Annotated in this window: 96 protein-coding genes, 3 tRNA genes, 3 pseudogenes and 2 riboswitches (1 of these 104 running past the window's edge); of the genes and pseudogenes, 54 read left to right on the top strand and 48 right to left on the bottom strand. The window is 59.7% G+C overall.

Annotated elements, in window-relative coordinates; all coding sequences use genetic code 11:
- The first annotated feature begins 157 nt into the window (after positions 1 to 157).
- The 4 genes from ACKUG4_RS17465 (at position 158) to ACKUG4_RS17480 (ending at position 4,316) form a co-directional block, all read left to right on the top strand.
- Entirely contained in the window at positions 158 to 940 is a 783-nt protein-coding gene (locus ACKUG4_RS17465; RefSeq protein ID WP_445434585.1) for a sugar phosphate isomerase/epimerase family protein, read from the top strand.
- A complete protein-coding gene (locus tag ACKUG4_RS17470; protein WP_445434484.1) occupies positions 933 to 1,952 on the top strand; it encodes a sugar kinase in 1,020 nt (339 codons plus the stop codon). The genes ACKUG4_RS17465 and ACKUG4_RS17470 overlap by 8 nt, the downstream gene beginning before the upstream one ends.
- A gap of 66 nt (positions 1,953 to 2,018) precedes the next feature.
- Complete coding sequence (locus tag ACKUG4_RS17475; RefSeq protein ID WP_192561175.1) at positions 2,019 to 3,317, top strand: MFS transporter; 1,299 nt, start codon at positions 2,019 to 2,021, stop codon at positions 3,315 to 3,317.
- Positions 3,318 to 3,338: 21 nt separating this feature from the next.
- Positions 3,339 to 4,316, top strand: a complete 978-nt coding sequence (locus tag ACKUG4_RS17480) for a 2-hydroxyacid dehydrogenase (protein ID WP_445434485.1) — start codon at positions 3,339 to 3,341, stop codon at positions 4,314 to 4,316.
- A 124-nt stretch (positions 4,317 to 4,440) separates the two neighbouring features.
- Here the strand turns inward: ACKUG4_RS17480 and ACKUG4_RS17485 are convergent, their stop codons facing one another.
- The 4 genes from ACKUG4_RS17485 to ACKUG4_RS17500 form a co-directional block, all read right to left on the bottom strand.
- Positions 4,441 to 5,628 (bottom strand): pyridoxal phosphate-dependent aminotransferase, encoded by a 1,188-nt coding sequence (locus tag ACKUG4_RS17485; protein ID WP_445434486.1) that lies wholly within the window; start codon positions 5,626 to 5,628, stop codon positions 4,441 to 4,443.
- 41 nt (positions 5,629 to 5,669) lie between these two features.
- Positions 5,670 to 7,295, bottom strand: coding sequence for a methyl-accepting chemotaxis protein (locus tag ACKUG4_RS17490; protein ID WP_445434487.1), 1,626 nt, complete (start codon positions 7,293 to 7,295; stop codon positions 5,670 to 5,672).
- 222 nt (positions 7,296 to 7,517) lie between these two features.
- Positions 7,518 to 8,657 carry a glycerate kinase gene (locus ACKUG4_RS17495; RefSeq protein ID WP_064596903.1) on the bottom strand — a complete coding sequence of 380 codons (1,140 nt, stop codon included), beginning with the start codon at positions 8,655 to 8,657 and terminating at the stop codon, positions 7,518 to 7,520.
- 91 nt (positions 8,658 to 8,748) lie between these two features.
- Positions 8,749 to 9,873: a sugar diacid recognition domain-containing protein gene (locus ACKUG4_RS17500; protein ID WP_064596905.1), complete on the bottom strand. Its 1,125-nt coding sequence runs from the start codon at positions 9,871 to 9,873 to the stop codon at positions 8,749 to 8,751.
- A gap of 171 nt (positions 9,874 to 10,044) precedes the next feature.
- Here ACKUG4_RS17500 and ACKUG4_RS17505 point away from each other — a divergent pair, with 171 nt between their 5' ends.
- Positions 10,045 to 11,355 carry an MFS transporter gene (locus ACKUG4_RS17505; protein ID WP_064596907.1) on the top strand — a complete coding sequence of 437 codons (1,311 nt, stop codon included), beginning with the start codon at positions 10,045 to 10,047 and terminating at the stop codon, positions 11,353 to 11,355.
- Between the two features lie 56 nt (positions 11,356 to 11,411).
- Here the strand turns inward: ACKUG4_RS17505 and ACKUG4_RS17510 are convergent, their stop codons facing one another.
- Positions 11,412 to 11,783: a DUF6124 family protein gene (locus ACKUG4_RS17510; RefSeq protein WP_064596909.1), complete on the bottom strand. Its 372-nt coding sequence runs from the start codon at positions 11,781 to 11,783 to the stop codon at positions 11,412 to 11,414.
- A 357-nt stretch (positions 11,784 to 12,140) separates the two neighbouring features.
- The gene (locus ACKUG4_RS17515) at positions 12,141 to 12,506 is read right to left on the bottom strand and encodes a VOC family protein (protein WP_064596911.1); all 366 of its coding nucleotides are present in this window, start codon (positions 12,504 to 12,506) and stop codon (positions 12,141 to 12,143) included.
- A 97-nt stretch (positions 12,507 to 12,603) separates the two neighbouring features.
- Between ACKUG4_RS17515 and ACKUG4_RS17520 the strand changes: the two genes are divergently transcribed.
- Positions 12,604 to 13,503, top strand: coding sequence for a LysR family transcriptional regulator (locus ACKUG4_RS17520; RefSeq protein ID WP_445434488.1), 900 nt, complete (start codon positions 12,604 to 12,606; stop codon positions 13,501 to 13,503).
- Positions 13,504 to 13,559: 56 nt separating this feature from the next.
- On the opposite strand, the gene ACKUG4_RS17525 is transcribed toward ACKUG4_RS17520, so the two are convergent.
- Entirely contained in the window at positions 13,560 to 15,518 is a 1,959-nt protein-coding gene (locus tag ACKUG4_RS17525; protein ID WP_445434489.1) for an Ig-like domain-containing protein, read from the bottom strand.
- Between the two features lie 253 nt (positions 15,519 to 15,771).
- Between ACKUG4_RS17525 and ACKUG4_RS17530 the strand changes: the two genes are divergently transcribed.
- From ACKUG4_RS17530 to rarD, 3 genes are all read left to right on the top strand, one after another.
- On the top strand, positions 15,772 to 16,785 hold the full coding sequence (locus tag ACKUG4_RS17530; protein ID WP_445434490.1) for an aldo/keto reductase: 1,014 nt from the start codon (positions 15,772 to 15,774) through the stop codon (positions 16,783 to 16,785).
- Between the two features lie 14 nt (positions 16,786 to 16,799).
- Entirely contained in the window at positions 16,800 to 19,010 is a 2,211-nt protein-coding gene (locus ACKUG4_RS17535) for an acyltransferase family protein (RefSeq protein WP_445434491.1), read from the top strand.
- A gap of 168 nt (positions 19,011 to 19,178) precedes the next feature.
- Entirely contained in the window at positions 19,179 to 20,060 is an 882-nt protein-coding gene (rarD, locus tag ACKUG4_RS17540; protein ID WP_445434492.1) for an EamA family transporter RarD, read from the top strand.
- Between the two features lie 63 nt (positions 20,061 to 20,123).
- On the opposite strand, the gene hppD is transcribed toward rarD, so the two are convergent.
- Positions 20,124 to 21,200 carry a 4-hydroxyphenylpyruvate dioxygenase gene (gene hppD / locus ACKUG4_RS17545; RefSeq protein WP_007958955.1) on the bottom strand — a complete coding sequence of 359 codons (1,077 nt, stop codon included), beginning with the start codon at positions 21,198 to 21,200 and terminating at the stop codon, positions 20,124 to 20,126.
- 311 nt (positions 21,201 to 21,511) lie between these two features.
- Here hppD and ACKUG4_RS17550 point away from each other — a divergent pair.
- From ACKUG4_RS17550 to ACKUG4_RS17560, 3 genes and pseudogenes are all read left to right on the top strand, one after another.
- Positions 21,512 to 21,784, top strand: a pseudogene (locus ACKUG4_RS17550) (type 2 periplasmic-binding domain-containing protein); the annotation flags it as partial.
- A gap of 107 nt (positions 21,785 to 21,891) precedes the next feature.
- Entirely contained in the window at positions 21,892 to 23,427 is a 1,536-nt protein-coding gene (locus ACKUG4_RS17555; RefSeq protein ID WP_445434493.1) for an EAL domain-containing protein, read from the top strand.
- Between the two features lie 234 nt (positions 23,428 to 23,661).
- Positions 23,662 to 24,027: a histone-like nucleoid-structuring protein, MvaT/MvaU family gene (locus ACKUG4_RS17560; RefSeq protein WP_064596925.1), complete on the top strand. Its 366-nt coding sequence runs from the start codon at positions 23,662 to 23,664 to the stop codon at positions 24,025 to 24,027.
- 207 nt (positions 24,028 to 24,234) lie between these two features.
- On the opposite strand, the gene ACKUG4_RS17565 is transcribed toward ACKUG4_RS17560, so the two are convergent.
- A complete protein-coding gene (locus ACKUG4_RS17565) occupies positions 24,235 to 24,753 on the bottom strand; it encodes a DUF4946 domain-containing protein (protein ID WP_236187780.1) in 519 nt (172 codons plus the stop codon).
- Between the two features lie 142 nt (positions 24,754 to 24,895).
- On the opposite strand from ACKUG4_RS17565, the gene gloA reads away from it, so the two are divergent.
- The gene (gene gloA / locus ACKUG4_RS17570) at positions 24,896 to 25,417 is read left to right on the top strand and encodes a lactoylglutathione lyase (protein WP_445434494.1); all 522 of its coding nucleotides are present in this window, start codon (positions 24,896 to 24,898) and stop codon (positions 25,415 to 25,417) included.
- A gap of 82 nt (positions 25,418 to 25,499) precedes the next feature.
- Here gloA and ahpF read toward each other — a convergent pair whose 3' ends face one another.
- The 3 genes from ahpF to ACKUG4_RS17585 all read right to left on the bottom strand — a co-directional run bounded on the left by ahpF (position 25,500) and on the right by ACKUG4_RS17585 (position 28,829).
- Positions 25,500 to 27,062 carry an alkyl hydroperoxide reductase subunit F gene (ahpF, locus tag ACKUG4_RS17575; RefSeq protein WP_007958943.1) on the bottom strand — a complete coding sequence of 521 codons (1,563 nt, stop codon included), beginning with the start codon at positions 27,060 to 27,062 and terminating at the stop codon, positions 25,500 to 25,502.
- A 128-nt stretch (positions 27,063 to 27,190) separates the two neighbouring features.
- Complete coding sequence (ahpC, locus tag ACKUG4_RS17580) at positions 27,191 to 27,754, bottom strand: alkyl hydroperoxide reductase subunit C (protein ID WP_007958941.1); 564 nt, start codon at positions 27,752 to 27,754, stop codon at positions 27,191 to 27,193.
- Between the two features lie 136 nt (positions 27,755 to 27,890).
- Complete coding sequence (locus tag ACKUG4_RS17585; RefSeq protein WP_445434495.1) at positions 27,891 to 28,829, bottom strand: site-specific integrase; 939 nt, start codon at positions 28,827 to 28,829, stop codon at positions 27,891 to 27,893.
- 177 nt (positions 28,830 to 29,006) lie between these two features.
- On the opposite strand from ACKUG4_RS17585, the gene ACKUG4_RS17590 reads away from it, so the two are divergent.
- Entirely contained in the window at positions 29,007 to 30,011 is a 1,005-nt protein-coding gene (locus tag ACKUG4_RS17590; RefSeq protein WP_445434496.1) for a DNA-binding protein, read from the top strand.
- Here the strand turns inward: ACKUG4_RS17590 and gorA are convergent.
- Together gorA and galU are read right to left on the bottom strand one after the other, a co-directional pair.
- A complete protein-coding gene (gorA, locus tag ACKUG4_RS17595) occupies positions 30,008 to 31,366 on the bottom strand; it encodes a glutathione-disulfide reductase (RefSeq protein ID WP_445434497.1) in 1,359 nt (452 codons plus the stop codon). The genes ACKUG4_RS17590 and gorA overlap by 4 nt on opposite strands.
- A gap of 129 nt (positions 31,367 to 31,495) precedes the next feature.
- On the bottom strand, positions 31,496 to 32,335 hold the full coding sequence (gene galU, locus ACKUG4_RS17600; RefSeq protein ID WP_039768735.1) for a UTP--glucose-1-phosphate uridylyltransferase GalU: 840 nt from the start codon (positions 32,333 to 32,335) through the stop codon (positions 31,496 to 31,498).
- A 247-nt stretch (positions 32,336 to 32,582) separates the two neighbouring features.
- Between galU and ACKUG4_RS17605 the strand changes: the two genes are divergently transcribed.
- The gene (locus ACKUG4_RS17605) at positions 32,583 to 32,771 is read left to right on the top strand and encodes a hypothetical protein (RefSeq protein WP_064596939.1); all 189 of its coding nucleotides are present in this window, start codon (positions 32,583 to 32,585) and stop codon (positions 32,769 to 32,771) included.
- Positions 32,772 to 32,910: 139 nt separating this feature from the next.
- On the top strand, positions 32,911 to 33,207 hold the full coding sequence (locus ACKUG4_RS17610; protein WP_064596941.1) for a hypothetical protein: 297 nt from the start codon (positions 32,911 to 32,913) through the stop codon (positions 33,205 to 33,207).
- A 2-nt stretch (positions 33,208 to 33,209) separates the two neighbouring features.
- On the opposite strand, the gene ACKUG4_RS17615 is transcribed toward ACKUG4_RS17610, so the two are convergent.
- Both ACKUG4_RS17615 and ACKUG4_RS17620 read right to left on the bottom strand, forming a co-directional pair.
- Positions 33,210 to 33,440, bottom strand: coding sequence for a hypothetical protein (locus ACKUG4_RS17615; RefSeq protein ID WP_011334337.1), 231 nt, complete (start codon positions 33,438 to 33,440; stop codon positions 33,210 to 33,212).
- Positions 33,441 to 33,512: 72 nt separating this feature from the next.
- Positions 33,513 to 33,869 (bottom strand): hypothetical protein, encoded by a 357-nt coding sequence (locus ACKUG4_RS17620; RefSeq protein WP_039768742.1) that lies wholly within the window; start codon positions 33,867 to 33,869, stop codon positions 33,513 to 33,515.
- A 210-nt stretch (positions 33,870 to 34,079) separates the two neighbouring features.
- Here ACKUG4_RS17620 and ACKUG4_RS17625 point away from each other — a divergent pair, with 210 nt between their 5' ends.
- From ACKUG4_RS17625 to ada, 5 genes are all read left to right on the top strand, one after another.
- Entirely contained in the window at positions 34,080 to 34,382 is a 303-nt protein-coding gene (locus ACKUG4_RS17625; RefSeq protein ID WP_007958929.1) for a DUF1883 domain-containing protein, read from the top strand.
- Positions 34,383 to 34,416: 34 nt separating this feature from the next.
- On the top strand, positions 34,417 to 34,587 hold the full coding sequence (locus tag ACKUG4_RS17630; protein WP_172829486.1) for a hypothetical protein: 171 nt from the start codon (positions 34,417 to 34,419) through the stop codon (positions 34,585 to 34,587).
- 91 nt (positions 34,588 to 34,678) lie between these two features.
- Positions 34,679 to 35,392: a 2OG-Fe(II) oxygenase gene (locus ACKUG4_RS17635; protein ID WP_445434498.1), complete on the top strand. Its 714-nt coding sequence runs from the start codon at positions 34,679 to 34,681 to the stop codon at positions 35,390 to 35,392.
- 5 nt (positions 35,393 to 35,397) lie between these two features.
- Positions 35,398 to 36,060, top strand: a complete 663-nt coding sequence (gene alkB, locus ACKUG4_RS17640) for a DNA oxidative demethylase AlkB (protein ID WP_064596947.1) — start codon at positions 35,398 to 35,400, stop codon at positions 36,058 to 36,060.
- Between the two features lie 88 nt (positions 36,061 to 36,148).
- Positions 36,149 to 37,222, top strand: a complete 1,074-nt coding sequence (gene ada / locus ACKUG4_RS17645) for a bifunctional DNA-binding transcriptional regulator/O6-methylguanine-DNA methyltransferase Ada (RefSeq protein ID WP_445434499.1) — start codon at positions 36,149 to 36,151, stop codon at positions 37,220 to 37,222.
- On the opposite strand, the gene acuI is transcribed toward ada, so the two are convergent.
- Positions 37,223 to 38,206, bottom strand: coding sequence for an acrylyl-CoA reductase (NADPH) (gene acuI, locus ACKUG4_RS17650; RefSeq protein ID WP_085610421.1), 984 nt, complete (start codon positions 38,204 to 38,206; stop codon positions 37,223 to 37,225). It abuts the gene before it with no gap.
- A gap of 214 nt (positions 38,207 to 38,420) precedes the next feature.
- Between acuI and ACKUG4_RS17655 the strand changes: the two genes are divergently transcribed.
- The 9 genes from ACKUG4_RS17655 (at position 38,421) to ACKUG4_RS17695 (ending at position 46,075) form a co-directional block, all read left to right on the top strand.
- Entirely contained in the window at positions 38,421 to 39,482 is a 1,062-nt protein-coding gene (locus tag ACKUG4_RS17655) for an NAD(P)H-dependent flavin oxidoreductase (RefSeq protein ID WP_445434500.1), read from the top strand.
- A gap of 173 nt (positions 39,483 to 39,655) precedes the next feature.
- Positions 39,656 to 40,411 (top strand): molybdate ABC transporter substrate-binding protein, encoded by a 756-nt coding sequence (gene modA / locus ACKUG4_RS17660; RefSeq protein WP_064596955.1) that lies wholly within the window; start codon positions 39,656 to 39,658, stop codon positions 40,409 to 40,411.
- Positions 40,412 to 41,092, top strand: coding sequence for a molybdate ABC transporter permease subunit (gene modB / locus ACKUG4_RS17665; RefSeq protein WP_064596957.1), 681 nt, complete (start codon positions 40,412 to 40,414; stop codon positions 41,090 to 41,092).
- Positions 41,093 to 41,095: 3 nt separating this feature from the next.
- Positions 41,096 to 42,175 (top strand): molybdenum ABC transporter ATP-binding protein, encoded by a 1,080-nt coding sequence (gene modC, locus ACKUG4_RS17670; protein WP_064596959.1) that lies wholly within the window; start codon positions 41,096 to 41,098, stop codon positions 42,173 to 42,175.
- A 73-nt stretch (positions 42,176 to 42,248) separates the two neighbouring features.
- Complete coding sequence (locus ACKUG4_RS17675; RefSeq protein ID WP_445434501.1) at positions 42,249 to 43,286, top strand: DNA topoisomerase IB; 1,038 nt, start codon at positions 42,249 to 42,251, stop codon at positions 43,284 to 43,286.
- Between the two features lie 143 nt (positions 43,287 to 43,429).
- Complete coding sequence (locus ACKUG4_RS17680) at positions 43,430 to 45,055, top strand: ABC-F family ATP-binding cassette domain-containing protein (protein ID WP_445434502.1); 1,626 nt, start codon at positions 43,430 to 43,432, stop codon at positions 45,053 to 45,055.
- Positions 45,056 to 45,126: 71 nt separating this feature from the next.
- Complete coding sequence (locus tag ACKUG4_RS17685; protein WP_445434503.1) at positions 45,127 to 45,357, top strand: hypothetical protein; 231 nt, start codon at positions 45,127 to 45,129, stop codon at positions 45,355 to 45,357.
- Positions 45,358 to 45,477: 120 nt separating this feature from the next.
- On the top strand, positions 45,478 to 45,708 hold the full coding sequence (locus ACKUG4_RS17690; RefSeq protein WP_064596967.1) for a hypothetical protein: 231 nt from the start codon (positions 45,478 to 45,480) through the stop codon (positions 45,706 to 45,708).
- A gap of 82 nt (positions 45,709 to 45,790) precedes the next feature.
- Positions 45,791 to 46,075, top strand: coding sequence for a hypothetical protein (locus ACKUG4_RS17695; protein WP_039768769.1), 285 nt, complete (start codon positions 45,791 to 45,793; stop codon positions 46,073 to 46,075).
- A gap of 50 nt (positions 46,076 to 46,125) precedes the next feature.
- Here the strand turns inward: ACKUG4_RS17695 and ACKUG4_RS17700 are convergent.
- The 7 genes from ACKUG4_RS17700 to ACKUG4_RS17730 form a co-directional block, all read right to left on the bottom strand.
- Positions 46,126 to 46,212, bottom strand: a tRNA-Leu gene (locus ACKUG4_RS17700).
- Between the two features lie 194 nt (positions 46,213 to 46,406).
- A tRNA-Cys gene (locus ACKUG4_RS17705) sits at positions 46,407 to 46,480 on the bottom strand.
- A gap of 46 nt (positions 46,481 to 46,526) precedes the next feature.
- Positions 46,527 to 46,602, bottom strand: a tRNA-Gly gene (locus ACKUG4_RS17710).
- A gap of 60 nt (positions 46,603 to 46,662) precedes the next feature.
- The gene (pgsA, locus tag ACKUG4_RS17715) at positions 46,663 to 47,223 is read right to left on the bottom strand and encodes a CDP-diacylglycerol--glycerol-3-phosphate 3-phosphatidyltransferase (RefSeq protein WP_064596971.1); all 561 of its coding nucleotides are present in this window, start codon (positions 47,221 to 47,223) and stop codon (positions 46,663 to 46,665) included.
- 32 nt (positions 47,224 to 47,255) lie between these two features.
- Positions 47,256 to 49,079, bottom strand: coding sequence for an excinuclease ABC subunit UvrC (gene uvrC / locus ACKUG4_RS17720; RefSeq protein WP_445434504.1), 1,824 nt, complete (start codon positions 49,077 to 49,079; stop codon positions 47,256 to 47,258).
- A gap of 2 nt (positions 49,080 to 49,081) precedes the next feature.
- Entirely contained in the window at positions 49,082 to 49,723 is a 642-nt protein-coding gene (gene gacA / locus ACKUG4_RS17725; RefSeq protein ID WP_032829778.1) for a response regulator transcription factor GacA, read from the bottom strand.
- A gap of 127 nt (positions 49,724 to 49,850) precedes the next feature.
- Positions 49,851 to 50,294 carry a GNAT family N-acetyltransferase gene (locus ACKUG4_RS17730; protein ID WP_445434586.1) on the bottom strand — a complete coding sequence of 148 codons (444 nt, stop codon included), beginning with the start codon at positions 50,292 to 50,294 and terminating at the stop codon, positions 49,851 to 49,853.
- A gap of 616 nt (positions 50,295 to 50,910) precedes the next feature.
- Between ACKUG4_RS17730 and ACKUG4_RS17735 the strand changes: the two genes are divergently transcribed.
- A complete protein-coding gene (locus ACKUG4_RS17735; protein WP_445434505.1) occupies positions 50,911 to 51,987 on the top strand; it encodes a 3-deoxy-7-phosphoheptulonate synthase in 1,077 nt (358 codons plus the stop codon).
- A 61-nt stretch (positions 51,988 to 52,048) separates the two neighbouring features.
- On the opposite strand, the gene ACKUG4_RS17740 is transcribed toward ACKUG4_RS17735, so the two are convergent.
- Positions 52,049 to 53,161, bottom strand: coding sequence for a hypothetical protein (locus tag ACKUG4_RS17740; protein WP_236187767.1), 1,113 nt, complete (start codon positions 53,159 to 53,161; stop codon positions 52,049 to 52,051).
- Positions 53,162 to 53,501: 340 nt separating this feature from the next.
- Between ACKUG4_RS17740 and ACKUG4_RS17745 the strand changes: the two genes are divergently transcribed.
- The 10 genes from ACKUG4_RS17745 (at position 53,502) to ACKUG4_RS17790 (ending at position 66,347) form a co-directional block, all read left to right on the top strand.
- Positions 53,502 to 54,371 carry an esterase/lipase family protein gene (locus ACKUG4_RS17745; protein ID WP_064596978.1) on the top strand — a complete coding sequence of 290 codons (870 nt, stop codon included), beginning with the start codon at positions 53,502 to 53,504 and terminating at the stop codon, positions 54,369 to 54,371.
- Between the two features lie 96 nt (positions 54,372 to 54,467).
- Entirely contained in the window at positions 54,468 to 54,749 is a 282-nt protein-coding gene (locus tag ACKUG4_RS17750) for a peptidylprolyl isomerase (RefSeq protein WP_007952068.1), read from the top strand.
- Between the two features lie 134 nt (positions 54,750 to 54,883).
- A complete protein-coding gene (locus tag ACKUG4_RS17755; protein ID WP_221397448.1) occupies positions 54,884 to 56,752 on the top strand; it encodes an extracellular solute-binding protein in 1,869 nt (622 codons plus the stop codon).
- A complete protein-coding gene (locus ACKUG4_RS17760) occupies positions 56,752 to 57,813 on the top strand; it encodes a microcin C ABC transporter permease YejB (RefSeq protein WP_007952064.1) in 1,062 nt (353 codons plus the stop codon). Before ACKUG4_RS17755 ends, ACKUG4_RS17760 begins: the two co-directional genes overlap by 1 nt.
- On the top strand, positions 57,813 to 58,835 hold the full coding sequence (locus ACKUG4_RS17765) for an ABC transporter permease (protein WP_445434506.1): 1,023 nt from the start codon (positions 57,813 to 57,815) through the stop codon (positions 58,833 to 58,835). The genes ACKUG4_RS17760 and ACKUG4_RS17765 overlap by 1 nt, the downstream gene beginning before the upstream one ends.
- A gap of 13 nt (positions 58,836 to 58,848) precedes the next feature.
- Complete coding sequence (locus ACKUG4_RS17770; protein ID WP_085610439.1) at positions 58,849 to 60,423, top strand: ABC transporter ATP-binding protein; 1,575 nt, start codon at positions 58,849 to 58,851, stop codon at positions 60,421 to 60,423.
- Between the two features lie 40 nt (positions 60,424 to 60,463).
- Positions 60,464 to 61,879: a sigma-54 interaction domain-containing protein gene (locus ACKUG4_RS17775; protein WP_085610440.1), complete on the top strand. Its 1,416-nt coding sequence runs from the start codon at positions 60,464 to 60,466 to the stop codon at positions 61,877 to 61,879.
- A gap of 273 nt (positions 61,880 to 62,152) precedes the next feature.
- Positions 62,153 to 63,544, top strand: coding sequence for a GntP family permease (locus ACKUG4_RS17780; RefSeq protein ID WP_445434507.1), 1,392 nt, complete (start codon positions 62,153 to 62,155; stop codon positions 63,542 to 63,544).
- Between the two features lie 7 nt (positions 63,545 to 63,551).
- Positions 63,552 to 64,325 (top strand): 3-hydroxybutyrate dehydrogenase, encoded by a 774-nt coding sequence (gene hbdH / locus ACKUG4_RS17785; protein ID WP_445434508.1) that lies wholly within the window; start codon positions 63,552 to 63,554, stop codon positions 64,323 to 64,325.
- A 63-nt stretch (positions 64,326 to 64,388) separates the two neighbouring features.
- The gene (locus ACKUG4_RS17790; protein ID WP_445434509.1) at positions 64,389 to 66,347 is read left to right on the top strand and encodes an acetoacetate--CoA ligase; all 1,959 of its coding nucleotides are present in this window, start codon (positions 64,389 to 64,391) and stop codon (positions 66,345 to 66,347) included.
- Between the two features lie 33 nt (positions 66,348 to 66,380).
- Here ACKUG4_RS17790 and ACKUG4_RS17795 read toward each other — a convergent pair whose 3' ends face one another.
- Both ACKUG4_RS17795 and ACKUG4_RS17800 read right to left on the bottom strand, forming a co-directional pair.
- Positions 66,381 to 70,244: a hypothetical protein gene (locus tag ACKUG4_RS17795; protein WP_445434510.1), complete on the bottom strand. Its 3,864-nt coding sequence runs from the start codon at positions 70,242 to 70,244 to the stop codon at positions 66,381 to 66,383.
- A gap of 219 nt (positions 70,245 to 70,463) precedes the next feature.
- Complete coding sequence (locus ACKUG4_RS17800) at positions 70,464 to 71,576, bottom strand: PilT/PilU family type 4a pilus ATPase (protein ID WP_445434511.1); 1,113 nt, start codon at positions 71,574 to 71,576, stop codon at positions 70,464 to 70,466.
- Between the two features lie 128 nt (positions 71,577 to 71,704).
- Between ACKUG4_RS17800 and ACKUG4_RS17805 the strand changes: the two genes are divergently transcribed.
- On the top strand, positions 71,705 to 74,242 hold the full coding sequence (locus ACKUG4_RS17805; protein WP_236187758.1) for a PAS domain-containing hybrid sensor histidine kinase/response regulator: 2,538 nt from the start codon (positions 71,705 to 71,707) through the stop codon (positions 74,240 to 74,242).
- Between the two features lie 50 nt (positions 74,243 to 74,292).
- On the top strand, positions 74,293 to 74,568 hold the full coding sequence (locus ACKUG4_RS17810) for a peptidylprolyl isomerase (RefSeq protein ID WP_007952044.1): 276 nt from the start codon (positions 74,293 to 74,295) through the stop codon (positions 74,566 to 74,568).
- A gap of 119 nt (positions 74,569 to 74,687) precedes the next feature.
- Here ACKUG4_RS17810 and ACKUG4_RS17815 read toward each other — a convergent pair whose 3' ends face one another.
- The 9 genes from ACKUG4_RS17815 to ACKUG4_RS17855 form a co-directional block, all read right to left on the bottom strand.
- Positions 74,688 to 75,620, bottom strand: a complete 933-nt coding sequence (locus ACKUG4_RS17815; RefSeq protein WP_445434512.1) for a sugar kinase — start codon at positions 75,618 to 75,620, stop codon at positions 74,688 to 74,690.
- Positions 75,620 to 76,840 (bottom strand): amino acid deaminase, encoded by a 1,221-nt coding sequence (locus ACKUG4_RS17820; protein WP_064596998.1) that lies wholly within the window; start codon positions 76,838 to 76,840, stop codon positions 75,620 to 75,622. Before ACKUG4_RS17820 ends, ACKUG4_RS17815 begins: the two co-directional genes overlap by 1 nt.
- A gap of 39 nt (positions 76,841 to 76,879) precedes the next feature.
- Complete coding sequence (locus ACKUG4_RS17825) at positions 76,880 to 77,644, bottom strand: IclR family transcriptional regulator (protein ID WP_085695953.1); 765 nt, start codon at positions 77,642 to 77,644, stop codon at positions 76,880 to 76,882.
- Between the two features lie 243 nt (positions 77,645 to 77,887).
- Positions 77,888 to 78,277, bottom strand: coding sequence for a RidA family protein (locus ACKUG4_RS17830; RefSeq protein WP_039768794.1), 390 nt, complete (start codon positions 78,275 to 78,277; stop codon positions 77,888 to 77,890).
- A 31-nt stretch (positions 78,278 to 78,308) separates the two neighbouring features.
- Positions 78,309 to 79,106, bottom strand: coding sequence for an amino acid ABC transporter ATP-binding protein (locus ACKUG4_RS17835; protein WP_064381342.1), 798 nt, complete (start codon positions 79,104 to 79,106; stop codon positions 78,309 to 78,311).
- Positions 79,103 to 79,765 carry an amino acid ABC transporter permease gene (locus ACKUG4_RS17840; RefSeq protein ID WP_007960241.1) on the bottom strand — a complete coding sequence of 221 codons (663 nt, stop codon included), beginning with the start codon at positions 79,763 to 79,765 and terminating at the stop codon, positions 79,103 to 79,105. The genes ACKUG4_RS17835 and ACKUG4_RS17840 overlap by 4 nt, the downstream gene beginning before the upstream one ends.
- 9 nt (positions 79,766 to 79,774) lie before the next feature.
- Positions 79,775 to 80,437, bottom strand: a complete 663-nt coding sequence (locus ACKUG4_RS17845) for an amino acid ABC transporter permease (protein ID WP_007960243.1) — start codon at positions 80,435 to 80,437, stop codon at positions 79,775 to 79,777.
- A gap of 51 nt (positions 80,438 to 80,488) precedes the next feature.
- Complete coding sequence (locus tag ACKUG4_RS17850) at positions 80,489 to 81,337, bottom strand: transporter substrate-binding protein (RefSeq protein ID WP_085603277.1); 849 nt, start codon at positions 81,335 to 81,337, stop codon at positions 80,489 to 80,491.
- 273 nt (positions 81,338 to 81,610) lie between these two features.
- A complete protein-coding gene (locus ACKUG4_RS17855; protein ID WP_445434513.1) occupies positions 81,611 to 81,757 on the bottom strand; it encodes a hypothetical protein in 147 nt (48 codons plus the stop codon).
- A 203-nt stretch (positions 81,758 to 81,960) separates the two neighbouring features.
- On the opposite strand from ACKUG4_RS17855, the pseudogene ACKUG4_RS17860 reads away from it, so the two are divergent.
- Positions 81,961 to 82,393: pseudogene (locus ACKUG4_RS17860) on the top strand (thioredoxin family protein).
- Between the two features lie 174 nt (positions 82,394 to 82,567).
- A pseudogene (locus ACKUG4_RS17865) lies at positions 82,568 to 82,732 on the top strand (non-hydrolyzing UDP-N-acetylglucosamine 2-epimerase); the annotation flags it as partial.
- A gap of 12 nt (positions 82,733 to 82,744) precedes the next feature.
- On the opposite strand, the gene ACKUG4_RS17870 reads toward ACKUG4_RS17865, so the two are convergent.
- From ACKUG4_RS17870 to cobW, 6 genes are all read right to left on the bottom strand, one after another.
- A complete protein-coding gene (locus tag ACKUG4_RS17870) occupies positions 82,745 to 84,301 on the bottom strand; it encodes a TerC family protein (protein ID WP_445434514.1) in 1,557 nt (518 codons plus the stop codon).
- Positions 84,302 to 84,636: 335 nt separating this feature from the next.
- A complete protein-coding gene (locus tag ACKUG4_RS17875; RefSeq protein WP_445434515.1) occupies positions 84,637 to 86,283 on the bottom strand; it encodes a phospholipase D-like domain-containing protein in 1,647 nt (548 codons plus the stop codon).
- Between the two features lie 40 nt (positions 86,284 to 86,323).
- Positions 86,324 to 86,986, bottom strand: a complete 663-nt coding sequence (locus ACKUG4_RS17880) for a vWA domain-containing protein (protein ID WP_166742307.1) — start codon at positions 86,984 to 86,986, stop codon at positions 86,324 to 86,326.
- 2 nt (positions 86,987 to 86,988) lie between these two features.
- Positions 86,989 to 87,990, bottom strand: coding sequence for a magnesium chelatase ATPase subunit I (locus ACKUG4_RS17885; protein WP_445434516.1), 1,002 nt, complete (start codon positions 87,988 to 87,990; stop codon positions 86,989 to 86,991).
- Between the two features lie 8 nt (positions 87,991 to 87,998).
- Positions 87,999 to 91,766 (bottom strand): cobaltochelatase subunit CobN, encoded by a 3,768-nt coding sequence (gene cobN, locus ACKUG4_RS17890; protein ID WP_445434517.1) that lies wholly within the window; start codon positions 91,764 to 91,766, stop codon positions 87,999 to 88,001.
- 3 nt (positions 91,767 to 91,769) lie between these two features.
- Positions 91,770 to 92,843 carry a cobalamin biosynthesis protein CobW gene (cobW, locus tag ACKUG4_RS17895; protein WP_445434518.1) on the bottom strand — a complete coding sequence of 358 codons (1,074 nt, stop codon included), beginning with the start codon at positions 92,841 to 92,843 and terminating at the stop codon, positions 91,770 to 91,772.
- A 99-nt stretch (positions 92,844 to 92,942) separates the two neighbouring features.
- A riboswitch (cobalamin riboswitch) is annotated at positions 92,943 to 93,152 on the bottom strand.
- A 957-nt stretch (positions 93,153 to 94,109) separates the two neighbouring features.
- A riboswitch (cobalamin riboswitch) is annotated at positions 94,110 to 94,330 on the top strand.
- Between the two features lie 120 nt (positions 94,331 to 94,450).
- Here cobW and ACKUG4_RS17900 point away from each other — a divergent pair.
- The 4 genes from ACKUG4_RS17900 (at position 94,451) to cobM (ending at position 96,609) form a co-directional block, all read left to right on the top strand.
- On the top strand, positions 94,451 to 94,648 hold the full coding sequence (locus tag ACKUG4_RS17900; RefSeq protein ID WP_007959524.1) for a CbtB domain-containing protein: 198 nt from the start codon (positions 94,451 to 94,453) through the stop codon (positions 94,646 to 94,648).
- An 11-nt stretch (positions 94,649 to 94,659) separates the two neighbouring features.
- Entirely contained in the window at positions 94,660 to 95,361 is a 702-nt protein-coding gene (locus tag ACKUG4_RS17905) for a CbtA family protein (RefSeq protein WP_039768821.1), read from the top strand.
- On the top strand, positions 95,358 to 95,771 hold the full coding sequence (locus tag ACKUG4_RS17910) for a cobalamin biosynthesis protein (protein WP_039768823.1): 414 nt from the start codon (positions 95,358 to 95,360) through the stop codon (positions 95,769 to 95,771). The genes ACKUG4_RS17905 and ACKUG4_RS17910 overlap by 4 nt, the downstream gene beginning before the upstream one ends.
- 91 nt (positions 95,772 to 95,862) lie before the next feature.
- Positions 95,863 to 96,609 carry a precorrin-4 C(11)-methyltransferase gene (cobM, locus tag ACKUG4_RS17915; protein WP_445434519.1) on the top strand — a complete coding sequence of 249 codons (747 nt, stop codon included), beginning with the start codon at positions 95,863 to 95,865 and terminating at the stop codon, positions 96,607 to 96,609.
- A 144-nt stretch (positions 96,610 to 96,753) separates the two neighbouring features.
- Here cobM and nfuA read toward each other — a convergent pair whose 3' ends face one another.
- From nfuA to ACKUG4_RS17930, 3 genes are all read right to left on the bottom strand, one after another.
- Positions 96,754 to 97,338, bottom strand: coding sequence for a Fe-S biogenesis protein NfuA (gene nfuA / locus ACKUG4_RS17920; RefSeq protein WP_007959519.1), 585 nt, complete (start codon positions 97,336 to 97,338; stop codon positions 96,754 to 96,756).
- A gap of 91 nt (positions 97,339 to 97,429) precedes the next feature.
- Positions 97,430 to 98,431, bottom strand: coding sequence for an acyltransferase family protein (locus ACKUG4_RS17925; RefSeq protein WP_445434520.1), 1,002 nt, complete (start codon positions 98,429 to 98,431; stop codon positions 97,430 to 97,432).
- Positions 98,432 to 98,490: 59 nt separating this feature from the next.
- A complete protein-coding gene (locus ACKUG4_RS17930) occupies positions 98,491 to 100,785 on the bottom strand; it encodes a fatty acid cis/trans isomerase (RefSeq protein ID WP_445434521.1) in 2,295 nt (764 codons plus the stop codon).
- Between the two features lie 158 nt (positions 100,786 to 100,943).
- Here ACKUG4_RS17930 and metH point away from each other — a divergent pair, with 158 nt between their 5' ends.
- Positions 100,944 to 104,654, top strand: a complete 3,711-nt coding sequence (gene metH / locus ACKUG4_RS17935) for a methionine synthase (RefSeq protein ID WP_039768830.1) — start codon at positions 100,944 to 100,946, stop codon at positions 104,652 to 104,654.
- A gap of 112 nt (positions 104,655 to 104,766) precedes the next feature.
- Positions 104,767 to 104,985, top strand: coding sequence for a DUF2970 domain-containing protein (locus ACKUG4_RS17940; RefSeq protein ID WP_007959515.1), 219 nt, complete (start codon positions 104,767 to 104,769; stop codon positions 104,983 to 104,985).
- 5 nt (positions 104,986 to 104,990) lie between these two features.
- Here the strand turns inward: ACKUG4_RS17940 and ACKUG4_RS17945 are convergent, their stop codons facing one another.
- Complete coding sequence (locus tag ACKUG4_RS17945) at positions 104,991 to 106,064, bottom strand: ABC transporter substrate-binding protein (protein WP_445434522.1); 1,074 nt, start codon at positions 106,062 to 106,064, stop codon at positions 104,991 to 104,993.
- A gap of 525 nt (positions 106,065 to 106,589) precedes the next feature.
- Between ACKUG4_RS17945 and ACKUG4_RS17950 the strand changes: the two genes are divergently transcribed.
- Both ACKUG4_RS17950 and ACKUG4_RS17955 read left to right on the top strand, forming a co-directional pair.
- Positions 106,590 to 108,248 carry a nitrite/sulfite reductase gene (locus ACKUG4_RS17950; protein ID WP_064597038.1) on the top strand — a complete coding sequence of 553 codons (1,659 nt, stop codon included), beginning with the start codon at positions 106,590 to 106,592 and terminating at the stop codon, positions 108,246 to 108,248.
- A complete protein-coding gene (locus tag ACKUG4_RS17955; RefSeq protein ID WP_007959510.1) occupies positions 108,232 to 108,726 on the top strand; it encodes a DUF934 domain-containing protein in 495 nt (164 codons plus the stop codon). Before ACKUG4_RS17950 ends, ACKUG4_RS17955 begins: the two co-directional genes overlap by 17 nt.
- Before the next feature lie 42 nt (positions 108,727 to 108,768).
- On the opposite strand, the gene ACKUG4_RS17960 is transcribed toward ACKUG4_RS17955, so the two are convergent.
- Together ACKUG4_RS17960 and sohB are read right to left on the bottom strand one after the other, a co-directional pair.
- A complete protein-coding gene (locus tag ACKUG4_RS17960; protein WP_445434523.1) occupies positions 108,769 to 113,652 on the bottom strand; it encodes a dermonecrotic toxin domain-containing protein in 4,884 nt (1,627 codons plus the stop codon).
- Positions 113,653 to 113,845: 193 nt separating this feature from the next.
- Positions 113,846 to 114,868 (bottom strand): protease SohB, encoded by a 1,023-nt coding sequence (gene sohB / locus ACKUG4_RS17965; protein WP_039768836.1) that lies wholly within the window; start codon positions 114,866 to 114,868, stop codon positions 113,846 to 113,848.
- 207 nt (positions 114,869 to 115,075) lie between these two features.
- On the opposite strand from sohB, the gene ACKUG4_RS17970 reads away from it, so the two are divergent.
- Positions 115,076 to 115,343, top strand: partial view of a histidine phosphatase family protein gene (locus tag ACKUG4_RS17970; protein WP_085695919.1) — the beginning only. 443 nt of this gene lie beyond the right edge of the window; only the first 268 of its 711 coding nucleotides appear in the window; its start codon is at positions 115,076 to 115,078; its stop codon lies beyond the right edge, outside the window.

Below are 115,343 nucleotides of genomic sequence, written 5' to 3' on the forward strand. Positions count from 1 at the left end.
CGCCGTTTCCAGCAGTTTCCCCAACCAAGGCTCGACCCATGTGTCATGCACGGATCATGACTCTTTTGCCCAAGTGATTAAACCCGCCGTTTCCAGCAGTTTCCCCAACCAAGGCTCGACCCATGTGTCATGCACGGATCATGACTCTTTTGCCCAAGTGACTAAACCCGCCGTTTCCATCAGCCTGTCCAGCTACGGCGCTGACCTCGTTCGCCGCAATGGTCAGGCTTCGTTCATCGAGGTGCTGGCCGCTGCCGGGGCCAATCGCATTGAGTGGCGCGAAGAACTGCTGACCAACGAAGTCCCCGATCTACTCGCCGCCGCCACACACGCTCAAGGCCTGCAGAGCATCTATTCCTCACCCACCGAACTGTGGCTGGCTGGTCAGTCGCGACCCAATCCCGAGCTCATCACGGCGCTACAAAATGCCGAAGCGTTCGGTTCGAAGTGGCTGAAGGTTTCCCTGGGCTTCTTCACCGACAACAACGATTTGCAGACCCTCGCGCAAATTCTTGCGCAGAGCCCTGTGCAACTGCTGGTAGAGAACGACCAGACCCTGCACGGCGGTCGCATCGAGCCGTTCCAGCGTTTCTTCGCCGCCGTCGAGCAGCACAACCTGCCGATCAAGATGACCTTCGACATCGGCAACTGGCAGTGGCAAGACCAGTCCGCCACCAGCGCTGCACGACTGCTTGGCCGCCACGTCGGTTACGTGCATTGCAAAGCCGTGGCTCGCCGTGCCGACGGCAAACTGGTGGCAGTACCGCCCGCCGCCACCGACCTGCATCTGTGGGAACAACTGCTGCGGCACATGGCCCAAGGGGTCATGCGCGCTGCCGAATACCCGTTGCAGGGCGATGACCTGGTGCAACTCACCACCGAACACGTCGCCGCCCTCGCCCGCCTCGGCCAATCCCGTCTGGAGCCTGCTCATGTCTGAGATCGATATTCTGTCGTTCGGCGAAACCATGGCCATGTTTGTCGCCGAACAGAGCGGCGATCTGGCAGCGGTCGAGCAGTTTCACAAACGGATTGCCGGGGCGGACAGCAACGTCGCCATCGGCTTGTCGCGGCTGGGCTTCAGGGTCGCGTGGCTGAGCCGGGTCGGTGCTGATTCGCTGGGACGATTTGTCGTCGAAACCCTGGCCCGCGAGGGGCTGGATTGCAGTCATGTCGAAGTCGACAACGCGCACCCGACCGGTTTCCAGCTCAAATCCCGCAACGATGACGGCAGCGATCCGACGGTCGAGTACTTTCGTCGTGGCTCGGCAGCCAGCCATCTGTCACCGCAGTCGATCACCCCGACGCTGCTGGGCGCCCGGCACCTGCACGCCACCGGTATTCCTCCGGCGCTGTCGGCTTCGGCGCGGGAAATGTCCCGTGAACTGATGACCCGCATGCGCAACGCCGGGCGCAGCGTGTCGTTCGACCCGAACCTGCGCCCGAGCCTGTGGGCCAGCGAAAGGGAGATGATCAGCGAGATCAACCGTCTCGCCGCCCTCGCCCACTGGGTGCTGCCGGGGTTGAGCGAAGGTCGCTTGCTGACCGGGTTTGAGGACCCGGCGGATATCGCGGCGTTTTATCTCGATCAAGGTGCCGAAGCCGTAGCGATCAAGCTCGGGCCGCAGGGTGCGTATTACCGCACCCATCTGGATCAGGGGTTTGTCGCCGGCGTGCCGGTCCAGACCGTGGTCGATACGGTGGGCGCCGGGGATGGGTTTGCGGTCGGGATGATCAGCGCCCTGCTGGAGCACCAGAGTTTTCCCGAGGCGGTCAGACGCGCCAACTGGATTGGCAGCCGAGCGGTGCAGAGCCGTGGTGATATGGAAGGTTTGCCGACCCGATCCGAGCTGTCTGCTGAATTCGAGGCCACCAATCGCGAGCAGGCTCGCTCCCACACAGGATCGGGTTCCAACTCAGACCCCTTGTGGGAGCGAGCCTGCTCGCGATAGGGCCAGTACAAACAACCAATCAATTGAACCTGCTGCGACAAAAACAACAAGCTCAGGAGCAAGACCATGAAAACCGCAACCCTCGCCACCCGCCGCTGGTGGTACATCATGCCGATCGTGTTCATCACCTACAGCCTGGCGTACCTGGACCGGGCCAATTACGGGTTCGCCGCCGCCTCCGGGATGGCCGCCGACCTGATGATCACCCCGGGCCTGTCCTCGCTGCTCGGCGCGCTGTTCTTCCTCGGTTACTTTTTCTTCCAGGTGCCCGGCGCGATCTACGCGCAAAAGCACAGCGTGAAGAAGCTGATTTTCGTCAGCCTGATCCTCTGGGGTGGGCTCGCCACGCTGACCGGCGTGGTCTCCAACGCCTATTGGCTGATCGTCATCCGCTTCATGCTCGGCGTGGTCGAAGCGGCGGTGATGCCGGCGATGCTGGTCTATCTCTGCCACTGGTTCACCCGCGCCGAACGCTCGCGGGCCAACACCTTCCTGATCCTCGGCAACCCGGTGACGATGCTGTGGATGTCGGTGGTGTCGGGCTATCTGGTGCAGCATTTCAGCTGGCGCTGGATGTTCATCATCGAAGGTCTGCCGGCAGTCCTTTGGGCCTTTATCTGGTGGAAGCTGGCCGATGATCGTCCGGCCCAGGCCAAGTGGCTCAACGACCAGGAGAAGCACGATCTGGAAAGCGCCCTGGCGGCCGAACAGGTCGGGATCAAAGCGGTGAAGAACTACGCCGAAGCCTTCCGTTCGCCGAAGGTGATCATTCTGGCGCTGCAATTTTTCTGCTGGAGCATTGGCGTCTACGGCTTCGTGTTGTGGCTGCCGTCGATCCTCAAGGCCGGCGCGCAGATGGACATGATCGAGGCCGGCTGGCTCTCGGCCCTGCCTTATCTGGCGGCAGTGATCGGCATGCTGCTGGTGTCGTGGGGCTCGGACAAACTGCAAAAGCGCAAACGCTTTGTCTGGCCGCCGCTGCTGATTGCCTCGGTGGCGTTCTACGGGTCCTACGCCTTGGGCGCGGAGCATTTCTGGTGGTCGTACACGCTGCTGGTGATCGCTGGCGCCTGCATGTACGCGCCTTACGGGCCGTTCTTCGCCATCGTCCCCGAGATCCTGCCGGCCAATGTCGCCGGCGGTGCGATGGCGCTGATCAACAGCATGGGCGCCCTCGGTTCGTTCGGCGGCTCGTATCTGGTCGGCTACCTGAACAGCTCCACCGGTTCGCCCGGCGCTTCGTACCTGCTGATGAGCGGCGCACTGATGCTCTCGGTGGTGCTGACGATTTTTCTCAAGCCCGGCGCGAGCGACCGGGTGACGGCCAAGCGTGTCGCACCGCGTCCGCTGCCGGCCCATTCCTGAATTGATAGAGAGATGACTGCGATGAAAAAGCAGGTTGTGCTGTACAAGAAACTGTCGCCGACGTTGATGGCGCGCCTTGAGGAACAGGTCAATGTGACGCTTATCGACAGCCTCGACGCCGATGGCCTGATGAAACTGCGCGACGCCTTGCCCGGTGCTCACGGTTTGCTCGGCGCAAGCCTGAAACTGGACGCGGCACTGCTCGATCTGGCGCCAAAGCTCGAGGCGATTTCCAGTGTGTCGGTGGGCGTAGACAACTACGACATCGACTACCTGACCCGGCGCAAAATCCTGCTGACCAACACCCCGGACGTGCTCACCGAAACCACTGCCGACACCGGTTTCGCCCTGATCCTGGCCAGCGCCCGGCGCGTGGTGGAACTGGCGAACATGGTGCGCGGCGGTCACTGGCATCGCAGCATCGGCCCGGCGCATTTCGGCACCGATGTGCACGGCAAGACGCTGGGCATCATCGGTATGGGGCGGATCGGTGAGGCGCTGGCGCAGCGGGGGCATTTCGGCTTCGGGATGCCGGTGATCTATCACAGCCAGTCGCGCAAACCGGCGGTTGAAGAACGTTTCGATGCGCAGTACCGCAGCCTGGAGGACCTGTTGCAGCAGGCGGATTTCATCTGCCTGACCTTGCCGCTGACAGCGCAGACTGAAGGTTTGATTGGCGCCGAGCAGTTTGCGTTGATGCGCCCGGAGAGCATCTTCATCAATATTTCCCGGGGCAAGGTGGTGGACGAAGCGGCGATGATCGACACCTTGCGGCATAAACGGATTCGCGCGGCGGGGCTGGATGTGTTCGAGCGTGAGCCGCTGAATCATGACTCGCCGTTGTTGCAGCTGAACAACGTGGTGGCGACGCCGCACATGGGCTCGGCGACCCATGAGACGCGCGAGGCGATGGCCCGGTGTGCGGTGGAGAATCTGTTGGCGGCGTTGGCTGGGAAGAAGCCGATGAATCTGGTGAACTCATCAGCTTGGCAGAGCTGAAGCTTTCAGCGCTTGTACCGGCCCTTTCGCGAGCAGGCTCGCTCCCACAGTGTTCTGCGGTGTACACAATACCTGTGGGAGCGAGCCTGCTCGCGAAGGGGCCAGTAAAGACAACACAGAACCTTCAGGCACTGCGCACTTGCAGAAGCTGCGCAGCACAAAAGGCAATCCGCGAACACGCATCCGCCAGTTTCACTCTATCCACCACCAGCCCGATGCGAATATGCCCCGCCGCACTGGGCCCGAACGCTTCCCCCGCCAGCACCGAAACCCCATACCCCTCCAGCAGCCGCTCGGCAAAGTCCTGCGCGCCGAGCCCGGTCTGGCGCACGTCGACCATTACAAACATCCCGCCATCCGGCTTGATCGGGTACAACCCCGGACACCCACGCAACCGCTCGCACACCAGATCCCGACGCAAGCGGTATTCCTCTCGCATCTGCGTCACTTCCGGCAGATCTTTCTCCAGCGCTATCTGCGCCGCTTTCTGCACAAAGTCCGGCAGACCAAACAGCATGCTCAGCGACAGATTCACCAGATGCTCGGCCAACGGCTTCGGCCCGATCATCCAGCCGATCCGCCACCCGGTCATCGCATGGGATTTGGATAGGCTGTTAATGGTCGCCGTGCGCTCGGCCATGCCCGGCAGGCTCGCCGGGCTGATGTGCTCGCCTTCGTATAACAATTCGCTGTAGACCTCGTCGCTGATCAACCACAAGTCATGACGAATGCACAGCGCTGCCAGCTCCTGCCAGATCAACAGCGACAGACTGGCGCCGGAAGGATTGTTGGGGCTGTTGAGCAGCATGGCGCGGGTTCGGGGCGTGATTAGTGCCGCGACATCCGCCGGATCGACGCGAAAACCATTCTCCGGACGAACCGGCACAGGCACCACGGTTGCGCCGCAGGCACCGAACACGCCTTCGTAGGTCACGTACATCGGTTCGGCAACGATCACTTCATCGCCCGGATCCAGCAGACATTGCGCCACCGAATACACCGCGCATTGCGCGCCGGGCAGTACGATCACATGCTCGGCATTCACATTCTGGCCGCTGTTGCGTCGATGGCGCTCGGCGATCTGCTTGCGCAGCTCCAGCCGGCCGCGCACGTCGGAATAATGGGTATCGCCCGCCAGCAGGCTGTCGATGGCGCCGTGGATGATCGGCAGCGGCGTATCGAAATCCGGATCACCCACGGACAGCAGCAAGACATCAATGCCCTCGGCGCGCAGCTCCAGCGCTCGGTCGTGAATCCGCCAGGCCGCTGCTCCCTCCCCGGCGATTCGTTGGGTCAAGGCTGAATAGCGCATGTACGTCTCCTGATTGCGCGGTCTCCAGCCTTCACCCTAGGTCAAATCACAAAGCGCGCCACCATCGCATTCAAATCCACCGCCAGACGCGACAGTTCGTGGGTCGCGGCACTGGTTTGATTCGCGCCAGCCGCTGACTGGGTGGCCAGATCGCGGATGTTGACCAGATTGCGGTCGACCTCGCGGGACACCTGCGCCTGCTCTTCCGAGGCGCTGGCGATCACCAGGTTGCGCTCGTTGATCTGGTGAATCGATTGGGTGATCTGCTCCAGTGCAACACCGGCGGCGCGGGCCATTTCCAGGGTGGTCTGGGTGCGCTGGTTGCTTTGCTGCATCGACTCGACCGCTTCACCGGTTCCGTTCTGGATGCCGGCGACCATTTTTTCGATTTCCTGGGTCGATTGCGCAGTGCGATGGGCCAGTGCACGAACTTCGTCCGCTACCACCGCGAATCCGCGCCCGGCTTCACCGGCACGGGCCGCTTCGATGGCGGCGTTGAGCGCCAGCAGGTTGGTCTGTTCGGCGATGGCGCGGATCACGTCCAGCACCTTGCCGATGTCGCGGCCCTGAGCGGCCAGGCCTTCGATCATTTGCGCGGTGTTCTGCACGTCGTGGGTCATGGTCTGGATCGCGTCGACGGTTTTCACCACCTGATCGCGACCTTCACGGGCGGCGTGGGTCGACTGGTTCGAAGCTTCGGAGGTCGACACTGCGTTGCGTGCCACCTCTTCCACCGCAGCGGTCATTTCGTTGACGGCGGTGGCGGCCTGTTCGATTTCGTCGTTCTGCTGTTGCAAGCCACGGGACGCTTCTTCGGTCACGGCGCTCAGTTCTTCGGCGGCGGCGCCCAGTTGCGTGGCGGAGCCGGCGATCTGTTCGATAGTCTTGCGCAGGTTGGCCTGCATGGCAGACAGGGCTTCAAGCAGCCGCGCCGGCTCGTCCTTGCCGTCGATTTCGATGGCTTTGGTCAGGTTGCCGCCAGCGATAGTTTGCGCGGCAGCGACGGCGCGGTTCAGCGGGGTGACGATGCTGCGGGTCAGCAGCCAGGCCAGCAATACGGTCAACAACGCGGCAATTACAGACACGGCGATGATGCCGGTAATGGCACTGTTGTAATACTCACCCGCCTGAGTGGAAGCGGTCTTCGCGTCGGCGGCGTTGATCGCGATCAGCTTGTTGAGTTGTTCGCCCATCTTGTCGGTGCCGTCCTTGATCTTCGTGTTGATCAAGGCGCGCATCTCGTCGAGTTTGTCCTGGCGCGACAGCTCCATCATCTGATTCTGCGCTTGCACATAGTTGTCGAGAGTCGTCGAAAACTCCTGATATAACGCGCGTTCCTCCGGGCCGGCCGGCAGTACCGCGTAACTGGCCTGGGCAGCGCGCACCTTGTCCACCAGCACACCGATGCGGGTCTGGGCTTCCTGCAAACCGGCCGGTTCGCGGTTGACCAGAATGCGGAACGAGAGAATCCGCAGGCGCAACACGTTCTCCGTAACCACCGCGAGTTGGGTGACGCTTGGTAACTGCGTCGAGTCCATCTCCAGGGAAGCCTGACGGATGATCGACATGCGATTGACGGCGAACACGCCGAGCACGATCACCAACAAGGCAATGAAGGCAAAACCGAGGAAGGCACGGGGCGCGATATTCAGATTACGCAGGGACATAGGAGGACTCTCGGATAGTTGAAACTACGAGCGTCCATGCCGTTATCACGGGCCCGTGGGCGGGCTTCGTTCCGGCGTCACTGTTCTGGAAATTTTCGTGTGCGCCTGATTTCTGTATCGGCCAGGCTTGAGGAAGTTTGCGGGGAAAGATGAAATATTTTTCACGGCGCTGCGGGTGTTTCAGCGCTGAAACACCCGTCGTTTCAGATGATGACTGACAGGTCAGGCCGGAGTTGCAATACGCCATACGCGAGCAATATCTGTTGCACGTTCACGCAACAGGCGCGGGGCTTCGGCGCAGGCCTGTTCAAGGGTCATCGGGCCGCTGGTGACCGCGAATGCAGCGTCGATGCCGTGATCGTAGAGCGCTTGATAGCCCTCGCCGAGGGTCCCGGCGATGACGATCACGGGGACGCCGTGTTGCTTGGCGATCCGCGCCACGCCAAACGGGGTTTTGCCGCGCAGGGTCTGGGCATCGAAGCGCCCTTCGCCGGTAATCAGCAGATCCGCGCCCTTCACAGCGTCGGCCAGGCCAACCAGTTCCGCGACCACTTCAACACCGGCCTGAAACCGTGCGCCGAGAAACGCCTTGGCGGCAAAGCCCAATCCACCTGCGGCACCGCTGCCCGGTTCATCCCGTACATCCTTGCCCAGCGCTTGCGCGCAGAGTTCGGCGAAGTGACCGAGGGCCTGATCCAGTTGTTGCACTTGCGCCGGGGATGCACCCTTCTGCGGGCCGAAAATCGCCGACGCGCCGTGGGGGCCGCACAGCGGATTGTTGACATCGGCGGCGATGTCGAAACGCACTTGCGTCAGACGCGGGTCGAGCTCGCTCAGGTCCAGACGCGCAAGTTGCGCCAACGCCAAACCTCCCGGCACCAGCGATTGCCCTTGAGCATCCAGCAGTTTCACGCCCAACGCTTGCATGGCGCCGGCGCCACCGTCGTTGGTGGCACTGCCGCCGATGGCCAGAATGACTCGCTGCGCGCCGGCATCCAGCGCGGCGCGGATCAGCTCACCGGTGCCGAAGGTGCTGCTGATGCACGCGTCACGCTGCCCCGGCGGCACCAGTTGCAAGCCGCTGGCCTCGGCCATTTCGATGATTGCGGTGTGGTTGTGTGGCAACCAGCCCCACGCAGCTTCAACTGCCGCACCCAACGGGCCACGTACGCGAGTGCGGCGCAGTTCGCCTTCGCACGCGGCGAGAATCGACTCCACCGTGCCTTCGCCACCGTCGGCCATCGGGCACTTGACCAGCGTCGCCTGTGGCCAGACCTGCGCCAGGCCCAGCGCAATGGCCTCTGCAACGCCTTGGGCACTCAGGCTGTCCTTGAACGAATCGGGGGCGATGACGATTTTCATGCGAATTCTCCAGTTCCAATGCCCCTCATGCTGCCAGTCGCCTTGCGCGTTGACGCCTGTCCGCTGCACAAGTCGTGCAGGCGTTTATTGTTCATTTCGACAAATCGTCGGTCTGCGGCAGCAATTGCACACCCAGATACAACGCCAGCATCCCGTCGAGCTTCAACGGATCGACCCCGCTCAACTCGGCAATCCGCTCCATCCGGTAACGCAGGCTGTTGCGGTGGATACCCAAGGCATCGGCGCAAGCCTGGCTCTGCCCGTCGTGATCGCACCAACTGCGCAGGGTCGCGAGCAACTGGCCGTTGCTGTCCTTGGCGATCACTTTGCGCAACGGTTTGAGCAGTTCATCCAGCGCATCGTCGTTGCGATGGCGCCAGAGCATCACCGGCAAGCGGTAGCGATTGAGAGTCAGGAGCCGTGAACGCGGCAGCACTTCGCGACCATAGGCGAGCAGATCGCCGACCCGCCGATAGCAACGGCGCAACCCGGCCAGCCCGTCGGCCTGCCCGCCAACCGCGATACGCAGAATGTTCCAGCCCAGACCATCGAGTTTTTCCAGCAGGCGATCATGCTCGACGTTCTGACTCGCCGGCCGGCACCACAACAGTGACGACTTGGCCGAGCTCACGCACCAACTGTCGGGATAGCGCGACACCAGCCAGGCACTCAGCGCCTCGACGGTTTGCCCCGGCCCGTGCTCCAGCCCCAACTCGAACAGATACGGCACCCGCGTCAGTTGCGGTTTGAGCCCTAGCTGCTGGGCTTCATCCACCAAACGCGGCGAATCCCCTGCTTCACTCAACAGCAGTGCCAGCAAATCATCGCAACGCTGCCGCCGCCATTGCTGTTCGGATTGCTGGTTGCGCTGGCCGACCAGCATTTCAGCCGTCATGCGCACCAGCTCGGCGTAAGTGCGCAATTGCTCCGGCTCGCCGGTGATACCGAGCACACCGATCAAACGCTGATCGAGCAATAGCGGCAGGTTGATCCCCGGTTGCACGCCTTTCAAATGCACGGCGGTCTGCGCGTCTATCTCCACCACCCGCCCGTTGGCCAGCACCAGTTGCGCGCCTTCGTGGCGGGTGTTGATGCGCTCCGGCTCGCCACTGCCGAGGATCAGCCCCTGGCTGTCCATGACGTTGACGTTGTACGGCAAAATGGCCATGGCCCGGTCGACGATGTCCTGGGCGAGGTCGTGATCGAGTTCGAACATAGGGGCTGGAATCCTTGAAAACAGGCGCGGACGGTTGTTCACCCGCACAGGGTCTGGCGGCAAACCCTGTGCTCAGGCACAAAGACAATCCGGCCAAAGGTGGCCGAGACTCTCAGGGCGATCAACGTTACCCTTTGCATCGCAAAAAATCATAATAAAGAGAGAGCCGCCATGTCGCAGAGCGCCGCTGCCGCCCAGACCATCGTTGACGATAAAAATGCCGTCTACAAACGCATCACCCTGCGTTTGATCCCCTTCATCTTCATCTGCTACCTGTTCAACTACCTCGACCGGGTCAACGTTGGATTCGCCAAACTGCAGATGCTCGACGCGCTGAAATTCAGCGAAACCGTCTACGGCCTCGGTGCCGGTATCTTCTTCATCGGCTACGTGCTGTGCGGCGTGCCGAGCAACCTGGCGCTGACCAAATTCGGGCCACGGCGCTGGATCGCGCTGATGATGATCACCTGGGGCACGCTGTCGACCTGCCTGCTGTTCGTCACCACGCCGACCGAGTTCTACACCCTGCGCCTGTTCACCGGCGCGGCCGAAGCCGGGTTCTTCCCGGGCGTTGTGCTCTACCTTTCGCAGTGGTTCCCGACCTTCCGCCGTGGCAGGATCATGGCGCTGTTCATGTCGGCGATCCCGGTGTCCGGCCTGCTCGGCAGCCCGTTTTCCGGCTGGATCCTCAATCACTTCGCCGCCGGCCAGGGCGGTTTGGCCGGTTGGCAGTGGATGTTCCTGCTGCAAGGCATTCCAACTGTAATCCTCGGCGCGCTGGCGTATTTCCTGCTCAGCGACAACTTCGCCAACGCCAAGTGGCTGACCCCGCATGAGCGCTCGGTGCTGGAAGCGGATCAGGCAGAAGACCTGGCGAACAAGCCGAAAACCACCTCCGATTCGCTGATCGCCGTGTTCAAGAACCCGGCGATCTGGGCTTTCGGTCTGATCTACTTCTGCATCCAGAGCGGCGTGTACGCAATCAACTTCTGGTTGCCGTCGATCATCAAGAACCTCGGCTTCAGCGACAACCTGGTGATCGGCTGGTTGAGTGCGATTCCGTATCTGCTGGCGGCGGTATTCATGCTGGTGGTCGGGCGTTCGGCGGACTTGCGTAAAGAACGCCGCTGGCACTTGGTGGTGCCGATGTTGATGGGCGCTGTCGGCCTGCTGATCGCGGTGAACTTCGCGGCGAATCCGGCGATTGCGATTCTCGGTCTGACCATTGCGACTATGGGTGCGTTGACTGGGTTGCCGATGTTCTGGCCGGTGCCGACGGCCATGCTGAGCGCGGGTGCTGCGGCGGGTGGGTTGGCGTTGATCAACTCCATGGGGCAGATGGCGGGGTTCTTGAGCCCTTACCTTGTGGGTTGGGTCAAAGACAGCACCGGGTCGACGGATGCGGCGTTGTACCTGCTGGCGGGTGTGATTGTTGGCGGGAGTTTGCTGGCATTGCGGATGACGCGGACGTTGCGGGCTTAAGCCTTAGTCGAAATACAGAAACGGCCCTTTTCGGGCCGTTTTTCTTTTGGATCTAGCTACAGCGGTGCTTCAGTCTTGAGTTCCAGATTATCCAGCGCCCGGTTCACCGCCAGTTCACTCAGCATGATCAGTTGCGCAATGCCCAGCAGCACATGCCTCTGCGAGCCGTCCACCAGTCCGGCGAAGTCGGTCGCCATGACTTTGGCAGAGGTCAGCGTCTCGCAGGCATCGGCCAGCAGTTCTTCGCCGTCGATGCCGGGGGCGATGAGGTAGCGGGCGTTGGGTTTGAGCAGCGGTTTTCTGGGAAGCAGCGGATTGAGGTAGTGATCGAGGGCGCGTTCGGCGGCTTCGTGGAATTTCTTCGAATCGAGGGTTTCGTAGGGGGACGTTGAATCGGCTTCGGGTGGGTTGGGTGTTGGTTTGATCACGTTTGAATCTCCAAATCAGAAAAGTGGAGCCATCAAACTTCGCTACCAAACGAAGAGGTGGTGGCCATACACGGGTTGGTAGACCGGTGACTTGGAGAACCGGCGCGCCCGAAAGCGCCCCGCGCATGGCCACCATAAAAACACGGACGGATAAGCGTCCGAATACGGTGAGTTGCGCAACAAGTCAGAACCGGGCTACCAAACCCCATCGCTGTTTTTCAGCGACGGGACAACGATAAAACCCGGCCCCTAAGCGCACAAGCCGGCGGATTCTGGCTTAGTCGTAGGCAACGGCGCAAGGTTGTGTAGCCTGCGGTGCGTGTCTGGACGTGTCCTTTAAACGCCACGATTAAACGCTCACAAGATCCCCGTTTTCGCATCCAGTTCCAGCACCAACCCGCCCGGCATCTGCACAAAAATCTGCCAGCCCCCACCCTCCGGCACCTGCGCCACCTGATACGGCAACCCACTGCCTTGCACCCGCTTCAAAATCACCGCTGCATCTTCATCGGTACGAAACGCAATATGACTCAAAGCAGTCTCGCCCGGCGCAGGCTGCTCAATCACATGCACCAACGCCTGCTCATCCTGATACAACCACCGCCCGGGAAACGGAAACGGCGGCCGACGCCCCGGCGTCAATCCCAATAACCTGCCGAAAGCGTCCTGCAGCGTCTGCCCATCAGCGGTGTTGAAGGCGAGATGATCGAATGTCCACGTCATGTCTGTCTCCTGCGGTTATTCAGGATTCCAGTATCTGTGCTTGCCAATCCCGGAAAAATCCCGCAAAACGCCAAGGATCTTCAACGGATTTTTACTAATGAGCTCAATCCTCGATCTGGAAATCTTCGTCCGCACCGCCGACTCCGGCAGCATTTCCGCCGCCGCCCGGGCGCTTGAGCTGACGCCGGCCGCCGCCAGCATCGCGTTGAAACGCCTGGAAACCCGCCTCCGCATCCGCCTCTTCGCCCGCTCGACCCGCAGCATGCGCCTGACCGAAGAAGGCCGGCGCTATCTGGAAAGCGTGCGTCTTGCATTGGCGACACTGGCCGAGGGCGAGCAGGCCCTGAAGCAGCAGACCGAAGGCCTGAGCGGCGTGCTGCAACTGGCAGCGCCGTCGGATTTCGGGCGCAATGTGTTGCTGCCGTGGCTGGATGATTTCAAGCGCGAGCACCCGCACATTCAACTGCAATTGCTGCTCAACGACCGGCATGCGGATCTGTTTCGCGAAACGGTGGATGTGGCGCTGCGCTTTGGCGTGCCGAGTGATTCGACGCTGGTGGCGTTGCCGATCCTGCCTGAGCATCGTCGTGTCGCCTGCGCCAGTCCTGCCTATCTGAAGCGCCACGGTACACCGCAAAATCCTGCCGAATTGAGCGAGCACAGCGCCCTGCTCTACCTGCGCAACGGCCGTCCTTACAACACCTGGCGTTTCCATCGCGACGACGAAACCATCGAGGTCGAAGTACGCGGCGACTACCTCAGCGACGACGGCGAAGTCGCCCGCCGCTGGGCACTCGCCGGGCACGGCATCGCTTACAAGGCCTGGCTCGACGTGGCCGAAGACGTGCGCGCCGGGCGGCTGGTGACCCTGTTCGATGATTGGCACGGCGAGAGCGTGCCATTCAATCTGCTGTGCCCGCACCGGGTGCAGGTCTCGGAGCGGGTGAAGGTGTTGCAGGCATTTTTGCGCGAGCGTTGCCTGTCATTCAATCTATGAACTCGCAGTTATTCCCATGGCGAGCGTCACACCGGCCATGGAAAACGACGCTTCAATCAGGTAGCGGTCAAGCACCAGGAAGTCCACTGGGCAGTTGAATGTGTAGTGCTATTAAATCTATTACTAGGTGCGATGTACCCTCCCCAATGCCCGAAAGTCCCACACGTCCATACATTGATCTCACGAGGCGGGACTACATAAACTCGCAGGAGGTCCTGCATGATTGCACCGTCGTAGGTGTGACGCCCTCCCAGCGTATGCATCCATTTTTCAGCGTTCAGAAAGGTATATAACTGATCACTGATCTGCAGTTTCCAGACGTTGGTGACAACTGCCAGATAAGTCAGGGTAGTCCCCTCCTGATCAGTGACATAGATGGTTGCCACGCCATTCTTCAATCCGCTGACTTTCCCTTGCTCCGTCACCGAAACGGTCGTCGGATCAGACGATGCATAGTCATACGGCTTAACCCCTCCGGTTGGAACCCGAACGCCGATATTGCCAATTGAGTCCTGGCCGGTCTTTATCCACTGTGGAACTCTGATCGACAGTCCCGCAAGCCTTAGTTGCGTCCTATCCATGCTGAACGCCAACCGCTCAATCGCCCAAGGTTCCGAAACCAACTGATTCCCTGCCTTTTCCCGGGCAGTAAAAACATGCCGCCCAACAGCAATCGATATCGCCGTGCTTTTCCATTTGTAATCAGCGCCCGTACGGACCTCCCCGACAACCACCGCACCATCAAGAATTTCCAATACCGCGCCCGCAAGTGCCGACCCTTCAAGGATTATCTTGTTGTGGGAAACGGAACCGCCGTTTTCCAACACAACGCCGGCCAGGTCTTTGGCTGCGGTAATGACCGGCGCCAGAATGACCCGCGCCATCGCCACTCGAGAGCGCGCAATGACCGCCCCGCCCCTGACTTGCTCGTAACTGACCCTGACCACGCTGTCGACAATGACCTTGGTGTTGGGAATCAGCAATTTCTGCACGAACGGGATGCGCGCCACGGGAGCTTCAACACTGTGCTCCACCGGCGTACCGCCGGAGTTCGGTGTTGCCACGTACTTCACGCGAATGACGTCATTCGCCGTCCATGGCGGGCTCAGTACGTGTACCTGGATGGTCAGGTCGTTGGTGCCGAGCTTGTTCAGGTCGATGGTGTCCGGAGCATCATTGGGATCATCCGGGTCTTCAGTGATATCAGGTGCAGTCAAACGCGCGCCCTGCATATCAACAGTCACCAACAGGGATGCCGACCAAGGGGAATCCGGGTCAGCTCCATTGCCGACTTGGTCATTAACCGTGAAGTTGAAAACAGCCTGCGGATGGTCTTTGACCTGTTCCAGATCAGCTTTTGTCAATGTAAGGCAAATTCGTGTCGGTACGGCTGTCGGCGTCAAGGGTGCCTCATCTGCGGTAACCTCGCGGAATACGTCATGGCCGTTGCAGTTCAGGCGAATTGTGTTGAACGCCCCACAATAGGGGTATTCGAAACTAACGTGTACACCCTGCTCGGCGCGATCCGCATCGATTCCGTAGTCCAGCACATCCTGCGGCAAGATCAGTTTGAGCTCAGAATGGCCTGGCCCACCGGGAATGCGATTCTCCTTGCCGGGTCGAATGCCGTAATAAAGGACTCGCAGCGGAGGTTCGGAGGTGCCTTGGTTCTGGCTGCGTCTGGTCACGGTGTAAGTCAGCTCATTGATGATATCTGCACCGGATAACAGCTTGTTTTTCGGGATGTACAGAATGACTGCATCATCCGTGGACTGAGTTTGAGTGTTGGCGATATTCAGTTCGCCATTCAAATTCAGAGAGACAGTGTCTCCCGGAGCTTGATCGACATAAGGATCGACCCTGACTTTCGCCCCCATAGGGGTCAGGTCGTAGTAATTGATGGCAATGCCACAATCTGCCCCCACGACCGACTTGTTGCTGTCGACCAGATCGGGTGGATACAACGCAAGCACAGCGTTATCGCTATCTGGTTGTTCCAGTGTTTCAGTGTTCATGGCAACGCTCCTGAGTCATCGGAAATTTCACCCGGATACTCTCCGGTCTCAGATGAAATAAGATCTGATCCTGAAGTCCGTTCGCTACTGTCAGATCTGACAGTGGCGACAAGTGGTTGTCTGTTGTCGTTTTATATCTGTGGATCGAGCGTTTACTTCGATCGGACTTCCGTAGCCTGCGATAAATCGGATTGCCCCCAGCAAGGTTTCTGGTATTTGATGGAAGCTTTCCCACCGACAAAAGGATTTCGGCATGAGCTATCGCACACTGGGTCACTCGGGGTTGCAGGTGTCCACCCTCACTCTCGGCACGATGATGTTCGGCGAGCAGACCAGCGCAGAGGATTCGCTGCGCATCATCGACAAGGCCTGGGATCAGGGCATCAATTTCATCGACACGGCTGACGTCTACACCAATGGCCGCTCGGAAGAGATCGTCGGCGAGGCCATTGCCCGTCATCGTCATGAATGGGTGCTGGCGACCAAGGTCGGTTTCGGCCCGGTGGACGGCGTGCCGAACCGCAGCGGTCTGAGCCGCAAGCACATTTTCAATGGTCTGGAGGCCAGCCTGACCCGGCTCGGCACCGACTACCTCGACATCTATTACCTGCATCGCGAGGACCACAACACCCCGCTGGAAGTGACGATCTCGGCCATAGGCGATCTGATTCGCCAGGGCAAGATCCGTTATTGGGGCCTGTCGAACTATCGCGGCTGGCGGATTGCCGAGGTGATTCGAGTGGCGGACAAATTGGGAGTCGATCGCCCGGTGATCAGCCAGCCGCTGTACAACATCGTCAACCGCCAGGCCGAAACCGAGCAGATTACCGCCGCCCAGAGCTACGGCCTCGGCGTGGTGCCTTACAGCCCGCTGGCCCGTGGCGTGCTCAGCGGCAAGTACGCGCCGGACGTGACTCCGGATGCCAACAGCCGTGCCGGACGCCAGGACAAACGGATTCTGGAAACCGAATGGCGGGTGGAATCGTTGCGCATTGCCCAGCAGATTCAGCAATACACCCAGGAGCGTGGGGTCGGGATCGTCGAGTTTGCGATTGCCTGGGTGCTGAACAACGGTGCGGTGACGTCGGCGATCGTCGGGCCGCGCACTGAAGAGCAGTGGGATGCGTACACCAAAGCGCAGTCGGTGAAGATTACAGCGCAGGATGAGGCGTTTATCGACTCGCTGGTGACGCCGGGGCATGCGTCTACGCCGGGGTTTAATGATGTGAGCCATTTTGTTTCAGGCCGCAAACCCCATCAGGCGTAGGATTTTCCTAAACCTTGAACAGCCGATACAATCGGCTGTTTTTTATCGAATCAAGCGCGATCAAACGGAAGCTGATTGATCGTTCGGAATTTGCCAGGGATCAGCACATGTTCAATCGCTCCGCCGAGCTCTTCAGAAAGCCACTGCGCGGGCTGCTGTTCAAATTAACGGGCGATAAAGATCTGCGCCCCCTCACTTGCGCTATAGAGCCCGCAACTTTCGGCGATCGCCGCCCTTCCCTCGCGTACCGGGCCGACATTGACGGACTTCGCGCCATCGCTGTTCTACTGGTGTTGATCTTCCACGGCGGACTGGCGCTTTTCCCGTCCGGTTTCATCGGCGTCGATATCTTCTTCGTGATTTCGGGTTATTTGACCACCGCTATCATCATGAAGTCGCTGCACAACGGTACGTTCACTTTCTCCGGGTTCTACACGCGCCGGATCTGGCGACTGCAACCGGCCGTTATTGCTTTATTGATCGTCACATTGATGCTCACGACGCTGCTGTACTTGCCCGATGATTACGTCGATTTTTTAAAAAGCGAAAAGTACACCTCGTTAATCATCTCCAACCAGTACTTTTCCAAAGTGACCACGGGTTACGCCACACCGGATGCAGCAAGCCTGCCGCTGTTGCACACCTGGTCTCTGGCCATCGAATGGCAGTGGTATCTGATACTCCCCCTGGGCATCTGGCTGCTCAACCGCTATCTGCCGAACGTTATTTTCAAAGCGGCGGTGCTCGGCCTGACCGTGGCAGCAATGGTACTCGCGCTGTACCTGTCTTACGCCACTCCTGAGAAAAACTACTACTTCTTCGCTGCGCGGATTTTCGAATTGATGATCGGCTCTTGTGCGGTCATCTTCAGTACGGGCAAGTTCCGGCTCAATCGCCTGAGCGCCTCTGTGGTCTGTGCACTTTCGCTGGTCACGATCATCTATTGCGCCACCCGGGACGATATCTTGCCGGGATTCCCGCAATACCATGCCATTGCCGTGTGTCTCGCCACTGCAGCGTTGCTGTATCAGGGGATTGGTGATGCAAGCATTTTCGCCAAGCTGCTCGCGTTCAGACCCTTGGTGTTTATCGGCACGCTCTCGTACTCCTTGTATCTATGGCACTGGCCGATCCTGGCGGTGATGAATTACATGGGAATCGCGCTAACCCCGTCGATGACAATCATTTACTTCGTTTGCACTTTCGTCACGGCCTGGCTCTCTTATGTGCTGATTGAAAACAAGTTCCGCAAGGCACGATTCGGTTTTGCCAAAACGCTCGTGGTACTGATGATTTTGCCCGCTATCAGCCTGTCGCTGCTGCACTCGGCCAGTGTCAGGCACGAAGGCTGGCCGGGCCGCTTCAATCAGGGCTACAGCAACATGCTCAACGATTTGAAAGCATCCGTGCCAGTTGCTCGGGAAGGATGTCTTGGTGTCAGCGATGGTGCCGATCCTGGCTGCATATCGGGCGCCGATCACGCGGCGCCACAAATATTTCTGATGGGCGATTCGTTTTCGAATCACTACTGGGGTTTCGTTGAAACGCTGGCCAGGGACGCCAATCTTGCTGTACTCGCACAGGCTTACCCGGCGTGCCTGGCCTTGCCCGGGATCTACCAGTACGACGCGAAAAAATACAAGAACGCGTTGTTTCAAAAATGCCACGACGCCGCTCAACGCTATTACGAGATGATTGCGAACAAGCACTTCAAGTATGTGATTGTGGGCCAGTTCTGGGAGGCTTATCTGAACGGTGACATCGTCACTAAACGCGATGATCCTCACAGCCTGGAACTGTCTCGACAACGCTTTGGCGTAGCAATCCGGCAAGCCCTGGATATTATCGTCGCATCAGGCGCTATCCCGGTGTTTCTGGAGAACACGCTGCCCATGCCACCTGGGATCAACGCGTGCCTGTTGCGCCAGGTCAAGTTGCGTGGGTTGATGGGCAGTGTCGAGCAAGGCAACCTCTGCGCTACTACGCCATGGTCCGGCAGCAAAGAACCAGCGCTGGAAACACTCTTTAATGACCTGAAGACTGAGTACCCCGGATTAATTGTCATTGACCCGAAAACCGTGCAATGCACAGGTGATGCGTGCATGAACACGGTCGACGGTTTTCCGGTCTATCGTGACATAGGGCACATCACCGATTACGCCTCTTACAAGTTTGGCGAGATGTACCTCATGAACTTTGGCAATCCCTTGCAAGTTGCGCAGTGATGATTCGTGCCTCCGGACGGGCTCCGCAGCAAGGCTGAACGCTTCGCGAGCAGGCGAAGGTCTACAGGCTGTTTGATGTGTGGCAAATATTGAGCATCTGCCCAATATTCAGCACAAAAACCACGTATCCTTCGCTCCCCGTTTGACCATCACCCCCGCGAGGACAGTTTGTCTAAAGGTATCGCTCTCTCGGTAACAGCCTCGACGCTGTTTGCCGTCATGTATTACTACACCTCGCTGCTCACTCCGTTGAGCGGCGTGGAAATCTTCGGTTGGCGGATGCTGCTGACCGTGCCCTGCATGACCGTGTTCATGCTGGTTTCCGGCGAATGGCGGCGAGTGCTGGAGCTGCTGCGCCGGGTTCCTGCGCTGCCGAAGTTGATTGGCGGCCTTATTATTTCGTCAGCGCTGCTGGGCGTGCAGTTGTGGCTGTTCATGTGGGCGCCGCTCAATGGCTACAGCCTCGATGTTTCGCTGGGCTACTTCCTGTTGCCGCTGGCCATGGTGCTGACCGGGCGCATCGCTTATGGCGAAAGCCTGTCGTACCTGCAAAAAGTCGCGGTGTTCTTTGCCAGCCTCGGCGTGTTGAACGAGTTGTATCAGGTCGGCGGGTTTTCCTGGGCGACGCTGGTCGTGGTCGTCGGTTACCCGCTGTACTTTGTGCTGCGCAAATACCTGAAGTCGGACAACCTCGGCGGTTTGTGGGTCGACATGACCCTGATGCTGCCGGTGGCGTACTGGTTTGTGCGCGGCGGCGAACAGGGTTTCGGCGTGTTCGATCAGTACCCGGCGCTGACGTGGCTGATACCGCTGCTCGGCCTGATCAGTGCCTCGGCGCTGGTGGTCTACATCATCGCCAGCCGCTTGCTGCCGTTCAGCCTGTTTGGTTTGTTGAGTTACGTTGAGCCGGTGTTGCTGCTCGGTGTTGCGCTGCTGCTGGGCGAAAGCATCAAGCCCGGTGAATGGCTGACCTACATCCCGATCTGGCTCGCGGTGGTGGTGCTGGTGTTTGAAGGGTTCAAGCATCTGATGCGCCAACGGCGCCCGTAAGACGCGCAATAAAAAGCCCGGCCTGCATTTCTGCAGGCCGGGCTTTTTTACATCTGATGCGGATTACTCGGTGGCAAGCACGCCACGACGCACCTGGTCACGCTCGATCGATTCGAACAGTGCCTTGAAGTTGCCCTCACCAAAACCATCGTCGCCCTTGCGCTGGATGAATTCGAAGAACACCGGGCCCATCAGGGTTTCCGAGAAGATCTGCAGCAGCAAACGCTTGTCTTCTTTATCCGAAGCGCCGTCGAGCAGAATGCCGCGCGATTGCAGCTGATCGACCGGCTCGCCGTGGTTCGGCAGGCGGCCTTCGAGCATTTCGTAGTAGGTGTCCGGCGGCGCGGTCATGAAGCGCATGCCGATCTTTTTCAACTGATCCCAGGTCTTGACCAGGTCGTCGGTGAGGAACGCCACGTGCTGGATGCCCTCGCCGTTGAACTGCATCAGGAACTCTTCGATCTGCCCGGCACCCTTCGACGATTCTTCGTTGAGCGGAATGCGGATCATGCCGTCCGGCGCGGTCATCGCTTTCGAGGTCAGGCCGGTGTATTCGCCCTTGATGTCGAAGTAGCGGATCTCGCGGAAGTTGAACAGCTTCTCGTAGAAGTTCGCCCAGTAGGCCATGCGACCGCGATACACGTTGTGGGTCAGGTGATCGATGATCTTCAGGCCGGCACCGACCGGGTTGCGGTCAACGCCTTCAAGGAATACGAAGTCGATGTCATAGATCGAGCTGCCTTCGCCGAAACGGTCGATCAGGTACAGCGGCGCGCCGCCAATGCCTTTGATCGCCGGCAGGTTCAGCTCCATCGGGCCGGTTTCGATGTGGATCGGCTGGGCGCCGAGTTCCAGTGCGCGGTTGTAAGCCTTCTGCGAATCCTTGACCCGGAACGCCATGCCGCAAACCGACGGGCCGTGCTCGGCCGCGAAGTACGAAGCAACGCTGTGGGGTTCGTTGTTGAGGATCAGGTTGATCGCGCCCTGGCGATACAGGTGCACGTTCTTGGAGCGGTGGGTCGCGACCTTGGTGAAGCCCATGATCTCGAAGATCGGCTCCAGGGTGCCAGGTGTCGGCGATGCGAACTCGATGAACTCGAAGCCCATCAGGCCCATTGGGTTTTCGTATAAATCTGCCATGGTTGGCGCCTCATCATTCTTATCAATTAACCAGAGTTATTTGTCAGTAATGCTGAGACCGGTGGGTGGCGCACAGGAGATGCCACGCACACTGCGGGCGAGGAAATCACCGTAGATCAGTTGAAACCCGAATATCTTCATTGTCGACCCAAGGCTCTTGCGGGCGAGGCTTCTGCTGCCAGAAGACGATTATTATTGTATGCGTAACCCGATTCTACACAGCGTAAATAGGGTTGTCTGCCCTCTCTATAAAATCCGCTTTTTTCCGGCTGGTGCAAGGGGTTTGTATACAGCCAGATGCCCGCCAGTAAGTTCCGCGCCTATTCAACGTCGCCCGGCTGAGCCCGAACATTCGCTATCGCTACGCGCAGTTGCTCAGCACCCTCGATGCCACTGGTCGGGCCGATGCGATGACCGTGGTAGCCGAAGGTTCGTTGCCTTCCGACCCAGCCCCGCGTTACGTCAAGCGAACGCTGTCCCCCACAGTCACCCGGCAAGTCGGCCTGGCGGTGCTGGATCAGCGTCAGGCTTCGCCCGCCACGCTGGCGTTTATTCAACTGGCAACACGACTGGATTACCGTTGAGCGGCGCAGGTGCCATTGGCCATCTATCATGGGCTCAGACCTTGGGCTTTGCGCGCACGCTTCGCCTGCAATCAAGAGCCCCACTCCATTCGCGACAGGATGCGCCCATGCCACTGACCGTCAGGCCCCGCCGCAAGCGCAGCACCAGGATTATCGTGACATTGCTGTGTGGCCTGCTGCCGATCGTGCTCGGCAGCGTCATCCTCTATATGCAGGCTGAACGCGCCCTCCAGCAGAGCTCACAACACACCGCCGATGAAGCCCTGCGCCAGTTCGAACTGATGCTCGACAACACTGCCCAGGCCGCCCGCGAACTGTTGCCCTTGGCCGGCCAGACCTGCGAGACCGTCAAGCTGGCCTTGCGCGAGCAAGTCACCCGCCGCCCGTTCGTGCGCTCGACCAACCTGGTGTGGGACGACAATCTCTATTGCAGTTCGCTGTTCGGCGACTTCAAGGAAGCCGTGAATCCGGGCGAATACGCCGAAGGCAAGCTGTGGCTCATGAACGGCAACCCGGTGACACCCAATACCGCGCTGCTGGTGTATCGCCTGAGCGAAGGGCGCGGTGGCGCGCTGACCACGCTGGACGGCTACCACCTGAGCAACATCCTGCGCCTGATCGGCCGGCACACGTTGTTGTTGCTGCAAGTCGGCAACAACTGGCTCTCCGCCGATGGCAAAGTGCATCAGGGCGCCCTGCCCGCGTTGCCGGTGGCGCAAAGTACCTTGCACTCGTCGCACTATGCATTTTCGGTCAGCGCCGCATTTGCGGAAGGCGAAACCTGGCGCTACATGAAAGATGAATACCCCCCGCTGTTCAGCCTGCTGATGTTCTTCGGTGCGGTATCGGCAGCGATCGGCTACATCGTGCAGAAGCGCTCCACCTCGCCCAGCCATGAAATGCTTCGGGCATTGGAAGCAGGTGAATTCATTCCCTATTTTCAACCGGTGGTGCACGGCGACAGCAAACGCTGGTCGGGCGCGGAAGTGCTGATGCGCTGGAACCATCCCAAGGAGGGACTGGTGCGTCCGGATCTGTTCATACCGTTTGCCGAACACTCCGGGCTGATCGTGCCGATGACTCGCGCCTTGATGCAGCAAACCGCTGTCATACTGGGGCCGTTGTCACCAACCTTCGATTCGCCGTTCCACATCGGCATCAACATCACCGCCAGCCACTGCCGCGATCTTGAGCTGGTTGAGGATTGCCGTGAATTTTTGTCAGCTTTCCAGCCCGGCAGCATCACGCTGGTCCTGGAACTGACCGAACGCGAGCTGATCGAGCCGTCCGACATCACTCATCAACTGTTCGCACAGTTGCGTGCGATGGGTGTGAAGATCGCGATTGACGACTTTGGCACCGGCCATTCAAGCCTCGGCTACTTGAGGACATTCAATGTCGACTTCCTCAAGATCGACCAGACATTCGTCGCCATGATCGATAAGGATGCGCTGTCCCGGCACATTCTGGACAGCATCATCGAGCTTTCCACCAAACTGGATCTGGGCATTGTGGCCGAAGGTGTCGAGACGCAAGCTCAGTGTGATTATCTGGCAGCCCACCATGTCAACTTTCTGCAAGGCTACCTTTTCGGCAAGCCGATGCCGGCCGCAGATTTCATCGAAGCATTAACTCATCATTAACTTGGCGGGATAAATCCTGATTTGCCGACAGCCCGCACCAAATTGATACAAAACAACGTTGTTGTTACATGAAGAAAAAGTCAGGATTTACTCTTGCCACATTAACTACTACAATTTTTCTTACCTGTTGCAAGATGGGCAGGTGAGCCATTATCACCGAGTCGCTTCAAGGCTCTTGGCTTATAGCTTTGTTTGCGGTTGGTATCAGCCAAACACACTATTGGAGTAAAGATATTGTCCAGACTCGCTGAATTTCGTGCAGCTGAAAAGGCCCTTCAGGAACAGCTCAAGCAGCTGGAATCGCTGAAGAACGATGCCGGGCTCAAGAAAGAAATCGAATTCGAAGAAAAGCTCCAGGGGCTGATGAAAACCTACGGCAAAGGCCTGAAAGACATCATCGCCATTCTCGATCCGAACCCGGCGAAATCCGGTCTGCAATCGACCGCCGCACCTAAAACCCGCCGAGCTCGCGTGGTCAAGGTCTATCAGAACCCGCACACTGGCGAGCTGATCGAGACCAAGGGTGGCAACCACCGTGGCCTGAAAGCCTGGAAGGAACAATACGGTGTAGCCACCGTCGACTCCTGGTTGCGCGGTTAATCCCTCGCAAACATGAAAGCCCTGCATATGCAGGGCTTTTTTTTGGACAATATTTAACAAATGAAACGATTTTTCTGGCGGGGAAGTTGATTCTCAAACCGCTCCGGTACTGAAACTATGCTTCGGAATGTTGCCCCCAGTACCCAAGATTAACTTTATGTTTAATCAATTCAGGTATCTAACACCACGCTGGCCACGAACAGACGACTAGAATTTCAAGCTGTTTCGCGCAGCCACTATGTCGTCACCGCTCGCCTTATAAATCTCTGCCTGCCCAGCATACGAAAGTACGTAAGCCTTATCCGCCTCGACCGCTGCAACCAATGTTTGCGACAACACATGACGGCCGTTTTCAGTCACCGTACAAGTGGTCTCAAGCGCTGTGAGCGAACCCAGCGTACTCGGATGAACCCTGTTGCAGACACTCTGATAACCGCTCTGGAAAAAGTCTTTTTGCACCGACTTGCGCATCTCCAGCAACACGCCCTGCAAGTTGACCTGATGACCACTTTCCACACGGGTCATCGTCAACTCCATCACCATCACCTGATTGCCATCGGCGTCAGTCTTCACTGCCCGCTGACGGGAGACTTCAGGGGAGGTTTCGGGCAGTGCCTCGACCTCCCAGCCGGCGGGCCAGGTGATGCTCGGCGCCTCGGCAAAGGCTGGCAGAGCAAGCAGGGAAAAACCCAGGAAAACGAACAGCGATTTGAACGGTCGGATCATTACCAGAGGCACTCGCGGATTGAGCCGTAAAGTCTGAGGCCCGCCCGCTCACAGGGCAAGCCCGCGCTTTCGGTTTGGCGATGCTGCCAGGCATGCGTATCATTGCGCCCATTCACTCGCCCCAATTTGTTACGGAGGGCTCATGAGCCTGCAAGAACTGAACATCTTCCCCGGCGTCACCGCCACCCCGGACAGCGCAACCCGCAACTTCGTGTTCAACCACACCATGCTGCGCGTCAAAGACATCACCAAGTCGCTGGACTTCTACACCCGCGTACTGGGTTTCTCGCTGGTAGAGAAGCGTGACTTCCCGGAAGCGGAATTCAGCCTGTACTTCCTCGCCCTAGTCGACAAATCGCAGATCCCGGCCGACGCCGCTGCCCGCACCGAGTGGATGAAGTCGATTCCCGGCATTCTGGAACTGACCCATAACCATGGCACCGAGAACGACGCAGACTTCGCCTACCACAACGGCAACACCGACCCGCGCGGTTTCGGTCACATCTGCATTTCGGTACCGGACATCGTTGCGGCTTGCGCACGCTTTGAAGAGCTGGGCTGCGACTTCCAGAAGCGTCTGACCGATGGCCGCATGAAGAGCCTGGCGTTCATCAAGGATCCGGATGGCTACTGGGTCGAGATCATCCAACCGGCGCCGCTGTAAAGCTGAACCTGGGTAGAAAGCACCCCGCAAAGAAAAACCCCCATCATCACTGATGGGGGTTTTCTTTTTTCAGGCCCGGGATTTACGCCGGAGCCGAAGTACGGATCAGGTGATCGAAAGCGCTGAGGGAAGCCTTGGCGCCCTCGCCCACCGCAATCACGATCTGCTTGTACGGCACGGTGGTCACGTCACCGGCGGCGAAGATGCCGGGGATCGAGGTTTCACCGCGATTGTCGACGATGATCTCACCGCGCGGCGACAGTTCGATGGTGCCTTTGAGCCAGTCGGTGTTGGGCAGCAGACCGATCTGCACGAAGATCCCTTCCAGCTCGACCGTGCGCAACTCGTCAGTATTGCGATCCTTGTAGCGCAGGCCGTTGACCTTCTGCCCGTCACCGGTGACTTCAGTGGTCAGCGCACTGGTGATCACGGTGACGTTCGGCAGGCTGTGCAGCTTGCGTTGCAATACGGCGTCGGCGCGCAGCTGTACGTCGAACTCCAGCAAGGTGACGTGAGACACGATACCGGCCAGGTCAATGGCCGCTTCGACGCCGGAGTTACCGCCGCCAATCACCGCCACACGCTTGCCTTTGAACAGCGGACCGTCACAGTGCGGGCAGTACGCCACGCCTTTGTTGCGGTATTCCTGCTCGCCCGGCACGTTCATTTCACGCCACCGCGCGCCGGTCGCCAAAATCACGCTCTTGGCCTTGAGGGTCGCGCCGCTCGCGAAGTGAACTTCATGCAGCTCGCCATTCTTGCCCGGGATCAGCTTGTCGGCACGTTGCAGGTTCATGATGTCGACGTCGTACTGCTTGACGTGTTCTTCCAGCGCGGTCGCCAGTTTCGGGCCTTCGGTTTCCTGCACGGAAATGAAGTTTTCGATGGCCATGGTGTCCAGCACCTGACCGCCGAAACGTTCTGCCGCTACACCGGTGCGAATGCCTTTACGTGCGGCGTAGATCGCCGCCGAAGCACCGGCCGGGCCACCGCCGACTACGAGCACATCAAAGGCTTGCTTGGCGCTGATTTTCTCGGCCTGGCGCTCGATGGCGCCCGTGTCGAGTTTGGCGAGGATTTCTTCCAGGCCCATGCGGCCCTGGCCGAAGTTTTCGCCGTTCAGGTAAATGCTCGGCACAGCCATGATCTTGCGATCGTTGACTTCGTCCTGGAACAGCGCGCCGTCGATGGCGACGTGGCGGATGTTCGGGTTCAGCACGGCCATCAGGTTCAGTGCCTGAACGACGTCCGGGCAGTTCTGGCAGGACAGCGAGAAGTAAGTCTCGAAGTTGAACTCGCCCTTGAGCGAGCGGATCTGTTCGATCACTTCGACACTGGCCTTCGAAGGGTGGCCGCCGACTTGCAGCAGGGCCAGCACCAGCGAAGTGAATTCATGGCCCATCGGGATGCCGGCGAAACGCAGGCTGATGTCGGCACCGGGGCGGTTGATCGAGAACGACGGTTTGCGTGCATCGTCGCCGCTGTCGATCAAGGTAATCTGGTGCGAAAGACTGGCAACATCTTTCAGCAGGTCGAGCATTTCACGGGATTTCGCACCGTCGTCGAGTGATGCAACGATCTCGATCGGCTGGGTGACCCGTTCCAGGTACGATTTCAACTGGGCTTTAAGATTGGCGTCCAACATACGGGCGATCTCCTGACTTTATTTGAGGCGAAAAAAAGCCCGAGCGAATCTCGCCCGGGCTTTTCTATTGGGCGGTGCAGCTTACTTAAGTAGGTGCGGAATCCCGCCCTGCATTGCGTGTCACAGACTTAGATCTTGCCGACCAGGTCCAGGGACGGAGCCAGAGTGGCCTCGCCTTCTTTCCACTTGGCTGGGCAAACTTCGCCTGGGTGAGCAGCAACGTACTGAGCAGCCTTGATTTTGCGCAGCAGCTCGGAAGCGTCACGGCCAACGCCGCCATCGTTCAGTTCAACGATTTTGATCTGGCCTTCAGGGTTGATCACGAAGGTGCCACGATCCGCCAGGCCAGCTTCTTCGATCAGCACGTCGAAGTTGCGGGAGATGACCTGAGTCGGGTCGCCGATCATGGTGTACTGGATTTTGCCGATGGCTGGCGAAGTGTTGTGCCAGGCAGCGTGAGCAAAGTGGGTGTCGGTCGAAACGCTGTAGATCTCTACGCCCAGTTTCTGGAAGGCGGCATAGTTGTCAGCCAGGTCTTCGAGCTCGGTTGGGCAAACGAAAGTGAAGTCGGCCGGGTAGAAGAACACTACGGACCATTTGCCTTTCAGGTCAGCGTCCGAGACTTGTACGAAGTCGCCGTTTTTGAACGCGGTAGCTTTGAACGGTTTTACTTGGCTGTTGATGATAGGCATTGATGACTCTCCGTCAGGGTTGTGAATTCGATGGGTGAATCCTACCCAGTCACTCGACGGATGGCTCATTGGCAAACCTGATGCTGCTGATTTGTTTTCGCTATTAGCTGAGGATATTAATAGAAGAAAACGATATCTACGGCGACAGCGGCTTATCCGTAATCCGGGCCATCCCGTGAAAGGGGCTCGCTTCAACATAGCGCATGGCGGACTTCATATCCTTCCAGCCCACGTAACTCATCAACGATTTGAGGTCCCACCCACTTTGATGGGCCCACGTTGCGAAGCCGCGACGCAGGGAATGGCTGGTGTAGCGCTCGGCAGAGATCCCCGCGCGCTCCAGGGCCTGGCGTAACAACGGGATCACACTGTTGGCGTGCAAGCCCTCTTCGCTCAGATTGCCCCAGCGGTCAACGGCGCGAAACACCGGGCCCCGTACCAGCGCCGCTTCGGTGATCCATTCGATATAAGCCTGCACCGGGCACAGCTTCAACAGCGCCGGGGCCTGATAGGTCTGCCCGAGGTTTTCCCGATCACCCTTGCTACGCGGCAGGTACAGGGTGATGCCGCTGCCGGCGTGCGCCTGCACGTGCTCGATCTGCACCCGACACAGCTCATCGCTGCGAAAGCCACGCCAGAAGCCCAGCAGGATCAACGCGCGGTCGCGGCAGGCTCGTAGCAGCAGCGGCCGGTCCTGTTTTTCCCGGGCGTCTTTCATTTCCTGCTCAAGCCAGGTGACGGTCTGCTCAAGATCGCGCAGTTGCAATGGCTCGGCCTGTTTTTCCTGCGCGGGATGCAGGGCGCGAATGCCCTTGAACACTTTGCGCACCACCGGCGACTTGGTGGGATCGGCGAAGCCCTGACTGTTGTGCCACTGCGCCAGCGCCGACAGGCGCAACTTCAGCGTGTTGACCGAAAGCACGCCGGCATGCGCCACCAGATACCGCGCGACGCTGTCCGCTGTCGCGGGCAGGAATCCGCCCCATACCGTTTCGAAATGCTCGACGGCCGCACGATAACTGCGGCGAGTGTTGTCACGGGTGGCGGCTTGCAGATAGCGATCGATATCGCTCATGGGCTGATTTTCTCGTGGCGTACTGAAGGTTTGTGCGGAAACCGATTTTATGGGTTTCACATGGGGTAATACCAGTATATCCCGTCCGTTTATCAGCGCTTGTTTCACTTTATTTTCAACATGGTACACTGCGTACTTTAGTGGCATGTACCACAGTACGAAATGGTAGGAGCAGATATGGCCCGTGGCGGCGTTAACAAAGCAGTGGTCCAGATCGCGCGCGCAGCGATCCTCGCCCGTGGCGAACACCCCAGCATCGACGCAGTACGTATCGAATTGGGCAATACAGGATCGAAAACCACGATTCATCGGTATTTAAAAGAACTGGATGACGGCAGCGAACCGGCCGATCCTTCGGCGGAACCCATCGATGACGAGCTGCTGGCACTCGTTACGCGCCTTGCACAACGCCTGAAAGAACAGGCGCAGGAACCGATTGACCAGGCGCGCGAGCAGTACGAGCAACAGCGTCAGGCACTGGAGGACGAACTGAATCAGCTTCGTCAGGATCATGTGCAACTGGAGAAGAAGCACGACATTCAGGCTGCCGCGCTGGCCAAGGAATCCGAAGCGCTGAGCGATACCCGCTCGATGTTGCAGACCGAGCAGACCCGCAACGCCGGGCTGAATCAGGCACTGTCAGACTTTGAATTGCGCCTGCAGGACAAGGACGAGCAGATCCGCTCGCTGGAAGAGAAGCACCTGCATGCCCGCGATGCGCTTGAGCACTACCGCAACGCCATCAAGGAACAGCGCGAGCAGGAGCAAAGCCGTCACGAAACTCAGGTTCAGCAGTTGCAGATGGAGTTGCGCCAGGCGCAGCAAAGCGCACTGGTACGTCAGGACGAGATCACTCAGTTGCACCGCGACAACGAACGTCTGCTGACCGAGAATCGCGGCACCGTGCGCGAATTGAGCCTGATGCAGGATCAGCTCAAACAAAGCAATCAGCGTCAGGATCAACTGCTGGAGCAAGCGTCTCGCGTCGACAGCGAACGCACCCTCCTCCAGGAACGTTTGCGTGTGGCACTGCTGGAAAGCCAGACGCTCAAGCAGAACGTCGACGAGCAGTCGCAGCTCAATCAGTCACTGGAAAAGGAATTGGCCACGGCACAAGCCAGCCTGTGTCTGGCCACCACCGTTGCGGCAGCACCAGACGCAGTAGAACCGAAAAAGACTTAAGCGCCGACCGGCGTACGCATGGTGACAAACTCTTCGGCCGCCGTCGGGTGCACCCCGATGGTGTCGTCGAAGTCACGCTTGGTGGCGCCAGCCTTCAATGCGATTGCCAAACCCTGCACAATCTCGCCGGCATCCGGCCCTACCATGTGACAGCCCAGCACCTTGTCAGATCTGCCATCGACCACCAGCTTCATCAGCGTGCGTTCCTGGCAATCCGTCAGAGTCAGCTTCATCGGCCGGAAGCGGCTTTCGTAGATCACCACGTCGTGACCCGCTTCCCGCGCCTCTTCTTCGGTCAGGCCGACGGTGCCGATATTCGGCAGGCTGAACACCGCCGTCGGGATCATCTTGTAATCCACCGGACGGTATTGCTCAGGCTTGAACAGGCGTCGCGCCACTGCCATGCCTTCGGCCAGCGCCACCGGCGTCAACTGCACGCGACCGATGACATCACCCAGTGCCAGAATTGACGGCTCGGTGGTCTGGTATTGCTCATCGACCTTGATGAAGCCCTTGTCGTCGAGCTGCACATCAGTGTTTTCCAGCCCCAGATTGTCCAGCATCGGACGCCGACCGGTGGCGTAGAACACACAATCCGCTTCCAGTACGCGACCATCCTTGAGAGTCGCTTTCAGGCTGCCATCCGACTGCTTGTCGATGCGCGCAATGTCGGCATTGAATTGCAGATCCATACCGCGCTTGGTCAGTTCTTCCTTCAAATGGTTACGCACCGAACCGTCGAAACCGCGCAAGAACAGATCCCCGCGATACAGCAACGTCGTGTTGGCGCCCAGCCCATGGAAAATCCCGGCAAATTCGACGGCGATATAACCGCCGCCGCCGACCAGCACGCGCTTGGGCAGCTCTTTCAGGAAGAACGCCTGGTTCGAGCTGATCGCATGCTCATGCCCCGGAATCTCCGGGATCTGCGGCCAGCCACCAGTGGCGATCAGAATATTCTTCGCAGTGTATCGCTCACCATTGACCTCGACTTCGTGCGGACCAACGATTTTCGCGTGCGCTTCATGCAGGGTCACGCCACTGTTGACCAGCAGATTGCGATAAATGCCGTTCAGGCGATTGATCTCGCGATCCTTGTTGGCAATCAGCGTGGCCCAATCGAAATTCGCCTCGCCCAGGCTCCAGCCAAAACCCGAGGACTGTTCGAAGTCTTCGGCGAAATGCGCGCCATACACCAACAGTTTTTTCGGTACGCAACCGACGTTGACGCAAGTACCGCCCAAATAACGGCTCTCGGCCACCGCCACTTTCGCACCGAACCCGGCAGCAAAACGCGCAGCCCGCACACCGCCGGAACCGGCACCAATCACATAAAGGTCAAAATCGTAGGCCATTTCTATCTCCTCGGCAGGCGATCAGCATACCCGCCGTCGTCCGTTGGGCAAGCACTCCTGCCGATATAGGGGCGGAAAATGAAAAAGCCACCCGAAGGTGGCTTTTTCGTACAGGCAGATCAGGCGCTATCAGTAAGCCTTGCCAGTCTTGTAGAAGTTTTCGAAGCAGAAGTTGGTGGCTTCGATATAGCCTTCAGCACCACCGCAGTCGAAACGCTTGCCCTTGAACTTGTAAGCCATCACGCAGCCGTTCTGGGCTTGTTTCATCAGGGCGTCGGTGATCTGGATTTCACCACCCTTGCCTGGCTCGGTCTGCTCGATCAGGTCGAAGATGTCCGGAGTCAGGATGTAACGACCGATGATCGCCAGGTTCGACGGCGCGTCTTCCGGCTTTGGCTTCTCGACCATGCTGTGTACGCGGTAGATATCGTCGCGGATCATTTCGCCAGCGATCACGCCGTACTTGCTGGTTTCCTGCGGATCGACTTCCTGAATCGCGATGATCGAGCAGCGGAACTGCTTGTACAGCTTGACCATTTGGGTCAGTACGCCGTCACCGTCGAGGTTAACGCACAGGTCGTCCGCCAGCACCACGGCGAACGGTTCGTCGCCGATCAATGGGCGACCGGTCAGGATCGCGTGACCCAGGCCTTTCATTTCGGTCTGACGTGTATAGGAGAAAGAACACTCGTCCAGCAGCTTGCGGATACCGACCAGGTATTTTTCCTTGTCGGTGCCCTTGATCTGGTTTTCCAGCTCGTAGCTGATGTCGAAGTGGTCTTCCAGGGCGCGCTTGCCACGGCCGGTCACGATGGAAATTTCGTTCAGGCCAGCATCCAGAGCTTCTTCGACGCCGTACTGGATCAGTGGCTTGTTTACCACCGGCAGCATTTCTTTGGGCATGGCCTTCGTCGCTGGGAGGAAGCGAGTACCGTAACCGGCTGCTGGGAACAAGCATTTCTTGATCATATAAGTCCTTGAAAGGGCTGTGTGTACGAGTTTCGGCGCAGTCTAATCAGGCGGCGTGCACCTTACAATGCCCCGCACTGGCTAACCGATGTCAACATAGAGAAATAATCTGGCGGATAGTTCAATCCGCTCACAGAGGCTGCGCATTCAGCTTAGCCCAAAGATCTCGGAACGCCGCATCGACCTGCGCCCGCTCGCCCATTTACCGTTATCATGGCGCCTTTGAACCAGCCAACGAGGCCGCTAGATGTCCGCAGCAAAAATCATCAACGGGTACACCGTCGCCAAGGCGAAAGATGGCCAGTGGCATATCACTGCCGCCAACGGCGAAGACGTGTCCGGCCCGTTGCCCACAGAGGCGATGGCGATTGAAGTCGCCGCGGTGCTCGATTACACGCCCGCAGCCCCGAAACGTCGCGGCAAGGAACAAGACTGATCGGTAATGATGACGGCCGGCCCTGCCATTGCGCAGGGCTTTTTTTGGCTGCGCGAAAAGAAGTGGCCAATCGCTATAACCTTTTCCTGCCGGCGCTGTCATAGCGTCTAGCCCCCTCCTCCTCGAAGATGACATTGCCATGACCAACCGTTCCCTCATCAGTTTCCTGCCGCTGATTGCACTCGCCGCCCTGACCGGCTGTGCCACTTCGCAGACCACTTACCTGAACAATGGCGAACAAGGGTTGAGCATCGATTGCTCCGGCGAGGCCAATTCCTGGGCCACCTGCTATGAAAAGGCTGACGCGTCCTGCGCCGGCACCGGTTATCGCATCGTCGGGACTGACGGCACACCGGCGCCCAAGGAAGACGACAAGACGCTGGGCGTCGACGTCGGCAACTACAAAAACCGCAGCGTGGTAGTGGTCTGCAAGTAGCCTTACATGTGAATTTCGGCGAACTTGATCCCCAGCCCGCGCACGACCTCGATCAGGTCGTCGAGCCGGTTGAATGATTCGACTTCGTCGTTATCGTCGACCAGGAAGTAACTGCGCCCGGCGCTTTTCTTGAAAAACACGATCCACTCCCCCGGATTCGCCGGGTTCTGGATCACATGGGTAGCCGCAATAAGCCCTTCCTTGTGTCGTTCCCGCACCTGCTCTCTCTTCATTCACTTCTCCAGAAATGACAATGCCGCCACAGCAACGCTGTGACGGCATCAATGCTGACTGCTGACAGTCTATCAGCCGGAAATACAGGCCGTGGCGGCTTTGCGTACATCCCATGGACGCAGCGGCACGTTGGACATCCGCTCGTGCAGCTTGATGCTGCTGCCACCGGAGCGATCCTCGATGTCAAACACCGCCGCCGGACCCGATCCCAGCTTGCCCGGCACAATGACCCGAACCTCGTCCTTGTTCCGCTCTACCTGCAGGGCACCGCGGCTGCTGGACAGCTTTTCGGCCAGGCATTCAGCATATTCATGGGGCTTCTTGCCGGAAATGACGTTCATGGTCGGCAGTGTTTCATTGATTTCCGAAACGCTTGCGCAACCACCCATTGCCAATGCCAACGGCAGAATCACCACACCCCACTTCATACAAAACCTCCAATAAAGACCCTCCGACAGCATGAATGCCGTTTTTCTCCGAGGCTCACTGCATTTAACCCACATCGAATCGTGAATTCTGTTTTTAATTGTCAAAGCGCTGCCCGACGGCCGGATAATAACCCGTCCGGGCTGATAAACTGCGCCGATCGACAATGCTATCGTTTTGATTTTGTAGAAAAAGCCCTTCTGGAGGCGCCCATGAAATTCATTCACCAGCGCGAGCACCTCAACGAAGACGACATCGTCGTCATTCAATGCTCGCAAACCTGCAACATCCGCTTGATGAACGACGCCAACTTCCGCAGCTTCAAAAATGGCGGCCGTCACACCTATCACGGCGGTGCTTTCGACACATTCCCGGCCCGCATTACCGCCCCGAGCACCGGTTTCTGGAACATCACCATCGACACCGTCAACCGCCGCGCGATCAGCGTGACCCGCAAGCCAACCCTGACGCACTCGATCAAAATCATCCGCCGCTCCAGCTCCAAACTCAGCTGAGCGGTTCCGCCAACGCAGACAGGTAAGCATCAACGTGGCCCAAACAACCAAATACGTGATCAAGTACAAACTCAACGGTGAGCGCCGCTTCGAGTTCGCCCAGCTGGAAAACGGCACGCCGGAAGAAGCCAAGGCCGCACTGGATGCCCTGCACGGCCAGAGCGCTGATGAGATCAGCGACATCAGCGTCAGCAAGGCCCTGTAAGACCCGGGTGACAATTCGACCGCAAGCGGCGGAGTGTTGCGGCCGGGTGGACGACCCAGACTGATACCTGAATGCAAGCCAAGGAATCAGCATGTCATCCTCACCCGCCTCCCCGCTCGTTGCGCTCGACTGGATCGCCCTGGAGCGGCAACTGGATCAGGACGGTTGTGCCGTCATCCGCACGCTGCTGCGCCCGGAGACCTGCGATCGATTGAGTGCGCTTTACCCACAAAGCGAACCGTTCCGGTCCCAGGTGATCATGGCCCGCCATGGTTTCGGACGCGGGGAATACAAATACCTGCGCTATCCGCTTCCATCCGTGGTGGAACGCCTGCGCAGCGCGCTCTACCCGCGACTCGTGCCTCTGGCCAACCGCTGGCATGAACGAATGGGACTACCGGAGCGTTTTCCAGCGCAACACAGCGAATTTCTCGAGCGCTGCCACGCCGCCGGTCAACTGCGGCCTACCCCGCTCTTGCTGCAATACGGCCCGCAGGACTACAACTGTCTGCATCAGGATCTGTACGGCGAACATGTGTTTCCGCTGCAAGTGGCGATTCTTCTGTCAGAACCTGGCGAAGATTTCACCGGTGGCGAGTTCGTGATGACCGAACAACGTCCGAGAATGCAGTCGCGCCCGCTGGTGATGGACCTGAGAAAAGGCGACGCGCTGATCTTTGCCGTCAGCCAGCGCCCGGTCAAAGGCGTGCGCGGTGACTACCGGGTGACCATGCGCCACGGTGTCAGCCGACTGCACAGCGGAAAACGGCATACTCTGGGCATCATCTTCCACGACGCGACCTGACGATCATGCAAACCACCTTCGACCTGTTCGCCGACACAGAATCCGAGCAACCACGGCGCGCCGAACAGATCGGCGAGCAATCCTGGGTGTTGCGCGGCTTTGCATTGGCGCGAATCGAGCAGTTGTTGCCGGCCCTGGAATCGATCATAGCCTGCGCTCCGTTGCGCCACATGATGACGCCCGGGGGGTTCAGCATGTCGGTGGCTACCAGCAGTTGCGGTGCACTGGGCTGGATCACCGATCGCAGCGGTTACCGCTATTCATCCGAAGATCCCGTGAGCCATCGACCCTGGCCGGCGATGCCCGAGGTATTTCGCGAACTGGCCCAGGCAGCAGCGAAACGCGCCGGATTTGCCGACTTCACGCCGGATTCCTGCCTGATCAATCGTTATATTCCGGGCGCGAAGATGTCGTTGCATCAGGACAAAGACGAAAACGCCTACGAAGCGCCGATCGTTTCGCTGTCATTGGGCCTGCCCGCGACGTTCCTGTTCGGCGGTTTCGCGCGCGGCGACAGGAGCCAGAAAATCCCGTTGCTGCACGGCGACATGGTGATCTGGGGCGGCGCCGACCGGTTGCGCTACCACGGCATCCTGCCGATCAAACCTGGCCGGCACCCGCGCCTGGGCGAACAACGCTTCAATCTCACGTTTCGCACCGCCGGATAATTCTGCAAAGTTTGACCGCAAGGCTCGGAGTGTTCCGGCCGGTGGCACTGGTTAACCTGAAATTCAACAGGTCAACGGACTCTCCATCATGAAAACGCTTACCACCTCGCTGAACACTGAAGACGATCCACGCTGGGCCGCTGTCGTGGCGCGCGACCCTCGGGCGGACAGCCAGTTTGTCTATGCCGTGAAAACCACCGGCATCTATTGCCGCCCCAGCAGCCTGGCTCGCTTGCCGAAACCGCAGAACGTCGAGTTCTTCGATACCGCCGAAGAAGCCGAAGCCGCAGGCTATCGCCCAAGCAGACGAGTGAGCAAGGATCAGACCGAGGTCGCCGCGCAGCATGCCGCCACCGTTGCGGCAGCCTGTCGCCAGATCGAAGCGTCGGACAGCCTGCCCGCACTCAATGATCTCGCCGAGACCGCCGGCCTGAGCGCCTTCCATTTTCATCGTGTATTCAAAGCAGCGACGGGCCTGACGCCGAAGGGCTATGCCGCCGCACACCGCTCGCGCCGGGTCCGCCAGCGTCTGGCAGACGGCGGCTCGGTGACCGAAGCGCTGTATGACGCCGGCTTCAATTCCAACAGCCGTTTTTACGAGTCGGCCGATCAGTTACTGGGTATGAAACCCGGCGATTTCCGGGCTGCCGGGCAGAACAACGACATCCGCTTCGCCGTCGGCCAGTGCTCGCTCGGCGCCATTCTGGTGGCACAGAGCGAGCGTGGGATCTGCGCGATTCTGCTGGGCGACGATCCACACCAATTGGTGTGCGACCTGCAGGACCAGTTTCGCCGGGCCAACCTGATTGGCGCCGATGCCGAGTTCGAACAACTGATCGCCCACGTCGTAGGCTTCATCGAAGCGCCTGCCATCGGACTGGATTTGCCGCTGGATGTGCGCGGCACAGCATTTCAGGAGCGGGTGTGGCAGGCGCTGCGCGAAATACCGGTCGGCAGCACCGCCAGCTACGCGGACATCGCCCTGCGAATCGGCTCACCAAAAGCCGTACGTGCAGTGGCCCAGGCTTGCGGCGCCAACAGCCTGGCGGTAGCGATCCCCTGTCATCGCGTTGTGCGCAGTGACGGCAATTTGTCGGGCTACCGCTGGGGCGTGGAGCGCAAGCGCGAATTGCTCGAGCGTGAAGGCAAAACCAGACAGTAATCAGCGATTCACATCAACGACAACTCGCCCCCGGAGTTGCCCCGCCAGCAACTTCGGTGCCGCGTCGATAGCTTCGCCGAGGCCGATTTCATGGCTGATCAGCGGCAACAGCGCAAAATCCAGATCCTTCGCCAGACGATCCCAAGCCTCGATGCGCCGCGCCTTGGGCTGAGTCACGCTGTTGATCCCGGCCAGCGTCACGCCACGCAGAATGAACGGCGCCACGGACGCCGGAAAATCCATGCCCTGAGCCAGACCGCACGCAGCCACGGTACCTTCGGCCCGGGTGCTGGCACAGGCATTGGCGAGCGTGTGGCTGCCGACCGAATCGATGACGCCCGCCCAGCGCTCCTTGGCCAGCGGCTTGCCGGGTTCGGACAGGGTGGCGCGATCAATGATTTCGCTGGCACCCAGTTGTGTCAGGTATTCGTGTTCCGACACTCGACCGGTAGAAGCGACCACGCGGTAGCCCAGCTTGCTCAACAATGCGATGGCAAAACTACCGACGCCACCGTTGGCGCCGGTCACCAGCACCTCGCCCTGTTGCGCTGTCACGCCATTACGCTCCAGTGCCATGATACACAGCATCGCCGTATAGCCCGCCGTGCCGATGGCCATGGCTTGCGCAGCGGTGAATGCCTTGGGCAGCGGAATCAGCCAGTCACCGTTCAGTCGCGCCTTCTGCGCCAAGCCACCCCAGTGGCTTTCGCCGACGCCCCAGCCATTGAGCAGCACCGCGTCGCCAACCTTGTAGTCCGGGTGTGAGCTGACTTCGACGGTGCCCGCCAGATCGATCCCCGGCACCATCGGAAACTTGCGCACCACCGGGCTGCTGCCGGTGATCGCCAGGCCGTCCTTGAAGTTCAGCGTGCTGTAAGCGACATCCACTGTCACATCGCCCTCCGGCAACTGCTCATCGCTGATTTCCTGCAGGTTGGCGCGATAACCGCTGTCGTCTTTATCGATCAGAATGCCTTTGAACATGACTGCCTCTTATCGGTGAAATTAAGGATGTCGAGGCATTGGAATAGCACATTGCAACATTTTGCCCCACTCGACTTTTAGCCAATCGGGCGTGAACACCGAGCCAGCGCCCGCTGCTCAAGCTACAAATCTGTGCTGGTCATGGGGGTGGCTTTGCGTTAAAAAACCGGCTGCTACCGTCCCTGCCCTGTTTTGTCGTCGGAGAAGCTATTCCATGAGCCAATGGCCTGATACCCGCATTCTTGACCTGTTCGGCATCGAACTGCCGATCATCCAGGGCCCCATGGCCGGAGCCACTAATTCATCCATGGTCATCGCAACTTGCAACGCCGGTGGCCTCGGTTCGATGCCGGCCGCGATGCTGACCATCGAGCAACTGCGCGAAGAACTGAAGACCATTCGCCAAGGCACGAGCAAGCCATTCAACGTCAATTTTTTCTGCCATCAAGCTCCGGGCGCGGATGAGCAAAAAGCCCGTGAATGGAAAGACCTGCTGGAACCCTACTATCGCGAACTGGGTGTCGATTTCGATGCGCCGACGCCGGTGTCAAACCGTGCGCCCTTCGATGCGACCGCCTGTGAAGTGCTGGAAGAATTTCGCCCTGAAGTGGTGAGCTTTCACTTTGGCCTGCCGGAAAAATCCTTGCTGGATCGGGTCAAGGCCACTGGTGCGAAAATCATCTCGTCGGCAACCACCGTCGACGAAGCGATCTGGCTCGAGCAGAACGGTTGCGACGCGATCATCGCCATGGGTTACGAGGCCGGCGGCCATCGCGGGATGTTCCTCAGCGCTGACCTGAGCAGTCAGGTCGGTACGTTTGCCCTGGTGCCGCAAGTGGTCGACGCGGTGAGCGTCCCGGTGATTGCGGCCGGTGCGATTGCCGATGCGCGCGGCGTCGCGGCAGCGTTCATGCTCGGCGCTTCGGCGGTTCAAGTCGGGACGGCGTATCTGTTTACCCCGGAAGCGAAAGTCAGTGCGTCGCATCACAAGGCCTTACGCACCGCCAAGGAAAGCGAGACGGCGGTGACCAACCTGTTTACCGGACGCCCGGCGCGGGGGATTCTCAATCGGGTGATGCGCGAACTGGGCCCGATGTCGGACAAGGCCCCCGCTTTTCCGCTGGCTGGCGGTGCCTTGATGCCGCTGCGTTCAAAGGGCGAAGCAGATTTCAGCAACCTCTGGGCCGGCCAGGCCTTCACACTAGGCAAAGATCTCGGCAGCGCTGAACTGACCCGGCAACTGGCTGAGGGCGCACTGGCAAGACTGACGCGGTGATGAACCCGAACGGGTGAGGGGCGTGGCGCCCTCGCCCGATTTAGAAGCAGTGCTTCCTGTTTGGCGGCATTTCGCTATATATTTCGCTATATAGCGTTTCACCCCTTCGCATCGGCGCAGTCTACCTTCCAATAACAACTGCCCACTGCACTTGCCACCCACGGAGCCGTTACATGATCAATCGTGCCTCACGTTTTGCCCCTGCCCTGCTCGCGGTATTCGCCATCGGCGCTGCTCAGGCCGATGAAGTGCAAGTCGCGGTCGCGGCCAATTTCACCGCACCGATCCAGGCGATTGCCGCCGATTTCGAAAAAGACACCGGGCACAAACTGGTCGCTGCGTATGGCGCCACCGGCCAGTTCTACACCCAGATCAAAAACGGCGCGCCGTTCGAAGTTTTCCTGTCGGCCGATGACACCACCCCGGAAAAACTAGAAAAAGAAGGCGACACCGTCAAGGGGTCGCGCTTCACCTATGCCATCGGCACCCTGGCGCTGTGGTCGGCCAAGGAAGGTTACGTCGACGCCAACGGCGATGTCCTGAAGAAAAACCAATACCAGCACCTGTCCATCGCCAACCCGAAGGCCGCCCCTTATGGTCTGGCCGCCACTCAGGTGCTGGAAAAACTGAAACTGACGGACGCCACCAAAGCCAAGATCGTCGAAGGCCAGAACATCACCCAGGCCTACCAGTTCGTGTCCACCGGCAACGCCGAGCTGGGCTTTGTCGCCCTGTCGCAGATCTACAAGGACGGCAAGGTCAGCAGCGGCTCCGCGTGGATCGTTCCGGCGAACATGCACGACCCGATCAAGCAAGACGCCGTGATCCTCAACAAAGGCAAGGACAATGCCGCTGCCAAGGCGCTGGTTGATTACCTCAAAGGCCCGAAAGCCGCTGCGGTCATCAAGTCCTACGGTTATCAACTGTAAATGGCGCTGACGAGTGCCGATTTCGCGGCGATCTGGCTGACCCTGAAACTGGCGTCCCTGACCACCGCGATCCTGCTGGTCGTCGGTACGCCGATTGCCCTGTGGTTGTCGCGCAGCCGTTCCTGGCTGCGCGGTCCCATCGGCGCGATTGTCGCGCTGCCGCTGGTGCTGCCACCGACGGTCATCGGTTTTTATCTGCTGCTGGCCCTTGGCCCCAATGGCTTCATCGGGCATTTCACTCAGTGGCTGGGGCTTGGCACCTTGACCTTCAGCTTCACCGGCCTTGTCATCGGTTCGGTGCTCTATTCCATGCCATTCGTGGTGCAGCCGTTGCAAAACGCCTTCTCCGCAATCGGTATTCGTCCTCTGGAAGTAGCGGCGACCTTGCGCGCCAATCCCTGGGACACTTTTTTCAGCGTGATTCTGCCCCTGGCTCGCCCCGGCTTCATCACCGCGGCAATCCTCGGCTTCGCCCACACCGTCGGCGAATTCGGCGTAGTGCTGATGATCGGCGGGAATATTCCCGACAAGACCCGGGTGGTTTCCGTACAAATCTACGACCACGTCGAAGCCATGGAGTACGCACAGGCGCACTGGCTGGCCGGGGCGATGCTGGTGTTCTCGTTTCTGGTATTGCTGGCGCTGTATTCCAGCCGCAAGACCCGCACGGGCTGGAGCTGATCGATGATTGATGCACGCCTGAAACTGGCCTGGTCGGGCTTCAGTCTCGACGTTGATCTGCAGCTGCCCGGTCGCGGCGTGACGGCGCTGTTCGGTCAGTCCGGCTCGGGCAAGACCACGTGCCTGCGCTGCATCGCAGGGCTCGAGCGCGCGCCGCAAGCCTTTATCCGCATCAACGACCAGGTCTGGCAGGACAGCGAAAAAGGCATCTTCGTGCCGCCACACAAACGTGCGGTCGGCTATGTGTTTCAAGAAGCCAGCCTGTTTGCGCATCTGTCGGTGCTGGCCAATCTGCAGTTCGGCCTCAAACGCATTCCCAAGGCGCAGCGCCGGGTCGACATGACCCAAGCCACCGAACTGCTGGGCATCGGCCATTTGCTGGATCGTCACCCTCAGCATCTGTCCGGCGGCGAGCGTCAGCGTGTCGGCATCGCCAGAGCGCTGCTGACCAGCCCTGAATTGCTACTGATGGATGAGCCTCTGGCAGCCTTGGACAGTCAGCGCAAAAGCGAAATCCTGCCCTACCTGCAACGCCTGCATGACGAACTGGAAATCCCGGTGCTGTATGTCAGCCACGCCCAGGACGAAGTGGCCAGGCTCGCCGACCACCTGGTGCTGCTCAGCGACGGCAAAGCGCTGGCCAGCGGCCCGATTGGTGAAACCCTGGCGCGGCTCGATCTGCCGCTGGCCATGGACAATGACGCCGGGGTGATCATCGAAGGCCAGGTCAGCGGCTACGATGCCGACTATCAATTGCTCACCCTGCAACTGCCGGACTCGCCACTGAGCATTCGCGTGACCCACGCGCCGATGACGACGGGCCAAAGTCTTCGCTGCAAGGTACACGCGCGAGACATCAGCCTGACTCTGCAAAACAGTGAGTTCAGCAGCATCCTCAATCGACTGCCGGTTACGGTCGTCAGCGAGCAGCCGGCGGATAACGCCGCGCATGTCCTTATCCGCCTCGATGTTGGGGGCACACCACTGCTGGCGCGCATCACTCGCTACTCGCGGGACCAACTCGGCGTGCATCCGGGCCAGTCATTGTGGGCCCAGATCAAGGCCGTCGCGGTGCTGGCGTAAACCCGCGGGCACGTCCGTCATGGCGTGCGGTCAATGGTTTTAACAGCCTGATTGCCGCGAAGGAAAATCCGCCATGCCCGATACTGCGCTCACCGAGGTATTGCCTTCGGATCTGCATTACGTCGATGACACCCAGCCGGGTATTAGCCGAAGAAAACTGCGCGGAAAATTCGCCTATTTCAATCCCGAAGGCCAGCGCATCACCGACCCTGACGAGATCAAGCGCATCAACTCGCTGGCCGTTCCGCCGGCCTACACCAACGTGTGGATCTGCGCCGACCCGTGCGGCCATCTGCAAGCCACCGGTCGCGATGCCCGTGGACGCAAGCAATATCGCTATCACGCTCGCTGGCGCGAAGTGCGCGACGCGGACAAGTATTCGCGCCTGCGTGATTTCGGTCTGGCGCTGCCCAAACTACGCAAACAGCTGGAAGCGCTGCTGGCATCGCCGGGCTTCAGCCGAGACAAAGTCATGGCGACCGTCATCACGTTGCTCGACGCCACCCTGATTCGCGTCGGCAATACGCAATACGCGCGGGACAATCGCTCTTACGGCCTGACCACCCTGCGCAGCCGGCATGTCGAGGTCAACGGCAGCGCGATCCTGTTCCAGTTTCGCGGCAAGAGCGGCATCGAGCATCAGATCACAGTGAAGGACCGGCGATTGGCGCGGATCATCAAGCGCTGCCTGGAAATACCAGGGCAGAACCTGTTTCAGTATCTGGATGAAAACGGCGAGCGACACAGCGTCAGCTCTTCCGACGTCAACACCTACCTGCAAACCCTGACCGGCGCGGATTTCACCGCCAAGGATTACCGGACCTGGGCCGGCAGCGCATTGGCGTTGGCGGTCCTGCGAGAGCTGCAATGGGAGTCCGAGGCCGAAGCCAAGCGGCATGTGGTCGAGATGGTGAAGGGTGTCGCCCGCCAGCTGGGCAACACGCCGGCGGTCTGTCGCAAATGCTACATCCACCCGGCGGTGGTGGAGCACTTCATGCTCGGCGCCTTGGCCGAATTGCCGAAGCCGCGCGTCCGCAAGGGGCTGCGCAAGGAAGAAGTCGCGCTGGCCCTGTTTCTCGAACGCACGGTAGAGAAGGCAACAGCGCCTTGAAGCCTTCGCCCATCTCGAATAGGCTACGCCCTCCTACCTCCTCAGGACGACCGCAGAAGTGAACAACTAAGCCTTCAAAAATGTAATCGCGACACGCCGCTCAAGGTGCCTGTCAGTGCTCACAACATTTTTTGGAGGTGCCGATGACTCACGTCTCGCGTACGCCTGCTCTCGTCTCCCTGAACCAGCTGGGTTTTCAGTTCGCCAATGGCGAGACGATTTTCACTGCACTCAACCTGAAATTCGATCACACCCCGACCGCCATCGTCGGGCGCAATGGCGTTGGCAAAAGCGTACTGGCGCGCCTGATCGCCGGACAATGGCAACCCACCACCGGTAGCGTGACGCGTTCCGTAACGACGACCTACGTGGCGCAAACCTTTATTGCCGCACCCGGCGAAACGGTCGCCGAGACCACCGGCAGCGCCGCCATTCTTGAGGCGCTCGAGCGCATGAAGAATGGCGGCGGATCGGCCGAGGATTTCGATCTCATAGGTGAACAATGGGACCTGGCGGAGCGCCTGCGGCGTATGCTCGATGACGCCGGGCTGACCGAGGTTGCCCTCTCCGACGAGACCGGCAAACTCAGTGGCGGCCAGCAAGCACGAGTCGCGCTGATTGGCGCGTTTATCAGCCAGGCTGAATTGCTGATCCTCGATGAGCCGACGAACCATCTGGATGCATTGGGACGGCAATGGCTGATGAACTCGCTTGAGCGCTGGCACACCGGGTTGATCGTCGTCAGCCATGATCGGCAATTGCTCGACCGGATGCAGCGTATCGTTGAGTTGAGCGCGTCGGGGGCTATCGAATTCGGTGGCAATTACTCGGCATTCCGCGAGCACCAGCGAATCTATCAAGCGGCGGCGCAGGCACGTCTCGACCACGCCAGAAGCGAACGCCAGCGCGAGCGGATTCGGCTACGACGCGAGCACGACACGATACAGCGCCACGCTGCCAACTCCCGACGCAACGCCGAAACCGCCAACATTGCCAGTTTCGAATACGTGGCGATCAAGGGCGCCGCACGGGAAATCATGGGGCATGTCCGTCAGGGACATCAGGCCCGCAAGTCCGAGCTCGATGCCCAGGTACGCGAGGCTTATGCCAAGGTACAGCCCGAGGACAGCGTGCTGATCAACCTACCCGGGAGCGCCGTGCCCAACAACCGTCAGATCTGCACGCTGAGTGAAGCCCGATTGCCGTGGCTGCCGGGCGATGCACTGAATCTCACGATCCATGGCCCGATGCGGATCGCTGTCAGCGGTCCCAACGGCTGCGGCAAATCAACCTTGCTGAAGGTGCTCGCCGGGGAACTCGCACCCATCAACGGAACCGCCACAACACACGTGCCCTTAGCATTCCTGGATCAGCAGTTGGCCCAACTGAGCGATCAGCGCTCCATCACCGAACAGCTGATGATGCAGGGAACTGCGCTGACCGAGGGCACTCTGCGCAGCTATCTCGCTCACTTGCAACTGGATGCGAGTCGCGCCACAGCTCCCTGCGCTTCGTTGAGCGGTGGCGAGCGCCTGAAAGCCGCATTGGCGCTGGCCTTGTGGCGAGCGGACCCTGCGCAGTTGTTGCTGCTGGATGAGCCGACCAATCATCTGGATCTGCCGTCGGTGGAAGCATTCGAACGGGCGTTGCTGACGTTTCCGGGCGCCATTGTCGCCGCTTCCCACGATCAGGACTTCCTCGAGGCGTTGAATCCGACCCACCACCTGCGGTGGTACTCATCAGGCTGGCAACTGCACCCGACGAACTGACTTGGCTATTTTTTGCACGATTGCTCAGGGCTTCTATAGTTGATCTGGTAGGAATCAGCTGCGGTGACGCCATGGAAGACATATTTGTCGTGAAGCGCTGCAACAAGATTGTCATCCACGGCCGGCGCGCCGGAGAAACGCTCCATGAGCCCGCCGAAGCCTTGGGCTGGTATCGCATCTGCGACACGCGAACCGGTGGTTTCATCGGCGATGGTTTCGACCGGGAAGAAGACGCCCGCAAGGAATGTCATCGGCTCAACGCCGCCAGCTCGCAAGTGACCGCCCCCGAGTCGTCGGGCTGATAGCTGTCATTTACGGGTCTATACTCAAACCAGCTGAAGGAGCAGCGCCCCAACGGCAGAGAGCTCGCGCTTGGCGAGCTTTTTGCTGCTACCGAACGGATTAATGAACGGAGGTGCTCCATGTCCGAAAAAGAGTCCATCACCACTCTGCTTACCTTGCTCGAGGCTCGGGAGGCGCGTCTCGCGGCAGCTTGCAAAGAGATCGCCGACTGGGTCGATCATCAAGGCGGACACCCGACCGCTCTGCGCATCCGCGACCGGCTGAACGATATCGACAAAGACACTCCCCTCATTCGCAGTACCTTGTCGTCGCTCAAACCCAATGATCGGCCACTACCACGCTTCAGATAGCTCGTCGATTCGCCTGGGGCATGAAAGAACGCCCTTGGTCGTGAGAGGTCAAAACCTTTACACGTCACCAAGGAGACGTCCCATGGTCATTCATTTCAAAGTCGACGGGCATCTGGCCTGTGGGCACAAGGGCAACAACCTCTCCTCCAGCAGCGAACTCAATCGAGTGAAGTGCCGTAGTTGCCGCAATACCGATGCGTACAAGGATGCGCGCAAAAATCAGCGCAATGAGGCGCGGCGCGCGGCTCGCCAATCCTGGGCTGCACGCTCGGCGTCCGACTGGCGTTCCGAGTGGATCGAGCGGTTGACGGCTATGGCCGGGCTTCAGCGTTTGCCTAGAGGATTTAGCGGGCAGGCGTTTGTATGAGCACGAAAAAGGGCTTGCATGAGGTATGTCATGCAAGCCCTTGATATTCATGGTGCCCGAAGCCGGAATCGAACCGGCACGCCCTTTCGAGCGGGGGATTTTAAGTCCCATGCGTCTACCAGTTTCGCCATTCGGGCGGTAGCGCGATGTTGCACTGTGCTGACGACGATTCACAATCCTGACAGGACTGCACATTGGCAGCAGAGGGGGAAATATATACATCACTTCCCGGTGAAGCAAGTTTGCAGTTGCCGTTTCAAAGACAAAATCTTTCACTGCAATGCAAATAAAAAAGCTCCGTAAATCATGGATCTACGGAGCTTGTTTATAGTGGAGGCCGAGGTCGGAATCGAACCGGCGTAGGCGGATTTGCAATCCGCTGCATAACCATTTTGCTACTCGGCCTCAAAACATTTGCTGTCAGTAGCGCAACAACAAACGTTGTACAAATTGGAGCGGGAAACGAGACTCGAACTCGCGACCCCGACCTTGGCAAGGTCGTGCTCTACCAACTGAGCTATTCCCGCTTGGTGTGGCGCATTCTATAGATTCCAGATGCCCCGTCAACCCTTTGATTCAAAAAAGTTTTATTTCTTTTCTACATCGGTCTTCAGATGTGGCCAGGCTGCGCGAAGGTATTGAACCATCGACCACAGGGTCAGACCTGCAGAGATCATCAGCAACGCATAACCCATGAGAACCCAGAAACTGAAAGCCTTGGGGTTGGCCAGGAGAATCACCAGTGCCAGCATCTGCGCAGCAGTTTTCCATTTACCCAGATTGGATACGGCCACATGAGCCCGGGCACCGAGTTCGGCCATCCATTCACGCAACGCCGACACCACGATCTCGCGACCGATAATGACAGCTGCCGGCAGTGTGAGCCAAAGGTTGCCATGCTCTTGCACCAGCAAGACCAGTGCGACGGCGACCATGAGCTTATCGGCTACCGGATCGAGAAACGCACCAAAAGGCGTGCTTTGTTCCAGGCGTCGCGCGAGGTAGCCGTCCAGCCAGTCAGTCGCTGCCGCAAAGGCGAATACCGAACTTGAGGCCAGATAGCTCCATTGGTAGGGCAGATAGAACAGCAGAATGAAGATCGGAATGAGCAGGACGCGGAGAACGGTAATCAGATTAGGGATATTCATCGGCACAACTGGCTACGAGGTGAATGGGCATTCTACTCACTATGCAGGTTTGCATAAATCGACTCTGCTAGCTTTTTGCTGATCCCCGGTGCTTTGGCGATCTCTTCGATGCTTGCACGAGACAGCTCCTGCAATCCACCAAAATGTTTCAACAAGTCCCGCCGCCGGGTCGGCCCTACACCCGCAACGCCTTCCAGCGTTGACGTGCGGCGGGTCTTGCCGCGCCGAGCACGGTGGCCGGTGATCGCAAAGCGGTGGGCCTCGTCACGGATTTGCTGGATCAGGTGCAGCGCCGGCGAATCGCCACGCAAGGTGAATTCGTTTGCCGCATCATTCAGATACAAAGTCTCGAAGCCCGCCTTGCGCGTGACACCCTTCGCGACCCCCAGCAAGATCAGATCCGGAACAGCCAGTTCGTTGAGCACGTCACGCGCCATCGACAACTGCCCCTTGCCGCCGTCCACCAACAGGATGTCCGGTAACTTGCCCTCGCCTTCCTTCAGCTTGCTGAAGCGTCGGGTCAGGGCCTGATGCATGGCGGCGTAATCGTCGCCAGCGGTCACACCTTCGATGTTGTAGCGGCGATAATCCGACTTGATTGCCCCTTCCGGCCCGAACACCACGCAGGAAGCAACCGTCGCTTCACCGCTGGAGTGGCTGATGTCATAGCATTCCAGCCGTTGCGGCGGCTCGTCGAGGTTCAACACTTCTGCCAACGCTTCGAAACGTGCGGCAACGTGCTGACGATTGGCCAGCCGCGCACCCAGTGCCTGTTCGGCATTGGTCACGGCCAGTTGTTGCCAGCGCGCACGCGTACCGCGCACCCGATGGCTGATGGTCAGCTCGCGTCCGCGGAGCGTGTGAATAGCCTCGATCAACGCAGGAAAGTCTTCGTGAACGACATTGACGATCAACTCGCTCGGCAAGTCGCGCTCCGGGCTGCTGATGAAGTATTGCCCCAGAAACGCAGCCATGACTTCGGCTACGTCTTCTTCGATCCCGACCTGGGGGAAGAAATTCTTGCTGCCAAGCACCCGCCCTCCCCGCACGCTGATCAGGTGGACACAAGCACCGCCCGGATTGACGAACGCGGCGATCACATCGATATCACCCGTTCCGCCTTCCATGCTCTGCTGATCCTGCACTCGACGCAGCAAGGCAATCTGGTCGCGCAGTTCGGCGGCGCGCTCAAATTCGAGGTTAACCGCAGCCTCTTCCATCGCCGTCGACAGCTCATTGGTCAACGCATGGCTTCGCCCTTCGAGGAACATCACCGAGTGACGTACGTCCTCGGCGTAAACCTCAGGCTCGACCAGCCCGACGCAGGGTGCCTTGCAACGTTTGATCTGATATTGCAGGCACGGTCGGGTTCGGTTCTTGTAGTAGCTGTCCTCGCACTGACGCACGAAGAACGTCTTCTGCAGAAGACTGAGGCTTTCGCGGATAGCCCCGGCGCTCGGATAGGGACCGAAATACTTACCCTTGGCCTTCTTGGCCCCGCGATGAATGCTCAGGCGCGGGAATTGTCCGTCAGACAAAAAGACATAGGGATAGGATTTGTCATCGCGCAACAGGATGTTGTACGGCGGCCTCCACTCCTTGATCAGAGTCTGCTCAAGCAGCAACGCCTCTGTCTCGTTGGACGTAATGGTGGTTTCGACCTGGGCGATACGCCCGACCAGTGCCGCCGTTTTCGGCGCCAGGCCCGTCTTGCGAAAGTAACTGGCCAGGCGTTTCTTCAGGTTCTTGGCTTTGCCTACGTACAACAGACGCGCGTCGCTGTCGAACATGCGATACACGCCGGGGCGCCCGCTGACGGTCGATAAAAAAGCGCCCGAATCGAATATTTCAGTCATGGTCAGAGGCTGGCATCAACCATGCCGTGACGAACCGCCAACAGCGTCAGTTCGACATCGCTGCTGATCGAGAGCTTTTCGAAAATGCGGTAGCGATAGGTATTCACGGTTTTCGGCGACAAACACAGTTTGTCGGAAATGATCTGAACCTTCTGGCAGCCGACAATCATCAGCGCAATCTGGATTTCCCGTTCCGACAACGCATCGAACGGTGAATCATTGGTCGGCTGAAAGGATTTGATTGCCAGTTGCTGGGCAATCTGCGGGCTGATATAGCGCTGGCCGGCGAACACCAGGCGAATGGCCTGAACCATTTCCGGCAATCCGGCGCCCTTGGTCAGATACCCCGCCGCACCGGCCTGCAACAAACGTGTAGGAAACGGATCTTCCTCACACACGGTGACTGCAACCACTTTGATGTCGGGATGGCTGCGCAACAGTTTGCGCGTAGCTTCGAGGCCGCCGATGCCCGGCATCTTGACGTCCATCAGCACCACGTCGGGCTTCAACTCACGAGCCTTGATGAGGGATTCTTCCCCGGACTCGGCCTGGCCCACCACCTGCAGGCCATCGATGTCTGCCAGCATACGTGTAATGCCTGTACGAACGAGATCATGGTCGTCGACCACTAGCACCCTAATCAAGCAGACACCTCGCGATATGGTCTTATTGGGATGCCGGACACCTTAGCAAAAAGTGCGGGGCAGACCTAGCGGCAAGCGACATATAAAAAGTTTCAATTCTTCATCGAGGGCTTGCCGGACGTGCGTTTCAGAGCACAGGTGTACTCACGTCAAGCTGCATTCGAAGGAAACACTCGTCCTCACCTTGCACCAACATTCCTTTTCTTCGATACAGGTTTTGCGCCGGATTGTTTTTGAACACCGTCAGGCGCAACGCCGGGCGACGCTCCAGCCGCGCCATCGCAACAACCTGATCGATCACCCAGGATCCCGCGCCCTGGCCCTGAGCGCTCTCGATGATCTGCAATTCGCGGATATACAGGGCCCGAGCATCACGGCTCAGACTGAAATACCCCATCAATTCGCCTTCCCGAAGGATCAACCAGTTCTCGCGCCCGGCCCAGGCGACATCGAACGCCTCGTCCTGCCACAGCAAGTCATAGTGAATGTAGTAGCGGAGCATGTTTCGGCAAGTCAGCTCTCGCACAAACGACAGGTCGGCGGCCGTTGCCTGGCGCAGTTCAAAACTCATTCCTGCCTCGATACGCGTCAAAAGCAGAGTGTGGCACACCCAGGCGAGCGCTCAACCCATAAAGTCCTTCTTGCTACTCCAATAGCATTTTCTGATTGCTGATGCGCAGCAGCCTCTAGTAAGCTCGGCGCATTCATCGGAGACAGCTCATGTTCAACGCCCTTTCACAGCTTCATACCACCAGCGCCTCGCGCTCGGTTGCGGCTGCCCGGGTGAACGGTGCCTCGGCTCCAGCAAGCTTTTATTTTGGGTATTGGTTTAGCCACTGGCGCGCCTGATACCCAACCGGCGCCCATTTGAACGGGTCGCCTACCAGAGATTTCTCAACCCCCGGTCGGCATCCCGACCGGGGGTTTTGTTTTTTCAGGCCCGAACTTTTTTCAGCAACACACCAGACACTTTGAGGATTCAACCAATGAACTACGCCACTTATTACCGTTACGACAGTTTTTCCGCCTGGCGATTTACCAGCCTCCGCTCGGGACAACCTGCCGCCTCCGATCGGTCACCCACAGGTGGCAAGCCAACACACGTAGCCAATCCGGCCAATTGTCGAACACCCCAGTAGGGCCGATTAAGCGGGAAGCCCCCGCCGTCCGCCCAGGAATTACCGAATATGAACTCGTCCGTTTCTGCTCTGCCACTGTCCACGCTGAACTCTGCCAACGAAGCACTGACCCTGCGTCTGCCAAGTTCGCTGCAACTCAAGCAGCAATTGCCGCTCAGCAATGCCCTGAACAATCAAGTCGTTGCCCACCGCCAGGCGGTCCGAGCGACTCTCAATGGTGAAGACCAACGCCTTTTGGTGATCGTTGGCCCTTGCTCGATACACGACCCCGAATCCGCACTTGAATACGCCGAAAAGCTCGCACAACTGGCCAGCGAAGTCCGTCAGGACATGTTGCTTGTCATGCGCGCCTACGTTGAAAAGCCTCGCACCACCGTTGGCTGGAAAGGCCTGGCATACGATCCTCATCTCGACGGTAGCGACGACATGGCTGCGGGCCTGACGCTATCGCGCGAACTGATGCTGGAAATGATCCGCCTCGGACTGCCGGTCGCCACTGAACTGCTGCAACCCATGGCCGCCGGATACTTCGACGACTTGCTGAGCTGGGTCGCCATCGGCGCCCGCACCACTGAATCTCAGATCCATCGTGAAATGGCCAGCGGGCTCGGCATGCCGGTCGGCTTCAAGAATGGAACCGATGGTGGTGTCGCCATTGCCGTCGATGCGATGCGTTCGGCAGCTCATCCCCATCGCCATTTCGGCGTGGACAGCCAGGGCCATCCGGCTATCGTCCCGACGCTCGGCAACCCGGATACGCATCTGGTGTTGCGGGGCGGACATCAGGGGCCGAACTACGACCGTGAAAGCGTTTCCAGGATCAACAGCGAATTGAACCGACTGAAAATCCCGAGCCGAATAATGGTCGACTGCAGTCATGCCAACAGCGGCAAAGACCCCCTTCGCCAGCCTGACGTGTTCAATCATGTACTGGAGCAGCGTTTGCAGGGCGAACGCTCGCTGATCGGCATGATGCTTGAATCGCACCTGTTCGAAGGATGCCAGCCCTTGAGCGAGTCGCTTCGCTACGGGGTTTCGGTAACCGATGGCTGCCTCGGGTTCGATGCTACGAGACAATTGCTGCTGGACGCCGCCCACCGTATGCGCAAACAGACTTCGGTCTGATGATGAGCACCGCCCTCCGCCGAATTTCAAGCGGAGGGCGGGCTACGTTCGCAACGCTAGATCAAGCCTGTACGCGAACCAGTGTCACCGCGGACTCCTGACTGACATCATCCAGCCGTTCGACCGAGTAGGACAGTCGCACAACAGTGTTCACATGCTCTCGCCAGAACCGGTAAGGCACGATGAAAACCAACGGCTGCATGGCCATCCCCCCGATGATTTCGCGGTCGTCCCGGTGGAAGAACGACTCGCCGTCACACTTGAGATAAACCAGCTCACCCTCCTCCACCTGCGCATCACTTATCATCACGCTGATGCCATCGGTGGCGTCATGCATATCAAGCACGCCGTCTTCCGCTTCAAGCACTCGGGGTGCCGGTAGCTCATCTCGTGCCAATGGGCCAATGCTGATCCGCGTAGCGCCTGACTCGCGAATGGCTCCGCTTTTCTGCTCTACACGGTAGTGAACCAACACCTCGCCCCCCAAATGCGGAGCGATGAATTCGGGCGCGACTCCGAACACCAAGGGCTGACCGACAGCAAAGAACTCAACGATAAGAATGTCTCGAAATGATGCCTCCGGCGAAGGCCCCTGCCAGATCAACTCTACCCGGTCGCCTGCACTCATTCCGGCATAGGGTTGAAGGATGGCAGTCGTTCCGTCGGGTACGCGAGCCGGATCGAGACTGCCCCCGACGGCATCCTCCACGAGGACCGGTAACAGACTGTAGCGGACGTCTCCGACGTCCAGCAGCGTACGCATTGAAGAACCAGGCGCCGTTCTCGTGACGCTGTTCAATGTCCAGAACACCTCCAGCGTGCCCCCGTCCAATGCTGCGATGTGAACGTCCCGCACGATCAGAACGACATCCTTGCCCAGCTGACTTTCACTGACGGATCTCGCAATGTCGTGCCGATACGGCAGGCCTTCTGTATCGAAACCATGCCAGCTCAACACGACCCTGTCACCGCATGCCATTCCAGACCAGGGCGCAATCCGCACCACAACCTTGCTCAATGACGGATCAACGACAGCGCCGACAATCGAATCCAGTGTGGGCGCCGGCAACGGCAAAGCCCCTGCGCCCTCCCGACAGGGTCCGAACGACTGAACGCTGCCACCCTCCATCCCTGTGTCCTTTTCTTGCAAGACCGCTGCTTGTAAATCATTCATCAGTTGCCTCTCCATTCCCTGGAAATGACACGTCGCCTGAGCTCTGCGTCGAAGAGCCTCCATTTAAACCGCTTCACCACCGATCGGATGTCAGCTCCTTACTGTTCGAGCCATGACCAAACGCACTAAAGGAAGTAGGCAAAAAAGGGAAAAGTACTTTCGACGAGGCGGGAGCTGTCTGAATGTTCCGAAGCGGAGTTCATGCAGCAGTGAAAATTCATACACGCATTGATCCAGTTTCCAACGCATGACGGCGATTCTTCAGGCATCCCCAGCCTCACGACTGTTTTAGAGTGGCAAGCAGAAAACATCGACGATCATCTGCGATCAAGGACGAAAAATGCTACTAAATGCGACAACCAATCATCCTATTCTTTTGGTGCATGGCCTGTTCGGATTCGAGCGCATTGGCCCGTTCGAACTGTTCCACGACGTAAAACAGGCGCTCAAGGCTGCTGGCGCGCAGGTGTTTGTGCCCCATCTGTCGGTCATCCATGACAATGAAATACGGGGGGAGCAACTGCTCTCGCAAATCAACGCCGTGTTAAGGGGCACAGGCGCGGCCAAAGTCAACCTGATCGGCCACAGTCAAGGCGCACTCACGGCACGCTATGCTGCAGCGCTAGCCCCACACAACGTTGCGTCTGTTACATCAGTCAGCGGGCCAAACCATGGCTCGGAACTGGCGGACTTCCTGCGCAAGGCGTTGATACCTGGAAGACTTCCGGAGGTCGTGGCACAGAATGTAGCTACCCGGTTTGCCGATTTTCTGTCACTGCTCAGCGGGCAAAAGGCATTGCCGCACAGCGCACTGGCTGCGCTGGGTGCCTTGACAACGGAGGGGGTCGGCAACTTCAACGACAAATACCCGCAGGGTCTGCCCGAGGTCTGGGGCGGTCACGGTGCAGAATGGGTGAATGGCGTTCGCTATTTTTCATGGAGCGGCGTCGTACCCGAACCCGAAGAGCCGTCGCTCGACCCTGTCCAGGGCATCTGCTGCGCCCTCTCGGAATACTTCATTACAGAACTCGCCCAGAACGACGGACTTGTCGGTCGCTTCAGCTCTCACCTGGGCACCGTGATCCGCTCCGACTACTCCCTCGATCACCTGCATACTCTGCGGCGGGCAAGCGGACACCACGCCATGGCTAACGACTCGATACGTCTCTATGTCGAGCACGCCTTGCGCCTTCAAGCCGCTGATCTATAGATGTCTCATCAGACCAGCGAACGGAACTTTGCCGAGAAATCGACCACTGAATCCGGTAGGCTCCACCCTTTATCGATTTGATTGGAGAATTTCCCCATGGCTAAAGCCACTGCCCGCCACATCCTGGTTTCCAGCGAAGCCAAGTGCAACGAACTCAAGGCCCAGATCGAAGGTGGCGCTGATTTCGCCGAAGTGGCCAAGGCCAACTCCACCTGCCCGTCCAGCCGTCAGGGCGGCGACCTGGGTTCGTTCGGTCCTGGCCAGATGGTCAAGGAATTCGACACCGTGGTATTCAGCGCACCGATCAACGTCGTGCAAGGCCCGGTGAAGACCCAGTTTGGCTATCACCTGCTGGAAGTCACCAGCCGTCAGGACTGATTTCAGCCCGACCTGCTGTGCAACGGCCCGCCTGATGGCGGGCCGTTTTGTTTTGGTTACACCGCACCGCTGGCGAACGGCGCGCCGCTCGCGTACAAATTGCGCTTATCGATTACCCGGCTTTAAGGCTGACAATGCGACTGGCTTTCCCGACATTGATGTTCACTGCCCTAACCCTGCTGCTTGGGATCACTGGTGTGGACGCCGCACCGCAGCATGCGATGACCGTCTATGGCGAACCGGCAAAGTACCCGCCCGGCTTCAGTCACTTCGATTACACCAACGCCCAGGCGCCAAAAGGCGGGACAATGCGCCGCTCGGCCATCGAGATCGGCCACTTCGATCATGTGCTGCCGTATATCGACAAAGGCATCGGCGTCAGCCAGATCGACGGCCTGCTGTATTCCCCGCTGGCCCAGCGCTCGCTCGACGAGCCCTACACCGTATACGGCCTCGTGGCGCAGAAAATGGAACGCTCGGATGACGGCCTGTCCCTGCGCTTCTTTATCAATCCAAAAGCCCGCTTCGCCGATGGCAAGCCGATCACCGCCGAAGACGTGCGCTACACCTATGATTTGCTGATGACCCAGGGCAGCCTGCGTTATCGCACCCAGTTCGCCGACGTCAAAGGCGTCGAAGTCGAAGCCCCGCTGACCGTGCGCTTCGATTTCAAGAGCAACGAAAACCGTACCCTGCCGCTGGACATCGCGACCCTGCCGGTATTTCCCGAACATTGGTGGAAGACCCGTGATTTCGCTGGCGGTGGCGGCTATGAACCGCCGCTGGGCAGCGGTCCGTATCGGGTCGGCAAAGTCGACTCCGGGCGCAGCATTACCTTCGAACGCAATCCCGACTGGTGGGGCAAGGACCTGCCGGTCAGCCGTGGCCTGTACAACTTCGATCATTTCAGCATCGAGTACTTCGGCGACACCGACGTCGCCCGCCAGGTCTTGCGCGGTGGCGCCTATGACTACAACCGTGAATTCTCCGCCACCGGCTACTCCATCGGTTACGACAGTCCGGCCCTGAGCGACGGGCGCCTGCAAAAGGCTCATCTGGCCACCGAGGCACCGCAGTCCGCCCAGGGTTTCGTGTTCAACCTGCAAAAGCCGATGTTCCAGGATCGCCGCGTTCGACAGGCCCTGGCCATGCTCTGGGATTTCGAATGGAGCAACCGGCAGATGATGCGCAACATGTACATTCGCCAGCAGAGTTACTTCTCCAACACCGACCTGGCCGCGCGCCAGCTGCCGGATGCCGCCGAGCTGAAGATTCTGGAACCTTTGCGCGGACAGATTCCCGACGAGGTGTTCACCCAGGTCTTCGAAGCGCCGAAAACCGACGGCAGCGGCCTTATCCGCGACAAACAACTGCAAGCGTTGGAGCTGCTGGAACAGGCCGGCTGGAAACCCGATGGCGACCAGTTGGTCAACGACCGTGGCGAGCCGTTGAGCTTCACTTTCCTGGTCAGCCAGAACGGCATGGACCGTCTGCTGCTGCCGTACAAGCGCACACTTAAACAGATCGGCATCAACCTCGACATCCGTCGCATCGACTCCTCGCAATACGTCAACCGTCTGATGAGCCGCGACTACGACATGATTGTCACTGGTTACCCGGTCACCACCTCCCCCGGCGGCGAACTGTTGAACTACTTCGGTTCGGCATCAGCCAACGACCCCGGTGCCAACAATTACATGGTGCTGAAGAACCCGGCGGTCGACACCTTGATCAACGGCCTGATCCGCGCTTCGACCCAGGCCGATATGCTGCGTTACGCCCATGCACTGGATCGGGTTCTGCAATGGAACTACTACTGGATTCCCAACTACTACCCGCCGGGCACGTCCACCGTGTGGTGGAACCGTTTCGGCATTCCCACCGTGCAGGCGAGCAATGACGAAGCGATCGAGAGCTGGTGGGAAATCAGCAGCACGCCGCTGACCAACCAGCAGATGACGGCCGAGAAAATCAGCCGTGGCAGACCCGGAGGGCCGCACTGATGTGGGCTTACATACTGCGGCGCCTGCTGCTGATCATTCCGACGCTGGTGATCATTCTGCTGGTCAATTTCGTGATCATCCAGGCCGCGCCAGGTGGTCCGGTTGAACAAGCCATCGCCCACTTGCAAGGCATTGGCGGCGCCAGCGTCGGTGGCGGGGCGAGCGAGACCATGAGCGGCACGTCCCGCGCCAGTCGCGGCCTCGATCCGCAGCTGATCAAGGACATCGAAAAACAGTACGGCTTCGATAAACCGGCCCATGAACGCCTGTGGCTGATGCTCAAGAACTACGCGCAGCTGGATTTCGGCAAGAGCTTCTTCCGTGGCGCCACGGTCACCGACCTGATCCTGCAGAAAATGCCGGTGACCATTTCCCTCGGCCTGTGGGCGACGCTGATCACTTATCTGGTGTCGATCCCGCTGGGCATCCGCAAAGCCGTGCACCACGGCAGCCATTTCGATATCTGGAGCAGCACGGCGATCATCATCGGTTACGCCATGCCGGCGTTCCTGTTCGCGATGTTCCTGATCGTGGTGTTCGCCGGCGGCACCTCACTGAACTGGTTCCCGGTGCGCGGGTTGGTGTCCGACAACTTCGAATCCCTGTCAACGCTGGGCAAGATCACCGACTACTTCTGGCATTTGGTATTGCCCGTCACGGCGCTGGTGATCGGCGGTTTCGCCACCCTGACCATCCTCACCAAGAACTCGTTCCTCAATGAAATCACCCGCCAATACGTGGTCACCGCGCGCGCCAAAGGCCTGAGCGAAAACCGGGTGCTCTACGGACACGTGTTCCGCAACGCGATGCTGCTGGTGGTGTCGGGCATTCCCCAGGCGTTCATCAGCGTGTTCTTTGCCGGGTCGTTGCTGATCGAAGTGATCTTCTCCCTCGACGGCCTCGGGCGCATGAGTTACGAAGCAGCCGTGTCCCGTGACTATCCGGTGGTGTTCGGCTCGCTGTTCATCTTCACCTTGTTCGGCCTCCTGATAAAACTGATCGGCGACCTGTGCTACACGCTGGTCGACCCGCGCATCGACTTCGCCGCGAGGAATGCCTGATGTTCAAGCTTTCGCCTCTGGGCCGTCGCCGCTTCGAACGCTTCAAGAAAAACCGCCGGGGCTGGTGGTCGTTGTGGTTGTTTATCGGTCTGTTCCTGCTCAGCCTTGGCGGCGAACTGATTGCCAACGACAAGCCATTGGTCGTCAATTATCAGGGCCAATGGTATTTCCCGGTATTCAAGCGCCACACCGAACAGGAGTTTGGCGGGCAACTGCCATTCCAGGCCGACTACCGCAGCGATTACGTACAGAAGCTGATCCGCAAGGACGGCGGCTGGCTGCTGTTTCCGCCAATTCCGTTCAGTGACGACACCCCGAATTACGACCTCAACAAACCGGCGCCGAGCCCGCCGACTTCAGTCAACTGGCTGGGCACCGACGATCAGGCGCGCGACGTCCTGGCCCGGGTGATCTTCGGCGCGCGGGTGTCGATCCTGTTCGCCCTGATGCTGACCTTCGTCAGCGCTCTGATCGGCATCGCGGCCGGCGCCCTGCAGGGTTATTACGGGGGCTGGGTCGATCTGCTCGGCCAGCGATTGCTGGAGGTCTGGTCGGGATTGCCGGTGCTCTACCTGCTGATCATCCTTTCGGGATTCGTCGAGCCGAATTTCTGGTGGCTGCTGGGGATCATGGCGCTGTTTTCCTGGCTGGCGCTGGTGGACGTGGTCCGCGCCGAGTTTCTGCGCGGACGCAACCTCGAGTACGTCAAGGCTGCCCGGGCCCTGGGCTTGAGCGATCGCAAAGTGATTGTCCGGCACATCCTGCCCAACGCAATGAACGCGACCCTGAGCTACCTGCCGTTCATTCTGACCGGGGCGATTTCGACCCTGACCGCGCTGGACTTCCTCGGCTTCGGCATGCCTGCCGGCAGCGCGTCTCTGGGTGAGTTGATCGGTCAGGGCAAGCAGAACCTGCAGGCGCCGTGGCTCGGGTTGACCGCGTTTTTCACCCTGGCGCTGATTCTTTCCCTGTTGGTATTCATCGGCGAAGCGTTGCGCGATGCCTTTGACCCGCGCTCATGAACGGACCCTTGATATGACTGACAACCTGATCGAAATCCGTGATCTGAGCGTCGCCTTCCACGGCCAGACCGTGGTGCGCAACCTGTGCCTGGACATCCGCCCCGGCGAGTGCCTGGCACTGGTCGGCGAGTCGGGCTCGGGGAAATCTGTGACGGCCCATTCGATCCTGCAACTGCTCCCCGAATGCGATGCCCGGACCACCGGCAGCATCCGTTATCGTGGCCAGGAACTGGTCGGCGCTGATCCCAAGACCCTGCGCGACCTGCGGGGCAATCGCATCGCCATGATTTTCCAGGAGCCAATGACCTCGCTCAATCCGTTGCACACGATTGAAAAGCAGATTGGCGAGACCCTGTTGCTGCACCGTGGCCTCGGCGGCAAAGAGGCTCAGGCACGGATCCTCGAACTGCTGGAACTGGTGGGCATCCAGAAGCCGAAAGAACGGCTGAAGGCTTATCCGCATCAACTGTCCGGCGGCCAGCGCCAACGGGTGATGATCGCGATGGCCCTGGCCTGCGAACCCGAACTGCTGATCGCCGACGAACCGACCACCGCCCTCGATGTGACCGTGCAACGCAAGATCCTGGTGCTGCTCAAGTCCCTGCAACGGCGCCTTGGCATGTCGCTGCTGCTGATCAGCCACGACCTCAATCTGGTGCGCAGCATCGCCCAACGGGTGTGCGTGATGAAGGCCGGGGAAATCGTCGAGCAGGCGCCGTGCGAAACCCTGTTCACCGAACCGAAACACCCTTACAGCTGCGTGTTGCTCAACGCCGAACCGGAAGGCGAAGCGCTCCCGCGGGACGAACGCGAAAACGTGCTCGAAGTCGATGACCTGCAGGTGGATTTCACGGTCGGCGGCGGGTTGTTCCAGCGCAAGCAATACCTGCGCGCGGTGGACGGCATCAGCCTGAACATCCAGCGTGGCAAGACGCTGGGCATCGTCGGCGAGTCCGGTTCGGGCAAGTCGACCCTCGGTCAGGCGATCCTGCGGCTGCTCGACTCCAAGGGCAGCATTCGCTTCCAGGGCACGGCACTCGACGGTCTCGACCAGAAGCAGATGCGACCGTGGCGCCGGCAGATGCAGGTGGTGTTTCAGGATCCGTTCGGCAGCCTCAGCCCGCGCATGTCGGTGGCACAGATCATCAGCGAAGGGCTGGAAGTGCATTGCCAGTCCACCGCCGACGAGTGCGACGATCAGGTGATCCGCGTGCTCAAGGAAGTCGGGCTCGACCCTGAAAGCCGCCATCGCTATCCCCATGAGTTCTCCGGTGGCCAGCGTCAGCGCATTGCCATCGCCCGGGCGCTGGTGCTCAAACCAGCGCTGATCCTGCTCGACGAGCCGACGTCGGCACTGGATCGTACCGTGCAGAAACAGGTGGTCGCCCTGCTCCGCCAGCTTCAGGAAAAACACGGCCTGACCTATTTGTTCATCAGTCATGACCTGGCTGTGGTGCGGGCGCTGGCCCACGACATGATCGTGATCAAGGACGGCAAAGTGGTCGAAAGCGGCGCCAGCCATGACGTGTTCGACTCACCGCAGCATCCCTATACCAAAGAGCTGTTGGCGGCGGCGCATCCGGGATAGGCATAATCGCGCCACCTGACTTCCGCCAATGGACGCCGCCATGAACACCACCGAAAGCCTCAAGGATTACCAACGGGTCCGCACGCTGGCGATCCGTTCGTTGTTCGAGATCATCGAGCAATCCAGTGAAGGCACGGTGATTGTCGACCGCGATGCGAACATCGTCTGGATGAACGAGCGCTACGCCCGGCGCTTCGGTCTCGACTCCGCCGCCGGGGCCATCGGTAAACCCTGCGAAAGCGTGATCCCCGGCAGCCTGCTGCGCGAGGTAGTACGCACCGGGCGGCCGATTCTGCTGGACATGCAGGACACCCCGAAAGAACCGCTGGTGGTGATGCGCCTGCCGATCCATGACGACGCCGGCGCGGTGATCGGCGCCATCGGTTTTGCCCTGTTCGACGAACTGCGCACGCTGTCGCCGATGCTCAAGCGCTACCTGAGCATGCAGGAAGAACTGGCCTCGACCCGCTCGCTGCTGCGCGCCCGGCAGACCAAATACAACTTCGCACACTTCATCGGCACCAGCGCTGCCAGTCTGGAAGTCAAACGCCGTGCCCGTCGCAGCGCCAGTGCCGAGTCGCCGGTTCTGTTGCTGGGCGAGACGGGCAGCGGCAAGGAGTTGCTGGCACAGGCCATCCACGGTGCTTCGCCACGGGCGCACAAGGCGTTCGTCAGCATCAACAGCGCGGCGATTCCCGAAGCGCTGCTCGAGGCCGAGTTCTTCGGCACCGCGCCCGGCGCCTTCACCGGCGCCGACCGCAAGGGCCGCACCGGCAAGTTGCAGATCGCTCAGGGCGGGACGCTGTTTCTCGACGAAATCGGCGACATGCCGCTGCCGCTGCAAAGCAAATTGCTGCGGGTGTTGCAGGAAAAGGAATTCGAGCCTGTAGGCTCCAACGACGTGATCCAGAGCGATGTTCGGGTGATCGCCGCGACCTCGACGGATCTGGAAGCGGCTATCAAGCGTGGCGAGTTCCGCGCGGATTTGTATTACCGCCTTAACGTATTGCCGATTCAGGTGCCGCCGCTGCGAGAACGGCTGGACGATCTGCCGGCGCTCAGTGAAGCGATTCTTGAAGAGCTGCGCAGTCAGCACGAACTCAACCGTGAAGCGCTTGAGCTACTGGGTCAGCACGCCTGGCCGGGGAATATCCGCGAATTGCGCAACGTGCTGGAGCGAGCGGCGCTGCTCAGTGATGACCTGATGCTGACGGCGGATGACATTCGGGCGGCGATTGGTACGTTTACACCGGTTGAGCGAACACTGGCGCCTGTGTCAGAGCCAACAATAAACGAGACCTTCAGTCAGGCCCGCGAGCGGTTTGACCGGCAGTTGATTCAATCCACCCTCGCGCAATGCGGGGGCAAGGTGATTGAGGCGGCTGAGCGGTTGGGACTGGGCCGTTCGACGCTTTACAAGAAAATGATTGCGCTAGGGATCGCCGAGTCTCAGTAAAGAGACTCAAATCCCAATAAAGAGACAAAATCAAAAGCTTCACGGGCAAGCCCGCTCCCACAGGGGAATGCGCTCAACCGTGGGAGCGGACTTGCCCGCGAAAGCGTCCTCTCAATCAGAAAAGTCTCCAAACAGAGACAAAACCCCAAAGACCGCCACCAAAAATCGAACTAATTCCTTTTATTTCAACAAGTTAACCATCTGGCACAAATCTCGCTTTAACCCTCCCCACACCTGTTCCACCCACAAAAATAACAATCGAAGGAGCACACCATGAGTGTGATCATCGCCTTGGCAGCCCTCGCGCTGCTGATGCTCGCGGCCTACCGTGGCTACAGCGTTATCCTTTTTGCCCCGATCGCCGCCCTCGGCGCCGTCCTGCTCACCGACCCGTCTGCCGTCGCCCCTGCGTTCACCGGTGTGTTCATGGAGAAGATGGTCGGTTTCATCAAACTCTACTTTCCCGTATTCCTGCTCGGCGCCGTGTTCGGCAAGCTGATCGAACTCTCGGGTTTCTCCCGCTCGATCGTCGCGGCAGCGATTCGTCTGCTCGGCACCCGCCAGGCCATGTTGGTGATCGTGCTGGTCTGCGCCATGCTCACCTACGGCGGCGTTTCGCTGTTCGTCGTGGTGTTCGCGGTCTACCCGTTCGCAGCGGAAATGTTCCGCCAGAGCAACATCCCCAAGCGCCTGATCCCGGCGACCATCGCCCTCGGCGCGTTTTCCTTCACCATGGACGCCCTGCCCGGCACGCCGCAAATCCAGAACATCATCCCCAGCACCTTCTTCAACACCACCGCGTGGGCGGCGCCGTGGCTGGGTGTGATCGGCACGATTTTCGTGTTCTGCGCCGGCATGCTGTTCCTGCAACGTCAACGCAACAAGGCGCAGCGTGCCGGTGAAGGCTACGGCACCGAACTGCGCAACGAACCGGAAACCGCCGAAGACCTGAAACTGCCAAACCCGTGGATCGCTCTTTCGCCGCTGCTGGCGGTGGGCATCATGAACCTGCTGTTCACCCAGTGGATTCCGCAGTGGTACGGCAAGACCCACAGCCTCGCGCTGCCTGGCATGACCGCGCCGGTCACCACCGAGATCGCCAAACTCACGGCGATCTGGGCGGTGCAGGCAGCCCTGTTGGTCGGCATCCTGATGGTGCTGGCGTTCGGCTTTCAGGCGATTCGCAGCAAACTCGCCGAAGGCAGCAAAAGTGCAGTCAGCGGTGCGTTGCTGGCGGCGATGAACACCGCGTCGGAATACGGTTTCGGCGCCGTCATCGCCTCGTTGCCGGGTTTTCTTGTGCTGGCCGACTGGCTCAAGAGCATTCCCAATCCGCTGGTCAACGAAGCGATCACCGTGACCCTGCTGGCCGGTATCACCGGTTCCGCTTCGGGCGGCATGAGCATCGCGCTGGCAGCGATGTCCGAACAATTCATCAGCGCCGCCCATGCCGCCAACATTCCGCTGGAGGTGCTGCATCGGGTCGCCGCGATGGCTAGCGGCGGCATGGACACTCTGCCGCACAACGGCGCGGTGATTACCCTGCTCGCCGTCACTGGCCTGACTCACCGTGAGGCCTACAAGGACATTTTCTGTATTACGCTGATCAAGACCCTGGCGGTTTTCGTGGTGATCGGCACTTTCTACGCCACTGGCATTGTGTGAGGTATTGATGACGACTCTTTCTGGCAAGACCGCACTGGTTACCGGTTCCACCAGCGGCATCGGGCTGGGCATCGCCCTGACGCTGGCCAAGGCTGGCGCCAACCTGATCCTCAACGGTTTTGGCGACGCGTCGAAGGTGATCGCCGAAGTCGAACAGTTCGGCGGCAAGGTCGGCCATCACCCGGCAGACGTCAGCGACCCTGCGCAGATCGCCGACATGGTCGCCTACGCCGAGCGCGAGTTCGGCGGCGTGGACATTCTGGTCAACAACGCCGGCATCCAGCACGTCGCGGCGGTGGAAGAATTTCCGGTGGAAAGCTGGGATTCGATCATCGCGATCAACCTGTCGTCGGTGTTTCACAGCACCCGTCTGAGTTTGCCGGGCATGCGCACCAAGGGCTGGGGCCGGATCGTCAACATCGCATCGGTGCACGGTCTCGTGGGCTCCACCGGCAAAGCCGCTTATGTAGCGGCCAAGCATGGCGTGATCGGCCTGACCAAAGTGGTCGGCCTGGAAACCGCCACCAGCAACGTCACCTGCAACGCCATCTGCCCGGGTTGGGTGCTGACGCCGCTGGTGCAGAAGCAGATCGACGATCGCGCGGCCAAAGGTGTCGACCCGCAGCAGGCGCAGCACGATCTGCTGGCCGAAAAGCAGCCGTCGCTGGAGTTCGTCACCCCGGCACATCTGGGTGAGCTGGTGCTGTTTCTGTGCAGCGAGGCCGGCAGCCAGGTGCGTGGCGCAGCGTGGAACATCGATGGCGGGTGGCTGGCGCAGTAAGCGTTCAACTGATCGCTCCCACATTGCAGTGGGAGCTTTCTGACCAACAATAAGAGGCAAACCATGTCCGACATTCTCTGGCAGCCCGATGCCAAACGCATTGCCCGGTCCCGCATGGACGGCTTTCGGCGCTTCATCAATCAGCGCCACCACCTGAAGCTCGACGACTACCCGGCCCTGCACCAATGGTCCATCGACCAGCGCGAAGCGTTCTGGCAGGCGATCGTGGATTTCTTCGACATCAGTTTTCACACCCAGCCCGACGCTGTTCTGCGTGGAGGCATGAAAATGCCGGGGGCCGAATGGTTTCCCGGCGCCACGTTGAATTTCGCCGAGCATCTGCTGAGTCGGCGCGACGATGCCATCGCCGTGATCGCTATCGGGGAAAACGGCCAGCGAGAACTGCTGACCTGGGCCGAGCTGGCCCGGCAAGTCGCCGGGTTCCAGGCCAGTCTGCAAGCGGCCGGCGTCGTGCTCGGCGACCGGGTTGCAGCCTGCATGCCCAACACCTGGCAAACCCTGGTGGCGATGCTCGCGACCACCAGCCTGGGGGCGATCTGGTCTTGCTCGTCACCGGACTTCGGCACCCACGGCGTGATCGACCGTTTCGGCCAGATCGAGCCCAAAGTGCTGATCACCTGCGCCGGTTACCGCTATGCCGGCAAAGAGATTGATCAGACCGTCAAGATCAACGAAATCCTCGAACAGCTGCCGTCCCTGCAACAGCTGATCATCGTGCCCTACGCACGACCTCACGCCCATGCCACGGATTACCGCACGCCCGCCAACGTCACGCTGTGGGACGACTTCTATGACCCCGGCGATGAGCCGCACTTCGTCCCGGTGCCGTTCGACCATCCGCTGTACGTGCTGTATTCCAGCGGCACCACTGGCGTGCCGAAATGCATCGTGCACAGCACCGGCGGCGTGCTGCTGCAACACGTCAAGGAACACGGGCTGCATGTCGACCTCGGCCCCGGCGACCGCTTGTTCTACTACACCACCTGCGGCTGGATGATGTGGAACTGGCTGGTCTCGGCGCTGGCGGTGGGCAGCGCGGTGGTGCTGTATGACGGCTCACCGTTTTACCCGGACAACGAGCGACTGCTGGAGCTGCTCGACGACGAACAGGTCAGCGTGTTCGGCACCAGCCCCAAATTCCTCGCAACCTTGGAAAGCAGCGGCATCAAGCCCCGGGAAAGCCATGACTTGAGCAGCCTGAAAACCCTGCTCTGCACCGGTTCCGCGCTGTCACCGCAGAGTTATGAATTCGTTTACCGCGACTTCAAGCCGGACGTTTGCCTGTCCTCGATGTCCGGCGGTACGGACATCGTGTCCTGCTTCGTCAATGGCAACCCGCTATCGGCTGTGCGTCGGGGCGAACTCATGGGCAAGAGCCTGGGCATGGCGGTGGAGGTGTGGAACGACGCAGGCAAGCCGGTGATCGGCGAAAAAGGTGAACTGGTGTGTACCCGGCCGTTCCCGGCGATGCCCATCGGGCTCTGGAACGACCCCGATGGCGAGAAGCTGCGCAAATCCTATTTCAGTCAGTTCCCCGGCGTCTGGGCCCAGGGTGACTACGCCGAACAACCGCCCCACGGCGGGATGCTGATTCACGGCCGCTCCGACGCCGTGCTCAACCCCGGTGGCGTGCGTATCGGCACGGCGGAAATCTACCGCCAGGTGGAGAAAGTCCCGCCAGTGCTGGACAGCGTCGCCATCGGCCAGCAATGGCAGGACGACGTGCGCGTGGTGCTGTTCGTGCGTCTCAAGGAAGGCGTAGCGCTGGATGAGGCACTGCAACAGCAGATCCGCCAGGTGATCCGCGCCAACACCACGCCGCGGCATGTGCCGGCAAAGATCGTTGCAGTCACCGACATTCCACGCACGATCAGCGGCAAAGTGGTTGAACTGGCGGTGCGCAACGTCGTGCACGGTGAGCCCGTGAAAAACACAGATGCCCTGGCCAACCCCGAAGCATTGGATCAGTTTCGGGATCGGCCAGAATTGACTGGCCAGTGAATTGGGGCATCCTCTGAGTGGATGCCCCAGCGATCAAAGGTCGAACGCCAGCAGGACTTCTCCTTCAATCTGCTCGCCGTTGCTGGCCGTCACGGCGCTCTGCAGGGTTTCAAGGTTGCGACGGAATCGCCAGTTGTACTCACCCGACGCCTGATCCAACAACAGGGTCATCACGGCGTAGGTATCGGCATTCTCCAGGGCGCGACTCTTGTCGTATTTTCCCGACGCGCCTTCGCCGGTCGATGCTTTGAAACTGCCCCGGCTCGCATCCACACCGGCATCGGCCTGGATACTCGTCGGGACGCGCGCGTGCCCCCGCGCCAGATTAATCAACGGTGCGACGTCCAACTTATAATGCTCGGCCTCGATTGCCGGCTTCATGGGGGCAATTGCAAGCTGTCGGAATTTCGGATCGACTTTAAAGACTTCATGAATCAGGTCATCGGCAATGACGTTGGTACTCAGATGTGCATTGTGGAAATGATCCTGCAGATTTTCTCCGTACACCTTCATAAACCGATGCGTCTCGGAGGCTGGCTTGCCCGCTCGCCTCCACGCAAGGTAAAGCGCGGAGTCGATAAGCATCGTTCGGCCATCCTCCTGATCCGCTTCCAGAAGGCAGTTGCCGAACGAAAAGCCGTCGAAGTCGGTTTTGATTAACTTGAGATACGTCAGCATGTTGTCTCGCCCCCTGGCACTGCTGCCAAACAGCAAACCGGCTACCAGGTCGGTCTTGAGCTGATCGACATTATTGATCAGAGCCCTCAAGGCTCCATCGACCTTGCTGGACGCCCTGGGCAAGGCTCTGCCGATGATTTGGCCGATATAGGCATCCGGCAGTTTTCGGAAAGACTGATAGGGTCGCAACGCATGAGCAAAGGTGAAATGACTCAGCTTCGGCCCCCAGGCCCGCCCTGATCGGTTGATTGCGAACCAGTGAGTACCTTGCTTGAGCGCCCGGACATTCAGTACTTGAGCCGACGTAGCTGATGGCCGCCAGCTACCCTGGCACAGTCTTGCGTAATCACTCGCCTGCCACAGATCGACAGACGCTGCATGGCCCACAATTCGACGCAACTGGAACCTGGCGGACGTGAGGGTCTTCACACCATTTCGAACAAGCCGCGCACCGCCTCGTCCCAGTAGTTTGCCGCCGGTTCTGGCCATCGCGCCAAAGCCATCGAGTGGATTGAAGACCGAAATCGTCGTGCTCAAGGCGAACCTGGCCAGACTGGCAACCTTAGCCGTAGTCGACACCGAACGCGCGATCACGCTCATCACTTTGCTGGCGACGCCAACAGCGGTTCCGAGCAGTCCGATAGCATCCATGACGCAACCAAACACACCACTGCCAATACGATCCTTGTCACCGGAGGTCAGATCGGCGATACAGCTTCTGAAAGGCACTACCAGATTCAGAACGTACTCCCCGAGTTTCTCCAGACGTTGCCTTTCTTCTTCCAGCGGCGTCGGCAGCAATGCGACGGATTCGACATCCTTGTAGGTCGCTGGCGGATGATGATCGACGATAAAGGCTGCCAGCGCCGTTAATTGAACGTCGTCAAAACTTTGATAGGCAGTACCGTTGTATTCGGCCGAACGATTTATTTTGCGCAGCGTTCCCAGTTTGTCGATGACACCGCGACTGTCGTTGGCACTGGCGCTTCTGCGCCCTTCGGTGAAACACCCCAGGTCCGTCGGCAACGTCAGTACCGCTGCTGCCGGCACGTACGCTTTCAGATTCCCGTCATAGTCCAGACGCGAAGCCTTGTTCATGGCACCGCAAAGGCGGACCAGTTCAGCCAGTCGTTCATTTTTGCGACACACACCCTGCAAGGTGAATACTTCATAGCAGAGCAGTTCATTGCCACCCTTCAAGGCACACATGACAAAGCCATAACGGCCGGTCGCTTCATCTCGAGCCTGCTGAGTCTCCGACAGCACCGTCCTGGAAACTGACGCGGCGCCCGTCAAGCCATTCTGTGTGGACACCGGCGGCGTGTGATAAACACCTACGGACGGTCGCAGGGTGAAGAAACTGACATCCCCGTTCAGAAATACCCGACGATCCGCCGAAGGCATTCTGGAAATGGCCAGCTTCAACGTGGTGGTCATTGCACCTTTCAGGTTGTCATACCACCGCGAAACCTCCTTGATTACAAAGGGCTTGATCGGCGCCAACGCGTATATCGGCGCGCCGAACTGTCTGAAGATGCTGGGTTGATTCATCAGGTCCCACTGCCGGCTCGTAAGTTCTCCCGAGGCATGAATTTCGACCATTGATCTGGCTTTCGGATCGGGTTTGGTCACTTTATCCAGTACAGGCCGTATGTCCAACGCGAACGATGGTGCAGGCACCTCGCCCGCATCACGCACTCGCTGTTCAAAAAGAACGTCCTTCTCCAGGAAATCGCATCCCGGAAGGGCTCTTTTCAACTCTTGCAATGCGCAGGTCATTTTGTCAGGCAATGGTCTGGCCAGCACCTCGGCTGTCCGGGCTAACAGTTTCATGTGCGTTTCATAATGGCCAAACACCACATTCGATGCGCTCTGAGGGTCCGCAGCCAAGGCGTCATGAGTGATGATGCCGTTGATAAGCCCCCAATCGAGCACCGGGTCAATGACCGCAATGGCTCGTAGATCACGCAAGGATTTGCTCGGCGGTTCCATATTGCCAAACACTTGGATTTTGCTGGCATTCATTACACGGGCCAGCCCTTTGGTTTTCAGCTCGAGGGTCGCCACCGCACTGCAAAAGCTGATCCAGCCAACAGAACCGACCAGCATATCTTCACTGATGCCTTGCACCAGAAATTCCGGTGCCTGTTCACCGAGCATGATATGGGCGGCCAGAGCGGCGGCTTCCCGGGACACTTTTCTTGTAGAAATCAAATGATTTTCGAAGTGTTTTAAGACTGCATAAGGATGCAAATCGCAATTAGCTGGCTGATAAAGATCATACCCACAAATAACGTTTCTGTTGGCAGAGCCTTCTGTTGAGTCTAGATCGATAATAATGGCGCTCAACATCAATTGACCCAGTTCTTCCGGCGCCATGGAGTCGGTGTCATCGGCGCCATACCAATCCAGTGCCTGGATATATTTTTTCGCCAGAAGTTGAGTGTCCTCGTGAAACAAAATCCCCTCTATCAACCATCCATTATCGGCATTGGCTCCTGCCAACGCGCTTGCGGCGCCCTTGTATACCTTGTCCAGCAATCGGACATCATGGGTTAATAAAGTAGCTGTAAAAGCCTTGATACGACTTTTTTCTGCATCTGTCAGAACGACGGACATCTCATCTTCGCCACTGATCTGCCCCCAATAATTCCCAAACCAAGGATCAAATGCTTCAATGCTTAGATGCTCGATAAGCTTTTTGCAATCGCCCACAGTGGCAGGAATATCGAACTCATAGAATCTCAGCCATTGTTCCAGCGACCCTTCATTGGTGTCCCAGATCACTCCACCTGTCTGCGCCGCGCACCGCGCCAACAAGTCCAAGTCATTGCGGTCTTGGTCAAGGGTGGCGTACAGCGGCAACGGGGGCAGCAGCTTACCTTTGGAAAAAATCAGCAGTTCACCCTCTTCCGTCAAGGCGGCGTGGCTATAGGTTTCGATAGCAAGTGCATTGATAACGTCCTGTATGAATGCACGCTCCTGCAGTTCCCCGATGCGGCCAGCCAGCGGTGCATGCAGATTGTAAATTGACGAGCCCTTGACCATGTTAAAAAAACTGCCTGACAGATCCAGCTGAACATCATCGGTCTCGCCATACTTGCCGACATTCTTATTCAGTCGCTCTACAACCAATAGTGTTTCTTCACGATCAGCTGCCAAACGTTTTACATCCGCCTCTGTCGTCGAGACAGCAGACGCATTCGATTGAATTCTCACAAATAATCCTCAAAAAATATCTGACAAAAGAACAGGCAAATAACCTTTAAACAGACTCAAGCAAATACTGTTTAAAATCGACCCTTACGATGTCAGCTAATTTCTCAGAACCATTCAAAAGTATGCAAACTTCAAAAAAACAATAACAAAACCAGCACAACGCCTTTTACTCTTCAAAATTGCCAGGCCTTGCGGAAAAACATTTTTTACAGTTGCTTACTATTCATCAAGCAGCCCCCAACTTTCCGAAGAAGTTTTGTCGGTACGTACATTTTGCTCATTTAACTTCAGTGAAAGACGCAAGTTATTGACTGAGTCAGCATTTCTCAATGCTTCGTCTTCACTGATTGCACCTTCAATCACTAGTTGATGCAGGGCGCTGTCAAAGGTGCGCATACCAAGTTCCCCGGACTTTTCCATGATGACTTTCAGATCGTCCAACTGGTTGTTTTTGATCAGGTCGGCAATCGTCGGCGATCCCAGCATCACTTCCACGGCCGCGCGCCGCTGTCCATCAACGGTTCGTACCAGACGCTGGGACACGAGAGCCTTGAGGTTGTTGCCCAAGGCGTGCATCAGTTGAGGACGCCGCTCCTCGGGAAATAAATTGACGGCTCGATCCAGCGCCTGACTGGCGTTGACAGCATGCAATGTGGAGAGAACCAGATGCCCGGTTTCGGCGAACGCCAATGCATGCTCCATGGTCTCGCGGTCGCGGATCTCGCCGATCAGCACCACGTCCGGAGCCTGGCGCAAGGTGTTCTTGAGCGCCGCATGAAAGCTACGTGTGTCGACCCCGACTTCGCGCTGATTGATGATCGACTTCTTGTGTCGATGGATATACTCCACCGGATCCTCAATGGTGATGATGTGCCCGCTGCTGTGGCGATTGCGATGATCGATCAGCGCCGCCAGGGAGGTAGACTTGCCGGAGTCGGTAGCGCCCACGAACAGAATCAACCCCTGCTTGAGCATCACCGTTTCGAGCAGCACTGGCGGTAATTTGAGGTCTTCGAATCGCGGAATGTCGAGTTTGACGTTACGGATAACAATCGACACGTCGTTGCGTTGTTTGAAAATATTGACCCGGAAGCGGCCGATACCCGTTCGAGAAATCGCCAGGTTCATTTCCAGATCCCGGTCGAACTCACGGCGCTGCTCGGCGTCCATCAGGGAGGCGGCGACACTGCTCACCTCGCCGGGTTTGAAGGGCTGGTCGCTCAAGGGTGTCAGTACCCCGTCGAACCGCGCACTGGGTGGTGCACCGGTGGAAAGAAACAGATCCGAACCGTGACGGCTCGCCAGCAGTTTGAGCAGTGCGTCGATTTCCATGGCAAGAAACACCCGTGAAGCTTTCAATGAATCGCAAGGCCCGTCGTCGTGACGCAACGGGCCTTACAGCGTCTACCGCACTAGGATAGTAGACGCCGCCTCACCGACCGATGCTCAGGATTGATGTGATGAACGCTGTACCGAACACCAACGACGCCCAGGCATTGATTGCCCGCACCAACTGGAGCCGCAGCCCGCTGGGCGCCTCCGGCACCTGGCCACAGAGCTTGCGCACCGCGGTGGACATCGTGATTCACTCGCCGATGCCGATGCTGCTGTTGTGGGGTCCGCAGTTGACCCAGATCTACAACAACGGCTTTGCGCTGCTGGCCGGCAGCAAGCATCCGCACGCTTTCGGACAGCCGGCACACCAGATATGGCCGGAACTTCGAGACTTTACCGACCCGATTTACAGCGCAGTCCTACAAGGCCAGGTGCGAACCTACAGCGAACGGCGCTTCACCTTGCAACGGGACGGCAAGGATTCCGACTTCTGGCTGGATTTGACCTACAGCCCGATCCGCGATGAAAGCGCGCAAGTGGCTGGCATTCTGGTCACCGCCATTGAAACCAACGAACGCCGGCGCATCGCCCTGGAACTGCAGCAACGCTCGGAAGACAGTCTCAAGGCCCAGCGCGAAAGCGAAGAGCGCCTGCAACTGGCGCTGGCAGCCACCGATGCGGTCGGCACCTGGGATTGGGACATCGGCGAAGACCGCTTCATCGCCGACGCGCATTTCGCCCAGTTGCACGGTGTCGATCCGGCGCTGGCCGGTCAGTTGCCGATCAGCGAATACCTGCAAGGCGTGCACCCCGAAGACCGCGCGATGATTGCCCGCAGCATCAAGCACTGCATCACCCACGGCACCGAATACGCCGAGGAATACCGGTTACTGCAAGCCAATGGCGAGCTGCGCTGGGTGTTCGCCCGCGGGCGCTGCTACAAGGATCATCATGGCCGGCCGATGCGTTTTCTCGGCGCCGCGCTGGATCTGACCGAGCGCAAGCACACCGAACAGGCATTGCGCCAAAGCCAGACCGAGCTGCAGCTGATCATCAACGCCATGCCGATCCTGATCAGCTATGTCGACCACGAGGAACGCTTTCGCCTGAACAACGCCGCGTACCTCGACTGGTACGGGCTCACGCCTCAAGAGCTGTACGGTCGCACGATCCGTGAGGTGATCGGCGAAGAGGCCTATTTCCTGCGGGCGCCGTACATCGCCGAAGCCCTCGCCGGCCGCCCTTGCTCGTTCAGCCTGTACACGCCGCACCGCGACGGCAGCCAGCGGCATGCCTTGATGAACTACCTGCCGCGCCACGGCGCGGACGGTGCGGTGAACGGTTTCTACATCTTCGTGATCGACGAGACCGAACGTAAAAAGACCGAAGAAGCCCTGCGCAACCTCAATGAAACCCTTGAGGAACGCGTGAGTGCGCGCACCGAACAACTGGCCCAGGCCAACCAGCGTTTGCAGAACGAGATGTTCGAACGCGAACGCGCCGAAGACGCTCTGCGCCATGCGCAGAAAATGGAAGCGGTCGGCCAGCTCACCGGCGGCATCGCCCACGACTTCAACAACATGCTGACCGGCATCATCGGCAGCCTCGACCTGATGCAGCGCTACATCGCCAATGGCCGCGCCGATGAGATCGGCCGTTTCACCGACGCGGCAGTGTCCTCGGCCAACCGCGCGGCGGCACTGACCCACCGTCTGCTGGCGTTCTCCCGGCGCCAGTCGCTGGATCGCAAGACCATCGACGTCAACGAACTGATCCGTTCGCTGGAAGACCTGATCCGCCGCACCAAGGGTGATCCGATCGAGCTCAAGTTGCGCCTCGCCGACAATGTCTGGTCCGTCAGTACGGATGTCAGCCAACTGGAAAACGCCCTGCTCAACCTGGTGATCAACGCCCGCGACGCCATGCCCGACGGCGGCGAGCTATTAATCGAAACCGCTAACGTCTACCTCGACGGCAACGACATCACCACCCTCGAACCGGTCAAGGCCGGTGACTACTTGATGCTCGCGGTGAGCGACAACGGCACGGGCATGACGCCTTCTGTGCGCTCCAAGGCGTTCGATCCGTTCTTTACGACCAAACCCATCGGGCAAGGCACCGGGCTCGGGTTATCGATGATTTATGGCTTTGCCCAGCAATCGGGTGGACACGTCAGCCTCGACAGCCTGCCTGGCCAGGGCACCTGCGTGCGGCTGTACTTGCCGCGCCTCCACGCGCCGGAACCTGAGCAGCCATTGGCGGAAACGGTCAGCGAGACACCCACCCCCGCGACCGGCGAAACCGTGGTGGTGGTCGAGGACGATCCGGCGGTGCGCATGCTGGTGATGGACCTGCTCAAGGAGCTGGGTTATCGCGCCCATGAGGCCGAAGACGCCAGGAGTGCCCTGCCGCTGCTGGAGTCGGACATGCGGGTTGACCTGCTGGTGACCGACGTCGGCCTGCCAGGCATGAACGGCCGGCAACTGGCTGAGATCGCCCGCCAGCATCGTCCGGGGCTCAAAGTGTTGTTCATGACCGGTTACGCGCAGAAAGCCGCCGAACGCCAGGGCTTCCTCGAAGACGGTATGGACATGGTCGCCAAACCGTTTTCCATCGAACAGCTGGCCGGCAAGATCCGCACGATGACCAGCCAAACCCCGTGACTTGAGGCATAATCCGCGCCCCGCCGTCACCCCGCTACAGGTATTGCACGATGAAAGCCCAAGCCCGCCATATTCTGGTGAAGACCGCCGAAGAGGCTGAAAAACTCAAACAACGCATCGCCAATGGTGAAGCGTTCGATGTGCTGGCGAAGAAGTTTTCGACCTGTCCGTCCGGCAAGCGCGGCGGCGATCTGGGTGAAGTGCGGCCGGGACAGATGGTCGGCGCGATCGATGCGGTGATCTTCAAAAAGCCGCTGCGCACGGTGCACGGGCCGATCAAGAGCAAGTTCGGTTATCACCTGGTGCAGGTGTTTTACCGCGATTGAGTGTTTGGCTTCAGGGCCAATCGCGAGCAGGCCCGCTCCCACAAAAAATCGTGAACGACACACAATCACTGTGGGAGCGAGCCTGCTCACGATCCGATTGCCCGGCAATCGATCACCGATTACTTCGGAATCAGAGCTCCGGGTACTTGAATAACCTGGCTCGCTAGCAGATGGCCGGCCTGCGCCGCTTCCGCCGGGCTACCCCCAAGCAAACGACTCGCCAGATACGCCGCACTGAACGAATCCCCCGCCGCCGTGGTGTCCACCACCTTCTCGACCTTCTGCGCCGGGATTTCGAAAGCCTCCCCGTCGCAACGGATCAGACAGGCTTCGGCGCCGCGTTTGAGCACCACTTCCGGCGTGCCGATCTGCGCGTATGCTTCAAACACCGCGTCACAGTCCTCGAAATGGAACAGCGCCTGCTCGTCGTCCACCGTCAGCAACGCCAGATCGACATGGGGCAACACGCTGCGATACGCCGCCCGCGCCTCCTCCACTGAAGCCCACAGGCGTGGGCGGTAGTTGTTGTCAAACACGATCCGCGCATCACGCTGACGGGCTTCGATCAAGGTTTGAATCAGTTTTTCACGGCCCTGTGTGCCGAGTACCGCCAACGTGATACCGCTGAAATACAACACGTCATAATCCGGCAGCGCCGCCAGAATCGGTGCGGCCGCCGGCGTGGTGAAGCAGTCGCGCACGGCGGCTTCGTTGCGCCAGTAAAGGAAGCGACGCTCCCCGGCGGCATCGGTCTGGATGCAATACAGGCCAGGCAGACGACCGGGCAAGCGCTGGACCAGATCCAGGCCAATGTTTTCATCCGCCCAACTGCGGCACATCGCATCACTGAAGCTGTCGTCACCCAACGCCGTGACGTAATCGACCTGCGCCTTGTCGCCCATGGCGCGGGACAGATACACCGCCGTGTTCAGCGTGTCCCCGCCAAAGCTCTGTTGCAGGCTGCCATCGGCACGTTGCTGGAGTTCGATCATGCATTCGCCGATCAGGGCGATGCGCGGGGTGTTCGGACCCAATGCACTGAGCATGTTCATCAGAAGCAGGTTTCCATGGTTTCGATCACCGACAACTGCTCGTCCACCAGCAGCCCTACGCGCCACTTGTCGAAGGTCAGGCACGGGTGGGAAGTGCCAAAGGAAATGATGTCGCCGACGCGCAATTCCACGCCCGGCGCCACGGTCATGAACGCGTGCTGGTCCATCACCGCCGTCACCTTGCAGGCACCGACATCGTCGCCCACCGCCGGCAGCACACCGGCCTTGTAACGCAGCAACGGCACCGGCATCCCGGCATCGAACGCCACGTCACGCTTGCCCAGGGCAATCACGGCAAAGCCAGGCTCCGGCATCGACTGCACGTGGGCCCAGACTTCCAGCGCCGGACGCAGCCCTTCGTGCAGGTCACTGCGACGATCGAGCACGCAGCACTGCGCCTCTTTATAAATGCCATGGTCGTGCGCCACGTAACTGCCGGGACGCAACACGCTGAGGAAACGCCCGCCAGCGTTCTGCGCTTCGAACGATTCGGCAATCAGGTCGTACCAGGCCGAACCCGACGCGGTGATGATCGGCTTGGCGATGGCGAACGCGCCGCTGTCCTGCAACTGCACCGCCAGACGCACCAGCGAGGCGGCGAATTCACGGATGCCGGTGACGGCGTGATCGCCATGGATCACGCCTTCGTAACCTTCGATGCCGGTCAAGGCCAGTGCCGGCTGCGCGCCGATGGCCTTGGCCAGTTCGATGACTTCCTGCTCGCTGCGGCAACCGCAACGGCCACCGACCACCCCGTACTCGATCATCACGTTCAACCGCACGCCACGCGACGCGAAGTAAGCGCCCAGATCGGCGACGTTGTCCGGGTGATCGACCATGCAATAGAAATCGAAGCCCGAATCCGCCGCCAGCAGGTCGGCAATCAACGCCATGTTCGGCGTGCCGACCAATTGGTTGGCCATCAACACCCGGCGCACGCCGTGGGCGTAAGCGGCGCGGGTCTGGGTGGCGCTGGCCAGGGTGATGCCCCACGCGCCGGCGTCGAGCTGACGACGAAACAGCGCAGGGGTCATGCTGGTCTTGCCATGGGGCGCGAGTTCGGCGCCGCTGTCGCTGACGAATTTCTGCATCCAGCGGATGTTGTGTTCCAGCGCTTCACGGTGCAGGACCAGCGCCGGCAGGCTGATGTCACGCACCAGTTGCGCGCCGACGGCGGCATCGCCCTTTTCCACGGCAGCAGTGTTGTTGGCAGTCGTCATGGTCGAACTCCTCACAGTCGCGCCCGCAGGCAGGCGCGGTTATTCGTTGATTCGCCGGGCGAGGCTGTTGGCGCTCTCGATCAAGACCCGGCGATAGTCGTTGTAATGGGTCTTGGCATCGGCGCGCGGCGCGACGATGCACAGGGTGCAGATGGCCACGCCTTGAGGGTCTTTGACCGGGGCGGCGAAGCAATGGGTGAAGGTGTCGGCGACACTGTCGAAGGAGAAGAAACCGTCGATGCCGGCCTGACGGATTTCCGCCAGAAACGTCTCCATCGGCAGGCGTTCGCCATCCGGCAGGATGAAGTCGTCGGGGTCGATCAAATCGCTGATCTGCTGGTCACTCAAGTGCGCCAGCAGCAGGCGTCCCGAGGCTGTCCACGGGATCGGCGCGTTTTCGCCGATATCGGAAGAAATGCGGAAATGCCGCTCGCCCTCCTTCATCAGCGCCACCGTGTATTTGCGCCCGTTGAGCAGGCACATCTGCGCGGTTTCCCGGGTCTGGCTGACGATCTCCTGCAACGCGTGATCGGCCTCGCGACTGAGGTCGAAATGCCGCAAATGCGCCTGCCCGAGGAAGTACAGCTGACGACCGAGATAGACGTGACCGTCCTTGCCCACCGGCTCCAGGATCCGCCGTTCGAGCAACGACGCCACCAGTTCGTAGACCGTGGATTTCGGGCTGCCGATGCCGTTGGCGATGTCGTTCGGGCGCAGTGGCTGGCCGATTTCCTTGAGAAAATCGAGGATATCGAACGCCCGGTCCAGACCGCGTGCCCGGCGCTTGATGGTGTCTTCGGTCATTTCAGTGGTTCCCATAAAAGATGCCGGGGATGGTAACTGGCCCTTGGCGTTGTGTCAGTTGGATCGCAGCCCTCACCCCCCGCCCTCCCGAAACGTCGGACCGCCCGGAGGGAGAGGGAGCCTGACCGTATCGATGCAAATGCCATCGTCTGGCACAACAATCTGCATCGATAGAGATCAGTCCCCTCTCCTGGGGGAGAGGGCTAGGGTGAGGGGGCTACGGCCTCAGCGACGCCACATCACTCAAGCCTTCTTCTTGTACGCAATGCAGTCGATCTCGACCTTGCAGTCGACCATCATGCTTGCCTGCACACAGGCCCGGGCCGGTGCGTGTTCGGGCTTGAAGTATTCGCCGAAGACCTTGTTGAAACTGGTGAAATCCCGCGGATCGTCCAGCCACACGCCGGCACGTACCACGTCTTCCAGGCCATAACCGGCTTCTTCGAGAATCGCGATCAGGTTTTTCATGGTCTGGTGCGTCTGCTCGACGATGCCGCCCACAATGATCTCGCCATCCACCGCCGGCACCTGCCCGGAAACATGCAGCCAGCCATCGGCTTCAACGGCGCGGGCGAATGGGCGCGGCTGGCCGCCAGCGGCGGTGCTGCCGGTGCCGTAACGAGTAATGCTCATGGGTGTTTCTCCTGATTGAAAAAGTGAAAAGTCAGAACCGCGTGCTTTTGAGAAATTCCGCCAGCCGCGGCGATTGAGGACGCTCGAACAGTTCCTTGGGAGGCCCCTGCTCTTCGATGCGCCCCTGATTCATGAAAACGATCTTGTCCGAAACCTCGAAGGCAAAACGCATTTCGTGGGTCACCAGCAACATGGTCATGCCGTCCTCGGCCAGGCCTTTGATCACGTTCAGCACTTCGCCGACCAGTTCCGGATCTAGGGCCGAGGTGACTTCGTCGAACAGCATCAGGCTCGGGTTCATCGCAATCGCCCGGGCAATCGCCACGCGCTGCTGCTGACCGCCGGACAACTGGCCGGGAAAGTGATTGCGCCGTTCCAGCAGGCCGACCCGCTCCAGCCATTTCTCGGCCAGGACCACGGCTTCGTCCTTGTGCATCTTTTTGACTTTGAGCAGGCCGAGCGTGACGTTCTGCAACGCGGTCAGGTGCGGGAACAGGTTGAATTGCTGAAACGCCATGCCGGTCATCGCCCGATGACGGGCAATGACTTTTTCCGGGTGGCGCACGCGTTTGCCGTTGAGTTCGTCATAGCCGATGGATTCGCCGTCGAGCAGGATCTGCCCGCCCTGAAATTCCTCGAGCATGTTCACGCAACGCAGCAGCGTGGTCTTGCCCGAGCCACTGGAGCCGATCAGCGTCACCACGTTGCCGCGCTGCATGCTCAGGTCGACACCCTTGAGCACTTCGACCGCGCCGTATTGTTTGTGCAGGCCACGGATGTCCAGCAGAGGCTGAGCGTTCTGGAGGTTGGAAACTTGAGCTTGAGTCATGGCAGGGCCACCCGCTTTTCAATGTGCCGGCCGAGTAATTCGATGCCGTAGTTGATGACGAAGAACAGAAAACCGGCGAACAGATAAAACTCCAGGGTCATGAACGTCCGGGCAATGATCTGCTGGGTGCTGAGCAACAGCTCGGCCACGCCGATCACCGACAGCAAGGTCGAGGCCTTGACGATTTCCGTGGACGAGTTGACCCAGGTCGGCAGGATCTGCCGCAGTGCCTGAGGCAACAGCACATAACCAAGGGATTGATAGAACGTCAGGCCGATGGCCTTGCCGGCTTCCATCTGCCCGCGCGGCAAGGCCTGCAACGCACCGCGCACAATTTCGGCCACGTGAGAGCCGCAAAACAGCGTCAGCCCGAGGGCGCCGGCCTGAAACGCGCTGATCTGCCAACCGAGCGCCGGTGCCATGTAAAAGCACGCCAGCACCAGCACGAACACCGGCGTGCCGCGAATCAGATCGACATAAAAGCGGAACGGCGCGCGCATCCAGAACTTGCCGTAAGTCAGAACCAGCCCGGCAAACACACCGATGACCGTGCCGAACAGAATCGCCAGCGCCGACACCTGCACGCTGGTCAGAAAGCCTTGCCACAAGGCTTCACGGGCAATCCACAACTCATGCAACCAACTGGGGGATTCGTACATCGCAGCCTCCTATCGGCGGATTGCCAGACGCTGCTCGAGGTAACGCAGCAGCATGGCAATGAGGTAACAGGCCGCGACATACAACGCCGTGGTCACCAGCCAGGTTTCGATCACCCGGTAGCTTTCGACGTTGATCTTGCGCGCGTAATAGGTCAGCTCCGGCACCGCGATCGCAGCGGCCAGCGAGGTGTCCTTGAACAGTGAAATGAAGTTGTTCGAAAGCGCCGGCAGCACGTTGCGCAACATCACCGGCACGGTGACGTAGGCCTTCACCTGCCACTCGCCCAGACCAATCGCCAGCCCGGCTTCACGCTGGCCCTTGGGGATGCTCAACAAACCGCCGCGGAACACTTCGGTCAGGTACGCCCCGGCATACAGCGACAGCGTGATGATGAACGACGGGATCTTGTCCAGCCGGATCCCCAGGCTTGGCAACGCAAAGTAGATCAACAGAATCAACACCAGAATCGGCGTGTTACGGATCACCGTCACATACACCGATGCCAGCACCCGCAAGGCGCGATGCCTGGACAGCAAGGCAAACGCCATCAGCAGGCCGATCACGCAGCCGATGGCGATCGACACCAGCGCCAGTTCGAGGCCCAGACCGAGCCCCGCCAGCAAGGTGTCGAAATCGCGCCACACGGCGGCAAAGTTCAACTGATAGTTCATGGTCGGCAGTACCTTGAGCGGGGCGCATCAGGGCGCCCCACTCTCACGGGATCATTTGAATTCGACAGGGAAACCGATGGCAGGCGATGGCAGATCGACGCCGAACCATTGCTTGAACGAGGCGGCATAAGTCGGGAACTCGACGCCGGTCATGGCTTCATGCAGCGCGGTATTGACGAAGTTCAGCCAGTCCTGATCGCCACGTTTGACGGCGCAGGCGTAGGTCTGCGGACTCCAGGCGTAAGTCGGGCTGCGGTAGCGGCCAGGGTTCTGCACCATCAGGTATTTGACCGAAGACTGGTCGGTGGCGGCGGCATCGGCGCGACCGGAGTTCACCGCCTGATACATCAGATCGACGCTGTCGTACTGATCGACCTTGGCCTTGGGCAGCGCCTGATGCACCAGCTCCTCGGCGTACACGTTCTGCAGCACGGCCACGGTCACGCCATCGCCCCCTGCCTGCAGGTCTTCGATTTCCTTGTACTTGCTGTTGTTCGGCAGCAGCAGGCCAACGCCTTCGCGGTAATACGGGAGGGTGAACGCCACTTGCTGCGCACGGCTGGCGGTGACAGTGATGAACTGGCAGCTCATGTCGACCTTGTCGGTCAGCAGGTTGGGAATCCGCGCATCGGATGACTGCACCACGAACTCGACCTTGCTCGGGTCATTGAACAGACCTTTGGCCACTATCCGCGCGATGTCGATATCAAAACCCTGCAACTTGCCGTCCGCACCCTGGAAGTGCCACGGCGCATTGGTGCTGCCGGTGCCCACAATCAGTTTTCCACGGGCCAGGACGCTATCGAGCTTGCTGTCGGCCGCCTGGGCCATACCCATGACAGCGGACGAAGCCGCGAGAACAAAAACACATGCTTTGAACAAGGAAGGTCGGCGATGCATGGCAAGCACTCCAGAGGATTGTTTATTCCGCTATACCGGAACACGGTTTGTTACTACGGAATAGACAGCAGAAAGTGTGCCACAGGATTCGCGGGGAATCTGCACCCGTTTGAAAATTCACAGGAATCAAAGAGATACGTAAAACGGAAAAATAGAGAAACAGCGAGAGAGCGGAGCGTGCGCTACCGTTGGCTACAACAATGCGGGTAACAGGTTCCCAGTCGGTGCACGGGTGATCGATTCAGGGGCAGTGTTTATCTCCGAGAACCAAGCTCAAAGGTTGTCTATCGAAACTTTTATGGTCGGATCATTTTCCCGCTCCTTGCAGAGAGCTATCAGCTCCAGATCCTCAAGGCGATTCATAAGTGCCTCATCGATTCGTACTACGGAAACTGCTTTCAAACCTGCATCGCTGCCCATCAGGAGCTCCTTTGATAAATGTCTGAAAAACGATACCAGCTGCCTGGCCTCCGCGGATCTGAGTCTTCTGAGGGAATGCTCTTGCATCAAAGTAGGACGAAATCATCCTTTGCAGGACCTACCTGTAATTTCTGACAGTAGACCGCCGTTTTGCCCTGCTTTAACTTCAAAGGCCTTCCAGACTCATTGACCAGGAGGCTCCAATGACGACACCGACTCGATATTCAGCGTTGCCCCCGACGTACCGGAAAGTCTTGAAAGCCAGGCGTCTTGTCGTCCTGTATTTCTTCAATGAGCATTGCGCTGCCTGCGTGTTTTCCAGCCCGGTTTTTCTCGAGATCGCCAAACCCTTCCGGCCCTGGATGGATATCTTCATGCTCGATACCGCACAGTCGTGTCGGCATCCGGATGTCACGGGGACGCCAACGGTGTTGTTCTACAAGGAAGGCGTTCTGGTCAAAAAACTGAAAGGCATCGGTTCGGAAGAATCCCTCCTGCACGACTTCACCCAATTCCTCGGCAAAAACCCGACACCCCGCTGCGCCGCGCAAATCGGCCCATGACCTGAACTGGCTGCGTCACACCCTCCGCACCCTCTGCACCGTCCACCGCGCAAAACGGTGGAACCTTTCCTGAAATTGCAATCCAAGCGCCATCAGGCAGTTGCACCTTCGCTGCTATTGATCTGTAACAACTAGCCTCGAGACCGGATTGGACAAGCTCCCATCCGGCTGCTTTTCTTTATTTCTCAGAAAGAGATGAGTGCTGCCGGCCCTCGGGTCGCAGCCATGCTACGTCCAGGAAGGGTCAATGTCCTTTGAAGTCATGATGGTTTTCGGTACTCGCCCGGAGGCCATCAAAATGGCTCCGCTGGCCCGGATACTGCGTCAGTGGCCCGACATCACACTCAACATCTGCTCCACCGGTCAGCATCGCGAGATGCTGACTCAGGTACTGGAGGCCTTCGAACTGACATCAGTGAGGCCATCAGGCCTCACGCACCAGCAACACTCGCGTCACGCGACGTTCTTCGACCGCCATTACGGTCATGCCCCAGCCTTCATGTTCCAGTCGATCGCCCTTCATCGGCAGGCGATCCAGCAGGCTCATCACCAGCCCGGCGAGGGTCTGGTAATCCTCGGTCGGCTCGGCGCGAAAACCGGTGTGCTCGCGGATGCGGGTCAGGTTCAGCGCACCATTGACGATGTACCCGCCCTGCTCCTCGACCACGTCGGGGCCTGCGATTTCGCTGGCGTCCGGCAGTTCACCGGCAATCGATTCGAGAATGTCGGTCATGGTCAACACACCCACAAAGTCACCGAACTCGTTCACCACAAAGGCAATGTGGGTCGAGGCTGCACGCATTTGTTCCAGTGCGTTGAGGATCGAATAGCTGTCCAGCAGATTGACGGTCTTGCGCGCCAGGTGTTCAAGGTTCGGCTCGTTGCCAGCCAGATATTCCTTGAGCAATTCCTTCTTGTGCACGAAGCCCAGCGGCTCATCCACTGCGCCGTTACGAATCAGCGGCAAGCGCGAGTAGGACGAATGCATCAGTCGCGTGCGAATAGCCTCGGCGTCGTCCGCCAGATCAATGTGATCGACATCGGCGCGCACTGTCATCAAGGCGCGAATCGGTCGCTCGGCCAATTGCAGCACACCGCTGATCATCACCCGCTCGCGACGGTCGAACAGCTCCGCGCTCGGCGCTTCACCGTTGTCCAGCAAGTCGGAAATCTCCTCGCCGACTTCTTCCGCCGCCAGTTTGCGACCACCCAACAGACGCATCACCGCATGGGCCGTGCGCTCGCGCATCGGGCGCAAGCCCTGCATCGAGCGCTTGCGACGAGCGCGGGCGATCTGGTTGAAGATCTCGATCAGGATCGAGAAACCAATGGCCGCGTACAGATAACCTTTCGGGATATGGAAACCCAGGCCTTCGGCAGTCAGGGCAAAACCGATCATCATCAGGAAGCCCAGACACAGCATGATCACCGTCGGGTGGGCGTTGACGAAGCGGGTCAGCGGCTTGCTGGCAACGATCATCACACCAATGGACACGACCACCGCGATCATCATCACCGCCAGTTCATCGACCATGCCCACGGCAGTAATCACCGCGTCCAGGGAGAACACCGCGTCGAGCACGACGATCTGCGCCACGATCGGCCAGAACAGCGCATAAGCGGTGTTGGTCGAACGCTCGCCGATATGGCCTTCCAGCCGCTCGTGCAATTCCATGGTCGCCTTGAACAACAGGAACACACCACCGAACAGCATGATCAGGTCACGGCCGGAGAAGCTCTTGCCAAACACTTCGAACAACGGTGCCGTGAGGGTGACCAACCAGGAAATACTCGCCAACAGGCCCAGACGCATGATCAGCGCCAGGCTCAAGCCGATGATGCGTGCGCGGTCGCGTTGATGCGGCGGCAGTTTGTCCGCCAGGATCGCGATGAACACCAGGTTGTCGATACCCAGTACCAGTTCCAGCACGATCAGTGTCAACAAGCCCAGCCATGCCGTGGGATCCGCTAACCATTCCATAATCTGTCTCTGTCTCTCTTCAGTGAATTCAGGCTGCCGGACACGGCAAAGCGCGACGCGAAAGCTCGAAGGCTGCGCCATCAACGATAGTCGGGAGTCGGAAGACCGGATGCTGCGAGTGCGTCAAGACCGCGCAATGGCGCGAATGGAACGTTGTTTTTTTAGAAGAACTGGGAGGCTCCGAGAGGGTGTTCATGCAAATCCTGAATGAAAAAAGGCCTTGAAGCGTACAGGCTCTGATGACTTTTCCTACAGCTGGAAATCATTTCAAAATCTGTACGCCGCCTGCCTATCGCCGCTCTCGTCAGCATCGGCAGCCAACGGATATGTAAGGGCTAACGCCCGGAAAACCGCAGGCGAGACAACTGGCGCAGGTCGTCCTCGACGTAGTAGTCGTTGGTCCAGCTGTCATCCGCCGCCAACGGCTGTACCTGCTTCAACGCCAGTTTCTTCGCGAAGTAGCGAAAACGGTAATGCTCGTAGAACCGCAGCAGTTCCAGGCCGTAACGGTCCGCCAGATCGGTGTCACCGCGAATGATCAGGTAGTTCTCGTCATTTCCGTTGCTGGCGGAGGTGCTGAGGTTATGGCTGCCGCTGATGAGGGTCGGGCTGTCGCTGGTGAAATCGGTGACCACCGCTTTGGTGTGCACCAGCAGGTTGCCTTTCTGGCCTTTCATGTTTTCCCGTAACCAGCCTTCCAGCCCGGTGTTGAGCAACGCGGTGGCGGCGAATTCGGCGGTTCGGTCGGCGTGGAAGCCGGTGATGCGGCTGACCGTGTTTTGCAGGCCGTAACGCAGGATGTCGTCGTGGGGCTGGCCGAGCAATGCGTTGAGAATCGCGTCGGGCAAGGCGAATGCGGTGACGAACAGCAGGTCTTTCTTCGCCCCCTCGATGATATCGACGAACTCCCGCAGATCCGCGCCGCCGGTACGCGGGGAGAACCCGGCGAACAGGGGCTGCGCCGGATTCATCGGGTTGTGTTGGGTAATCCAGTCGCGGGTGGCGCCGACGTCTGCCGGCTCGGCCCAGATCTGCTCGAAGGTTTTCAAGTAACTCGTGCCGACCGCCGAATCGTCCAGCACATGCACCACGTTGGCCTGGCGGTACACGCCGTTGGCGGTGAAGTTGGTGCTGCCGCACAGCACCGCTTGCGGCTGACGCTCGCCGCCTCCGTCGAGGCGGCTGAGGACGATGAACTTGTTATGGAAAATATTGTGGGTGACCCGCCCGCGCTTGCTGGTCGCCGGCAGTTTCGCAAGACTCGCTTCATTGATCGTGGTGTCTTCGTCGTCGGGCCGGGCGTGATACAGCACGCGCACCTGAACACCTCGATCGAACGCCGCGTTCACCGTGTCGATGATGGCTTGCAACTGGTATTCGTAGATCGCGATGTCCAGCGCCCACTGAGCGTCCACCGCTCGTTCGATAAAGCCTTGCAGGCGCCCGAGCAGACCGTTCTCCAGCCACTGACGCGCCGCATCGGGCCAGGCTTCGATGGGCAGGTTTTTGTTGGCACTGATCTGTGCGTCGAGATCGGGGAATTTGCGCTGAAACGCCTGGCTCGCTGCCACGGCACGATTGAAGATCACGCCCTGATTGGCGGGATGACCGTCGTCGGAGCGGATCGTCAGCTCCAGCGCCTCACCGAGTTGCAGCGCATCCGGCGTGCCATACGCCAGGTGCACGCGATAGTGAATCGTCATGCCCGGATTGACCGCGTAATCGGCCCAGCGAAATTTCTGCAACGGCGCCTTGTCGCTCGGCGTGGCGTGAAACTGCGCGAAGGTATGGGCCTTGCCGGGAAAGGTCAGGCTGTTGAACAGGAACAACCACGGTTTGTCGCCCTGCTGCTTTTCGATGGCAAACCCCAGCAGGCCTTTGCGCCGGGGTTCGGCGAGGTCCATGGCGAGCAGCACGCCGTTGGTGCCGGCGTAGGCCTTGACGCGAAAATCGTCCTGCGGATTGGCGACCAGTACGCGCATGATTCACTCCTTGTGATTTGGCCTCACTGCAGCATAGTCCTCAGACCGACAATAACTCGTCGATATGCCGGTAATCCGCGTCCAGCGCTGTCGCCAATTGCCTTGCGCGCTTCAGGCGGATCGGCCCGCGCTCGATATCGATCAACAGGCCCGGACACGCGAGCGCCGGCAGTTGCGGCCAGTCTTTCAAACGGCCATCGGTGATCACCAGCAACCGTTGCTGTTCAGCGGGGAAACGCTTGCGCCGCACCGTCAGCCAATGCCCGGCTTCCGTCAGCGCTGCCAACAGAGGCGTGCCGCCTCCCGCACCCAATCCATCGAGCCACGCACGCAACCCGCTTGAAGCCTTCAGCCCTTGCACCTGCCATTTCGGCGCGGCGCCGCTTGCGGTCAGCAACGCAAGGCGTGCCCGCTGCCGATAAGCGTCGTCGAACAGTTGCGCAAGCACGCCCTTGGCATCGCTCAAGGCTTGATGGCGACGGGTCGAGGCCGAGGCATCGACGATCACCAGCCACAGTTCATGGGGCGTGCGGGTGCGCAGTTGAAACAGCAGATCCGCCCGGGTTTTCGGGCGGCCATTGAGCAAGGTTCCGGGCCAGTTCACCGAGCCACTGCGAGCGGCATGACGCTTGCCCTGGCGGCCGTTATCGAGGCGTCCGGCGCGGGGTCTGGCATTCGCCCCCGCGTCGGATCGGGGGCGAATGCCTAACGCTTTTTTGGCCAGACAGGTACTTCGCGGCGTGCGCCGGTAGCCAGTGCCGGCGCCGGCATTTCACCCCACTGCCCCTGCCCTTCGCTTGGATCAGTCTGGGAGCCGGACGGTGATTGCGCCGGTGGCTGCGCACTGGATGAGGACTGTTCGCGACGACGATGACGCAATGCGAACTCAGCCACCGCATCGATATCCTGTTCGGCGATGGCGTCCGCACCGCGCCACGCCGCATGCGCCCGCGCGGCACGCAGCCAGACCAGATCGGCGCGCAAACCGTCGACGCCCGCCGCGAAGCAGCGCTCGGTGATCTGGGCCAGCGCCGCGTCATCCAGCGGGATGCCCGGTAAAACCTTGCGGGCGTTCTCGCAGCGCTGACGCAGAGCTTGCTGCTCAACCTCCCACTGCGCACAGAACGCCTGCGGATCGCTGTCGAAATCCAGTCGACGACGAATGATCTGACCGCGCTCGGCCGGCGCCGTGTGACCGCTCAGGGCGACGTTCAAACCAAAGCGATCCAGCAATTGCGGACGCAATTCACCCTCTTCCGGGTTCATCGTGCCGATCAAAACGAACTTCGCCGAATGCCGATGGGAAATCCCGTCACGCTCGATCAGGTTGGTGCCGCTGGCGGCCACATCAAGCAGCAAGTCCACCAGATGATCCGGCAGCAGATTCACTTCATCGACGTACAACACGCCGCCGTCAGCCTTCGCCAGAACGCCGGGAGAAAACTGCGCACGACCGTCGCTCAACGCCGCGTCCAGATCCAGCGTGCCGACCAGTCGCTCTTCGGTGGCGCCCAACGGCAAGGTGACGAACTGACCGCTGGCCAGCAGATCCGCCAGACCCCGGGCCAGTGTCGACTTGGCCATGCCGCGCGGGCCTTCAATCAGCACGCCGCCGATCTTCGGGTCGATGGCCGTCAGGTACAGCGCCAGTTTCAGATCATCGGCGCCGACCACGGCGGAGAGCGGGAAATGCGGGGTGTCGGTCATGTTCAGTCTCAGCTCTCTTCTTCTATGTCCAGCAGCAGGCTTTCCAGCGCCTCTTTGTAGGCGCCCGGTGCCTGCCACATCCCGCGCTGCTGCGCTTCGAGCATGCGTTCGGTCATGTCGCGCAGCGCATGGGGATTATGCTCGCGCACAAACTCGCGGGTCGCCGGGTCCAGCAGATACGCATCGGCCAGCAAGGCGTACTGATGGTCGTCGATCAGTTGCGTGGTGGCATCGAAGGCAAACAGGTTGTCGACCGTCGCCGCCAGTTCGAACGCGCCTTTATAGCCGTGGCGCTTGACCCCGTCGATCCATTTCGGGTTCGCCGCCCGGGAGCGGATGACCCGGTTCAGTTCCTCTTTCAAGGTGCGGACTTTCGGCAGGTCCGGCTGACTGTGATCGCCGTGATAACTGGCTGCCGCTTCACCGCGCAGGCTTTCCACGGCGGCGAGCATGCCGCCCTGGAACTGGTAATAGTCGTTGGAATCGAGCAGGTCATGCTCGCGATTGTCCTGGTTTTGCAGCACGGCCTGCACCTGGCTCAGGCGCTGGACGAATTGCTCGCGGGCGGCGGTGCCCTCATCGGAGCCACCGTAAGCATAGGCGCCCCAATTCAAGTAAACCTCGGCCAGATCTTCTCGGGTTTGCCACAGACGACCGTCGATGGCGCCCTGCACACCCGCGCCATAAGCGCCGGGTTTGGCACCGAAGATCCGCCAGCCGGCCTGACGTCGGGCAGCCTCGTCATCCAGCCCCGACTGACGCAACGCCTCACGTTCAGCACGTACCTTGGCGGCCAACGGGTTGAGGTCATCCGGCTCGTCCAGTTCCGCCACGGCTTGTACGGCGGCGTCGAACAGGCGAATCAGGTTGGCGAACGCGTCGCGGAAGAATCCTGAGACCCGCAGCGTGACATCGACCCGAGGCCGGTCGAGCAGGCTCAGCGGCAGAATCTCGAAATCATCGACCCGCTGACTGCCGGTGGCCCACACCGGACGCACGCCCATCAGCGCCATGGCCTGGGCAATGTCATCGCCGCCGGTACGCATGGTCGCGGTGCCCCACACCGACAGGCCGAGCTGACGCAGGTGATCGCCGTGGTCCTGCAGGTGTCGCTCGAGAATCAGGGTCGCGGACTGGAAGCCGATTCGCCAGGCCGTGGTGGTCGGCAGGTTACGCACGTCCACGGAGTAGAAATTGCGCCCGGTGGGCAGCACATCGAGGCGGCCGCGACTGGGTGCGCCGCTCGGGCCGGCGGGGACGAAGCGGCCGCTCAACGCGTCGAGCAAGCCGCGCATTTCGGCCGGGCCGCAGGCATCGAGGCGTGGGGCGATCACTTCGCGGAGGTTGTCGAGGATTGCACCGACTTCAACCCAGCGCGGCTCGCTCCCACAGGGGGATGGCAGTGACTGGGAGATCAGTTGGGTGGCGAACAGCTCCAGACGTTCGCGAGTATCCCCCGCCGTGCGCCAGACTTCATCGCTCAGCAATTGCAGTTCCATTGGGCGCGGGCCGGTCCAGGAATCAGCCAGTGCACAATCCAGCGGATCGAACCCCAACTGAAACGCCTTGGCCAGCGCACGCAACAGACTCGACTGTGCCCCTTTGCCATCGCCACGCGGAATCCGCAGCAACGCGAGCAAAGTATCGATACGCAAACGTCCGGTCGGCGACTCTCCAAAGATGTGCAGACCATCGCGGATCTGCGATTCCTTCAGATCACACAGATAGGTATCCAGACGCGGCAGCCATATCGCCGCATCGGCATCGCTGTCGAGGGCTTCATCGAGTTGCAGCTCGCGATCGATCTGCGTGTCACGCACCAGTTGCAGAATGTCGCGCTGCAATTCACGGGCGCGGCGCGGGTCGAGTAACTGAGCTTCGTAATATTCGTCGGCGAGCAATTCGAGATTACGCAACGGGCCATAGGTTTCGGCGCGAGTCAGCGGCGGCATCAGGTGGTCGATGATCACCGCCTGAGTGCGACGTTTGGCTTGGGCGCCCTCGCCCGGATCGTTGACGATAAACGGATAGATGTTCGGCAGCGGCCCCAGCAGCGCGTCCGGCCAGCAGTTCTCCGACAGGCCCACACCTTTGCCGGGCAGCCATTCGAGGTTGCCGTGCTTGCCGACGTGGATCACGCCATGGGCGCCGTAGGTCTGGCGCAGCCAGAAATAGAACGCGAGGTACGCGTGCGGCGGCACCAGATCCGGGTCGTGATACACCGCGCTCGGATCGACCTGATAACCCCGCGCCGGCTGAATGCCGACGAAAGTCAGGCCAAAACGCAGGCCGGCGATCATCATCCGCCCGTCCCGGCACATCGGATCATTTTGCGGCGAGCCCCAGCGCTCCAGCACCGCCGTGCGGTTGGCTTCGGGCAGCGCGTTGAACATCGACAGGTAATCATTCATCGCCAGGCTTTGCTGGCATGGGCGCTGATCGAGGGTGTCGAGATCATTGCTGACACCACCCAGCAGTTGCCGGATCAGTTCGGTGCCGCTGTCCGGCAGTTCGGCGGGCAGCGGATAACCTTGGGCCTGCAATGCCCGCAGGATATTCAGCGCAGCGGCCGGCGTGTCGAGGCCCACGCCGTTGCCGATGCGCCCGTCCCGGGTCGGGTAATTGGCGAGGATCAGCGCGATGCGCTTTTCAGCGTTCGGCACCCGCGCCAGATCGACCCAGCGGCGCGCCAGTTCGGCGACGAAATCCATGCGTTCAGGCTGCGCCCGATAACACACCACGTCGGACTGACTGCGCTCGCTGCGCCAGGCCAGATCCTTGAAGCTGATCGGCCGACTGATGATCCGCCCGTCCAGCTCCGGCAATGCGATGTGCATCGCCAGATCCCGCGGACCGAGGCCCTGCTCGCTGTCGCGCCAACCGGGTTCGTTGTCCTGGGCGCAGATCGCCTGAATCACCGGAATGTTGCGGCGGAATGGCCGCAGATGCGGCGCTTCCGGGCTGGACTGGGCGAAACCGGTGGTGTTCAAAATCACCGAGGCCTCGACTTCATCCAGCCAGTCCTCGACCACCGACAGGCAGCCAGGCTCTTTCAAACTGGCCACGGCAACCGGCAGCGGATTGAATCCGGCCGCCTGAAGCCGTTGGCAGAATACGTCGATGAACGTCGTGTTCGCCGCTTGCAAATGCGAGCGATAAAACAACACCGCCGCCACCGGTTGACCGGGCAGCCAATCGGCTTGCCAGTCACTCAGTGCGGCGGTGTTTTTGTTCGGGTGATAAATCGCCGTGCGCGGCAGCGTTTGCGGCTCGCCCCACATGTAATCCCGCGCCAGCCAGCGACTGGCCAGGCAACGGAAAAAGTCCAGCGCATTGTCCATGCCGCCCTGACGCAGAAACTGCCAGAGCCGGTCGCGATCCTCGGCGCCCACGGTGCTCAGGTCGCTGAGTTCCGGGTCGGGCCGGTCATCGCCCGGCACCAGAATCACCTGCACGCCACGCTCGGACAACTCGACCAGCCGCTCGACGCCATAACGCCAATAGGCGATGCCGCCGTGCAGCGAGATCAGAATCACCTTAGCGTGGCGCAGCACCTCATCGACGTAGAGGTCGACCGACGCATGGTTCTGCACCTGCATCGGGTTGGCCAGGCGCACGCTCGGGTAATCCTCGGGCAGTTGCTGCGCGGCTTCGGCGAGCAGCGCCAGGCTGGAATCGCCGCTGCACAGGATCACCAGCTCGGCGGGGGTTTGTCCGAGGTCGGCAATGTTGTCGTCCGACACGAAACCGCCGGGCTGGGTCCTGAGCAGGTGCATGGCTTAAACGCTGAGCGCGGCGCGCAGTTGCGCTTCGAGTTGAGCGGCATCCAGTTCCTGACCGATCAACACCAGACGCGTCACGCGCGCCTCATCGGCGCCCCATTGACGGTCGAAGTGCTTGTCGAAACGCGTGCCCACGCCCTGGATCAGCAGGCGCATCGGCTTGTTCGGGATCGCCGCGAAACCTTTGACCCGCAGGATGCCGTGTTGAACCACCAGTTGCGTCAATGCGTCGAGCAGCAGGCTTTCGTCAGCTTGCGGCAGCTCGATGGAAATCGAGTCGAATGCGTCGTGATCGTGGTCATCGTGATCGTCATCGCCTTCACCGTGGTGGTGATCGTGATGGCTGTGGCGGCTGTCGATGTGTTCTTCGGAACCGGTGCCGAGGCCGATCAACACGTCCAGCGGCAGACGACCATTGCTGGCTTCGATGATTTTCACGGCCGGCGGCAGTTCTTCGGCGACTTCCAGACGGACGCGCGCGAGGTCTTCAGGGCTGGTCTGGTCGGCCTTGTTGAGGATCACCAGGTCGGCGCTGGCCAGTTGGTCGGCGAACAGCTCGTGCAGCGGCGATTCGTGGTCCAGGTTCGGATCGAGTTTGCGCTGGGCGTCGACCTGATCCGGGAACGCGGCGAAGGTGCCAGCGGCCACGGCCGGGCTGTCGACCACGGTGATCACCGCGTCAACGGTGCAGGCGCTGCGGATTTCCGGCCATTGGAAGGCTTGTACCAGCGGTTTTGGCAGGGCCAGGCCCGAGGTTTCGATCAGGATGTGGTCAAGGTCGCCGCGACGCGCGACCAGTTCGCGCATCACCGGGAAGAATTCTTCCTGCACCGTGCAGCAAAGGCACCCGTTGGCCAGTTCGTAGACGCGGCCGGTGGCTTCTTCTTCGGTGCAGCCGATGGTGCATTGTTTGAGGATTTCACCGTCGATACCCAGCTCGCCGAACTCGTTGACGATCACCGCGATGCGGCGGCCCTGGGCGTTGTCGAGCATGTGCCGCAGCAAGGTGGTTTTGCCCGAGCCGAGGAAGCCAGTGACGATGGTGACGGGGAGTTTGGCCAGTGTTTTCATCGGATGCCCTTTGGCAAGGTGGCGGGCATACGGGACGAGACCGGTAACGCGAGTGCGTGCCTGGAGAGTTCGCCACCGGATCACCCCGCCCGGTTGAAAGTGAGAATCTGTGACGAGGCAGGTCTCCTGGCTGACGGTGTTCGGGCCTTGGCCCGGTATTCGCTGCGCCTTCCCGCTGGCTCTGGATGGAGTTGGCAGTGGCGTGGCAGCGAACAGCACCGTTCACAGTTGCGGGGGCAGCCGCGGCTTGGACCGCGTTCCCTTCTTAGCTTCGGCGTGGGCCGAAGAACCTCGAAAGCGCAAGGCTACGCATGGGTTCGTGATGGGTCAATGGGAGGTTGGTTTTGGGGGCATATCCGTTGCTGCGGTTATGGCCACCTAGGGTTCCGCCCTTACGGCGGGTCACTTTTTCCAAACGCCGAAAAAGTAACCAAAAAGGCTGAGCCCCGGCGTACGGCACTTCGCCTAGGCTCAGTGTTCCCTCGCTACGGTGTCCACCAGGGGGCATCGCCTACGGTTTGCTTCGCTGCACCTCCTCTCGATGTATGCGGCTTCGCCGCACGGCGCTACGCGCCTACCCCCTGATGGACACCTTCGCTCGGCCTGCCGAAGGGGCTAAAGATCAAAAGCTAGAGCCAGAGCCAGAGCTAGAGCAAAGGCCAGATCAAGAGCCCCCTCACCCTAGCCCTCTCCCGGAGGGAGAGGGAACTGATCGGGGTGTTTGGAAGAGATACGCCGACGTGCGATACCGCGTTGAACTCAGGCTTTGAAAAGCACAAAAATCGGCCCCCTCTCCCTCTGGGAGAGGGTTGGGGTGAGGGCCCGCCCCACCACAAAACCAAAGCCAAACACCCCAAGCGCCCCACCACAAAACCAAAGCCAAACACCCCAAGCTCCCCACCACTCAAAACGATGAGCGTTAGCTCGAGTACCGCTTTTGATCGCAGGGCCCGTCGGCAGGCTGAGTGGAGGGATTGATCCGGGGGTGGGAGCGCAGCGACCGTTTGGCGAAGCCAAACACATCGAGAGGAGGTGCAGCGAAGCAAACCGTAGGCGATGCCCCCGGATCAATCCCGGAGCGAAGGAACCCCGAGCCTAAGCGAGGGGCCGTACGTCAGGGTTAGAGACCTTTTGGTTACTTTTGGGGCGTTTGCCAAAAGTGACCCGCCGTAAGGGCGGAACCCTAAGCAGCCATAACCGCAGCAACGGATCTGCCCCCAATCCCAATCCCAATCCCAATTGACTCAAATCCCCCGCCCATGCTCTCCTACACAACTTGTTACGGGTGCCCCTCACAGGGTGAAACGGGAAACCGGTGAATCATGTGCTTTACTCTAAAGCCATGTCAGTCCGGTGCTGCCCCCGCAACGGTAAACGAGCGAAGCGTCAGATCCACTGTGCCCACGGGCATGGGAAGGTGACGCTTGCAGGTCGGCAGACAGCCACCCCTCGTGAGCCCGGAGACCGGCCCGCAACACACAGTGCGCGATATCGCCACTGAACCTGACAAACCCGCGGTGGGCGGGCGCTGTTCGAACCTCTGCGTGCGCGGCCGCAGGGGTTTTCATGCGCTCTATTCACCCGCTGACACTCCAGAGGGAAGCGCCATGTCGATCATCAGCAGCACCGGCAGCAATTCGGACAAGATCTCCAGCACCACCACCCTGAGCCAACGCCTGACCGCCGCCGTCTGCGCGTCGATCCTCGGTGCGTGCCTGGTGTATTTCGCCGGTTTCTCGCACATCGAAGCGGTGCACAACGCTGCTCACGATACCCGCCACAGCGCTGCGTTTCCGTGCCACTGAGACCTGACGACATGATCAAGCGTATTGCGCAGACCGCAGGTTTCACCGGCCTTCTGGCTGCCCTGCTCCTGACCTTGCTGCAAAGCTTCTGGGTATCACCGCTGATTCTGCAGGCCGAAACCTTCGAGAAAGCCGAACCGGTTGCCGAAGTTCACGAACACGCTGCCGGCACCGCCGCCCACACCCACGATGCCGAAGCCTGGGAGCCGGAAGACGGCTGGCAGCGCGTGGTGTCCACCACCGGTGGCAATCTGGTGGTTGCCGTGGGTTTTGCCCTGATGCTCGCGGGCCTGTATACCCTGCGTGCGCCGACCAAAACCTCGCAAGGCCTGCTCTGGGGCCTGGCCGGTTATGCGACTTTCGTGCTTGCACCGACCCTGGGCCTGCCACCTGAGCTGCCGGGCACCGCCGCCGCGGATCTGGCCTCGCGTCAGATGTGGTGGATCGGCACCGCCGCTTCCACCGCTGTCGGTCTGGCCCTGATTGCGTTCAGCCGTCACTGGCTGATGAAGATCCTCGGCGTGGCGATCCTTGCCGTGCCGCACGTGATCGGCGCGCCGCAACCGGAAGTGCACTCGATGCTCGCCCCGGAAGCCCTCGAAGCTCAGTTCAAAATCGCTTCGCAGTTGACCAACGTCGCGTTCTGGTTGGCCCTGGGCCTGATCAGCGCGTGGTTGTTCCGCCGCAAAAGCGAAGGTCAGTACCAGGCATGACCGATGACAGCGCAGCGCCGACCTTCGTGGTCGGCCTGGGCTGCCAGCGCGGCTGCCCGGCCAGCACGCTGCGCGCCTTGCTTGATCAGGCATTACAGGCACATCGAATTGATCTGGAGAAGGTCAAGGCGCTGGCCAGCATCGACCTCAAGCGCGACGAACCTGGCCTGCAGGAACTCGCCGCCCAACTGGCGCTGCCGTTGCTGTATTTCAGCAGCGAAGAACTGGCCAGTTATCAGCAACGACTGAGCCATCATTCACAGATTGCCTTCGAACGCACCGGTTGCTACGGCGTAGCGGAAAGTGCCGCGCTGGCGCTCGCCGAACAGTTGATAAGCGGCCCGGCAAAACTGCTGATACCCCGGCAAAAATACGCCCAGGCAACTCTGGCGTTGGCCGGCGCGGCGTAAATTCCCGATAATCCATGCTTTCGATCATGAGCATTCTTCATCTGAAGCGCTTGTGAAGCACCGCCCTGCCCCTTTTTTACAGGATCCAACGATGACCGTTTACTTCATCGGCGCCGGCCCCGGCGACCCGGAATTGATCACTGTCAAAGGCCAGCGGCTGATCCGCAGTTGCCCGGTGATCATCTACGCAGGTTCGCTGGTGCCGACGGCGGTGCTGGAAGGTCATTGCGCGGAAACCGTGGTCAACAGCGCCGAACTGCACCTGGAACAGATCATCGACCTGATCAAGACCGCCCATGCCAAGGGCCAGGACGTGGCGCGGGTGCATTCGGGCGATCCGAGCCTGTATGGCGCGATTGGCGAGCAGATTCGTTATTTGCGCGAGCTGGATATTCCGTTCCAGATCATTCCCGGCGTAACCGCCACCGCCGCGTGCGCCGCGCTGTTGGGCGCTGAACTGACCCTGCCGGATATCTCGCAAAGCGTGATTTTGACCCGATATGCGGACAAGACTGCGATGCCGGTTGGCGAAGAGCTCGGCAATCTGGCGCAGCACGGAGCGACCATGGCGATTCATCTGGGGGTCAATCATCTGGAGAAAATCCTGGCTGAGCTGCTGCCGCATTACGGCGCGGATTGCCCGATTGCGGTGATTCACCGGGCGACGTGGCCGGATCAGGACTGGGCGGTCGGGACGCTGGAGGATATTGCCGCGAAGGTTGCCGCCAAGGGGTTTCGGCGTACGGCGTTGATTCTGGTTGGGCGGGTGTTGGGTAGCGATCACTTTAGCGAGTCGTCGCTGTATCGCGCGGGGCATGCACATCTTTACCGCCCATGACGGCCCCATCGCGAGCAGGCTCGCTCCCACAATAGACCGCATTTCCCTGTGGGAGCGAGCCTGCTCGCGATTTGGGACGCTGAATTTCTGGCATAAAAAAACGGCGCTCACGGGGCGCCGTTTTTTCATGCCGCAGCGAACACCTTAGTAGTAGGCGTTTTCTTTCTGCGTGTGGTCGGTCACGTCGCGAACGCCCTTGAGCTCCGGAATGCGCTCGAGCAAGGTGCGCTCGATGCCTTCCTTCAGGGTCACATCCGCCTGGCCGCAGCCCTGGCAACCGCCGCCGAACTGCAACACGGCAATGCCGTCTTCAACCACATCGATCAGGCTGACCTGACCGCCGTGGCTGGCCAGCCCCGGGTTGATTTCGGTTTGCAGGTAATAGTTGATGCGCTCGTTGATCGGGCTGTCGGCGTTGACCATCGGGACTTTGGCGTTTGGCGCCTTGATGGTCAGCTGGCCGCCCATGCGGTCGGTGGCGTAGTCGACGACGGCATCATCGAGGAACGCTTCGCTGAACGAGTCGATGTAAGCGGTGAAGCTTTTCAGCCCAAGCGCCGTATCTTCAGGTTTCTCTTCGCCCGGCTTGCAGTAGGCAATGCAGGTTTCGGCGTACTGGGTGCCAGGCTGGGTGATGAAAACGCGGATGCCGATGCCCGGGGTGTTCTGCTTGGAGAGCAGATCGGCCAGGTAATCATGGGCGGCGTCGGTAATGGTAATAGCGGTCATGGAAACTCCTCGCAGGCTTGGGGCGGAGTTTACGCCAATCGGCGCGCGGCACAAAGTCCTAGTATTTACGTAGGAATAGTTCGCAAATCGGCTAAGCGCCACGTTCGCCGTCAATCCGTGCTTTAAGCCACTGATAACTGCGCTTTTCCACCCATTCGTAGCTCAGCCAAGAACCGATAACGATGGCCAGCGCACAGACAACAAACATCAAATACGGGTTGATCCCATAGCGTCGGGCCAGATAACCGCCAGCCGACAGCACCAGCACATGCATCAGATACACCGAGTACGAACAGTCGCCCAGCAGCTTGAGCAGCCTGTTGCGCTCGACATGGCGTTCCAGCGCCAAACTGGCCATGACCAGCACCGCACTGGGCACGCCCCAATTCAGCAACCGGGGATCGGGCGGCAAGTAATAGATCGCCAGCAACGCCGCCCCGATCCCCAGCAACGGCAGCCAGAGCGCCGGTCCGATCCAGCCGCGGCGATAGAACATGCCGATACTGATCCCGAGCAGGAACTCATAAACGATGTCCGAGCGATAAAACTCGCTGACCCAGCCAAATCCGGTCCAGGCCTGGCACACCGCAAACAGCAGCGCCGCGACCACCAGCAAGCGCACCTGCAACCGAAACAACAGCGCCCAGGCGAACAACACGTAAAACAGCATCTCGTAATTCAGTGTCCAGCCGACATTCAGGGTCGGGTAGATCCCGTAGCCGCCGGGGTTTTCGGTCGGGATAAACAGCAACGACAGCAGCAAATGACTCCAGTCCACCGTCTGATCCGGCAGCAACGGCCGGGCGAATACCACCAACAAAGCCATCAGCACGGTGTAGAGCCAATACGCCGGGACAATCCGGAAAAGTCGATACAGCAGAAACCGCGCGGGCGGCAGCGCCTTGCCTTCGCTGGACAGGAAAATCACCAGCCCGCTGATCACGAAAAAGATATCGACGCCCACGGCGCCCTTGTCGATGAACAGCTGACCTATCGGCCCCCGCGCCTCGAAGTCGAAGAAAATCTGCATGAAGTGATGGCAGACCACCGCCCACGCGGCGAGCGCTCGCAGGGCCTGCACTGAAATCAACATCGATGGCGCTCCCGATCCCGTACTTCACAGGATTGGGACAACCGCCATCGCTCAAACGATCAAAGATTCTCGTACCGGTTCATGTCCAGCACGCCCTCTTCCACCGGCTCGGTTTCGTGGATGTACTGGCTCAAATCGTGGAAATAGAACCAGAACTGCGGATGACTGCGGCGAATCCCCCAGCGCTCGACGACTTTCTCGAACTGCGCCGCGTCCTTTGCCCCTTCCATCGCATCGACAAACGCCGGCACCTGGTCTGCCGGAACGTTGAACATGAAATTCGGGTAGCTGCTGAGCACGCCCGGGTAGATCGTCAGCGTGTCCAGCCCCGGCTGATAGCGCAGCGATTCGCCGAGCAGGAACGCCACGTTGCTGTGGGCGCGGTTGCGCAGCAGGCTGTAGACCTCGCGCTTGCCGCTGCGGGTTTCAACCCGGAGCATGGTGGCTTCCGGCAATTGATCGATCACTTTCAGGCCCGCCGCCGGGCGCGAAGTCAGGCGGCTCAGCGCCTGTTCGGCGTTTTGCAGCGCCGGGTCGATGTTCGGGCGCGAGCAGTAGGCGTCTTCGCAACGGTTGATCGGATCCGGACGCGCGTTGAGATCGCCGTAGCGCGCCAGCAATTGCATGGCGAAATCGCGTTTCGGGTCCTTCTCGTCGAGTTTCAGCGCGGTCGGCTTGTCATCGTCTATGGCTTCGTAATCGAGCCACATCTTGAACTGGCCGCTGCTCTGGTACCAATCGTCGAGGTAGCCTTCGCGGGAATCAGCAGGCATCAGGCGCAGGAAGTTCTGTTCGGCGCCGTTGCGGATCAGGTCGAAATACAAGCGCGTTTGCGCCTGATGGGAGACGTTGCCGAACACATCGAAATTCACTGCCAACTGATAATAGGTGCGCTCCAGCAGCGGATAGTCGAACAGCCACATAGTCTGCGGCACTTCGCCGATCAGGCCTTTGGTCACCGAAGCGCTGTCGAAGTGGCGGAAGATGCTGAGCAAGGCGTTGTCGTTGCCGGCCCACAGGGTCGACCAGCTCGGCGCCGGCAGATCCGCATAGCTGTCACGGCGCAGGGCTTCGTATTGGTTTCGCTTGTTGCGGTAGTTGTGCCACAGGCTCAGGACACTGCCGACATCGTCGTTCTGCCCCGGCATGGCCAGCAACGGCGTGGCCTGGCCGCGATAGTTCGGGTCGGTGATGTACAGGTCGTGTTCCGGGGCCTGGAACAGCGCCCAGAAGTTGTCGCGGATCACGTCGGTTGCGATCTGCCCACGGCACACCGGGCCACGAATGAAGGTGCGCACGAAGTATTCGGCATTATCGAGCATGAACTGATAACGCGCCTGCGCCGGAATCGCCTCGAAAGTCGCAAAAGGGTTGGCCCGGCTCTGCGGCCCGTAGCCCGGCAAGGCATTGACCTGCCAGTTGCCGTTGTAGAACAGGCTTTTGACCCGCGCCATCTTCGCCGCGCTCAGCGGATAAGTGATGTGGGTCTTGTGCACGATCACACCCTGCACCGGCCACAGGCGGTAATACACCTGAGTGCCCGGATCGTCATTTGGGCGACGGGTGGCGATCAGGTCGATCGGCTGACCGGTCGGCGTGCGCGAACGCACCCACTGGAAGTAATGCCCCGGCTCGCCATCCTTGAAATAGATGTGCGCCAGGAACCAGTGCTCGAACAGCCAGCGCCCGACCAGACTTTCCCGCGCGCCAGGCTGGTTGAGCAGATTTTCCCACTGGACGATCTGCATCGCCTCCTTGGCGCTTGGCGCCAGGCCTTGCTCATCGATCGGTGCGCCGGAAGCGAGCCAACGTTGCAGTGTCTGATATTGCTGATCGGTCAGCCCGGTCACCGCCAGCGGCATGCCCTCTTTCGGATGGGCGCCGGCATAGCCTTCGAACTCGGCGGGCATCGCGCACAGGTTTTCGCGGTTGAGACCCAGCACAATGTCTTGCGGCAGTTTGGCGTTGGGGGTCAGCGGCGTTTTGTGTCCCAGCTCCAACATGCGCGCCATCAGTGCGGCCTGGCTGCCCTGGGCGTCGAGCACCGAGTAGAAGTCTTTCTGCTGCCAGGCCCGTTTGCCGAAGGCGTCATAGAACAGCCGCGTGGTCGGCGCCGCCTGGGTGCGTTCGCCATCGTAGACCGGCATCTTGCTCGCGCCCCGCGCTGCGCCTTCACCGCTGCCCAGGTTGAGCTGACAGGCAGAGTCGTAGCACGCATGGCAGGCCACGCACTTTTCGGTGAAGATCGGCTGGATGTCTCGGGTGTAGGAAATAGAAGAAGAAATAGCGGGACTTTGCGCCGCCGCGCCAAAGCTTAAAAACAGCAATGCAATGCTGATGACGCGGTACGACATGTCCCTGACCCTGATCCTGAAGAAAAACGCCGCGATTCTACCGTTATGACGCTCGTACCAACATGAGCGATATTCATGCAAAAGCGTCACATGCTCTAAAACCGCACAGGTTTGTTATGATCCCGGCCCTTCGTCATGGTCTTTTTCGAGTAGCCCCAATGTCCGATCGCAGCGTCCGCCTTCAAGCTCTCAAGCAAGCTCTCAAAGAGCGCATCCTGATTCTCGACGGCGGCATGGGCACGATGATCCAGAGCTACAAGCTCGAAGAGCAGGATTATCGCGGCAAACGCTTTGCCGACTGGCCGAGCGACGTCAAGGGCAACAACGATCTGTTGGTGCTGACCCGCCCGGACGTGATCGGCGGCATCGAGAAAGCCTACCTGGACGCCGGCGCCGACATCCTCGAGACCAACACCTTCAACGCCACGCAGATTTCCATGGCCGACTACGGCATGGAAGAACTGGTCTACGAACTCAACGTAGAAGGCGCCCGCCTGGCGCGCAAGGTCGCCGACGCGAAAACCCTCGAGACCCCGGACAAGCCGCGTTTCGTCGCCGGTGTTCTGGGCCCGACCAGCCGCACCTGCTCGCTGTCGCCGGACGTCAACAACCCGGGCTATCGCAACGTTACCTTCGATGAACTGGTGGAAAACTACACCGAGGCCACCAAAGGCCTGATCGAAGGCGGCGCCGACCTGATCCTGATCGAAACCATCTTCGACACTCTCAACGCCAAAGCCGCGATCTTTGCCGTGCAAGGCGTGTTCGAAGAACTGGGCTTCGAGTTGCCGATCATGATTTCCGGCACCATCACCGACGCCTCCGGCCGTACCCTGTCGGGCCAGACCACCGAAGCGTTCTGGAACTCCGTGGCCCACGCCAAACCGATTTCGGTCGGCCTGAACTGCGCCCTCGGTGCCCGCGAACTGCGTCCGTACCTGGAAGAGCTGTCGGACAAGGCCAGCACTCACGTATCCGCTCACCCGAACGCCGGTCTGCCGAACGAATTCGGCGAGTACGACGAACTGCCGGTGGACACCGCCAAGGTCATCGAAGAGTTCGCCCAGAGCGGTTTCCTCAACATCGTCGGCGGTTGCTGCGGCACCACGCCGGGCCACATCGAAGCCATCGCCAAAGCAGTTGCCGGCTATGCGCCGCGGCAGATTCCGGACATTCCCAAGGCTTGCCGTCTGTCGGGCCTGGAGCCGTTCACCATCGATCGCAGCTCGCTGTTCGTCAACGTCGGCGAGCGGACCAACATCACCGGTTCCGCGAAATTCGCCCGCCTGATCCGTGAAGACAACTACACCGAAGCCCTGGAAGTCGCCCTGCAGCAGGTCGAGGCCGGCGCCCAGGTGATCGACATCAACATGGACGAAGGGATGCTCGATTCGAAGAAGGCCATGGTGACCTTCCTCAATCTGATTGCCGGCGAGCCGGACATCTCCCGCGTGCCGATCATGATCGACTCCTCGAAATGGGACGTGATCGAAGCCGGCCTCAAATGCATCCAGGGCAAGGGCATCGTCAACTCGATCAGCATGAAAGAAGGCGTCGAGCAGTTCATCCATCACGCCAAACTGTGCAAGCGCTACGGCGCCGCCGTGGTGGTGATGGCGTTCGACGAAGCCGGCCAGGCCGACACCGAAGCGCGCAAGAAAGAGATCTGCAAACGCTCCTACGACATTCTGGTCAATGAAGTCGGCTTCCCGCCAGAAGACATCATCTTCGACCCGAACATCTTCGCCGTGGCAACCGGCATCGAAGAACACAACAACTACGCTGTGGACTTCATCAACGCCTGTGCCTACATCCGTGACGAGCTGCCGTACGCCCTGAGCTCCGGCGGCGTGTCCAACGTGTCGTTCTCGTTCCGCGGCAACAACCCCGTGCGCGAGGCGATCCACTCGGTGTTCCTGCTGTACGCGATCCGCGCTGGCCTGACCATGGGCATCGTCAACGCCGGTCAGTTGGAGATCTACGACCAGATCCCGCAGGAACTGCGCGACGCCGTTGAAGACGTGATCCTCAACCGCACGCCGGAAGGCACCGACGCCCTCCTCGCCATCGCCGACAAGTACAAGGGCGATGGCAGCGTCAAGGAAGCCGAGACCGAAGAATGGCGCAGCTGGGACGTCAACAAGCGTCTGGAGCACGCGCTGGTCAAGGGCATCACCACCCACATCGTCGAAGACACCGAAGAATCCCGTCAGTCCTTCGCTCGCCCGATCGAAGTGATCGAAGGCCCGCTGATGTCCGGCATGAACATCGTCGGTGACCTGTTCGGCGCCGGCAAAATGTTCCTGCCGCAGGTGGTGAAATCCGCCCGCGTGATGAAACAGGCTGTGGCGCACCTGATTCCGTTCATCGAACTGGAAAAGGGCGACAAGCCGGAAGCCAAGGGCAAGATCCTGATGGCCACGGTGAAGGGCGACGTGCACGACATCGGCAAGAACATCGTCGGCGTGGTACTGGGTTGCAACGGCTATGACATCGTCGACCTGGGCGTGATGGTGCCGGCCGAGAAGATCCTGCAGGTGGCCAGGGAGCAGAAGTGCGACATCATCGGCCTGTCCGGCCTGATCACCCCGTCGCTGGATGAAATGGTCCATGTGGCCCGCGAGATGCAGCGCCAGGACTTCCACCTGCCGCTGATGATCGGCGGCGCGACCACCTCCAAGGCGCACACGGCGGTGAAGATCGAGCCCAAGTACAGCAACGACGCGGTGGTCTACGTGACCGACGCCTCCCGCGCCGTGGGCGTGGCGACGCAGTTGCTGTCCAAGGAACTGAAGGCCGGCTTCGTCCAGAAGACCCGCGAAGAGTACATCGACGTCCGCGAGCGCACCGCCAACCGCAGCGCCCGCACCGAGCGCCTGAGCTACGCCGCCGCGATCGCCAAGAAGCCGCAGTTCGACTGGGCCACTTACACCCCGGTCAAACCGACCTTCACCGGCACCCGCGTGCTGGACAATATCGACCTCAACGTCCTGGCCGAGTACATCGACTGGACGCCGTTTTTCATCTCCTGGGATCTGGCCGGCAAGTTCCCGCGCATCCTCGAAGACGAAGTGGTCGGTGAAGCGGCGACCTCGCTGTACAAGGACGCCCGCGAGATGCTGACCAAGCTGATCGACGAGAAGCTGATCAGCGCCCGTGCGGTATTCGGCTTCTGGCCGGCCAATCAGGTGCACGATGACGATATCGAGTTGTACGGCGATGACGGCAAGCCGATGGCGCGCCTGCATCACCTGCGTCAGCAGATCATCAAGACCGACGGCAAGCCGAACTTCTCCCTGGCCGACTTCGTCGCGCCGAAGGACAGCGAAGTGACCGACTATGTCGGTGGTTTCATCACCACCGCCGGGATCGGTGCCGAAGAAGTGGCCAAGGCTTATCAGGACGCTGGCGACGATTACAACTCGATCATGGTCAAGGCCCTGGCCGACCGTCTGGCCGAGGCCTGCGCCGAGTGGCTGCACCAGCAGGTGCGTAAGGAGCACTGGGGTTACGCCAAGGATGAAGCCCTCGACAACGAGGCGCTGATCAAAGAGCAGTACTCCGGCATCCGCCCTGCTCCCGGCTACCCCGCGTGCCCGGATCACACCGAGAAGGCCACGCTGTTCGCCCTGCTCGACCCTGAGGCCCAGGAAATGCGCGCCGGTCGCAGCGGCGTGTTCCTCACCGAGCACTACGCGATGTTCCCGGCGGCAGCGGTCAGCGGCTGGTATTTCGCCCATCCGCAGGCGCAGTACTTCGCGGTGGGCAAGGTCGACAAGGATCAGGTGCAGAGCTACACCTCGCGCAAAGGCCAGGAACTGAGCCTGACCGAACGCTGGCTGGCGCCGAATCTGGGTTACGACAACTAATCCCGCTTCACGCGACGACACCCTGTGGGAGCCTGTTGGCTCCCACAGTTATTTCTGCGGCCTGAAAACGGTTGGCTATGCTTGTCTGACACACACGGCAGACGGGGGATTTATGGACGATCCAGTCGACAACAAGCCACCGACGTTCTGGCAGATGCTGCATAGCGTCATGGCGGCGGCGTTCGGGGTGCAGAGCGGCAAGAACCGGGCGAGGGACTTCACCCACGGCAAGCCCAGCCATTTCATCTTTTTGGGTATCGCGTTCACGGCGGTGTTCGCTCTGACGCTGTTTGGCATTGTGCAACTGGTGGTGCATCTGGCGGGCGTCTGACGGCCCTAGTGCATCAGGGTCTGCAGATTGAACGGGTAGCGATACGACACCGGGCGCCCTTTCGCCGAGAGCTTGCGAAATTGCACGCCGTAGTCCGGTGAGGCGCCCATTGCAAGGATTCGGCGGGCATGATCCCTGTCGATCAGTTGCAGCAACGGAATCTGCCGATCCCGGCCGCCATACTGATTCAGATCGACGCCTTGCGCGTGATCATGCAGCTCGACCAGTGCCCAGCCACCCAGGGTGAAATGCCCGCCGAGCAACGCGCTCAGGCGCCCGTCGACCACCGCCTGCAATGCTTCGGGCGAGGTGTTGACCGCGCTGAACAGCACGTCCTTGCCCGGCACCTTGCCGGCCTCGGACGCGGCACGCATCACGCCGAAGGCCATTTCATCATTGGCTGCCCATACCAATGAAACGTTGGGATAGCGGACCAGCAACTGCTTCGCCTGCTCGTAAGCCCGCTGCTGGGTCCAGCCGCCATAGACCAGTTGCCGCAAACGCACCTGCGGATTCTCCGCCAGGGCCCGCTGCATGCCCTTTTCGCGCAATTGCGCCGATGGCGTGATCTTGAGGCCGGAAAACGCCAGCAGATCGATGCTTTCACCGGGCGCCACGGGCGGATGCAGGCGGATCAGTTCTTTCATCATCAGATAGCCGCCCTCCTCGTCGTTAGGCACCAGACTGCCGACGCGGTCCGCGCGCTCAGTCACCAACGCCTGCTGATTGGGCGTCAGTGCCGAATTGACGATAAAGAGCTTCACGCCGCTGCCGTTGGCCATGCGCAGAATCTGCGGCGCCACGTACTGTTCGTTGACGAACACCAGATAATCCGGGCGCTCAGGCCCCTGCAGGGCCAATCGCGCCTGCGCCAGGGTCAGTTCCGGCTGGCGCTGGGCGTAGAGGATGCGCAGGTCGATGCCCAGATCCCGGGCGGCAGCCTGCATGAATTGCGAATAGCTGACCCAGAATGCTTCCTGCGTCGAGCCCGGATTCAGGAACAGCACCGACTCCGCACGCGCGCAGGTACCGAAAACCGCGCCGAACAGCAGCAGGCTGAGGTGGAAAAACTTGAACATGAATCATCCGGGCCCAAGGAAAAATGGCCGCGCATTATAGCCATTGATCACCTGGCCTTTGGCGCTTGATCCCGCCTTTTGTCCGACAATCGTCGCAAGCGGGGCCCGGACGAGTCGTTTTACTGATGGCTGACCCAGAATACCGCCGTTCCAACGACCAGAATGATCAGGAACAGAATCGCCCAGGCATCGACGCTGCTATCGCTTTTCCTTGCTTTGGTTGGGTTGCTCATTGCATCGCCTCTTGTCGGTTTTATCGGTGATTGCAGAAAGACTCGACCACAGTTAAGACGATGATTGTCCGCACGACAAATGTGGTTTAGTTGACAGTGATTCTTGTTAGGCGATTTGGTTCTTTACATATACTCAAACATCACTTTTGCGCATAACTGCAAACGGGTATATTGCCCCGGCTCCGTCAGGGAGTGCGCGGCCGTGCGCGCAGAATTGCAGAGGAACCATCGGACTCCAGCAAGCGAAAACGCAGCGTTTTCCGAGTGGCCAAAGCCTGAGAACAGGACTTATATGTACGTATACGACGAGTACGATCAGCGGATCATCGAGGACCGCGTCAAGCAGTTCCGTGATCAGACCCGACGCTATCTGGCAGGTGAGCTGAGCGAAGAAGAATTCCGCCCCCTGCGCCTGCAGAATGGCCTGTACATCCAGCGTTTCGCGCCGATGTTGCGAGTGGCGGTGCCTTACGGCCAACTGACCTCGCGTCAGGTGCGCATGATGGCCAAGATCGCCCGCGACTATGACAAGGGCTACGCCCACATCAGTACGCGGCAGAACGTGCAGTTCAACTGGCCGGCGGTCGAAGACATCCCGGACATCCTCGCCGAACTGGCCACTGTGCAGATGCACGCCATCCAGACCAGCGGCAACTGCCTGCGCAACGTCACTACCGACCAGTTCGCCGGTGTTGCAGCCGACGAGTTGATCGACCCGCGTCCGTGGTGCGAAATCGTTCGTCAGTGGACCACGTTCCACCCGGAATTCGCTTACCTGCCACGCAAGTTCAAGATCGCCGTCAACGGTTCGACCTCCGACCGTGCGGCCATCGAAGTCCACGACATCGGCCTTGAGCCGGTACACAACGCTGCCGGTGAACTCGGTTTCCGTGTGCTTGTCGGCGGTGGTCTGGGTCGTACCCCGGTGGTCGGTGCGTTCATCAACGAGTTCCTGCCATGGCAGGACCTGTTGAGCTACCTCGACGCGATCCTGCGGGTGTACAACCGCTACGGCCGTCGTGACAACAAATACAAGGCGCGGATCAAGATCCTCGTCAAGGCGCTGACGCCGGAAGTCTTCGCTCAGAAAGTCGATGCAGAGATGGAACACCTGCGCGGCGGCCAGACCACGCTGACCGAAGCCGAAGTGCATCGTGTGGCCAAACATTTCGTCGACCCGGACTACAAGGCGCTGGAAAACCAGACCGCCGAACTGGCTGCCCTCGACAAAGAGCATCCGGGCTTCGCCCGCTGGCGCACCCGCAATACCCTGGCACACAAGAAGCCGGGCTATGTGGCCGTGACCCTGTCCCTGAAGCCGACCGGCGTTGCACCGGGTGACATCACCGACAAGCAGCTCGACGCCGTCGCCGACCTGGCCGACCGCTACAGCTTCGGTCAACTTCGCACTTCCCACGAGCAGAACATCATTCTGGCCGACGTCGAGCAGAGCCAGCTGTTCACCCTGTGGGGCGAGCTGCGCGAGCAAGGTTTCGCCACGCCGAACATCGGCCTGCTGACCGACATCATCTGCTGCCCTGGCGGTGATTTCTGCTCGCTGGCCAACGCCAAGTCGATCCCGATCGCCGAATCGATCCAGCGCCGCTTCGACGACCTGGACTACCTGTTCGACATCGGTGAACTGGACCTGAACATCTCCGGCTGCATGAACGCCTGCGGTCACCACCACGTCGGCCACATCGGCATCCTCGGTGTGGACAAGAAAGGTGAAGAGTTCTACCAGGTCTCGCTCGGCGGCAGCGCCAGCCGTGATGCCAGCCTGGGCAAGATCCTCGGCCCTTCCTTCGCCCAGGAAGACATGCCGGACGTGATCTCCAAACTGATCGACGTGTACGTGGAACAGCGCACCGAAGACGAGCGTTTCATCGACACCTACCAGCGTATTGGCATCGACCTCTTCAAGGAACGCGTCTATGCAGCGAATCATTAAGAACAACGAGGTCGTCGACGAAACCTGGCACCTGCTGCCCAAGGATTTCAACATCGACGAAATCAGCAACTGCGACGACCTGATCGTCCCGCTGCAGCTGTGGCGTGAACACGCCCGCATGCTCAAGGCCCGCGATGGCGGTCTGGGTGTGTGGCTGGATGCCGACGAAGAAGCCGAAGAAATCGGTGACGACGTGAACGAGTTCCAGGTGATTGCCCTGAACTTCCCGGCGTTCACCGATGGCCGCAACTACTCCAACGCCCGCCTGCTGCGTGACCGCTACGGTTTCAAAGGTGAACTGCGGGCGATTGGTGATGTGCTGCGCGACCAGTTGTTCTACATGCGCCGTTGCGGTTTCGATGCCTTCGCCCTGCGCGCGGACAAAGACCCGTACGACGCCCTTGAAAGCCTCAAGGACTTTTCGGTGACCTATCAGGCCGCCACTGACGAACCGCTGCCGCTGTTCCGTCGCCGCTGACCGCCTGCCCCGGGCCCTTGTCGAAGGGCCCGGGGCCTCTGTTCAGTCCTGTTTCGTTCCTAATCTGTTGGGCCCCGAGGTGGCCGGCAATGGCAGCACTGGATGGCGTGCCAATGCCGCATTGGTCAGTTGCTTGCGCAACTCCAGGCTTTCATTTCTGAAGTTGTCGTAGATTGTCGTCATTTGCTGTGCGGCGGCTTCGCGAGACAGATTGGCCTGAGACTCCAGCAGGGAAAAAGCCCGCGCACAGCGATCCAGAATCTCGGCAAACACGTCCTGACGACTCGTCCACAAATACTCGGCCCAGAATTCCTGCCGGCTGATCGAGTTTGCCAATTGCGCAGTATTTTCGGCCTTGACCACCTTTTGATAGGCTTCATCGATCTGCTCATCGCTGACCTCGACGTCCAGCCGCACATTCAGCTCAGTCGGTTGCGCAGGCAGCTCCAGCCGCTCTGCCAGTCGCACCCGGTAAATCAGGTTGATATCCAGAGCCTGGCGCAAGGTCAGCGATTCCGTTCTGGCGCGACGCGCCGTTTCCAGGACAACCTGTTTTTCAAGCTCCTGCAATCGAAACAGTCCACGCAACAGACGAATCAGATCACCCTCGAGCGCCTGACTGCCGGTGCGAGCCGCTACCAAAGCCCTGAAGCACAGAACCCTGACCTCCAGATCGCTAAATAACGCAGTGGCATTGGCGGTACTCACACGCCCTTCTCTGGCCATCCGAAACAGCACACGACGCAGCCTGTCGTTTTCACAGGCGGCCTCCAGCACGTTCCATACCCGCTGCCCAAGCTGGGTGCGGGTGTGGAAATAATCGGCCGTCCCGCGCAATTGCATGAGCATCTCGAAAAAGGCCCGGGAATCGGGATCAGCCGACAGCGATAACAGGACCTCCTGCGCCCGCGCAATCTGCGTCCTCGGCAACCCGCTGACCCACCCGGCACCCTGCATATCGACAGCCGGTCGTACCGTAGCGAGGTAGTCAGGGGTGATCACACCCAGGCTGATACCTTGCACTCGCTGATAATCGGCAAGGGCCTGAAGGCTGGCCACGGACAGCGGGTTGCCGTCGATATGGGTGCCTCGATTGAGCACGGCGCGCGCCTTGAACACAGAATCCGGAACCTCGGAGATTTTGTTGTTGCGCAGATCCAGGGTTTCCAGGTGCGTGAGCGTGTCGATGTCCGCCGGCCACTGGGTGATTCCCGTATGGTGCAGATCCAGGTGGCGCAAATTGCGCATCCCTGCCAACGCGGGCACTTGGCCCAAGTCTGGATTCAGACTCAGGTTCAACGAGTGCAGGTGTGTTTTGCTACCCAGCTCCTGCGCTGCTCGTTCGCTCAGGCGAATTTCGTTGTTACTCAGATCCAGTTCTGTGAGTCCCGACATGTCCGCAACGACCTGAGGGATGCGGGTCAGTTCGTTTCCTGAAAGGTTCAGCGCTCGCAGCCGGGTAAAGTTGCGCAGAAATGCATTCAGTCCTGAACTCGCCCCCACACCACTCATCTGCAACGCCGTCACATGGGTGAAATCACCGACGACCACCGGCAGATTTCCCAGCGGGACCGCATCGAAAACAAGGTTGTACAGGTTCTCACCGGAAGGTGCGGGCGTCTGGTCTTCCTTGCGCCACGCACGCAGGATCGCCTGCGCCGCGCGCCTCTTGGTATGGAAAGGAACCCTCAGCCTCATGCCATCGCCGTCGTGATACCACGTTTCGCGATGAACCCACCGCTCAAGCGTGTCGAGGATTGTCCGGTATTCCTGACGCATGTCCTCAAGCTTTCGAATGGCCAGCACTTCGTCAGTCCCAAGCGTCGACACAAAGCGCTCAATCTGCGCCATTGAATGCGCGGGATACAGCCGTCGGGCACGGCGTATCAACACGGACGATCGATGCGGCATCGGGTGAGTGGGCGACCCCGCCTGCACAACCGATTGTTCGACTTTCCGATCCGCCAGCCCCATGGGAGACCGATAGTCGGCATGCGGAGCTTCCATTCCCAGCACCTTCGCGTAGGCCACACGTCGCCGCAGTGCCAGCGCGGTTATTTTTTCTCTCAGGCCCGTGCCATCCAGATCCGCATCGACGCCAATGGCTTTACGGCTGTGTGACGGAAGGCTTTGCCACAATGCCTGGAAAAAATTCGTCCGGGTACGCCCCGGCTGCCTGGAAACGACGGCATGGCTCGAATCCAGGCCCTGATAGCGTTCAGGGTAAGCCTCGAGCAACGCCTGATGTTCAGCGCCGTCAGCACCGATCGTGGCTCGTTGATCGGCAAATACACCCCAATCCAGTATTTCGATAAACACATCACCAGGCCAACCTGGCAAGTGCGTCAAGGTGTCGAGTATCAACATATCCGCATCGCGCCCGCTGGCGGCGTCCAGATACAACGCCTCATAGGCGCGGTTCAGACGCAGGACCTGCTGATATCGCCGTGCTTCTTCTGCCAGACGCAGCGGAACGGTACCTGCGTCAAGCTGCGCCCATTCATGCGCATCGGCATGATGCGCCAACTCGTCGGCGACGCTGGCCGACAGCCCCGGAAAGGCCTTGACGATCGGCTCGCTCCTGGAAAGTTCGCAGACGTCCGCGCGCCGAAACAGTCGATCCATCATTGCCATGCGCATGCGGGGCGCCAGCCCGGCAATGTGCATCCCGAGCAGCGCGCTCTGATTGTTGGGCTCTACGGTGGCAGAACCCAGCAGATGCAAACGCTCACTGTCACTGAGCGCTGCCAGCAACGGCGGATAAAACCGGCCGTCGCGCATCAGATCTTCATTGATTTTTACCTCGCGGGTGCCTTGGGTCCCACCGTATCGGGCCACTTCGTTGGCCATGATATCCGTCACGCTGATTGCCAGATCCCGCGGCCAGCGGCCCGTTGCTGTCAGCAAGTACAGCTGCAGTTCGGCATCGGCCAGCGGCGCGGAGGCAGCAACGGCCATCTGGTCCATGAACCGGGTGACACCGATATCCGCACGAAAGCGCCTGACCGAATCAGTCAGGATCGCCATGGGCTTGCCACGCTCGACAAACAGCCGGCGCATGGCGGCTTCGTCGATCCCGGTTGCGGCGATGATTTGTTCGGCACGAGTGTCCGAAATCTGTTCTTCACGAAAGCCCAGCCGACGGAACAGCGTCAGCGCATTCCACTCGTGAGGCAGCTCCGAGTCATGCCGCCAGGCGCCCGCACCACTGGACTCAAGCAATGGCGAATAACGTTTGGGCAATGTGGGGTTATGCACCTCCCACAGACTGGTGCCGCTCAACGGACGCACCGCGTAAGCATCGGGCCCCAAGGGCAGATAACCGTCCTTGCCGCGCCAGACCAGACCTTGTGCATCGGTCGACATACTGCTCGGCATCGACTCCTGCTGGCGGTAAGCGCTCATGTCTGGATTCCACAACCGATGCGACAGGTTGTCAGCCACCGGCACATGCTCAAGGCCCCTGATGAAATTCGACGAGCGCACGGTTTTAAAGGCTTTTCCCACCGCTACGCCGCCGGTGGCGAACCCCGCCATCAGGATCAGGTTTTCAAGCGTGTCAAACAGGCAGTCGGCGGCATGTTCCTGATCGCCGTGGGCCCAACTGTCAATGCCTTCATATATTTCGTTGAGCAACTGCAAGCCGGCCACGGCACACAGGACTTGACCCAGGACCGGGACAAATGAAAGGAAGAACAGCGCGGTGTTCAGCCCGATGGTCTTATAAGTGTCCAGCCTCGCCAGTCGGGTTTTCTCGTCTTCGTCGTCGGTCGGCACCACCAGCAGACGGGCGTCGGCGCAAACCTGCGCGGCACGGTGCTGGAAGATCGCCAGAAACAGATCCTGTTTTGCATCACCTTCAAGATCGATACCTGTCAGGGGCAGAAACGTCGTGGAGATCGGGAATTGATTCGGCTGGACTTTCAACAACCTTACATCCAGTCCTTTAAGGAACGCCGGACGATCCTTCATCGTAATGAAGCGCGAAAAAAAACGGTGGAACCGGGCGTCACGCAGACGCCCGCTCAATTCGAGTTCGAACCTCTGAAACGACGGGTATTCTTTCAACGGGTGATCCGGATCACCTGGTATATAGATCACACAGCGGTAATCGCTGTCGGCATGCTCGCTGACCGGGCCGATGAACATCGGGCCCCTGAGCGTCACGCCGAGCATTTCAAGGCTTTGAAATCCAAGTGTGTTGTTGCCCAGTTTGATCGACGGTTCCTGGTTCTTTACCGAATTCAGCATCTGATAGACATCGGGGCTGATGTAGCCGCGCATCAAAGCAATGTGCCGATCAACATCAAACTGGTCTTTCGAGTACGTTACCGAAGTAGCCTGCAGACTTGCGACTTGACTACCGCCACCAAAAAAAGTCTTCACATGTTTTTGATATTGCTCGCCAAGATCCAGAAAACGGCACAGTCTGGCGAATTCGTTGGGCCGCATCGACAACACACGACTGGATCGCCCGGTTATCTGTTCCGGAATATAAAGCAAGGAATGTTCGTGATAGTTGCTGGCCAGCGTTTCCGATAATTCGAAATTTTCGCAGGCAGCCATCAGTAAATCGCGTTTGATGGGTAATACCAGTTTCTTGCGCAGGCCCAAAAGGCTGGAGGTGGAACGCACATGCTGAAAAATCGCTCCCTCGACCTCGAAAGGTTCACCCAGTTTCTCACTCATCGCCTTGGCTAACAGCGGCGTACAGAAGCTCTGTGGAGATTTAAGTGCGCGCAGTTGCTCCAGCGCAGCATGTCGCGACTTAAAACTTTTTTTCAAACTTTCGTAGAGGTCATTGCGAACCGTCTCCGCAGACGTCAGCAACCAGGAAGGAATCTGTTTTTTATACAACTCAAAAAAGACACCTTGTTGATCAGGCGTCATGGCAGGCAAACTTGATTTACTATTTTCAACGTCCATGTTTAACAACTTTATTCTGAAGTGGACATTCAGAATAAAGTCGAAAAACCCTTGGATACAGCGCGCTTATTTGATGAGTTCGTCACTGAAAACAGCAACATTATCAAACTTTAAAATATCTATATACCGCACTGTCTTGCGTTGAAAATGCATCGCGCTCGCGGGGCGAAGACCTCGCGAGCGTGCGCAATTGTTACCAGAAACGCTGCTGGGTCAAGCGGCTCCACCAGCTCAGCAACACGCGATCCACCGAGCCGCTGGCCGCCATGCCGATACGCTCCTGCAGGCTTTTGCGTTCGGCGTAGTGCAGGTGATAAACCTCGGACTGCTTGGCGCGCTCGGCCAGGTATTCGTCGCTGGTCTTGAGTTCGTCGACCAGTTGCTTATCCAGTGCCGCGATGCCGAGCCAGACTTCACCGGTGGCGACCTCGTCGATCGCCAGCTGCGGGCGATAACGAGCGACGAAGTTCTTGAACAGCTGATGGGTAATGTCCAGGTCTTCCTGGAATTTCTCCCGGCCTTTCTCGGTGTTTTCGCCGAATACAGTGAGGGTGCGTTTGTACTCGCCGGCGGTCAGCACTTCGAAATCGATGTCATGCTTTTTCAGCAGGCGGTTGACGTTGGGCAACTGAGCCACCACGCCAATGGAACCGAGGATGGCAAACGGAGCGCTGATGATCTTCTCGCCGATGCACGCCATCATGTAGCCGCCGCTGGCCGCGACCTTGTCGATGCACACGGTCAACGGCACGCCGGCTTCACGGACGCGCGCCAGTTGCGACGAGGCCAGACCGTAGCTGTGCACCATGCCGCCGCCGCTTTCCAGGCGCAGGACCACTTCGTCCTTCGGTGTGGCCAGGGTCAGCAGCGCGGTGATCTCGTGGCGCAGACTTTCAGTGGCCGAGGCCTTGATGTCGCCGTCGAAGTCGAGCACGAACACCCGAGGTTTGGCTTCGGGTTTCTTTTTCTGTTTCTTCTCGGACTTGGCCTGGCCCTTGCGCAAGGCCTTGAGCTGATCCTTGTCGAGCAGGGTCTGCTCCAGACGCTCACGCAGGCCTTTATAGAAATCGTTGAGCTTGCTGACCTGCAACTGGCCGGCCGATTTGCGCCGGCCCTTGCTGCGCAATGCAGCAAAACTTGCCAGCACCACCAGAATGGCGATGACCAGCGTCACGGTCTTGGCCAGGAAACTGGCGTATTCAGTCAAAAACTCCACAGAGACTCCTTCAAACGATGCGCGGTCATGAAACACACGCGGGAATTGGCTCCAGCATACCCATGCACCGGCCCGTCGGCCAGCCGTGAAACCTCTGGAAACAAGGCTGGAACGGGCATTTCAAACAAGCGTATGTTTTTTCATTGACAGCTCACCGTCATCCCCATAACCTCGCCACAACCTTCAACGTACCGGGATGACGCGGACGTGGGCAGCATCTACTTGATTCGACATGGCCAGGCCTCCTTCGGTGCAGACGACTATGACGTCCTGTCGCCGACCGGTGTACGCCAGGCAGAAATCCTCGGCCGCCACCTCGCCGAACTCGGAATCAGCTTCGACCGCTGCCTGTCGGGCGATCTGCGCCGTCAGCAACACACGGCCAACAGCGCGCTGGAACAGTTCGCCGCCGTCGGCCTGCCGGTTCCGGTTCTGGAGATCGACTCGGCCTTCAACGAATTCGATGCCGACGCCG

This window comes from Candidatus Pseudomonas auctus (assembly GCF_048654275.1).
Taxonomy (GTDB): domain Bacteria; phylum Pseudomonadota; class Gammaproteobacteria; order Pseudomonadales; family Pseudomonadaceae; genus Aquipseudomonas; species Aquipseudomonas pharyngis.

What these genes read in the sequence shown, in the direction of transcription:
- ACKUG4_RS17470 (WP_445434484.1), top strand. Translation starts at nt 933, where the DNA reads ATGTCTGAGATCGATATTCTGTCGTTCGGCGAAACCATGGCCATGTTT.
- ACKUG4_RS17475 (WP_192561175.1), top strand. Translation starts at nt 2,019, where the DNA reads ATGAAAACCGCAACCCTCGCCACCCGCCGCTGGTGGTACATCATGCCG.
- ACKUG4_RS17480 (WP_445434485.1), top strand. Translation starts at nt 3,339, where the DNA reads ATGAAAAAGCAGGTTGTGCTGTACAAGAAACTGTCGCCGACGTTGATG.
- ACKUG4_RS17485 (WP_445434486.1), bottom strand. Translation starts at nt 5,628, where the DNA reads ATGCGCTATTCAGCCTTGACCCAACGAATCGCCGGGGAGGGAGCAGCG.
- ACKUG4_RS17490 (WP_445434487.1), bottom strand. Translation starts at nt 7,295, where the DNA reads ATGTCCCTGCGTAATCTGAATATCGCGCCCCGTGCCTTCCTCGGTTTT.
- ACKUG4_RS17495 (WP_064596903.1), bottom strand. Translation starts at nt 8,657, where the DNA reads ATGAAAATCGTCATCGCCCCCGATTCGTTCAAGGACAGCCTGAGTGCC.
- ACKUG4_RS17500 (WP_064596905.1), bottom strand. Translation starts at nt 9,873, where the DNA reads ATGTTCGAACTCGATCACGACCTCGCCCAGGACATCGTCGACCGGGCC.
- ACKUG4_RS17505 (WP_064596907.1), top strand. Translation starts at nt 10,045, where the DNA reads ATGTCGCAGAGCGCCGCTGCCGCCCAGACCATCGTTGACGATAAAAAT.
- ACKUG4_RS17515 (WP_064596911.1), bottom strand. Translation starts at nt 12,506, where the DNA reads ATGACGTGGACATTCGATCATCTCGCCTTCAACACCGCTGATGGGCAG.
- ACKUG4_RS17520 (WP_445434488.1), top strand. Translation starts at nt 12,604, where the DNA reads ATGAGCTCAATCCTCGATCTGGAAATCTTCGTCCGCACCGCCGACTCC.
- ACKUG4_RS17525 (WP_445434489.1), bottom strand. Translation starts at nt 15,518, where the DNA reads ATGAACACTGAAACACTGGAACAACCAGATAGCGATAACGCTGTGCTT.
- ACKUG4_RS17530 (WP_445434490.1), top strand. Translation starts at nt 15,772, where the DNA reads ATGAGCTATCGCACACTGGGTCACTCGGGGTTGCAGGTGTCCACCCTC.
- hppD (WP_007958955.1), bottom strand. Translation starts at nt 21,200, where the DNA reads ATGGCAGATTTATACGAAAACCCAATGGGCCTGATGGGCTTCGAGTTC.
- ACKUG4_RS17555 (WP_445434493.1), top strand. Translation starts at nt 21,892, where the DNA reads ATGCCACTGACCGTCAGGCCCCGCCGCAAGCGCAGCACCAGGATTATC.
- ACKUG4_RS17565 (WP_236187780.1), bottom strand. Translation starts at nt 24,753, where the DNA reads ATGATCCGACCGTTCAAATCGCTGTTCGTTTTCCTGGGTTTTTCCCTG.
- gloA (WP_445434494.1), top strand. Translation starts at nt 24,896, where the DNA reads ATGAGCCTGCAAGAACTGAACATCTTCCCCGGCGTCACCGCCACCCCG.
- ahpF (WP_007958943.1), bottom strand. Translation starts at nt 27,062, where the DNA reads ATGTTGGACGCCAATCTTAAAGCCCAGTTGAAATCGTACCTGGAACGG.
- ahpC (WP_007958941.1), bottom strand. Translation starts at nt 27,754, where the DNA reads ATGCCTATCATCAACAGCCAAGTAAAACCGTTCAAAGCTACCGCGTTC.
- ACKUG4_RS17585 (WP_445434495.1), bottom strand. Translation starts at nt 28,829, where the DNA reads ATGAGCGATATCGATCGCTATCTGCAAGCCGCCACCCGTGACAACACT.
- ACKUG4_RS17590 (WP_445434496.1), top strand. Translation starts at nt 29,007, where the DNA reads ATGGCCCGTGGCGGCGTTAACAAAGCAGTGGTCCAGATCGCGCGCGCA.
- gorA (WP_445434497.1), bottom strand. Translation starts at nt 31,366, where the DNA reads ATGGCCTACGATTTTGACCTTTATGTGATTGGTGCCGGTTCCGGCGGT.
- galU (WP_039768735.1), bottom strand. Translation starts at nt 32,335, where the DNA reads ATGATCAAGAAATGCTTGTTCCCAGCAGCCGGTTACGGTACTCGCTTC.
- ACKUG4_RS17605 (WP_064596939.1), top strand. Translation starts at nt 32,583, where the DNA reads ATGTCCGCAGCAAAAATCATCAACGGGTACACCGTCGCCAAGGCGAAA.
- ACKUG4_RS17610 (WP_064596941.1), top strand. Translation starts at nt 32,911, where the DNA reads ATGACCAACCGTTCCCTCATCAGTTTCCTGCCGCTGATTGCACTCGCC.
- ACKUG4_RS17615 (WP_011334337.1), bottom strand. Translation starts at nt 33,440, where the DNA reads ATGAAGAGAGAGCAGGTGCGGGAACGACACAAGGAAGGGCTTATTGCG.
- ACKUG4_RS17620 (WP_039768742.1), bottom strand. Translation starts at nt 33,869, where the DNA reads ATGAAGTGGGGTGTGGTGATTCTGCCGTTGGCATTGGCAATGGGTGGT.
- ACKUG4_RS17625 (WP_007958929.1), top strand. Translation starts at nt 34,080, where the DNA reads ATGAAATTCATTCACCAGCGCGAGCACCTCAACGAAGACGACATCGTC.
- ACKUG4_RS17635 (WP_445434498.1), top strand. Translation starts at nt 34,679, where the DNA reads ATGTCATCCTCACCCGCCTCCCCGCTCGTTGCGCTCGACTGGATCGCC.
- alkB (WP_064596947.1), top strand. Translation starts at nt 35,398, where the DNA reads ATGCAAACCACCTTCGACCTGTTCGCCGACACAGAATCCGAGCAACCA.
- ada (WP_445434499.1), top strand. Translation starts at nt 36,149, where the DNA reads ATGAAAACGCTTACCACCTCGCTGAACACTGAAGACGATCCACGCTGG.
- acuI (WP_085610421.1), bottom strand. Translation starts at nt 38,206, where the DNA reads ATGTTCAAAGGCATTCTGATCGATAAAGACGACAGCGGTTATCGCGCC.
- ACKUG4_RS17655 (WP_445434500.1), top strand. Translation starts at nt 38,421, where the DNA reads ATGAGCCAATGGCCTGATACCCGCATTCTTGACCTGTTCGGCATCGAA.
- modA (WP_064596955.1), top strand. Translation starts at nt 39,656, where the DNA reads ATGATCAATCGTGCCTCACGTTTTGCCCCTGCCCTGCTCGCGGTATTC.
- modB (WP_064596957.1), top strand. Translation starts at nt 40,412, where the DNA reads ATGGCGCTGACGAGTGCCGATTTCGCGGCGATCTGGCTGACCCTGAAA.
- modC (WP_064596959.1), top strand. Translation starts at nt 41,096, where the DNA reads ATGATTGATGCACGCCTGAAACTGGCCTGGTCGGGCTTCAGTCTCGAC.
- ACKUG4_RS17675 (WP_445434501.1), top strand. Translation starts at nt 42,249, where the DNA reads ATGCCCGATACTGCGCTCACCGAGGTATTGCCTTCGGATCTGCATTAC.
- ACKUG4_RS17680 (WP_445434502.1), top strand. Translation starts at nt 43,430, where the DNA reads ATGACTCACGTCTCGCGTACGCCTGCTCTCGTCTCCCTGAACCAGCTG.
- ACKUG4_RS17685 (WP_445434503.1), top strand. Translation starts at nt 45,127, where the DNA reads ATGGAAGACATATTTGTCGTGAAGCGCTGCAACAAGATTGTCATCCAC.
- ACKUG4_RS17690 (WP_064596967.1), top strand. Translation starts at nt 45,478, where the DNA reads ATGTCCGAAAAAGAGTCCATCACCACTCTGCTTACCTTGCTCGAGGCT.
- ACKUG4_RS17695 (WP_039768769.1), top strand. Translation starts at nt 45,791, where the DNA reads ATGGTCATTCATTTCAAAGTCGACGGGCATCTGGCCTGTGGGCACAAG.
- pgsA (WP_064596971.1), bottom strand. Translation starts at nt 47,223, where the DNA reads ATGAATATCCCTAATCTGATTACCGTTCTCCGCGTCCTGCTCATTCCG.
- uvrC (WP_445434504.1), bottom strand. Translation starts at nt 49,079, where the DNA reads ATGACTGAAATATTCGATTCGGGCGCTTTTTTATCGACCGTCAGCGGG.
- ACKUG4_RS17730 (WP_445434586.1), bottom strand. Translation starts at nt 50,294, where the DNA reads ATGAGTTTTGAACTGCGCCAGGCAACGGCCGCCGACCTGTCGTTTGTG.
- ACKUG4_RS17735 (WP_445434505.1), top strand. Translation starts at nt 50,911, where the DNA reads ATGAACTCGTCCGTTTCTGCTCTGCCACTGTCCACGCTGAACTCTGCC.
- ACKUG4_RS17740 (WP_236187767.1), bottom strand. Translation starts at nt 53,161, where the DNA reads ATGAATGATTTACAAGCAGCGGTCTTGCAAGAAAAGGACACAGGGATG.
- ACKUG4_RS17745 (WP_064596978.1), top strand. Translation starts at nt 53,502, where the DNA reads ATGCTACTAAATGCGACAACCAATCATCCTATTCTTTTGGTGCATGGC.
- ACKUG4_RS17750 (WP_007952068.1), top strand. Translation starts at nt 54,468, where the DNA reads ATGGCTAAAGCCACTGCCCGCCACATCCTGGTTTCCAGCGAAGCCAAG.
- ACKUG4_RS17755 (WP_221397448.1), top strand. Translation starts at nt 54,884, where the DNA reads ATGCGACTGGCTTTCCCGACATTGATGTTCACTGCCCTAACCCTGCTG.
- ACKUG4_RS17760 (WP_007952064.1), top strand. Translation starts at nt 56,752, where the DNA reads ATGTGGGCTTACATACTGCGGCGCCTGCTGCTGATCATTCCGACGCTG.
- ACKUG4_RS17765 (WP_445434506.1), top strand. Translation starts at nt 57,813, where the DNA reads ATGTTCAAGCTTTCGCCTCTGGGCCGTCGCCGCTTCGAACGCTTCAAG.
- ACKUG4_RS17770 (WP_085610439.1), top strand. Translation starts at nt 58,849, where the DNA reads ATGACTGACAACCTGATCGAAATCCGTGATCTGAGCGTCGCCTTCCAC.
- ACKUG4_RS17775 (WP_085610440.1), top strand. Translation starts at nt 60,464, where the DNA reads ATGAACACCACCGAAAGCCTCAAGGATTACCAACGGGTCCGCACGCTG.
- ACKUG4_RS17780 (WP_445434507.1), top strand. Translation starts at nt 62,153, where the DNA reads ATGAGTGTGATCATCGCCTTGGCAGCCCTCGCGCTGCTGATGCTCGCG.
- hbdH (WP_445434508.1), top strand. Translation starts at nt 63,552, where the DNA reads ATGACGACTCTTTCTGGCAAGACCGCACTGGTTACCGGTTCCACCAGC.
- ACKUG4_RS17790 (WP_445434509.1), top strand. Translation starts at nt 64,389, where the DNA reads ATGTCCGACATTCTCTGGCAGCCCGATGCCAAACGCATTGCCCGGTCC.
- ACKUG4_RS17800 (WP_445434511.1), bottom strand. Translation starts at nt 71,576, where the DNA reads ATGGAAATCGACGCACTGCTCAAACTGCTGGCGAGCCGTCACGGTTCG.
- ACKUG4_RS17805 (WP_236187758.1), top strand. Translation starts at nt 71,705, where the DNA reads ATGAACGCTGTACCGAACACCAACGACGCCCAGGCATTGATTGCCCGC.
- ACKUG4_RS17810 (WP_007952044.1), top strand. Translation starts at nt 74,293, where the DNA reads ATGAAAGCCCAAGCCCGCCATATTCTGGTGAAGACCGCCGAAGAGGCT.
- ACKUG4_RS17815 (WP_445434512.1), bottom strand. Translation starts at nt 75,620, where the DNA reads ATGAACATGCTCAGTGCATTGGGTCCGAACACCCCGCGCATCGCCCTG.
- ACKUG4_RS17820 (WP_064596998.1), bottom strand. Translation starts at nt 76,840, where the DNA reads ATGACGACTGCCAACAACACTGCTGCCGTGGAAAAGGGCGATGCCGCC.
- ACKUG4_RS17825 (WP_085695953.1), bottom strand. Translation starts at nt 77,644, where the DNA reads ATGACCGAAGACACCATCAAGCGCCGGGCACGCGGTCTGGACCGGGCG.
- ACKUG4_RS17830 (WP_039768794.1), bottom strand. Translation starts at nt 78,277, where the DNA reads ATGAGCATTACTCGTTACGGCACCGGCAGCACCGCCGCTGGCGGCCAG.
- ACKUG4_RS17835 (WP_064381342.1), bottom strand. Translation starts at nt 79,106, where the DNA reads ATGACTCAAGCTCAAGTTTCCAACCTCCAGAACGCTCAGCCTCTGCTG.
- ACKUG4_RS17840 (WP_007960241.1), bottom strand. Translation starts at nt 79,765, where the DNA reads ATGTACGAATCCCCCAGTTGGTTGCATGAGTTGTGGATTGCCCGTGAA.
- ACKUG4_RS17845 (WP_007960243.1), bottom strand. Translation starts at nt 80,437, where the DNA reads ATGAACTATCAGTTGAACTTTGCCGCCGTGTGGCGCGATTTCGACACC.
- ACKUG4_RS17850 (WP_085603277.1), bottom strand. Translation starts at nt 81,337, where the DNA reads ATGCATCGCCGACCTTCCTTGTTCAAAGCATGTGTTTTTGTTCTCGCG.
- ACKUG4_RS17855 (WP_445434513.1), bottom strand. Translation starts at nt 81,757, where the DNA reads ATGGGCAGCGATGCAGGTTTGAAAGCAGTTTCCGTAGTACGAATCGAT.
- ACKUG4_RS17870 (WP_445434514.1), bottom strand. Translation starts at nt 84,301, where the DNA reads ATGGAATGGTTAGCGGATCCCACGGCATGGCTGGGCTTGTTGACACTG.
- ACKUG4_RS17875 (WP_445434515.1), bottom strand. Translation starts at nt 86,283, where the DNA reads ATGCGCGTACTGGTCGCCAATCCGCAGGACGATTTTCGCGTCAAGGCC.
- ACKUG4_RS17885 (WP_445434516.1), bottom strand. Translation starts at nt 87,990, where the DNA reads ATGACCGACACCCCGCATTTCCCGCTCTCCGCCGTGGTCGGCGCCGAT.
- cobN (WP_445434517.1), bottom strand. Translation starts at nt 91,766, where the DNA reads ATGCACCTGCTCAGGACCCAGCCCGGCGGTTTCGTGTCGGACGACAAC.
- cobW (WP_445434518.1), bottom strand. Translation starts at nt 92,843, where the DNA reads ATGAAAACACTGGCCAAACTCCCCGTCACCATCGTCACTGGCTTCCTC.
- ACKUG4_RS17900 (WP_007959524.1), top strand. Translation starts at nt 94,451, where the DNA reads ATGTCGATCATCAGCAGCACCGGCAGCAATTCGGACAAGATCTCCAGC.
- ACKUG4_RS17905 (WP_039768821.1), top strand. Translation starts at nt 94,660, where the DNA reads ATGATCAAGCGTATTGCGCAGACCGCAGGTTTCACCGGCCTTCTGGCT.
- ACKUG4_RS17910 (WP_039768823.1), top strand. Translation starts at nt 95,358, where the DNA reads ATGACCGATGACAGCGCAGCGCCGACCTTCGTGGTCGGCCTGGGCTGC.
- cobM (WP_445434519.1), top strand. Translation starts at nt 95,863, where the DNA reads ATGACCGTTTACTTCATCGGCGCCGGCCCCGGCGACCCGGAATTGATC.
- nfuA (WP_007959519.1), bottom strand. Translation starts at nt 97,338, where the DNA reads ATGACCGCTATTACCATTACCGACGCCGCCCATGATTACCTGGCCGAT.
- ACKUG4_RS17925 (WP_445434520.1), bottom strand. Translation starts at nt 98,431, where the DNA reads ATGTTGATTTCAGTGCAGGCCCTGCGAGCGCTCGCCGCGTGGGCGGTG.
- ACKUG4_RS17930 (WP_445434521.1), bottom strand. Translation starts at nt 100,785, where the DNA reads ATGTCGTACCGCGTCATCAGCATTGCATTGCTGTTTTTAAGCTTTGGC.
- metH (WP_039768830.1), top strand. Translation starts at nt 100,944, where the DNA reads ATGTCCGATCGCAGCGTCCGCCTTCAAGCTCTCAAGCAAGCTCTCAAA.
- ACKUG4_RS17940 (WP_007959515.1), top strand. Translation starts at nt 104,767, where the DNA reads ATGGACGATCCAGTCGACAACAAGCCACCGACGTTCTGGCAGATGCTG.
- ACKUG4_RS17945 (WP_445434522.1), bottom strand. Translation starts at nt 106,064, where the DNA reads ATGTTCAAGTTTTTCCACCTCAGCCTGCTGCTGTTCGGCGCGGTTTTC.
- ACKUG4_RS17950 (WP_064597038.1), top strand. Translation starts at nt 106,590, where the DNA reads ATGTACGTATACGACGAGTACGATCAGCGGATCATCGAGGACCGCGTC.
- ACKUG4_RS17955 (WP_007959510.1), top strand. Translation starts at nt 108,232, where the DNA reads ATGCAGCGAATCATTAAGAACAACGAGGTCGTCGACGAAACCTGGCAC.
- ACKUG4_RS17960 (WP_445434523.1), bottom strand. Translation starts at nt 113,652, where the DNA reads ATGGACGTTGAAAATAGTAAATCAAGTTTGCCTGCCATGACGCCTGAT.